We start from the raw sequence: 115,343 nt of genomic DNA on the forward strand, positions 1-115,343 counted from the left end.
ATTACATCAAGGATTAGCTAAAAAAAGAAAGATAAAACTTATAGATGAATATCTAAGTAACTATAATAAAAAATGATAATTTAGCAACCCATTTTTTTCATTAAGCCAAATTTTTTAAATAGATTCTTGACCCAAATACAAAGCCGTATAACTCTCCACCTAAACTATAAATATTGTTTGAAACATATCCATAATCTAATCCTAAATATGGAGAAATGATTAAACTATCTATTTGATACATTTGTGAAAGTTCGTTTCTTGTATAAAAGCCTTTATTCCCATACAAGCCCTCATCGTTAAATCCTCTAACACTATAAACCCCACCCATACTAATCTCTTCCGTTCCAAATAAATTGTTGTTTGAGTATTGACCTCTTAGATAAAAATTATATTTTAGATTATTTGCTGTATTAAAATATTTGTTAAATCCTAAATCAAATAGATATTTTGTAAAGTAAATATCTTGTTTAGAAATATCATCTTTATTTCCAGACAATCCTTTTTTTACCATTAATTTACTATAGTAATCAAAGGTATCTGATTTATAATTATGTTTAAAACCTGCACTCAAAGATGAAATATTGTAACTTTGTAAGTCAAGTTTTACATCATTTAAATAGTTTTTTGTGTATTTGTTTTCATAATTTAATAGTAACTCTATACTATGTTTATAAGAGTGAAAAAGTTTATATGAGCTATCTATACCAAATGAGTAATTATTTCCATTTGATTGATAATTTGAGGAGAAATTATCTTTGTTTATCTGTTTATAGTTTGAGTAGTTATAGTAAATATCAAATAAAAATCTATCAACAGGAAAAGAGTAATTTATAGAAGTTCCAAGTGTTTTATCATTTGTTTTAAGTGCATGATTTGTAGAGTTTAAATTTAGGCTAAAAATATCACTTATGCCAAAAAGATTTTCATAGTTTAAGTTGCTATATATTTGGTATTTCCCTGTTTTGTCTTGACCAAAATTATTTATTCCAATATTTCCAAAAAGTTTATTTTCTAAGCTATGATTAAATATTTTTACTTCAGTATATCCTTCTTTCTGGCTTGGAATTAATTGTAAATCCAATTTTTGAGATTGTAATCTTTCTGCTTGTTTTACAATAGTTTCTAAATCTCTTAGATTTAAAACTTTATCTTTATGATTTATAAATAGATTTGAAATATTTATATTTTCACTCTCTATTTTTTCTATTTTTCCTTCAAGAATATATATATTTAGTTTTTTGGTTGTTAAATCCTCGGCTTTAAAATATGCTCTACTCGTAACATAGCCTTTATCTATATATTTATTTGAAATTTTATCTCTTAAATTTGATAAGTTCTTTATCCCATTACACTTATTTAAATAAGGTTTTATTAAATCTTTAAAATCACTATTTTTAAAAATAGTAGAACCTAAAATATTTATTTTATTAATTTCTATACAGTTTTCTTCTTTTTTATCTTGATCAATTTTAATTAGTTCATTGTCAAAATTTAAACTATTTTTTTGTTGCTCATCAACTACTCTTTGCTCAAAAGCCTTTTTTTCCTCTAAATCTTTAATTTGTCTATTTATAATATCACTACTATTTTGTGCAAAAGAAGAGCTAAAAATAAAGATTAATAAAAGTATATATTTCATATGTTCCCAATTGTTAATTTAATAATTTTGAATATTACTAAATAATTTATTATAATTTATTTAATTATTATAAATATGTTGAGTTTTTATACAATTATTCCACTATGTGTATGCTAAAATCACAAAAATAACAAAAAGGCTTATTATGAAAATATTAAATTTTAAAACAATTATTAGTATAGCACTTGCAGGAACACTATTTACAGGTTGTGCAACAGGTTCTGGAAATCAAAGTGGGCAAAATGAGGGCGGTTTTTTTAGTGATAACAAAGGTGCAATTATTGGAACAACAATTGGTGCAGTTGCTGGGACAATATTAGGAAATAATATTGGTAGTGGAAGTAAATCAAGAAACAAAGTAATAGGTGGAGTTGCAGGAGCTGCTATTGGTGGAGCGATTGGATATAGTATTGATAAACAGGCAAAAGAAGTAGCTGAAAGTTTAAATACAGATGTAAATAATAATCCAAATGCACAAATGGATCCAAATCAAGATTTAATAGTTTCAAATACTGATAAATATGTAAAAATAATGTTTAGAGATGATATGATGTTTGAAACAAACTCTGCAAATCCAACATCTAGTGCAAGTCAAAAAATCACAAAGATAAATAGTGTATTAAAAAACTATCCAAATACTTTGGTTCAAGTTGTAGGGCATACTGATAATGCAGGAAAACATGCTTATAATCAAACTTTATCAGAAAAAAGAGCAAGTAATGTAGGAAATATTATATATGGAAATGGTGCAACAAATCAGATATTTTCAAGAGGTTGTTCTTTTGATAAACCAGTTGTTGTAAATAGTTCAAAAGAGAATATGGCACTAAATAGAAGAGTTGAAGTTTATTTATATCCAAATCAAGAGTCGGTTATTGATGTTTGTAAATAAGCTTTTGCTAAAATCTTAGAATGATAAGATTTAGCGAATATTTTAACTCTTGGCTATATGAAAAAGATGGCTACTACACAAACTACAAAAACATAGGTAAAGATGGAGATTTCTTTACCTCTGTTAGTGTTTCACAATTTTTTGGTGGAGCAATTGCTAAAAAAATTATTTCAACAATTGAAGATGATTTTTTAGATAAGAACTCTACAATTTTAGAAATAGGTGCTGAAAAAGGCTATTTACTAGCTGATATTATTCAATTTATTTATACTTTAAAACCAGAATTACTTCAAACACTAAATTTTGCAATTTTAGAAAAATATGAGAATTTAAGAGATATTCAAAAAAAATATCTTTTTGACTCTTTTGGAGACTCTATAAATTTCAGACATTATGAAGATATTGAAGATATAAAACTTGATAGTGCTTTTATTGTTTCAAATGAAATTTTTGACTCTTTTTCTTGTGATTTGGTATTTACAAAAGATGAGATTTTGCATCAAGCTTTTGTAGAAAATCATAAAGTAGAATTTTTACCTTGTAAAGATGAGAAGATTTTAGAGCATTGCGAAAAATATGGAATTAAAAATGGAGAAATATCGCTTTCATATTTTGATTTTATAACAAAGCTTTGTAAAAATATAAAAACTTTTGAATTTGTTACATTTGATTATGGAGATAAATATTTTCGAGATGATTTTAGTTTAAGAATTTATCAAAATCATTTGGTTTTTCCTTTTTTTGAAGAGAATTTAGACTTAAAAGAGTTGTATAAAAAATCTGATATTACTTATGATGTACATTTTGATTATATAATTGATTGTTTTAGAGAAAATTTTGTAGATGATTTTTTGTTTCAAACTCAAGCAAAAGCCTTGATTGATTTTGGAATTTTGGATTTATTAGAGATTTTAAAAAGTAAAATAGATGAAAAAAATTATCAAATAGAGCTACAAAAGGTAAAGAAATTGATAAATCCAAGTCAATTGGGCGAAAGATTTAAGTGCTTAAGCATAAGAAAATAGCCCAAAAAGTATAATCATTTTTATTAAAAATATAAAGGAATTTTGTGAAAATTACTGTAAATGGTGAAATAATGAATTTTAAAGATAACTCAACACTTTTAGAGATAATAAAAGAGCTGAAAATTGAAGATAAAGTAATGGCAGCAGCTATTAATATGGATATTGTAAAAAAAGATATTTGGAATACTTATGAGCCAAAAGAGAATGATGTTTTAGAGCTTCTAAATTTTGTTGGTGGCGGGTAAATAGTATGAGTAGAGAAAAGGGAAATTTTGCTGAGAAAAGAGCAATTTCCTTTTTGGAAGATTTAGGTTTTCAAATAGTGGAGACAAATTTCTATGCAAAAAAATTAGGAGAGATTGATATTATTGCAAAAAAAGATGAGGTTTATCGTTTTTGCGAAGTAAAATCTGGTTTGGATTATGAAAGTGCAATTTCAAATTTGACTCCTAAAAAATTATCAAAAATTAAGAGAAGTGTAGAGTATTATTTACAAATAAAATCTCTGAATACTGCTTTTTGTATAGATGCTATTGTTGTAAGTGATGAAAATATTGAATTAATAGAAAATATTACAATGTGACCTAAGGGTGAAGGTCGCAAAAAAACACCCTTAGTGACTTGTATACTTGTTTTTGTAGTACAAAAGAATTATAATTTATCTTAATAGCAAAAAACTAGCATTTTATGTAAAATATTATAATTTTTGTAATTAACCTATTTAACATCACATTTTGGCTATTATAATTTATTATTTATGGAGAAATTTTGTACGAAAAAGAGCTAGAAGCAATAAAAAAAGCAAACCGTTTTAGAAATAGAGTGGTTTTTGATAAAAATTTACTTGACCTTGCATCAAATGATTATTTGGGTTTGGCTCAAAATAAAAAACTTTTTGAAAAGGCTTATAAAAGAGTTTTAAAAAATCACTATTTTTCACCAAAAGCCTCAATGTTAGTAAATGGTTACTCAAAAATTCATCAAAAATTTGAAAATTTACTTTGCAAAGCAAATGGCTTTGAAAAAGCTATTATTGTTGGAAGTGGATTTTTAGCAAATATCTCTTTGATTGAAAGTTTGGTGCGAAAAAATGATACTCTTTTTATTGATGAAGAGTATCATGCAAGTGGAATTTTGGCTTCAAAATTACTTGATTCTAAACAAGTAATAACTTTTTCTCATAATGATGAAAAAGATTTGGAAAATAAGCTTTTATCTTGTCAAAATAGTGGACGAAAGGTTATAGCAATAGAGGGTGTTTACTCTATGAATGGAAATATTGCAAAAAAAGAGATATTTGATATAGCAAACAAATACAATGCTCTTTTAGTTGTTGATGAAGCCCATAGTTCTGGTGTAATTGGAGAAAATCTTTTAGGAATTTATGATTATTATAATATAAAAATAGAAGATAATCATATAAAAATGGGAACTTTAGGAAAAGCTTATGGCTCTTACGGAGCTTATATTTTGGCATCAAAAAATATAATAGAATTTTTACAAAATAGGGCAAAACCAATAATCTACTCAACCGCTCCATCGCTATTTGATACAGCTTTAGGATATGAAAGTTTAAAATATATTCTAAATAATAAAAAAGCTTTAAAACAAAAAATTAAACAAAATTTAAATATAATCCAAAGCTATTTAGGAATAAATTCAAAATCACTAATTATTCCAATACTAGTAAATGATAATAAAAAGGTCTTAAAGATACAAAAAATCTTAAAAGAAAATGGCTTCTTAGTTGGTGCAATAAGACAACCAACGGTTAAAAAAGCGATTATTAGGCTTATAGCTAAGGTTGATATAAAACCTTATGAGTTGAAAAAAGCTTGTGATTTAATAAAGGATTTAAATGCAAATAAATGATTTGATAAAAGGCAATAAAAAGTTTAGAGAAGCTAGATTTACAAAGTATGAGACAGATTTAAAACAACTTTCACAAGATGGGCAAAACCCAGATATTCTTTTTATTGGTTGTAGCGATAGTAGGGTTACACCAGAGCTTGTTCTTGATACAAAACCAGGAGATATGTTTACTCTTAGAAATGTTGGAAATTTTGTACCACCATATAATCCAGACAATGATTATCACGGAAGTAGTGCGGTTATTGAATATGCTGTAAATGTACTTAATGTAAAGCATATTATTGTTTGTGGGCATTCACACTGTGGAGCTTGTAGAAGTCTATATAAAGATTTAGGTGATAGCCCCGAGCTTATAAATATTAAAAAATGGTTGGAACTTGGAAAAAAAGCAAAAGAGTACACACTTTTGGCAACACAAAATAAAGAAGATAAAGAGCAAATTTATCAAACAACTGAAAAAGTATCAATAGTTTATCAAATGGAAAATTTACTTACTTTTCCGTATATTGTAAAAAGAATTAAAGAAGGTTCGCTTCAAATTCATGGGTGGTATTATAGAATAGAAAATGGAGCAATTGAGTTTTATGATGGAGCTGATTGTACATTTAAACCAATAGAAGAGTTTAGAAATGAGTTATGAAACTAGAAAATTACCTAAAAAAACTGTAATTACAATATCAATTTTAATTTTTTTAGGAATAGTTGTATATTTTTTTATAGAAACTATGAAAAATGAAAAATTTAAAGAAGTTTTAGCAGATTTAGGACATAAAGATATAAAAAATTTAAAAGTAATAAATAGAATAAATGTTGAAGATGTTGTAACTAAAAATAAAAGTTATGTCTATAAACTAGCTTTTTATGATAACAGTTTAAATAAAGAGTGTGTTGGTTTTGTTTACCGAGCAAAAGATAAAACTTATACAGAAGATTTAGATTGTAAATAATGGGGATATAATGACTTTAATTGAGAAATTAGAAAATAATATAAGATTAGATTATGAAGATGGAGTTAAACTTTTTGATTTAGATGTTATAACTTTGGGATATTATGCAAATAAAATAAGAGAAGAGAAACATCAAAAAAAAACATATTTTAATATAAATAGACATATAAATCCTACAAATATCTGTAAAGATGTTTGCCAGTTTTGTGCATATAGTGCAAGTAGAAAAAATCCAAATCAATATACTTTAAGTCATGAAGAGATTTTAGAAACTGTAAAAAACTCATCTAAAAATGGAATAAAAGAGGTGCATATAGTTTCAGCTCACAATCCTCATACAGGATTAGAGTGGTATATGGATATTTTTAGAAAAATTAAAAAAGAGTATCCAAATATTCATATAAAAGCTTTAACTGCTGCTGAAATTCACTTTTTAAGCACACAATATAACCTAAGCTATGAAGATATTATAAATACTATGTGTGAAAGTGGTGTTGATTCAATGCCAGGTGGTGGAGCTGAGATTTTTGATGAAAAGGTGCGAAAAAGAATTTGCGGTGGAAAAGTAACTTCAGAGCAATGGTTGGAAATTCACAAACTTTGGCATGAAAAAGGAAGAAAAAGTAATGCTACTATGCTTTTTGGACATATTGAAACAAGAGAACACAGAGTTGATCATATTTTAAGACTTAGAAATCTACAAGATATAACAGGTGGATTTAATGCCTTTATTCCTTTGGTTTTTCAAACTGAAAATAACTACTTAAAAGTAAAAGAGCCTGTAACTGCAAATGAAATCTTAAAGACTTACGCAGTTGCTAGAATTTTACTTGATAATATTCCAAATATAAAAGCATATTGGGCAACTTCAACTGTAAAATTAGCACTTATCGCTCAAGAATTTGGGGCAAATGATGTAGATGGAACTATTGAAAAAGAGTCAATTCAAAGTGCTGCTGGAGCAAAAAGTAGACATGGAATAGCACAAAATGAGTTTGTTGATTTGATAAAAAATTCTGGTTTTATTCCAGTTGAGAGAGATAGTATTTATAATGAATTAAAAGTTTGGTAAAAATATTATATTTTTACCAAATTAATTTCTTAAAAATCTTTTCATTTTTTTAAGATTTTGTAACTCATTATTTGTATATTCTTTGTGAGTTTTTAGGAAATTTAGATTTTTATAAAATAGTTCTTCAAGTTGTTTTAAATCACTTAACTCTAAATCAAAATCTTCAATCTTGAAATTATCTAAATAATCCTTACACCAAACAACTAAAGCATCAGCTTTTTCAAAAGAGTCAAGCGAATCAATATAATTTAATTCGCCTAAAGCTTTTATAGACCAGTTTCGTCTTTCCATGCGTCTATTAATCCTTGTGTAACTTTCATAACTTGATTAACCGCATTGATATTATCATCAATTCCAGCAGCAAATAGAGTTTCAATTTGGTATAGATACAAACCATCTAAATAGTAAGCAACTTCTCCACCATCAAAATCAAGAACATTTCTTAACTCATCAAAAATAGCAATTGTTTTATTTATATATGTGAATTTTTGTTCAACATTATTGTCATCCATTGCATTTTTAACAAAAGAGAGATATTTTATAACACCTTCATATAATTTTAAAACTAAAACATAAGGATCATCAGAAACCGCTATTTGCTGATTGTATGCTTCAATACCCATAAACTTTTCTCCTAGAATAATTTTGTGATTTAGTATATAATAATTTTTCTTAAATAGGAAATGAATTTAATCATTTCCTATTTTATTAGTTATTACTTGCAGTTGATTGTTGAATCATCATTTTTAAACCATTAAAAGAAGCTTCCATTTGGTTTATAATTGCTCCATAAGATGCAAATTGTAAAGACATTTGTTGATATCTCAAATCAAGAGCTTTTTCAGCTGCTTCTTTATCTTTTTTCAATGTATTCTCTCTTGAAAGCATATTTAAATCATAATCAAGAAGTGTTTTTTTAACACCTGAAATTGATATAGCTTCATCTAAAACTGTCGCAATACCTGGTTTTTCAGCAACTCCAACGAATAGGTTTTGTAAACCTTGTTTATCTGTTTTTACTGCTTTTTCAAATGTTGCTGAATCAAATTTTAAATCACCACTTGTTTCATTAAAAGAGAAACCATAACTAAAAATAGTTTGATCACCATTTCCTGTGCCAAAAAGATTATTTTTTAATTTACTCATAATATCTCTTAAAGCACTTTTATCAGCAACACTTGAATCTGTACCATAAAGCTCTTTATCAATAGTAGCATTTAACTCATTGTAAGCTTTTGCAAAAGCTTCCATTTGAGTTTTTAATTGACTATTGTCTTCTTCAATATTTATAGTTGAAGTTCCAACTTTTGTTGCAGAAATTTTTAAACCATCAACTACCATAGTATTTGATGAACTTTGATAATCTACACCATCAAGTTTCATTTTCATATCTTTTGCTTCTAAAACATTATCAAACCCTAGTGTACTTCCAGAAATAGTTACTTTATTTGCTTCTCCTGTATTATCACTTTTTATTGATAATCTAAAACCACCACTTCCAATATCAGCCAAAGAAGCTGTAACCCCTGGTACTTCTTTATTTATCTCTTTTACAAGTTCCTCATAAGTAAAATCTGCTGTATCAAAATCTTTACCATTTATAGTTAAAATACCTTTATCTATTTTTGTATCTTTTAAAGAGCTATCAATAGCAGCTCCACTTGTTTGCCAAACATCTTTTTGTGCTAATTGAGTAATTTCAACATTTGTAAACCCAGCTTTTAAAGCATTTACATCTTCTGCATCAAATACAACGGCATCACCTGAAGTTGTAGCTGATTTACTATTAAAAGCATTTGTTCCTGTTGTTTGGTTTAAACTAAAAACTTTTACAGCTGCTAAAAGGTCATCAACTTTTGAGCCTATATTGTTCATAACTTCTCTCTCAGAAGTAAACTTTTCTAATTTTGCTTCTATTGGATCAACTGATGCTTTTTTATCTGCTGCTTTTAATTTTTCAATTAAGTCATTATTTAGTGTTGATGCTTGTCCTGAACCTAATCCTAAAACTGCATTTGCCATATTGTTCTCCTTAAATTAAATTATCTTCTCATACCTAAAATTGTTTGAATCATCTCATTTATAGCTGTTATTATTTGTGCATTTGCTGTAAATGCAGCTTGAAACTTCATAAGATTTAACATCTCATCATCTGAATCAACTTTTACAAGATTGTTATAAGTATTTTCAAGTGAGTTATAAATCGCTTCTTGTGTTTCTTGTAAAAAATCATTACTCTCTTTATCAGCAGAAACAGCAACTCTTATATCTCTAAAAAAGTCATTTAAAGAAGCTGTATTTTTGCTAGTTGAGTCTTGACCTTTTCCATCATAAGTTAAATCTATTTTCCATTGAATTGTTGCTAAATAATCTAGTTCACTTTGAGTTATAGTGTTTACAACTTTTGCATTAAACTCTAAAGTTTTTACACTACTTCCAGTAAATAATCCTAAGCTATTAATTATTTCACTATCATAATTATCACTAGCAGCACTTCCATAAATATATTCATCTTGCCCAATTTTGATATATTCATTTGAAATATCTCCAAAAGTCATAGCAAAAGCATCCAATTTATCTAAGTATTGTTGATATTTATTATTTGGAGAACTCGTGCTTAAATTTTCCATTTGAGCTTTCATAATTCCACTACTTACATTTATTTCTCTCTCATAAATAGCAATTCCTATATCACTTTGAGGCTCTTTACTCTCTACCTCATTTTTATAAATAGACTCTCTAACATTACCAGTAGTTTCAAGTATTCCAGCTGTATCTCTTTTTTCTATACTAAATCTTGCATCAAAGCTATTTTCAACACCAGGTAAATTTGATTCTAGTCTAAGATAGTTATCTTGGCTATTATTTGTAATTTTATTTCCATTCGCATCAAGAGAATAATCACCATTATAAGCTGTAACAACATCTTTTAGATTTGCATCGCTGTTTATTTTATAGGTCATAACTCTTGTAAGATTATTTATATCTACTGTTACTGATTGAAGACCTGCACCATCTCCTAAATCAGCCATAAGAGTCTCACCCATAGTTACTGATACTGAGTGCTGATTGTTTAACTTAAATGTTATAATATCACCAGCATCAATATTTTTTGACGAATAATCATCATTGTATTTTAAAGAATCATATATTGTAAATGTATTATTTGCATGATATTCTATATGATTAAACTTATCAATTTGATTTGTTTTTACCTCAATTGCATTTATTGGTTGAACATTTGTATTATTACTAATAACAGTTTGATTACCAATTTTTAACTCATAAAAATCACTATCTCTATTTACACTTATATCAACATATTGAGATAATTCAAGCTCTAATAAATCTCTTTTATCAAGTAAATCATTTGTTGCTGTTCCAAATTTTTGAATTTTATCATTTACTTTTGCAATATCACCCAGAAGGTTATTTACTCTCTCGATATTTGCATTGAACTCTACTTTTTCATATTTCTGTTGATCTTGTATTGTTGTATATTTATTTTGTAAAGAATCAACTAAAATTTGACCATTTCTTTTTAGCTCATTTTTATATATTTCTGAACTAGGGTTTGTTCTTAGATTTTCTAGTGATTGATAATATCTATTTAAATCAGCTGAAAAACCACTTTCTGCTGTCTCTTTAAAAACAGATTCAACTCCACCAATAAGATTTGACATTTTTGTATAGTAGTTGTTTTTTGAACTTTCACTAATCATTTTGTCATACATATATTGAGATGTAACTCTAGTAACACCATCAAAATATACTCCTCGACCAGTCATAATTCCATTTACTTGACCAATCTCACTAAGACCTACAACTCTTTTTTTATAGCCAGTTGTATTTGCATTAGCTTGATTATTACCAATGCTGTCAATAGCATATTTAGAAGCATTAAGACCCGTTTGTGAAACACTTAATGTACCTAGCATCTCAACTCCTTTTCATAACATATAAAATTATATAACTACATTTCTTAAAATTAGTTTAAAATGGCCATATCTTTCTTAATAGCCTTGTTCCCCAAGGAGTATCTAAAATATCAGCTTCAGCCCCATCTTTTTCATATAGTATTTTTAAATCAGCCATTTGTGAAGAGTTTATAGCATTGTCAGATGTTATATCATAAGGTCTTATAATTCCACTAATAATAATTGTCTGTTTTTGTGCATCAAGTAAAACTTCTTTTTTACCTTTGATAAAGTAGTTTCCATTTTGATAAGTCTCTTCAATAATAGCTGAAATTGTTGTTTGGAATTTTTCAGATACTTGAGTTTTTACCTTTCCTTTATCTGAAGTTGAACTTTGAGTATTAAAACTAACACCCAAATTTTTATTTAAAGTTTTTGTTGTACTTCCAACAATTCCACCTAATTCATCTCCTCCAATTGAGGCAAAAGCCCCTCCACCTAAGTTATTGTCTCTATTACTTGTTAATTCTCTTTTACTATCGGTTTTTGATGTTAAATCTTCATTGATTATTATTTGAATAATATCACCCATTTGTAAATCTTTTTTATCAGCAAATAGTGATGTTCCTTGAACTGAATATAAAGAGCCTTTATTCTTTCTAGGCTCTGGTTGTTGTTTTGGAGTTTGAATTTCAGGTTTTTCAAACTCTAAAGTTGGTTTTGATAAAGAGCTACAAGCTGTAAAAATAAAAGCTAAAAGAGCCAAAAGAATACTATTTTTCATATAAACTACTTTTTAAAATAAAATTAATATCAACAGCAATAACAGTTTCATTTAGTGTTTTTTTCACCATAGCCATTGCACCATATCTTACAAATAGAGCTTCAAGATTTGCATTTGGTTCGCATACTATTACTATTTTATTATCAATAATCTTTACCGTTCTTATATGCTCTTGACCAACAAGCTCAACTGCTTTTTCAACTTCTACTAAAATAGCTTTTTCAATATCTATTTTATCTTGCTCTTTTTTATTGGCTTCGATTGTTAATATCTCTTGTTTTTCATTTGCAAGTTTTATTTTTTCTTGATTTGTTTGGTATTTTGAATAGCTAAAAAATAGAATTATTGCTACAAAAATAGCACCAAGTACTACTTTTATAAGGTTTGTGTTTTTGTTTCTTTTAACTGCTACTATCATTATTTAATAACAAAGGTTGTAAATAAAATTGTTTTTACACTATCTCTTGCTACTTTTTTATCAGCAGGAATAGAGTTTAAAACACCATTTATATCATTTACAAGTTCATCTTTTAGAAGATTTTTCCCTCCAACAGTCAAAAGCTCTTCAGAACTTCTAGCTCCAATTTGTGATATTACAACATCAATAATTTCAGCTTTATAATTTTCTACAACAGCTGCAATAGTAGGGTCTGTACTTTTTATAGAAAAAGAGAGTTTCATAAGTTTTTCTCTTCCTCTTGAATCAGTAAGATTTAAAACAAGCTCATTTATATCAGCTTTGAAATTACCAGCTTCAGCTGAAGGTGCAGCTGCTTGTTGCTCAACTTGCCCCTGATTTTGGTTATTGCTTAAGTTTGAAGTTTGATTGTAAAGAAAGTAAAAACCTCCAGCAACTGCAATAATTAATATAAATATTAATGCAATTAAAACTATCATTAAGCCTTTCCCACTACTTTGGCTTTTTACTTCTGCATTATCTTCTGCCATATCTATCCTTTTTTACTTATTTCTATTTTTATAATCTTCTAGTAAATGTGTAATAATAGAAGAGTGTGAAATATCCATAAATTTCAGTATTTGTGTTACATTGTTCTCTTTTAATCTTAAGATTATAGCAAAAACATCATCAATTTTACCCTCACTAATCATATTATCAAAAATCTCTGCGGCATTTTTTGCTTTCATTGCATTATAAATTTTTGCAATTTTACTATCAACTTCTAACTTTATCTCTTTTAAAACCTCTTCATTTCTATCGTGAAGTGTTTTTATCTCATTTTTCTCTTTTTCGATTTGAGCTAAAATATCTTCTAGTTCTTTTTTGTTTTCTTGATACTCTTTTTCTTTCTCTTCATAAAAGTTATTTAGCTCTTTTTTTAGTTCTAAAACTTCTAATTTTTGTCTAGTAAGAGAGCTACTTGTCTCTTGAGCATTTAAAAAAATAACAAAAAAAATGGCAAAAATAATAATTATTTTATTCAAAAAACTTCCTTTATCTTCTTATATATTTACTTTGAATAAACTCTTCAGTTGTCTCTTGTTCAAGTTTTAAAGCCATAGCTCTTGCTTCAATTTTTTGCTCTTCTAATATATATTTAAATTGTTCAGCTTGTTTTTGTAGCTCTACAATTTCATTTACTATATTTTTAAGCTCTTCAGCTAATTTCATTTTCTCTCTTTCTAACTTTTTTATATGCAATTTCATTGTATCTTTGTGCATAGTTAGGATTACAAAATCAGAAATTGCTCCATTTTTTTGTACAGTCGCACTTGTTATACTGTTTTTTGTAAGTAAAATTTCTGCTTCTATTTGCTCTATTCTTGAATCAATTTGTGATTTTACTATTAGCATTTGGTCTGTTTGATTTTTTTTAAGGTTATATAATTTATTTATCAAACTATTCACCAAAAATTAAAATATTGTTCCATAAATCAGTTGCATAAGTACCTATATGTTCTCCAACCCAAGGAAGTGTTATTAAAATGAATATAGAAACGATTATCATTTTTGGAACGAAGCTTAAAGATGCATCATTTACTTGAGTTACTGCTGAAAATATAGATATCACAAGTCCTATAATCATACTTACTATAAGTGATGGTAATCCTAAAATTAAGATTATTTTTACAGTACTTTGAGCGATACCAATTAAATCCATATTAATCTTTTATTTTTATTGTAATTTCTAAAGTTTTGTTATTCAAAATTTTAGAGAAAAGTTTTGCCAAATCATCTATATTTGAACTAGAAATATTTACAACTTCATTATTACTTGAATGATTTAAAACTTCAACACTATTTTGTGTTGTTTGTGTAGATGGGCTTTGTTCTAAATTTAAAGCATCTAATAAATCTTTTTCATTTATTAAATCAAGTTCTGAAAAATCATCAGTTGCCATTTTGTCTCCTTTTATAGGTTCTGTTGTTTGTTTTGTCTCTTCTATTTTGTTTAAAAGTTCTGTTAATTCAGGTTCTTTTACAATATCGTTATTTTCTTCAACATTTTTTATTTCAATATTTGGAACTTCTTCTTTATTTAAGTTTTTATTTTTATCTTCACTTAAAATCATATCAAGAAAATCAATATCTTCAAAACTCTCTTCAACATTATTTTCAAAAGTTTCTTCTATATCATCAACTTGACTACTCATTAAACTTTTTAGTAATTCTTCATCATCTAAACTAGAGCTTGTATCATTTATAATTGTGCTATCGTCATAGTCAAATGATATATTATTTAATCCAAAATTATCATTAAAATCAACAATATTTGTATCATAAACACTTCCTATTTTATCATCATCTACAAAAAGATTTTCAAGTTCAGCAATGCTATTATCAAGTTCTTCATTTTTCTCTATTTCATTACTATTTGGGGTTTTTACCAAAAGATTTGCTAGTTCGTCATCTAGTGAATTATGTTCTTCATTTTCCTGCGAATTTTCAGAATTCTCTTCTAAGTTCATCGAAAAATTATCATTATCTAGGATAATTTCTTGTTTTTTTATAATATCTTCATCATAACTTTCATTATTTTCTTGCTCTATTTGTATATTTATATCTTCAATCGCTTGTTCTTGCTCATATTTTTTTAATATATATTTAGGAATTTCTTCTAAAGAATCTACTGATAAATCGGCAATTCCACTATTTAATAGAAATTCTTCTTCAATTGCATCTTTTGGAGTAAGGAATTTTACTTTTTTTGCAAATGAATTTTTTTTGATTATTTTTGAGTCATCAATGAGAAAAATCTCTTTTGAGTTTTCTGATATTATCTCTTTTAAAGCAGTGAGGCTTTCAATCTCTTTTATTAGGTTGTTTGCACCCAATTTTAATTTTATATTTGAATCTATTAAGGTTTTATGAATCTCTTTTTTAAAGCTTGGTGTTCCATATATATAAATATTCAATATTCTAGCCCTACAAATAATAGTTTATTAGCTTAGATTATACCTTTTTTTATTAAATTTTTGATAAAATGAAATTTATTCTATTTTGGAGATTAATTTTGAGATATATTTTTATAGTTATTTGTCTTGTTTCAACTCTTTTTTCTCAAACTATCAAAGATATTTCAAATGTAATAGGAATAAGAGATAATCAGCTAATTGGTTATGGACTTATTGTTGGACTTGCAGGAACAGGTGATAAATCTAAGTTTACAATGCAAAGTTTACAAAATCTTTTAAGAAACTCATATATAAAAATTCCAGCAGGTTCAATTAACTCAAAAAATATTGCTGCTGTTATGGTAACTGCTGATTTACCAGCTTTCTCAAGACAAGGTGATAAAATTAAAGTAAAAGTTTCAACTATTGGAGATGCAAAATCTATTGATAATGGAGAGCTTTTAATAACACAATTAAAAGGTGTAGATGGAAATGTTTATGCTCTTGCTCAAGGTACAATTATAGCAAATGAAGCAAATAAAACAACAGGTTTTATCTATGATGGAGCAACTGTTGAAAATGAAATAGATTATGATTTCCAAAGCGAAACATCAATTCAGCTAAGTTTGCTTAAAAGTTCAGCAACAAATGCTGATTTAATAGAGACAAAAATCAATGAGAAATTTGGTAAAAGACTTGCAACTGCCATTGATACAAGAACTATCGAGGTTGAGAAACCAGCAAATATAAATATTGTAAAGTTTATAGCAATGGTTCAAAATATTGAACTTGATTCTACATTTAAGAAAAAACTTATTATTGATATAAATAGAGAATCAGTTATAACTGGTGGGGATGTTGTAATTGATCCAGTTACAATTGCAAGAGGAAGCTTCACAATTAGAATTAGCAAAACTCCTTTAAAGCCTGAAGAGTGGGATGATATGAGAAAAAATCCTGGAATGAACATAGGTGATAATGTAAAAATTGCTGATAAGGCTATTGTAAATATTGATAATGCTATGATAAATACAAAAAGTAATCCTACTGTTTCTGATTTAGTAAGATCTATGAAAGTTATGAAGTTACCAATGAGTGAAATTATTGATACTTTAAAGCTCATAAAAGAGATGGGTGCTATGGATGTTGATATAGAAGTAAGAGGATAAAATGGCTGAATTTTTAAGTCAAGATGAAATAGATGCTCTTTTAGATATAGCCGAACAAGGTGAAGATTTTGATGGTATAAGCCCACTTGATAAAGTTGTATCAAAAGAGAAAAACTACTCAATTTATGATTTTAAAAAACCAAATAGAATTACTCCAGATCAGCTCAAAGCTTTCTCAACTATGCACGATAAAATGTTAAGAGATTTTATAAATGAACTCTCTTCAATGCTTAGAAAACTTGTAGATGTAAAGCTAACTTCAATAGAGCAGATGACTTATGGTGAGTTCTTATTATCAATTCCTCAAGTAACTTCACTAAATACTTTGTCATTTAAACCACTAGATGGAAGATTGGTTGTAGAGTGTAATCCTGGAATTTCGCATAAGATAATTGCTGATTTACTTGGAAGTGGGGCGGTTAATACTTCTGATAATATAGATAGAGAATTAACAGAGATAGAAGTTGAGATTTTAGAGCATTTTTATAAAATGTTTATAAAAATTTTACATAAAACTTGGGGTGAAGTTACAAGCTTAAATTTTAAAATTGAGTCAAAAGATACAAATGCAAATGCTATTCAGATAGTTTCAGATCACGAAGTTGTATTGCTTGTAGTTTTAGAGATAATTATAGATGAAGACTCAGGATTTTTCTCTATTTGTTATCCTGTTTCATATTTTGAATCTTTACTAGATAAAGTTGTGGAAAAGATATTTACAGAAAATAGTAGTAGAAAATCAAGTAGAAAAAGAGATATAAAAACTTTGATTGCTGGTGCTAAAATGGAAGTTGAAGCTATTATGGCAGAAACAGAACTTAGTGCAAAGGAGATATTAAATTTAAAAGAGAATGATGTAATAGTATTTTCAAAAAATGCAACTTCTTCATCTTCTACAATTTATATAAATAAAAAAGAGAAATTCTCTGCTGTTTGTGGTCTTTCAAATAATAGAAAAGCTATTCAAATAAGAGCAAATTTAGATAGAGAAAAACAAGAAACACTTGATAATTTAAGAGCTATGAGAGAAGAAAGAGAAGAGAAAGCAAAAGAACAAGCTGAAAATATAAGAAGGCTTTTAGCTAAAAAAGTTTAAATTTAAAAGTTTTTAAATATAAAAAAAGGCTAGAAGATTAATCTTCTAGCCTTTTTACCTTTTATAAATTAAATATTATAAAAATGTTCTAGCATATGCTGTATCAGAAACATTTTGAGTATCAACAACATAAGGAACTAATGCCATATGTCTAGCTCTTTTAATTGCTTTTTCTACCATTTCTTGAGCATTTTTAGAATTTCCTGTAAGTCTTCTAGGCATAATTTTACCTCTTTCACTCATAGAAATTTTTAATAACTCAGTGTTTTTATAATCAATAAAATCTACTTTCATTTCAGTATATTTACAAGATTTTTTTCCGTATTTTCTTCTTTCTGCCATTTTTTATCCTTTTTTCTAAAACGGTATTTCGTCGTCTTCGATATTGATATCAGGTACTTTTTGCTCATATTTTTGTTTTTGTGAACTTGTACCACCAAAATTATCATAAGAATTTTGATTGTTATATTGATTTTGTGGAGCTTGATTGTAGTTTTGATTATATCCTTGATTAGGATTATAACTATTTCCACCCTCACTAGCACCTTTAGAATCTAACATTTTCATCTCATCAACTCTTAAAGAGTGTCTGTTTCTTGTTGTTCCATCTTGTGCTGTCCACTGTTCAAAAACAAGTCTTCCTTCTACTAAAACTTTAGAACCTTTTTTTAAGTATTGATTAGCAATTTCAGCTGATCTTCCAAAAAAGTTTATATCCAAAAAGCAAACTTCTTCTTTTTGTTCACCAGTTTGAGATTTATACTTATATGAAGTAGCAATCGCACTTTTTGAAACAGCTGTTCCAGAAGGTAAATATCTTAACTCTATATCTCTTGTTAAGTTTCCAACCATAACTACTTTATTATACATAATAAGGTCCTTTGTTTAATTATTTAGAAGCTTTTTTTGTAGCCTCTTCGCTCATTTTTGTCCAAGAAGCAATCTCTTTTCTTGATTCAAACTTAATGAAAATAAATCTAATTAGATTTTCATTATTTCTATAATTTCTTTCAATTTCTGCAATAGCAGCTGCAGGAGCTTTGAAATATGCTACAAAATAGTAACCTCTTTTTTGTTTTTCAATTTCGTAAGCTAATTCTTTGATACCGATATTATCAGAAGCAACGATTTCTGCACCATTTTTTTCAAATAGAGCTTTAATTCCTTCTAGTTGTGCTACAGTTTCTTCTTCAGTTAATGTAGGCTTTAAGATAAACATTGTTTCATAATGTTTTAATTTTGACATATATTCTCCTTATAGATTGTGCCGATTTTCTTTACATTTCCTATTTCATCAGCAAGGATTTATTTTTTGTAAAGTGCGAGATTTTATCTAAATAAAACTGTAAATTTTCTTAGACTTGCTTGTAAATATAAATTTATATTATCTATTTTTCCTATTTTTAATTCTAATTCTAAAGATAAAATATAGTTTAAAATCTCTTCAAAATCCTGTGGTTTTCTGTTTATTGCTAATTTAGATTTTTTTTCCCAAATATTTTTTGGTGGAATATATCCTAAAATCTCTTTTGGATTTACTTGTCCAAAGGCTCTAGCATAAGAGCTAATCATAAAGAGTTGTTGAACAAAAGAGCTTATTTGATTTAGTATAAAAATCTCATTTGAACCCTCTTCTAAGATTAGAGCTAAATCATCTGCTATATCTTTACCGCTTAGTAAATCATGTAAAAAATCCTCAAAATTAACACTAGCCATACCAAAACAGTTTGCATCAACAACATTTATAGTAATTAGTTCATTTAAAACTGCTAGTTTTTTTAAATCATTTACACAAAGTGCTAAATCCATTTTGTGCATAAAATATAGGTGGCTTAAGGCATTTAATTCATATTTCATAGCCAAATTTTTTGCTTCAAACTCCAAAAAATTGATAGCTTCATTATCACTTGCTTGGAAAAATCTAACAAAAACACTATTTGTTTTTTCATTAAAACTACTCTCCATTGTTTTAAAATCACTATCTCCTAAACAAGCAATTATAAGGTAGCTATTTGGGTTTGTGTTACAAGCCTCTATTAATGAGTCTAACTCTTTTTTTGGAATTTTTTTATCTGTTTTTATAAGTAAAATATTATTATTTGAAAAAAGTGAAGATTGTAAAAGTTTATTTTTTGCAATTTTAAAATCATATTCTTCAAAATATAACTTTTCTATATCATCTCCATTTGCTAAAATTCTAGCAATATCCAAAGAGTATCTTTCAATTAAATAGATACTTTGACCATAAAACATATAAGATTTGTAAATTTTGTTTTGTCTAAGACAATTATCGAATTCATTTTTATACATAACAAAATAATATCCTAAGTTTACTTTTATTATAATTTTTAACTTTAACAAAAAAAGGGGTTTATATGTATAAAATTGCTTTACCAATTTTAGGTTTTGAAGGTGCTTCAAATCTGTCAATAGAGAAAATTGATGAGTTTTTCTCATTTTTAGTATTAGAAGATAAAACTAAAATAACAGTTGTAAACATAAATGTTTTAAATAAAGTAACTTTTGATTTTGAAATAGATCAAAAAACTTTAGAAGCATTAAAAATTAAATCAAAAGATGATTTCGAGACTTATTTTGCTGTTGTATCTCAAGATCCAGTTGAATACTCAATTATAAACTTAGTTGCACCAATTTTTATAAACGAAAAAGAGAAATTAATTGGTCAATATGTAACAAATGAAAAAGTAGAACCATACTTTGCTACAATTGATAAGTGTTCTACAATAAAGTAGCCACTATCAATTTTGTTGCTAGGCAACTAGAAACTATTTTCACTCTATATTTTGAAAATAGTTTCTGCCCTTTATAATTTTCAATTACAACTTTCAAACCAACAATTTTGTCATAGCAAATAGCTCTTCCTTTTTCCATATCTACTATTTTTACATTTATAATAGTTCCAATATTATTTTTTGCCCATCTAGCATAAGTTCTATCTTCAAAATCCCAAACAAGCTTATCTATTTTTCTCTCTTGCTCTGAAATATGTGTGCAAATTTCATCAATATCTTTTGGTAATTTTTTACTTTTTAAAATTCTATGTAAAACCAAATCAGAGTATCTTCTTATAGGACTTGTAAAATGTGAGTATGAAGCAAAACCTAAACCAAAGTGTCCTAGATTTTTTGAAGAGTATTTTGCTTGTGTTAAGCTTTGAATAACAAGTTCATCAACTTCATCTCTTAAAAGCAGTTTATCTGCCTCTTCTTGAATATGAGTTATAGTTTGATGAACATTATCTTGAAGTTTTGCTTTTACTCCTAAAATATTTACATCATCAATTAGTTTTGATAAAGCTTTAAAACTTGGCTCTTCGTGAATTCTAAAAATTCCTAAAATTCCAACTTTTTTACTAGCTTCAATATTTGCTAGAAGCATACACTCTTCAATTAGTTGGTGAGAAGCTGTTGATTTTTCAACTTCAATATTTTCTAATAGATTGTTTTTTAACTTTAATCTATTCTCTTGGCTTCTAAAATCGTAACCTTTTTTTAGTCTTTTTTCTCTAAGTTTTTTTGTAAGAGTGTAAAGTGGAAGTAAATAGTCAAAAATCTCTTTTTCTATATTGTTGTATTGGTCAAGTTTTCCATCTAAAACTCTATCAATTCTTCCATAAGAGAAATTTCTATGATTTTTTATTATTGCAGAGAAAAGTTCGCTTTTTTGTACAGTTAAATTTTTTAAATCTAGTTTTAGTTTAAAAACATAGGCAAATCTATCTTCATTTTCTTTTAATGAACATAGATTTTCACTTAAAATACTTGGAAGCATTGGCAAAGTTCTTGTAGGTAAATATATTGTTGAAGATTTTTTAAAAGCTAAAATATCAAGTTCGCTATTTTCTTTTACAAAATGCGAAACATCAGCAATTGCTACAAAAAGAGTGCTATTTTCTTCATCAAAATATATCGCATCATCGTGGTCTTTTGCACTATTTGGATCAATTGTACAAAATGGCAAATCTCTTAAATCTACTCTATTTTCATCTTTTTCATTTTTATCTGCTTCTTCATAAATAGCAGGTTTTTCATCTCTATAAAGTTCTTCATAAATATATAAAGATATAAACTCATCTATTTTTGGCTCATCTAAATTTCCAATAAATTTAATCTCTTTAAACTCTTTGTTGTCAATTATTAAAACATCATTTTCTTTGTAGTTTTTAGAAACTTTTGCATTTAATACAATATTCTCTTTCATGGTTACAAAAAAATTATCTTTTACATAAACTAAAATTTCAGCTTTTTTTCCATCAAGCACTTTTATAACTTTTGCTTTTATTTTACTTCGTGGGTTAAAAACTCTTTTTGCAAGTACTAAATCTCCATTAAAAGCACCATTTAAATGCTCTAATTCAAGTTTTATATTTTTTATAGGATTTATCAAATCTTCTAAAATAGCAAAGTTCTTTTCTATTTTTAAAGTACCTATTTTATACTTTGAATTTATCTCATAAAAATCACCATTTTGTATGATAATTTCATCTTTTATATATGTATTTACTATGTTTTTTTCTTCTTGTGAAAAATTAAAATCTTCTTCTAAAATACTTTTAAATAATTTTTTTAACACTTTTATCCTTATTAATTTGCTCTATTATATAACTTTTACTTTAAATCTAATATTTAGTTTAGCTTTTGTATAATCTTGCTAAATTTTTAAAAAATAGAGGGTAGATAAATGGCAATAAATGTATTCTATGACAAAGATTGTAATATAGAGTTAATCAAATCAAAAAAAGTAGCAATGATTGGATTTGGATCACAAGGTCACGCACATGCTGAAAACTTAAGAGATAGCGGTGTTGAAGTTGTTGTTGGTTTAAGAAAAGATGGTTCGTCTTGGAAAAAAGCTGAAGCAAAAGGTTTCAAAGTTTTAACAGTAGCTGAAGCTACAAAAATTGCTGATGTTGTAATGATTCTTTTACCAGATGAGAGTCAATCTGAAATTTATGAAAATGAAATTAAACCAAACTTAAAAGAGGGTGCTTATTTAGCATTTGGACACGGATTTAATATTCACTATAAAAGAATTATTCCTTGCAAAAAAATCAATGTTATGATGGTTGCTCCAAAAGCTCCAGGACACACTGTAAGAAGTGAATTTGTAAAAGGTGGAGGAATTCCAGATTTAATCGCAGTTCATCAAGATGCAAGTGGTGATACAAAAGCTGTTGCTCTAGCATATGCAAGTGCTATTGGTGGTGGAAGAACTGGAATTATTGAAACAACATTTAAAGATGAAACAGAAACTGACCTTTTTGGAGAACAAGCTGTATTATGTGGAGGAGCAACTGCATTAGTTCAAGCTGGATTTGAAGTATTAACAGAAGCTGGATATGAGCCAGAAATGGCATACTTTGAGTGTTTACATGAATTAAAATTAATTGTTGATTTAATGTATGAAGGTGGAATTGCAGATATGAGATACTCTATTTCTAATACTGCTGAATACGGAGATTATGTATCTGGTCCTAGAGTTATAAATGATGAGTCTAAAAAAGCTATGAGACAAATCTTAAAAGAGATTCAAAATGGTGTATTTGCTAAAGATTTCATACTTGAAGGACAAGCTGGATACCCAAGAATGAATGCTGAAAGAGCATATACTAGAGCTTCATTATTAGAGCAAACTGGTGTAAAACTTAGAAATATGATGCCATGGATTGCATCTAAAAAAATAGTAAATCAAGAGACTAACTAATTATATTTTAAGAGCTTTTGCTCTTAAAATATAAAAAATTCTTATGGCAAAAAAAAGATCAAAACTAAAAACTAAAATACGACAAACACGAAGAAAAATATCAAAACAAAAATTATCAAAAGTATTTTTACTTCTTCTAGCTTCCATATTATTTATCTCAATAGGATTATATTTTATATTTTCAAATGATAATCAAGAAATAGAAACAAAAATTGTTGAGATAGAAAAAACACCATCTTTATATAAAGAAAAACAAGCATTAAATGAGAAAAGAATTTTGAGTGAACTAAATATTTTTGACGATAAGAGTATCGAGGAAAATATAATAAAAGATAATATTGCTCAAAAAGAAGAGCATTTTGAAGAGACAAATTTTGAATTAGAAAAAAGTTATATTGAAGAGAATAAAGATAGTATAAATGAAAAGATTGTTCAAAAAATTGAAGATATAAAAAAAATAAATGATGAAAAAATAGTTAAAGAAAAAAATATAGAAATTAAAGAACCTGAGAAGAAAAAAGAGAATATAAAAGAGCAAATAACAAAAAAAGAAGAGAAAAAAGAAGAAAAAAAATATGATGAGAAATCTATCATAACTTCAAAAGATAAATATATACATAATCCAAAAATAAAACCAAAACTTGTAATTATAATAGATGATGTTAGTACACAAAAACAAAAAGAGAGTATTTTAAATATTGGTTATCCTGTTACTATGGCATTTTTACCACCTACAAAAGGACATCCAAACTCTGCACAAATTGCGCAAAGTGTACCTTTTCATATGATACATTTTCCTATGCAAGCTTCAAGTGCATTTAAAGGGGCTGAAATTGATACTTTGAAAGTAAGCGATACTTATGAGCAAATTGAGGCAAGAGTTAAGAAGCTACGAGAGTGGTATCCAAAAGCAAAATATACAAATAATCATACAGGTTCAGTTTTTACAGAAAATGATGAAGCAATGGCAAAATTGTATAAAGCCTTGGATAAATATAATTTTATTTTTGTAGATAGCAGAACAAGTGCAAAATCTGTAGCAAAAAAATACTCTGCTAAATACAATATGCCATATATTGTTAGAAATACTTTTTTAGATAATACAAAAGATTTTACAGCTATTCAAAATCAATTAAAAGATGCTATAAAAATAGCAAAAAAACAAGGATATTCAATTGCTATTGGGCATCCTTATGATATTACAATAAAAGTTTTAAAAGAGTCAAAACATCTTTTAAATGAAGTAGAACCAGTTTTACTAAATAAACTTCCATATTTATAAAAAACTTAGTATAATAATTTTTATTATTATATTAGGTTTTTAAATGATTAAAAAAATTAATTTTGAAATTCCAGAATTAAAGAATATGAAAAAATATCCAAGTGAACTTTTTTATATTGGAAACTTAGAACTTTTAAAAAGAAAAAAAATCTCAATAGTAGGAACTAGACGACCAAATTCTTATACAAAAGAGTTTACATATAAACTTGCTACTAAGTTAGCTCAAAATGGAGTTTGTATAGTTAGTGGTGCTGCTATGGGGGTTGATGCTATTGCACATAGTAGTGCAGGATTTGCAAATACAATTGCAGTTGTAGGAAATGGTTTGGATATTAGGTATCCTAGTGTAAATTTGAATTTGATAAAAGATATTGAAAAACAAGGACTTATGCTATCTAACTTTAAACTAGGTGAGAAAGCTAGAAACTACACCTTTGTTTTAAGAAATGAACTAGTTGTAAGTTTGGGTGAAAAACTTATAGTTTGTGAAGCTGATTTGAATTCTGGAAGTTTAACTTCTGTTGAGTTTGCACTAAAACAAAATAAAGAGATTTTTGTCTTACCACATAGATTAAATGAGAGTTTAGGCACAAATGAACTACTAAAAAAAGGAATGGCTACAGCTATTTATGATATTGATGAGTTTGTAGAAAGTATAGTAGGAGTTGGGCTTTTTAAAGAGATTTTTGATGAAGTTTTGGAGTATTGCAAAACTTCACCATTTTATGATGAAGCTATACTAAAATATCCAAATCAGATTTTAGAGTACGAATTGGATAATAAAATTAAAATAGAAAATGGGAAAATTTTTGTAATTTAACAAAAACTTTTTTTAAATATCTAAAATTTAATATCTCAACTGATAAGTAATATCTCCAGCTCCAACACCTAAAAATATTCCCTCATCATAAGTTTTTATAATCTTATCATCTTTTATAAGCTCTATTTTTCCCTCATAAGCTACAACTCTATCTGCAAAAATAGGATTATATCTTTCAAACTCTTTTGCAAAATCTATTTCTATTTTTTTCTCTCCTGCAACAGTCCAAATAGGCAAGATTATAAGCTCATCACATCTTTTAAAACACTCTTTAAAACCTTCCAAATTATCAGCAGTTCGTGAGTATTTATGTGGTTGCCAAAGAACTATTCTATTGTTAAAATTTGTAAGATTATCATATAGCTCAACAGATTTCATAGTTGCTGCTATCTCTGTTGGATGATGTGCATAGTCATCAATTACCACAAATTTTTCATTTGCTTGAACTATATCAAATCGTTTTTTTATTCCTTTGTAGTTTAGAAGATTTTTTCTAATAGTTTCAATATCTAGCTCATTTAAAGCAGCCAAGATAGCCAAAGAGGCATTTGAAGCTATATGAAAACCAAAGCCCCAAACTTCAAAAGTCCCATAATCTTTTAAATCAAATTTTGTGCAAGGTTGCCCATCTTTTATAGTGTAGCAAAGATTTTTTATATCTTTTGATGGGTATAAATATGTTGCATCTTCAATTTTTAGTTTAGCTATATCTTTATCTTCACCATTTACAACTCTTTTTTTTGCCAAAGATAAAAAAGTTTCATATGACTCATAAAATTTATCATAATCATAGTGATAATATTCCATATGTTCAGGCTCTGCATTTGTTACAACTGCACAATATGGATTTGAAAGCAAAAATGAAGCATCGCTCTCATCTGCTTCAAAAGCTAAAGTTTTATCAATATATCTAAAATTACTTCCAAACTCTTTTGAAATTGCCCCAATTAAAGCACTACTTTGCAAAATAGTTGCCAAAATTGCCGTTGTAGTTGATTTTCCGTGAGCCCCTGCTACACAGTAGTTTCTCTTATCTCCCAAAATTATAGGCAAAGCTTCTTTTCTTGATAAAGTTCTTATTTGTTTAAGTCTAGCTTCGATTAATTCAGGGTTTTCATCTGTAACAGCAGCTGAATAAATAACTAAATCTAAATCAGGGCTAATATTTTTTGAAGCTTGTGGGCAAGATACTTTTATTCCCTCAATTTCTAGCTCTTTTGTGATACTTGAGCTTTTCATATCACTTCCACTTACACTGTGTCCATCAAAATTTAGCATTCTTGCTAGTGCTGATAATCCAATTCCACCGATTCCTATAAAATGAACTCTCACTATTTTCTCTCCATTATTAGATGTTGTAAATTTTTATATTCAGTTTCTAAAATATCTTGATTCTCTTTTAGAAAATCATCTATTTTGAAATTGAAATTTATTAAAAAATAACCATATTTTTCATCATTATTAATAGCATCTAAATCTACATATTCATCATAAAATTCATCAAAATTAATATTTTTATTTAGAGAAATAATCATACAATTTATTGCATTTTTTAGGATTTCATCATCAATTATATTTGCTATTACAAATAAAAGCTCTTTTGCTCCAGAGATATTTTCATTTGTCCACTTTTCGATTGCATGTTCATATAAAGCTCTTATATAAAAGATATTTGGCTCATTTAAATCTAGCTTATCGCCTTTATTTAAAAGTTTTTCAACACTTAAAAATGATAATTTTAAAATCTCTTCATATAAAGAGTTTATTTTCTCTTCATCTAAATCTAAAACTAGCATAGAATCAAGAGTTTCATACATCAAAGCTATGTTTTTTGATTTGATAGAATTTTCTCTTGCTTCTTCTAAATATTTTAAAAATTCAGGATTAGTCCTTGCTTCATTTAGTTCATTTTGCGTCATTTGTTTCCTTTTTTACTATTCAGATACTGGAATTAAAATTTGATTAAATTTATTTATATCAAAAGAGATTAAGTCGCTATTTGTATAGAAAAATTTAATAAAAAATCTTTTTCTAAACATTTTTTCTTTTAGAGGTAAGATTTGTAAAATATCTTTCTGTTTTCTAAGCTCTCTTATTGGATTTTCTTGTCCTTGAATAATCTCTATTTTTTCATTAAAGATTTTCGCTAAACTCTCAAAATGGTCAAGTAATCTTATTTGATTATCTTTCTCGCCAATTGGGTCAAAATCAAATATTTTTGTTTTTATTTTAAGTTGAGTTGCAACATCAAAAACTATTGGAGAAATTTGTTCATAAGAACCGCTTTCATTTAAAACAACACCAACATTTTTTACAGCTTTTAAACTCTCTTTGCCAAATTTAAATATAGGTATTTTAAGGTCCAAAATATGTTTGATAGCTTCTTTATCTTTAAACATAGATAAAGTTAGCATTAACAAACCTATATTATATTTTCTACTATCTTCTTTTAATATCTCTTTGAAGCCTTTGTTTGCATAATCCATTTGTAAAATTATTGTAGGAAAATGTTTAACTTCATCTTTTATCATCTCCATTATTTTGACTGTTGTTGGTCTTGTTACTTTGATAATTAGAAGGGAATTTTTTAACTTATTATTTAGAAATTTTGCTTCATCTATAGCTTTTTTTACACTCTCTTCATTCTCTAAATATAGATCTAAATATAGATATATTTTACTTCCAAATGGCATAGGAAATTGACCTTGAGTTTTTCCTATAACATTATAAATATTCATTAAAACTGTTGGTTTTCCAATAACTAAAATAATATCATTTGGTTTTAAAACTAAAGTAGGAGATAAATCAAGCATTTTTTGGTTTCTATAAATTCCAAAAATTCTCCACTGTTTTTGCTCAATTGAAGCAATTGATCTATAAGCATAAGAGCTTCCAAACGGAACTCTTATCTCCATAATCTCACCTTGTTTTAAACCAATATTTTGTGCTAAAACTGGTACATTTGGTAATCTTTCAACCATACCATTTGCTAAGACTTCAATACCTTTGTAAATATTTAGAAATTGGTCTTTTATATTTATTCCCCAATAATCTAAAATAGTAATTTGAAGATTTTTTTTGTATTCTCTTATATTTTTAATAACACTTAACATCTCATCTTTTGAGTTTAATGCCATTAGAACTTCGCTATGTATATTTTTATCTAAAACCATAGAGAGTTTAGAATTTGAAGTTGGATCAAACTTATAAAAAGTAAAGTTTGAAGGTTTTTGAATAGGTAAAATTACATCGTTTAAATATACAACATCATAGTTATTATCGCCTGTATTTGACTCAACTATTCTTTGTAATAACTTCTTTGCAACTATTCCATCTAGTATAATTAATATTTTTTTCATGGGCAAAATTATATCTTAAAAAGTTTAATAGTAGATTTTAGATAAGATGATAACTTTAATACTCTTAGACTAAACTCTAAGTTCTCAAAGGTTTATAAAATTTATGAAATTTCAAATTGACAAAACTTCAAATGGTGCTAGAGCCTGTACTATAGAAACAGCTCATAGTACTATTTTAACTCCAGTTTTTATGCCAGTTGGTACTCAAGGAACTGTAAAAGCTCTTGATGCAAACGATATGTTAGAAATGGGTGCAAAAATTATTTTAGGAAATACTTATCATTTGTATTTAAGACCTACAAGTAAGCTAATTAAAAAATTTGGTGGACTTCACGGTTTTTCAAAATTTCCAAACTCTTTTTTAACTGATAGTGGAGGTTTTCAAGCATTTTCACTAAGTGATAATTCAAAACCAGATGAAAATGGAATAATGTTTAAATCACATATAGACGGAAGCAAACACTACTTCACACCACAAAGTGTTTTGGATACTCAATATGAACTAAATAGCGATATTATGATGATACTAGATGATTTAGTTGCTCTTCCAAACACAAATGAGAGAATAAAAAAATCAATAGAAAGAACAACAAAATGGGCAAAAGAAGCTATTGAGTATCATATGGAGCAAAAAGCAAAAGGAGTTGGAGTTCATCAAAATATTTTTGCAATTATTCAAGGGGGAACTAGCAAAGAGTTTAGAAAACTTAGTGCTACACAACTTTGTGCTTTGAGTGATTTTGATGGTTTTGCTATTGGTGGACTTAGTGTTGGAGAACCAAACCAAGATATGTATGACACAGTAGAGTGGACTACACAATTTATGCCAGAGAATAAACCAAGATACTTAATGGGAGTAGGAACACCTGAAGATTTGATAGAAAATATCGAAAGAGGTGTTGATATGTTTGATTGTGTTATGCCAACAAGAAATGCAAGAAATGGTACACTTTTTACTAGTTTTGGAAGATTAAATATCAAAAAAGCGGAATTTAAAGAAGATATAAAACCAATAGACGAGAGTTGTGGATGTTACACTTGTAAAAATTTCACAAGAGCATATTTAAATCACCTTTTAAGAGCTGGAGAAATAACATATTTTAGGTTAGCATCTTTACACAATATTTATTATTATTTGGATTTGATGAGAGAAGCTAGAAGTGCAATTTTAAATGATAATTGGGTTGAATTTAAAAAAGAGTTTTATGCTAAAAGAGGCAAATAAATCTTTTTTTTGATAAAATAAAAGTTTGAAAAATTATAAAGGTACAGAAATGAGTGAAATTATTGTAGATGATAAATTAATAGCAAAATTAGAAAAGCTTTCAAGTTTAAAAGTAAGAGAAGAAAATAAAGAAAAAATCAAAAGTGACATTTCTCAAATGTTGGAATTTGTAAATAACTTAAATGAAGTTGATGTTTCAAATGTAGAAGCGATTTCAAGCACTATTGGTGGTGGAACTCCTTTTAGAGAAGATATTGCAGTTTCAAGCAAAGAGATTTCAGATGATATTTTAAAAAATGCTCCAAAAAGTGAAGATAACTACTTTGTAGTTCCAAAGATTATAGAGTAAGCTATGATAAAAGTTTATGGTATAAAAACTTGCGGAAGTGTAAGAAATGCTTTGAAATTTTTCAAAGACCAAAATACTGAAGTTGAGTTTGTAGATTTCAAAACTTACACTCCAAATAAAGAACAATTAGAAGATTGGACAAAAAAAGTTGATATAAATATACTTTTTAATAGCAAAGGTACAAAATACAAAACTCTTGGATTAAAAGAGTTAAACTTAGATGAAAATGGAAAAAAAGAGTGGTTAATAAAAGAGCCAATGCTTTATAAAAGACCTGTTATTGAATATGGTAACAAAGTGATTGTTGCTTGGGATGAAGAAGAGTATAAGAAGATTTTTTTATAGATTTTCTTTCTATTTTTCAATCTATTGAAAAAAATGTGATATAATCTTTTCAATAGATTGAAAAGGAATATTATGAATTTAGATAAACTATTTGAGTTATCAAATCTTTTTTTCTCACTTCCCACACCAAAACACAAAAGATATTTATTTGAAAAGATAGATAAAAACTCCAAACATATTGCAATTTTAGGTCAAAGAGGAGTAGGAAAAACTACTCTTTTAAGACAAATTGCAAATGAATACAACTATTTACAAACTCAAATTTTATATATAAGTGCTGATAGTGTTGCAGATTCCCTTTTTGAACTTGCAAAAGAGTTTAGTCTTTTTGGTGGAAAATTATTAATAATTGATGAAATTCACAAAGCTAGTAATTTTGCACAAGAAATAAAAATGATTTATGATTTTTTAGATATAAAACTTATATTTTCTGGTTCATCTGCTTTAGAGATTGAAAATAGTAAAGTAGATTTAAGTAGAAGAGTGCTTTTCTATAGATTAAATTCTTTGTCTTTTAGAGAGTTTTTGGCTATAAAATTTGATTTTGATTTTAAGCCTTTAAGTCTTGAAGAGCTACTTAATAATCACCAAAATATAGCTATGGAGCTTAAAAAATCTTTTAATCCTTTGGAATATTTCAAACTTTATAAAGAGTTTGGTTCTTATCCATTTTTTACAGAAGGTGAAATGGCTTATAATTTAAGATTAAATGAGATTTTAAATATTATCCTTGATAGTGAAGTTGCAACTATTTACAATGTAGAAAGTGAAAAAATAAATACAATAAGAAAACTTTTGCACCTACTTTGTAGTAGTGTTCCTATGGAGTTAAATATCCAAAATTTAGCTAACAATGCACAAATTAGTAGAAATACTATGTATTCATACTTTTATTATCTTCAAAAAGCAGATTTAATAGAGATAATTGGTGGAGATTTTTCAAATAAAAAATTGTTAAATAAACCAGATAAAATATATCTTGAGAATATAAATCTATACAATATTCTATGTTCAAACAAAAATAGTGGAAATCAAAGAGAGAGTTTTTTTGTATCTCAAGTGAAAATTTATAACAATTTAAAATATGCAAAAATGGGTGATTTTGTAGTAAATGATAAATATATCTTTGAAATTGGTGGAAAAAACAAAGATTTTTCTCAAATCAAAGATTTAGAAAATAGCTTTTTGGCTCTTGATGATATTGAAATTGGGTTTAAAAATAAAATCCCACTTTGGTTATTTGGGTTTTTGTATTGATTTTTGAGTTGTCAAGTAAAACTTGACAACAATCTAAAAATAAAAACTATCTATACTCCCAAACAACTCCCGAAGCCGTATCCATAATTGAAATATCCATAGAGTTTAACTCATCTCTGATACTATCTGCTTTTGCAAAATCTTTATCTTTTTTTGCTTCATTTCTTTGTGAAATTAAGTTTTCAATTTTCTCTTTAGTTTTCTCATCTATTCCAAATTGAAAATAAGAGTAAGCATCGCTTCCACCAAAACCTAAAATATTTTCTATAAACTCAAGATTTGAAACTATCTCTTGTTTTAAGTTTTTATCTTTTGGATTTTTATCTAAATTCTCATTTGAATTATTTATAAATTCATCGATAATTGAAAGAGCTAAAGATGTGTTTAAATCATCATTTAAAGCTTCTAAAATATCACTTTTAAACTTCTCATCTACTTTTGAACCAGATATTCCATAAACTCTTTTTTTAACTCTATAAAGTTTATCAAGTCGTTTTTTACTAGCGATTAAATCTTCTTCATTGAAATTGATATTTGCTCTATATGAAGTGCTTAAAAGATAAAATCTTACAACTTCTCCACTATACGATTTTAAAACATCTTTTAGGAAAAATGAGTTACCCAAAGATTTACTCATTTTTTCACCATTTATATTGACAAAACCATTGTGTAGCCAATATTTTGCAAGATTTTGTCCACTTGCACATCTTGTTTGACTAGCTTCATTTTCGTGGTGTGGAAAAAGTAAGTCTGCACCTCCACAATGAATATCAATTTGATAAGACTCATCTTTGTAGGCTAAATGTTTATCAATCATAGCACTACACTCAATATGCCATCCAGGGCGACCTTTACCAAAATTTGAAGCAAAACTTACATCATCTGCTTTTTCAAATTTCCATAGAGCAAAATCTGAGCTATTTCTTTTTTCTTTGTTTATTTCAACTCTTGCAAGTGAGTTTTCATCACTAGCTTGATGCGATAAAGAGCCATAAAACTTATCTTTTGAAACATCAAAATATACACTATCAAGAGTTTTATATGCTATATCTTTTGAAAGTAAATTTTCAATCATCTCTTTCATAGCTTCAAGATTAGCTGTTGCTTTTGGCTCAAAAGAGTTTGGTAAAATATTTAAAGAGTTCATATCATTTTTATAGGCATTTATATAAAAACTTGTAATCTCTTCAAGAGATTTTCCACTCTCATTCATCTTTTTGATAATCTTATCATCAATATCTGTAAAATTTTTTGCCATAAAAACTTCATAGCCATTTGCTTTTAAAACTCTATGAAGCAGATCAAAAGCAATAGCACTTCTTGCATGTCCTAAATGTGAATTATCATAAACAGTTGGTCCACAAACATAGATTTTTACAATATCTTTTTTTAAAGATATAAACTCTACTTTTGATTTTTTTGATGAGTCGTAAAAATATATCTTTTTCATACTATTTAAATAGTGCCTCTAGGCTTGATGTATCAGTTGTTTTCTCTTCATTTTCACTTGTTGTTTGAGTTGAAGAATTAATACTTGTAGTTGATGCAACTTCAACTAGCTCAATATCATATTTTGTAAGCATTGAAGCTAATCTAATATTTAAACCATCTTTTCCTATAGCTTTTGATTTTTGATCACTATTTATTGTAACAATAGCTTTACCTTTTTCACCATTTTTTGGCTCAAGTTCTATTTTTACACTATTTACAAGTGCAGGACTTAAAGCTCTTGCTACAAACATTTCAGGAACAGTTGAATACTCAACACAATCTATACTCTCTTTACTTAATTGTGAAGAAACAGCATTTATTCTAACACCTTTTACTCCAACAATTGCTCCTATTGGATCTATTTGTTCACTTGTTGTGCTTAAAGCAATTTTAGACCTAGTTCCTGGAATTCTAGCACTTGCTTCGATTGTTATTTTTCCATCTTTAAGTTCAGGAACTTCTAAAGCTAAAAGACTCTCTAAGAATTTTGGACTTGTTCTTGAAAGTTCAACTATAAGTCCTAAATTTTTATCAATATTTACACCTCTTACAACTGCTTTTAAAGTATCTCCTACTTTAAATTTTTCACCTTTTATTCTATTTTTTCTTAATAAAACACCTTTAATCTCACCAATTTCAATAAAAGTACTCTCATTTTTATCGACTCTTGAAACAACTCCAATTACAGTTTTTCCAATTTTTTCTTTATATTTTGAAAGAATATTTTCTTCTACAAATCTTTGAAGTCTATATTCAAAATTGCTTGAAAGAATTGTTGCTGCATTTCTTCCCATATTTTCAAACTCTAATTCATAACTTAGAAAATCTCCAATTTCTAAATCTGAATTTATATCTTTTGCAGCTTCAATACTAATATAGTTTTCACTATTTATATTATTTCCTTCTTCATCTTTTGCATCACCAAAAAGTCTTCTATCTTCATCCGCAATTACTTCTATTTTTTGAAGAAGCACTAATTTTTTATTTGTTCTATCAATTTTTGCATCAAAAACCAAAGTATGATCTACCATTTTTTGAGCTGTTTTGATTAGAGCTTCTTTTAAAGCATTTTCAACATCATCAATTTTTAAACCTTTTTCATATGCTATAGAATCTAAAATATCTATTATTTTATCCATGATTATCCTTAGTTTTTTTGACATTGAAATGTAAAATTATGATTTTCAATGTGAGTGTAGATAGGGATTTTATCTAAATTAGCCTTTTATAGAAATTAAAGTAATTTTTAACTAAAATATATGACTAATTATCAAAAAAAAGGTTTAATAAATGGAATTATTATTTGCAAGAAAAGAGTTAAATGAAAAGCCAAAAAAGGCTCAATTAGAAAAAATTAAAGAAGAGTTAGCAAAAGATAAACAAAAAATCTTCTATTTCGATAGAGATAACTCTCATAAAGATATGATGGCTTTAGTTGATGCTTTAGAAAAAGATGGTTTTAATGTATATTTTAGAGAGATAAAATATGGTTTAGCTGATGATGAGTATATGTATGAGGTTCATGCACTTTAATATTCAAGTGTTATAAAGTTTATGAGTAAAAAATTATTTATACAAACATTAGGGTGTCAAATGAATGACACTGATAGTAAGCATATTCAAGCAGAGCTAGAAAAACACAAAGGTTATACAGCTACACAAAATATTGAAGATGCTGATTTGATTATTATTAATACTTGTTCTGTAAGAGAAAAGCCAGTTCAAAAGCTTTTTTCAGAAATAGGACAATTTAATAAAAAGAAAAAAGAGGGTGCAAAAATTGGAGTTTGTGGATGTACAGCTTCACATTTAGGAAAAGATATTATAAAAAGAGCTCCTTATGTAGATTTCGTTTTAGGTGCTAGAAATATCTCTAAAATAAAAGATGTAGTTGATGTTAAAGGCTCTGTTGAAGTATCTATTTCAAATGATGACTCACAATATGAGTTTGCTATTGCAAAAAATAATAGTTTTAGAACAAGTGTAAATATATCTGTTGGTTGTGACAAAGAGTGTACATATTGTATAGTTCCAAGTACTAGAGGAGATGAAATATCAATTCCACCAGAAATGATAGTTTCTCAAATACAAAAAGCTGTTGATAATGGTGCTGTTGAAGTTGCACTTTTGGGACAAAATGTAAACTCTTATGGGAAAAGATTTAGCGATAAAAGAGAAAAATATAGCTTTACAAAACTTTTGCAAGATGTTTCAAAAATAGAAGGTTTAAAAAGAATAAGATTTACTTCTCCGCACCCACTTCATATGGATGATGAGTTTATTGAAGAGTTTGCAAGAAACCCAAAAATCTCAAAATGTATTCATATGCCACTTCAAAGTGGATCAACTTCTATTTTAAAAGCTATGAAAAGAGGATATACAAAAGAGTGGTTTTTAAATAGAGCTTCAAAAATGAGAGATTTAATTCCAGATTTAAGAATTACAACTGATATTATTGTTGCTTTTCCTGGGGAAACACACGAAGATTTTTTAGATACTTTAGATGTTGTAAATCAAGTTAAATTTGATCAAATTTTCAACTTTAAATATTCACCAAGACCTGGAACAAAAGCTCTTGAATTAAAAGAGCAAGAGATTGCTGATGAGATTGGAAGTGCAAGACTTGAAGAGTTGATTGAACTTCATAAGAGATATTTAGAAAAAAGTATGCCAGATATGCTTGGAAAAACTGTAAATGTATTAGTTGAGAGTTTAAAACCAAATGGTGAAGTAAGTGGATATACGGATAACTATTTTCTTGTATTTACAAAAGGAAGTGATGAGTTACTTGGAAAATTTGTAGATGTAAAAATAACTGAAGTTACAAGAACTTCTTTAAAAGGTGAAGTGGTAAATATCTAATGTGGAAAAAATTCAAAAGAAATTTTGCACCATATTTATTATATTTTGTTGTAAAATTTATATATATGACAAATAAAAAAGTTTATCATCATCCAAAAGATGACAAAGAGTCATTTATTGTTTGTATGTGGCACGGAGATTTATTAGGACAAATATTTAACTATCAAGCTTTTAGAAAAACTGGAACAGTAAAAGCTATGATTAGCGAAAATAGAGATGGAGAGACAATTACAAAATTAGCTTCTATGTTTAAGATTTGGGCAATTAGGGGTTCTAGTTCTAAAGGTGGAGCAAAAGTATTAATAAATGCTCTAAAAGAGTTAAAAGCTGGAAATGATATAGCAATTACACCTGATGGTCCAAGAGGTCCTAGATATAGTGTAGCAGATGGTGTTGTAGTAATTTCACAAAAAAGTGGAAGAAAAATTAGATGTTTTAATTCTATCCCAACAAAATATTGGCAATTTAAATCATGGGATAAGTTTGTACTTCCAAAGCCTTTTGGAAGAATAGATTTTTATATAGGTGAAGCCTTTAGTGTGCAAAATATGGAACTAGATGAGGCAAAAACTTTGATAAAAGAGAAGATGTTAGTTCACTCAATAAAGTAGGAAAAATGTTTAAAAAAGAGTCTTTATATATAAATGTTTTAAAAGATGATGCTCAAGTAAAATTAGAGTATAGAAAATTTAGTAATAATCTAATTTTAGAGACAAATAACTCAAATTTCTTGTGCAAAGATGATATTTTACCTACAGATATTGCTCAAAAATTAAATAGCTCTCAAGAAGAGATAGATTTTACATATATTTCAACTTTGTTATTGAGTGATACAACTTCTTTAGTTCCAAAAGAGCTATCTAGTAAGATAAAAGATTGTGAAATAGCAAAATTCAATATGGAATATGATATTGCAGTTTTAAAAACAACACTTTTTGAAACAAAAAACTTTTTTGTAAAAACAGGAATAGATTTCATATATTCAGCTTTTCATATAATGAATTTGTATATTGAAAAAAATATTTGTAGAAACGAATTTTTAGCTTTAATTTATAATGATAAAGCATATATTTTAATTTTAAATAGTGCAGGAATTATTGTAGATAATAAAATTTTAGATTTACCAACTTACCAATCTGTAAAAAGTACACACTTTTATGATGATGATTTAGAGGCTCAAAAGCTATTTAATGAAATATACTATTTTGAGTTAAATACAATAATTCAAAATAGTTTAGGCGAATTTTACTCTAAGCACTCAAATACTTTTGTTGAAAAAGTAACTCTTTTATATAGTCAAAAGCAACTTGATAATAGTGATATTGAGAAGTTATCTACTGAACTTTTTTTAAAAGTAGATTATCTTCCTATTAGTATCGATGAAGAGATTTTTGAGTTAGCAAAAGATAATAGAAATCAAAAAAGTTTTGTACTTCCTAGAAAAAAAAGAGTTAAAAGAGATTTTAAATATCTATATTTTGTGATATTTTTGGCTGTTATTTTTGCTGGTCTTTATAAATTTTATACACTTTTAGATTTTGAAATGCTAAAAGAGAGATTTTCACCAAAACAAGAGGAGTTTATAGCAACAAATAGCTCTTTAAGACTTCCTGATCATGTAAATTTCAATGATAGAATTGAAAAAGAGATAAGAGCAATTTTTAATACAATAGCAGATGGAATCTCTATTGATAGTTTAAAATTAAATAAAAACAGCCTTGAAATGGAACTATTCTCAAAAGATGAAGAAAATCTTGCATTAATGCGACCTTTATTAATTTCAATATTTGAAAATAGTAAAGTTGAGAGCCTTGAGAAAGGGAAAAAACAAGACTTTAAAGCTTTAGTTGTAGCAAAAGATTTTAAAGATTTTAATACAAGTTATAAAAATTTTGATAAAGAGTATTTAATAGATGAACAGATGTCAAATGAGAGAGTTTTGGAGCAACTTAAGATATTTTTACCTGAAAATGCTCTTATAAGATATATTGGAGAAAATAAGAAAGAGTATTTAAAATATAGCTATATTATAAATATTTTAGTAAAAGAGCCAAAAGATTTCTTTACTTTAATCGATAATTTAAATAATGAACTTTACTCAATAAATGTAAATTACCCTATCAATATGGTTAAAAAAGGGAATATAATTGAAATTGAGTTTAATTTAGATTTTAATCAAGAATTAAATTGAAAATAAATTATTAAATAATATTAATTCTATTTATGTTATAGTTTAAGAATTTTAAAAAGGAGATTTGAATGGGTTTATTAGATGGAATAGCAGGACAAGTTTTAGGAAAAGTATTAAACAACACATCAGGTGATGGATTAGGTTCAATTGTAAATATGGTTCATACTTTAATAGATAATAGCGGTGGATTATCAGGACTGCTTCAAAAACTTCAAAGTGCAGGACTAAGTGAACAAGTTGCTTCTTGGCTTGGAAATGGTACAAATCTTCCTATAAATGCAAATCAACTAATTTCAGCTTTAGGTGAAAATACATTTTCAAATTTAGCTAGTAAATTTGGTGTGAATGAAAGCGAAGTAAGTTCAGGAATTGCTAGTATGCTTCCAAAAGTTGTAGATATGCTTACAAATGATGGAAAAGTGGAAGAAAGCTCTTTTTCTTTAGATAAATTGGTATCTTTATTAAAATAGTAAAAGCTTGAAGTTAATCTTCAAGTTTTTCAATTTTTTATCTCTTAACTCTTTTTAGAAAAACTATTTTTTCATCTCCTAAAAAGTTTTCATGCAATATTTCAAAATCAATATCTAAACTATTTAAAGCATTTATTCCAGCTCTAATTTTTGGAGATACTATTAGTATAAAGAAATCAATTTTATCTTTTAATATATCAAGAAGATTATAAACACCTTCAACCATTACAAATTTATAATCAAGAACTTTAAATAAATCATCACTAATAATAACTTTTCTATTTGGAATTGAAAATAGAGGTATATTTTGACTGAATACCTTACTTTTACTGTAGATAAAAATATCAGGTTCTTTTCCTTTTACATATCTAGTATCAAGTATTGGCTTATCTGTTCTTACAGTATTTCCACCAATAAGCAATAAATCTATCTTATCTCTTAGCATATGTACATAAAGTTTAGCTCTATGAGATGAGATTGCTCCATCAATTGAACCATTTAAAGTTTGTGCCATTTTAAAAAATATACAAGTTTTATTTTGCCAAGATTTGAAAGGAAAAAGAAGATTATCACAATCTTTTTCTAAAACTTTTGTTGTAACTTCTATATTTGTATTTTTTAAAGTTTCTATTCCACCACTTGCAATTTTATTTGTATCAATTGAGCCAATAATTACTCTTTTAGGTTTTAAAATTGATAGAAGATTTGCACAAGATGGAGTTTTACCTATATGATTACAAGGCTCTAAAGTCGTATATATTTCACAATCTTCAAAAAATCCATTGTGATTTTTTATCAAATAATCATGTATCTCAGAACTGCTATTTTTAATTTTTAAAACAGAATTTGGTTCAGAAGTCAAAAATGCAGTTTTTAAAGCATTTATCTCTGCATGAGGAAGACCTGCTTCTTTATGTGCTTCAATAGCTAGTAGTTTCCCAGCTTTTACAATCACACATCCAACAGCAGGATTTGGATAGCTTAGGAGTTGATATTTCCAAGCCTCATCAATGGCTAATTTCATATAGAAATTATCATCAATTTTCATTTTTATTTTTTACCACTCAAAATAAGTTGCAGCACTTAGAATATTGTCATAAGCAATATCTTCTTCTCCAAACTCAGTTTTTATAATTATTTTTTCATCATCTGCAAGAATTAACTCACCTTTGTAAGTTTCTGTTGCATAATTTTTTACTTTTACAAGCTCACCAATACTTGCTATAAAATGCTCTTTTTTCTTTAATTTTCTCTCAATTCCAGGAGAGCTAACCTCAAGATTATAAACTCCACCCATTGGTTCTTCAATATCTAAAAGTGGTGAAATAAGTCTTGAAACTTCAGCACATTTATCAAGGTTTACCCCATCTTTTGAAGTTACAACTACTCTAAAAATATTTCTTTCATGCTCTTTTGTTGTAACAATATCATAAAGATTTAAACCACTATTTTCAACTATTAGTTTAATTTGTTCTTCTAAATTCATTCTTCTTCGCTCTTTTTGTCTTTTTTAATTTTTGCAAATAAATCTTCTATATGTTTTGATTTTTCTAGGCTAGTATCTACTTCAAATTTAAAATTTGGACATTTATACCAACCTGTACTTGCTAGAACATCACTTTTTATTCTTCCATTTGCTTTAATTAAGGCTTGTATTACACCTTTTATCTCATTCTTATCAAAATCACTTCCGTCAAAGTAAACTATGGCATCATATTTTCCATTTTTACAGTTTACTCCTGTAATTGGTAAAGAGTTAATTCTATTATCAGCCAACTGTGATAATGCTTGAGGAATTAACTCCATAAGTAGAGATTCTGTTCTTTGTAAATTGATACTTTTCATTAGTCGTCTATTGATACTTTTTCTTCAATTTGAATAAATGTTTCAATAAAATCTCCAACTTTTATATCATTGAATTTTTCAAACATAATTCCACACTCATAACCATTTGCAACCTCTTTAACATCATCTTTAAATCGTTTTAATGATGATATTTTTCCTGTATAAGTTACAACTCCATCTCTAATAATTCTTGCATGTCCACCTCTGATTACTTTTCCATCAGTTACTAAACATCCAGCAACAGTTCCTACTTTTGGAACAACAAAAGTATCTCTTACTTCTGCCTGACCTGTATTTTCTTCTCTTATTACTGCACTCATCATACCTGAAAGTGCATCTTTAACATCATCAAGTAAATCATAGATAATTGAATAAGTATTAATCTCAACACCATCAGCTTTTGCTTTTGCTTTAACAACACCAGTTGGTCTTACATTAAATCCTAAAATAATACAACCTTCACTAGCACTTGCAAGAACTATATCACTTTCAGTAATTCCACCAACAGCCGCATGAATAACTTTTACTTTTACTTCATCATTTGCAATTTTTTCTAATGAACCTTTAATAGCTTCTAATGAACCACCAACATCAGCTTTGATAATAACTGGAAGTTGTTTGATTTTTCCTTCAGCAATAAGTCCACTCATCTCTTCAAGAGAAACTTTTGTAGATTTTGATAACTCTTTAGCACGAGCATGTTCAGCTCTTGTATTTGCAATTTCTCTTACTTCTTTTTCACTATCCATAGCAATTAAGCTAGAACCTGTTGTTGGAACTTCATTAAGACCTAAAACAGTTCCTGTTTCACTTAATCCTAACTCTTTTACAATTTCACCCATATCATTTGTAATAGCTTTTACTCTTCCAAATGTTGTATCACAAACTATATTATCACCAACTCTTAAAGTTCCATTTTGAACGATAATATTTGCAACTGGACCTCTTCCTTTTTCCAAACTTGCTTCAATTACAGTTGCTTTTGCTTTTGCAGTAGGATCAGCTTTTAACTCTAGTAATTCCGCTTGAATTAAGATATTTTCAAGTAAATCTTCAATTCCATCTCCAGTTCTTGCTGATACTCCAATAAATTCAATATCTCCACCCCAATCAACAGGAGTTAGATTTTTTTCAGCCATTTGAGCTTTTACCATATCGGGATTTGCTGATTCTTTATCCATTTTATTCATAGCTACAATAATTGGGCAACCACTAGCTTTTGCATGAGAGATTACCTCTTCAGTTTGAGCTTTTACTCCATCATCAGCCGCAACAACAATGATAATAATATCTGTAACATTTGCTCCTCTTGTTCTCATAGCAGAAAAAGCTTCGTGACCTGGAGTATCCACAAATGTGATTTTTTGATTATTTTTTACAATCGTATAAGAGTTTATATGTTGAGTAATTCCACCAGCTTCACCACTTGCAACTTTTGAGCTTCTAATTCTATCTAAAAGAGAAGTTTTACCATGATCAACATGTCCCATAATTGTAACAACAGGAGGTCTTGTTACAAATGAGCTTGTATCAACTTCTTCATCATAACTCTCTTCATAGTTTACCTCTTCAAGAGCATCTTTTACAGTTACTTCAATTCCAAACTCATCGCCTAGAATTTCTAACTCATCTTGTTTTAAAAAGTCATTTTTTGTAACTAACATACCCAAGCTAAATAGAACTTTTATAACTTCAGCAGGAGATTTTCCACAAGCCTCTGCAAATTCATAAACTCTAATATCTTCAGGAATAGTAACTGAAGATATTTCAGCTTTTTCTTGAACTCTAACAACTCTTTTCTTTCTTTTTCCTCTTTGAAGACCAGTTGGAACATTTCCAAAAGCGGCTGGTTTTGAACTTCTTGAGTGATTTGTAGTATTTACAGGTTTTGGTTCATCAAAAATTTTGAAGTTATCTTGTAAATCCATATCAAGAAGAACAACTTCATCTCCTAATAAAGAGTCATCACTACTTCTAAAATCATCATCACCTTTTACAACTTCGATTTTTTTACCATGTTCTTGAGCTTTTACAGGATTTTTCTTTTTCTCTTTTTTTACTTTTGGAGCAAAAATTTCACTAGCTGGTTTGTGTTTTACTGGTTCAGAATTAGAGTCATCTGGTCCAAAAATATCACTTAAAGATTTTGTAGGTTTTTTTTCTTGATTATTTTCAAAATTATTTGAGACAACACTCTCTTCTTTAGGTGTTTTCTTTTTAATAATAACTAAACCTTTTCTTTTAGGAACAATTTTATTTTGTTCTTCATTTATTTCTAGGTTGTTATCTTTCGTATTTGAAATAGGAGCTTTTTGTATAGGTTTTGAAATTGCAACTTTTTTAACTTCAGGTTTTTTTACTTCAACATCAATAGCTTCTTTTTTAGCAACAGGTTTTTCAATCTCTTTTTCAACTTCTTGTGGTTTTTCCACTTTTTTTGGTTTTGCAGGAACACTCTCTTTTATTCTCTTACTTTTTCCTGTAAGAATATAGTTTGTAATCTCTTCTGCATCCTCGTATGAAACTGCTGTTTGTGCTGATTTTAAATCTATTCCTAAATCTTTTGCCTTAGTAATTACATCTTGGCTACTAGCACCTGCTTCTTCTGCAATTTCATAAACTCTTACTGTATCTGACATCTGTTAGAATCTCCTTAAGTTGTATAACGTATTTATCGTTATTTTTACACTCTCTACAGAGTGCTTTTTCATATTTTTTATAAGTTTTTTCATTTGTATTCTCGTTTAGTGTGGAAAGACATGAGTTACAAATATAAAAGCTTCTTCCAAAATTATCATAAATTGACAACTTTTTCTCGAAGCATTTTAATCTAAGTAGTACTTTTTGTTCATATTTTCCTCTACAAAAAATACAAGTTCTTAGGATTATTTTTAAACTAGGCAAACATTATACCTAAATTTTTCTTAATAGCAAAGCTTTTATCAAAGTTCAATTTTAACACCTTGGTTGTCAAAATCTATTGTAAAAACTCTAAAATGAGGAAACTTATTTTTTAAAGCTTGTTCAAGTTTGTTTGCATCTTGGTTATAAGCTATAGAAAATTGTGTTGAACCTGAACCTGATAATGTACTCATTAAAGCACCATTTTTTAAAGCAGTTTTTTGTACATCAAAAAGTTCTGGCATATGTTTCATTCTATATTTTTGGTGAACCATATCTTGTGAAGCATATTTTAACATCTCCCAATTTTCACTCATAAATGCTGCTGTTAAAAGTGAAGAGTGAGAAATATTAAAAATTGTATCTTCTTTTGAGTACTTAAATGGTAAAGTTTTTCTTGAAAGAGCTGTAGAAATAGGTCTATTTGGTACAACAATTACAGCTTTTAAAGATTTTGGCATAGTTTTATTTATATATTTTACTTCATTATCTTGAACAGTTGCCACATTAAAACCACCCATAACAGCTGGTGTTATATTATCTGGATGACTTTCATATGCTAAAGCTAAATTTAAAAGTTTATCTCTTTCAAGTTCTATTCCCTCAATTGCATAAGCACTAGCAATTGCTGAAACAATAACTGCTGATGAACTTCCTAATCCTCTTGAAAGAGGAATTTCATTAAAAAACTCAAATCTAAAAAATCTTTTTTTATTTGATAAATTGTGATAAAAATCATTAAAAATTGAGATAAACATATTGTTATCTTTTAGAGCTGGGTTATTTGCTCCTTCACCCTTTAATGAAACACTATGAAATTTTGATGGTTTTATTATTACTTGATTTTTAAGACTTACGGCAAGACCTAAACAATCAAATCCAGGACCTAAATTGGCACTTGTAGCTGGAACACTTATTCTCAAATATTCTCCTTTTTAAATTGTTCCCTTCAAATAAGGAAACACTATCTTTTATAACTATTTTATACAGCTGGTAAATTATATATCGGAAGAGTCTCTTTTGAAAATTGTATATTTTCTAAACTCTCTGGTAATTCAAAATCTTGGATTTTACAAAATTCTGGCAAAAAATCTACTTTAATAACTCCATTTTCATTTATAAAGTATTTTTTCCCCAAAGCCTTTATTGGTGAATTTTGATTAAAAGTAAAACCATCTACTGCTAAAAACTCTATATTTTTAATTTGTGTAAGAGTTTTTAGAAAAATATATGCTATTTTTATAGACATAAAAGAACCAGGTGTATTTACATAAGAGATTGTTTTTATATCGAACTCTTTTAGTAAATTTTCAAATAAAAGAGGTAGTTTATCAGATGTAAGTCCATCTAATTTTATCTCTTTTAATAGTTTTTTATTTTTATAAATACCAATTAATAAAGGGTTTGAAATAGTTATTACTAAAATTTCAATCAACTTTTACTCGCTTAGTTGTTTTGCAAAAGCTAATTCAAATACTTCAGCTTCTTTTTTAGCCTCTTCTAAATCAACAATCTCGTAATTTTCTTTATCTTCATAAAGTTTTTTTGTTAATAGATGATTTAAGTGGTGGCTTCCAGCAACTGCATCATATTCACCTATCATTGTATATTCTAAAAGTGCCATATCCCCAATCGCATCTAAAATTTTATGTCTTACAAACTCATCATCATATCTAAGCCCTTCAGGATTTAGAATTTTTGATTCATCTAAAACTATTGCATTTTCCATAGACCCACCAAGAGCTAAACCTATACTTCTTAAGTATTGAACTTCATGTAGAAAACCAAAAGTTCTAGCTTTTGCAATACTCTCTTTGTACTCTTCAATAGAGTAATCAAAATGATATTTTTGGCTTCCAATTGCTGGATGGTTAAATTTGATTTCAAAGTCATAAATAATTCTATTAGATGGTTTTAAACTAACTCTTTTCCCATCTTCTGTTGATACAGATACCTCTTTTTTTATTTTTATAACTTTTTTGCTCTCTTCTTGCTCTTTAATTCCTGCTTCTTCTATTAGCATACAATATCCTGAAGCACTTCCATCAAGAATAGGAATTTCATCATTATCTAAAATAATTCTTAAATTATCAATTCCATAGGCATAAATAGCAGATAAAAGATGTTCAATAGTTGAAACTATAACTCCATCTTTCCCCAAAACTGTTGCCATTTTTGTATCTACAACAAACTCTTTTTTAAGTGGAATTGTAACAGCTGCATCACTTCTATAAATAATAATCCCACTATTTTCTGGAAGTGGCTCTAGCCTCATTTTTACGGGAACTCCTTTATGAAGCCCAACTCCTACAATTTCAACACTTTTATTTAATGTTCTTTGTTTCATTTTTGTTTCCATCCATAATTTTTATTGCACTATTTATAGTATTTGTAAGATTTAATTTTATCCAATTATAATCTAGCCATTCATTTGGATTTGCTTCAATTCCTTGAATTAAAATTCCAAAATGTAAGTGATCTCCAAAAACTGCACCTGTTGATCCAGTATTTGCAATATGTGCACCAGCATTTACAAAATCTCCAACTTCAACATTTTGGCTACTTGTATGAGCATATAAAGATGAAACACCATATCCATGGTCAATAATAATACTATTTCCATAAATTCCTAAATAATCTTTAAATATAACTTTACCAGCATTTGTTGTATATATATTTGCTTGTTTTGTACTTGCCCAATCCATTCCTAAATGCCAAGCTTCATCTATTTTTTCATCATTATAAAAATAGTGTCTTCTCTCACCAAACATAGCAAAAGTTGCTGCATTTGTCATTCTTACAAAAGTTTTTAGCTCAAAAGGAATTTCACTAGAATTTACAAAGTTTTTTCTTGTTACATCTTTCATAGTTTTAAGATTTTTTGCTCTTAAATCTTTATTTGTTTTTACAAAAGCTTCAGAAATAGAGTCAGGAACACTCTCATTACTTAGTTCTAAAACATTCTTACTTACACTATTTACAAAGTCATCACTAATTTTTAGATTATCAATTTTTGGTTTGAAACTTTGAATATAAAAAGGAACTCTCATACTTGATCTATTTCCTGCACTATCTTTTGCAATAATATTTACACCTTTAAACTCATTTATATCTATTGGCCAAGTTATAATTGAGATGAAATAGTTGTTTTTTCTAAAAGGAAACATCTCAAAAATCTCTTGGTCATTAAAAGATACATAATAATCTTTTAGGTTTTCATCTTGAATTTCAGCAATTAAAATTCCACTTCCGCCTTGTTTTATCATATATGAATTTGAAATTACATTTATAATTGGGCTTCTTCTATCAACAATTAAATTTGTATTTTTTAGGGTTTTATTTCCACTAAAAAAATTCCATTGACTATTATCATAAACTTCAAGGCTAATAGTTCCCTCTTTTGCCTTGATTTGTTCAGTCATTTTTGGTGCTTTTAATTCAACACTATAAATTCCTTTTTCTAAATCTTCAGCTTCAATTTTGCTATCTAACTCTATATTTGTAGTTCCATCATTAAATGTAGCTTTAAATGATTTTATTCCACTTTTTTCTGCAATTAAAACTTTTATTGGAGTTTTTAAATTCCAATAAATCTCTTTTCCTTCTATCTCATTTTCAAACTTTACAATAGGTTTTTCTCTTTCAAAAGTTGGAGAGAAAAATATAAAAGCAGCTACTACTAAAACAATAATTAATGCCGCATAAATTGCTAATTCATTTAGGCTAAATCTATTTAAATTAATTTTATTTGTAAATTTCAAGAATTTCCTTTAATACTAAATTTTTTGCTTCTAAAACATCTTTTATTTCAATTGTACAACCAGCAGCATTAAAATGCCCACCACCACCAAAAATAGAAGCTATTTTTGATACATTTACACCATCTTTGCTTCGTAAAGATACTCTACAAGCATCATTTGTATATCTAACAAAAAAAGCAATTTTTACTATTGCCATACTCATAATCATATCCAAAGCATCTTCACAATCTCTACTATGTGCTCCTGTACTTTTAAACCACTCTGGTAAAGCATATATTGTTGCAACTTCTCCATCTTTATAAAGTTCAAGACTCTCTAAAACTTTTGGAATTATTCTATATTTTGCCAAAGAGTCTCTTCTTAATAGCTTATTTGCAATAAAAGCTGGATTTGCACCATATTCAACTAAAAAATTAACCTTTTTAAAAGTCTCTTCATCACAACGACCTAAAGAAAAGGCTAAAGTATCATCATAAATTCCAGTATATAAAGCAGTTGCACTATTTTTTGTAATATATAAACCATTATGCTTAAAAAATTCAAAAACTATTTCAGCTGTACTACTTTTATATGGATCAACTAAATTTATAGTTCCAAAGTTTTCATTTGAAGCATGGTGGTCAAAATTTATAAGTGGAATATCTTTAGGTACTTCAAAACCCAATCTTTTGTAAGTTCCACAATCTACACTAATTGCTAAATCATAAAAAGGTGGTAAAATATTTGTAATTTTCTCAAATCTATTTATAAAATCAAGATTTTTTGGTAAATCACTACTTATATTAAAAACTTTATGTTTAATCTTATTTTCTGCAAATAAATTTGATAAAGCTAAAGCTCCTCCAATAGAATCAGGATCAGGGTTTATATGAGTGATTATTAAAATATATCTACTTTTCTCTATTAATTCTAAAGCCTTTGAGTACAAGCTCATATCTATTTTATTATTTAAGATAAAATCTTTTTTCAAAATTAATCAACTCTCATTGAAAAATCAAGCCAAGTTGCTTGATGAATAATACTTCCACTTGAAACTGCATCAACACCTGTAAGTGCATATTCTCTAATCGTTTTTAAACTTACATTTCCACTAGCTTCAAGCATAATATATGGATAGTTCTTGTTTCTAAATTCAACAACTTCTTTTATTTGTGTTGGAGTCATATTATCACACATAATAATATCTGCTCCTGCATCCATAGCTGTTTTAACTTGTTCAAAAGTTTCACACTCTATTTCTATTTTTGTAACCCAAGATATTCTTTTTCTAGCTTTTTTTACAAACTCTTTTAAGTTATCTATTGTTCTTAAGTGAGTATCTTTTAACATCAAACAATCATCAAGCCCAAGTCTATGATTTATTGCTCCACCAATTCTTGAAGCATATTTTTCAAAATCTCTTAAATGTGGTCTTGTTTTTCTAGTATCAAGTAAAACTACATTTAAATCTTCTATTTGACTTGAAAATTTATTTGCCATTGTTGCTATTCCACTTGCATGTTGAAGCATATTTAAAAAACTTCTCTCTGTTGAAAGTAGTTTTGAAGCTCTACCTTCAAGTTTTGCCAAAATATCCCCAGCTTTTATTTTATCTCCATCTTTTTTTAGAAACTCAACTTTTAGTTTTTCTGTTCGTGCAAGAATATCAGCATACATAACACCTGCTAAAATACCTTCACTTTTAGAGATAACTTTAGCTGTAAAATTCCCCTCAGGAGCAATATCATAAAATAGATCTCCTCTTCCATTATCTTCAGTAATTGCTTGTTTTACAAACCTTTTTATATGTATCATATTTCAAACATCCTTTCAAGTGCTATTTTTGCCCAATGTCTAGTTTTTTCATCTACTTTAATCTCTGTTAATTCGCTTATTTTATTATCTTTTATAGATTTTAAAGTTGTATAAACATGCTCTAAAGTTGTCTCATTCATAGTTGGACACTCTGGTTTTGTCGAACTTAAAATATATGTATTTTTCTCTCTTAATCTATTTACCATATTAAACTCTGTTCCAACAACAACTTTTTGCTCAATTGGAAGTTCTTTTATATACTTAATTAATTGAGAAGTTGAGCCAACAAAATCAGCTTTATCACAAACAGCAGGATCACATTCAGGATGAACAGCTACAAGTATTCCAGGGTATTTTTCTCTATAAAAATCTATATCATCAATATTAAACTGCTGATGAACAGAGCAAAAACCATTGTAACAGATAATATCAGCCTCTTTTAAATTTGTTCCATCTCCAATAACTGCCGATTTTAGCCCTAAACTTTTTGCAAAGTTTTGCCCTAAACAACGATCAGGAACAAAAAAGATTTTTTTGCCAGATTTTAAACCTTTTTCAATAATTTTATAAGCATTTGAAGATGTACAAACCATTCCACCCATCTCTCCAACTCTTGCTTTTACACTTGCACTTGAGTTGATATATGTAATTGGTAAAATATCATCATTTGATATTCCAGCTTCATTCATTTTTTTTAGATTTTCTAAGAAATATGATTCATCTATCATTCTAGCCATTGCACAACAGGCAATTCTTGGCATTAAAACTCTTTTTTGTGGATTTAAAATTTTTGCACTCTCACCCATAAATCCTACACCACAAAATACAACAAACTCTTTTGGGCTTTCCATTACTTTTTTTGCTAATTCTAAACTATCGCCCGTAATATCAGCTAGTTCAAAGACTTCATCTCTTTGATAAAAGTGTGCTACAAGTACAACATCTAGCTCTTTTTTTAGTTTTAAAATCTCTTCTTTATAATTCAATAATAGTACCTTTATATATTTTTATTAAGTGGGAATATAGCAAAATTTTGGTTATAATCCCATTTAATTTTAATAAACAACAAAGGTTATTGATGGATTTTTTAACAAATCAAAATATAATTTTTTATCTTTTGGCATATTTAATTGGTTCAATTCCATTTGGACTTATTTTGGCGAAAGTTTTCGCAAAAGTTGATATAAAAACTCAAGGAAGTGGAAGTATTGGGGCTACAAATGTTTTAAGAGTAGTAAAACAAACAAATCCAGCTTTGGCAAAAAAATTGGGAATAGCAACTGTTATTTTGGATGCTTTAAAAGGAACAGTTTTGATTCTAATTGCTAAGTATATTTTTGACTTAAGTGATGAAACTCTTTGGGGAATGGCAGTTTTAAGTGTTTTAGGACATTGTTATTCAATATATTTAGGACTTGAAGGTGGGAAAGGAGTTGCTACTGGGCTAGGTGTTTATATTGCTCTTATTCCTATTCCAACTTTAATTGGAGCAGTTGTTTGGCTTGTATTTGCAAAAGTTTTAAAAATATCTTCACTTTCAAGCCTTTTGGGACTTATTGCAGTTGTTATAAGTGCAATTTTGATAAATGATGGTTTAAATGTAGGTTCGAATGCTCCTATGTACATAATAGCCTTTATAATTTTATACAAGCACATTCCAAATATTATAAGGCTTGTAAAAGGTGAAGAGAAAAAAGTAATATGACAATATATATTGAAGATTTAACTTTTAAATGTATTATTGGAATACTTGATTTTGAAAGAAAAAAAAAGCAAAGAGTTATTGTAAATCTAAGTTTTGATTATGAGTTTAAAGATGGCTCATTTATTGATTATTCAGAAGTTAGCCAACTTATAAAAGAGACAATGAAAGAGCGAAAATTTGAGCTTTTAGAAGATGCTGTTAAAACTGTAGCAAAACTGATACAAAAAAATTATGAGATAAGAAATTTAAAATTAAAAATTTCTAAACCAGATATTTTAAAAGATTGTATAGTAAGTCTTAGTTTATGATATATTTTATATAAAGTTAGGAAAAAATTATGAAAGAGATAGAAAAATTAGATAAAGATTATGTTCTTCATACATATGCTAGAAATTATGTAAATTTCAAAAAAGGTCTGAATGCAACACTATATGATGATTCAAACAGAGATTATATTGATTTTACTTCAGGAATTGGAGTAACAAGTGTTGGGCATGGAAATCCTAGAGTTGCGAAAAGAATTTTTGAACAAGCTTCAAATTTACTTCACACTTCAAATCTTTATGCAATAGAGCCTCAAGCACTTTTAGCAAAAAAGATAAATGAATTAAGTGGATATGATATTAGAACTTTTTTTGCAAATAGTGGAGCTGAAGCAAATGAAGGAGCTATAAAAATAGCTAGAACTTACGGAAAAACAAAGTTTGAGAAAAAAAGATTTAAAATCATAACTTTAGAGAACTCATTTCACGGAAGAACAATAACAACGGTAAAAGCAACAGGGCAAAGCTCTTTTCATCAAGATAAGTTTGCACCATATCCAGATGGTTTTTCTTTTAATGCAATAGATGATGTTTATAATGCAATAGATGATGAAACAGTTGCAGTTATGATTGAGCTTGTGCAAGGTGAAGGTGGAGTTTTTCCATTTCCAAAAGATAAAATTCAAGAACTTGCAAAGTTTTTAAAACAAAATGATATTTTATTAATTGTAGATGAAGTTCAAACGGGAGTTTTTAGAACTGGTGAGTTTTTAGCTTCAAATTTATATGAGATTGAACCTGATATTATAACTTTAGCAAAAGGGCTAGGTGGTGGAGTTCCAATTGGTGCAGTTCTAACTAAACACAAAGATATTTGGGGTGCTGGAGATCATGGAAGTACTTTTGGTGGAAACTATCTTGTAACTGCAACAGGGCTTGAAGTTTTAGATATTTTAGAAGATTTAAAAGATAGTGGAAAATTAGATGAAACTGTTATTTATTTCTCAAAAAAACTAAATGATATTTTTGAAGCAAACAAAGATATATTTTTATCTCATGTTGGTCTTGGACTAATGAGAGGTTTAAGAGTAAAAGATGCAGATACTTTAGGAAATATAATCAAAGCTGCATTTGAGCAAGGTTTAATGGTGCTAAAATCTGGAAATAATACTTTAAGATTTTTACCAGCATTAACTATCTCAAAATCTGAAATTGATGAAGGTTTTATAAGACTTCAAAAAGCAATTAATAAAATTAAAGCCTAAAGGTAAAAGATAAAAATTTAAGAGAATAATCTCTTAAATTTTTGAATTTAAAATTATTTGTCAAATGACAAATAAATTCTACACAAATCTAGTATCAATTTGGTAACAAAATGAAAAAAATCATTTTATTCACCAACATTTATTGTTTCACCGCTTTTAATAAGTTCATCTTGTCTTACTCTTAAATAGTCTAAATAGCTATTTGGATACTGTATATAGTTTTTCCCACTAACATATCTTAGCACTTCTTTAAAGTGAAATGGAAAAAGTAAAGCATCTATAGTAGAAATTAATTTATTATTATCATAAAGTAAAATCCCTGGTCTATAATCAAGATTTATTTTTGCTATTAACTCTTTTGGAGTTGTTTTTATACCATCTGGAGTGATTAGCTCTTTTGAACTAGAAGCATCAACTCTTACAACTGTAAATTTAGAAAATTCATCTTTTACATCTTTATTTGTAAGAATTTTTGAGTGAAAATGCTCACATTGAGTACAAGATCCATCTTCAAAAATAATAGCCACAGGAGTTTTGATTTTTGATAAATCATTTATATCTTTAAACATTTTATTTGCTTGAAGTTTATAAATTTCTTTTTTCTCAACTTTATTTAAATATGTAGCTAAATCTGTAGTTTCATATTTTTTTGTTTGAACAAAATCTAAAATATATTGAAAATCAACAGGGTTTCTATAACCATTTACTCTTGCTATTATCTCTTTATTTGGAGAGAAAAATAGAACAGTTGGACTATATTGGATTTTTAATTTTTGTGTTAAACCTTTTTCAGTTACAACATCACCATCAACCCAAGTTATCTCTTTACTTCCTTTTACATTTAGCTCAATTACATCAAAATTTGCTTTTATAAACTGACTTGTTTTATTGTCATCTTCAAAGTTTTCTTTTAACATTTTAGAACAATATGGACAACCCTCAAAATCTAAAAATATCATAAAGTGTCTATTTTTTGCACTTGCTTCTTCAATATCTTCAGCAATATCCAAAAAACTATCTTTAAACCAGCTAGGAACTGAGTGATTTGAAGCACCAATTACTTTTCCCTCTTTTGCACTTAAACTTGTCACTAATAATAATGAAGCAAAAAGTGCTATTAAGTTTTTAAATATAAAATTCATAACCTTTCCTTATTTGAAATAGAATCTATTCTATAAAATATTTGGTTAATTATTATATAAAAAATATAATTTTATATAAATTGAATTAATTATATTTCTTTTAGCAACAGTTTTTGTAAAAATAAATAATTTTAGACATTAAATGATATTATTTCTATATAAAATTAAAAGTAATAAAGATTTAATTATAACTAAAACTTATGAATATTTATGCAAATAATAAGCTTTATTTATATAAAATCTCAATATATTATAAAAAGGTTTACAAAATGAGTAAAGAACAAGAATATACAAAACAGACTCCTTATCGTAAAAAACGGTATCTCGCTTATGTTATTGCTACAATATTTTCACTGTCGTTACCATTTATTCAAATAAATGGAAATCAAATTTTCTTACTATCTTTCGATAAAATGCAGTTTCACTTAATGGGGACAGCTTTTGATATGCAAGAGTTATACCTTATGCCATTTTTATTAATGCTTCTATTTTTGGGTATTTTTGCAGTTACTTCTATTGGTGGAAGAGCTTGGTGTGGATGGACATGTCCACAAACAATTTTTAGGGTAATTTATAGAGATTTAATTGAATCAACACTTTTAGGTCTTAGAAGAATTAAAAATAAACAAAAAGATCCAGATTTATCTAAAAATGAGAATAAAATTAAGAAATCTGTTGGTGTTGTTTTATGGTCTATTTTATCTTTAATTGCAGCTTCAAACTTTATGTGGTTTTTTGTACCACCTCAAGACTTTTTTGCTTACTTACAAGAACCAACAGAACATATGTTTTTAATTGGGATTGTTCTATGTATCGCTGCATTTTTAATTTATGATGTAATTATTTTAAAAGAAGATTTCTGTGTTTATATCTGTCCATACTCAAGAGTTCAAAGTGTGTTATATGATAATAATACTTATCAAGCTATCTACTCTACAAAAAGAGGCGGAAATATCTATAATGATAAAAAAGAGAAAGTTGTTTGGAAAATAAAAGATTTACCAAATCCAGAAAATGAGTGTACAGCCTGTGAAGCCTGTGTTACAGTTTGTCCAACACATATTGATATTAGAAAAGGTTTACAACTTGAGTGTATAAACTGTTTAGAGTGTGTAGATGCCTGTACACAAGTTATGGGGAAATTGGGAAAACCTTCACTTGTTCAATGGTCTAGTACAAATATAACTGTAAATAATGAACCTACAAAGATGATTAGAAAAAATACTATTATGTATTTTGTGGCTCTAGCTCTTACAATAGGACTTATGTTTGTAATGAGCGGTGAAAAAGAGTATATGCTTTTAAATGTAAATAAAGATACAGAACTTTATAAGGTAAAAGAGGGGAATATTGTAACAAATAACTATTTACTACTTTTCCAAAATACTGAGTCAAAACCTCTTACTTATGAACTTGAAATTGTAGATAATCCAGATATAAAAATAACTAGATTTGAACCATTTACTTTAAGTCCTGGAAAGATGGCTAAAAAAGTTGTAATACTTGAAACATCAAAACTTTTAGTAGATAATAATTTAAAAGATACACCAATTACTATTACATTAAAAGCCTATGCAAAAGAAGACCCAGAGAAAATAAAAGTATTTAGAAATGCTACTTTCTTCTTCCCAAGAGCTGATAAACTACAAAAATAAGATAAAGTGCCAATGGCACTCTATCTTTTTAAATTGCTTATTATAAACTTTTAGATAAAATCACAGCTTATATATTTTACAAATTTAATAATTTTTATGGAGTATTTTTATGACAAAATTCATTTTTGTAACGGGTGGAGTTTTAAGTTCTTTGGGGAAAGGAATAACTTCTGCTTCAATTGCTACAATATTAAAACAATCGGGCTTCAAAGTAAGTATGTTAAAAATAGATCCATATTTAAATGTGGATCCAGGAACTATGAGTCCTCTTGAACACGGAGAAGTTTTTGTAACTGCTGATGGTGCTGAAACAGACCTTGACTTAGGAAACTATGAGAGATTTATTGATAAAACTTTAACAAAAATAAATAGTTTTACAACAGGACAAGTTTATCAAAGTGTAATTAAAAGAGAGAGAGAAGGTGGATATTTAGGGAAAACTATCCAAGTAATTCCTCATGTTGTTGATGAGATTAAAGATAGAATTTATAGAGCATCAGATGGAAATGAATTTTTAATTATTGAAATTGGTGGAACAGTTGGAGATATTGAAAGCTTACCATTTTTAGAAGCCATTAGATCAATCAGACACGAATTACCAAAATCAAATACTATGAATATTCATGTAAGTTTAGTTCCATTTATAAAAGCAGCAGGTGAGCTTAAAACAAAACCAACTCAACACTCTGTTCAAGAGTTAAGAAGAATTGGGATAACTCCTCATATGCTTGTATGTAGAACAGAGCAAGAGCTACCAAAAGCACTAAAAGATAAACTTGCACTTTCATGTGATATTGATAGAAATGCAGTTATTGAAGCTGGAGATGCAAAATCAATTTATCAAGTACCCCTTCACTTTATAAAAGAGGGAATTTTAACTCCATTATCTGATCATTTTAATATTAAAATTAAACCAAATATGGAGAAATGGGATACTTTAGTTAAAAATATTTTAGTTCCACAAGATGAAGTTACTATTGCTTTTGTTGGGAAATATTTAGGACTTAAAGAGTCTTATAAATCTTTAATTGAGGCTTTAATTCACGCAGGAGCTCACCTAAATACTAAAATAAATATTCACTGGTGTGATAGTGAAAGAATAGAAGATTTAGGTGCTTATGAAGTAATTGGAAATGTTGATGCTATTTTAGTTGCTGGTGGATTTGGTGCAAGAGGAGTTGAAGGAAAATTAAAAGCTATTCAGTATGCAAGAGAAAATAATATAACTTTCTTAGGAATTTGCTTAGGTATGCAGTTAAGTATAATTGAATTTGCAAGAAATGTTTTAGGTCTTGAAGATGCAAACTCTATTGAATTTAACGAAGAGACAACAAATCCAATGATATATTTAATAGATGAATTTATGGATCAAAGTGGAAATAAACAATTAAGAACTCAAAAATCTCCAATGGGTGGGACAATGAGATTGGGAGAGTATCCATTTACTCCACTAAAAGGTTCAAAACTTCAAAAAGCTTATGGGACTAATGATGAATATTTTGAAAGACATAGACATAGATATGAAGCAAATCCAAAATATAAAGAAGTTTTAGAAAATGCAGGAATGCTTATAAGTGGTGAGTCAAATGGACTTATTGAAGCAGTTGAGTTAAAAGATCACCCTTGGTTTGTAGGAGTTCAGTTCCATCCTGAGTTTACTTCACATTTGGAAACTCCAAATCCAATTATTTTAGAGTTTGTAAAACAGGCAAATAGCCCTAAATAATGTCGAAAATAACAAAAGAAAAGCTTTTTTCTATTCTAAATGCAAGGCATTTGAATAATCCTTATTCAAAACTTGCATCTATTCCAACTCCAAATAACTTTAAAGATATAGATATTGCATCAAAAAGAGTGAAACAAGCTATAGAAACTGGTGAAAAAATAACTATTGTTGGAGATTATGATGTTGATGGTGTTGTATCAACAACTATAATGCTTGAATTCTTTGAAAGTTTGGGAGTGAAAGTAGATTATATTATTCCAAATAGATTTAATCATGGATATGGTTTATCTACTAAAATTGCAAATACAATAGATAGTGGACTTGTAATAACTGTTGATAATGGAATTAGTGCTTATGAATCTTCTTTAATTTTAAAAGAGAAAAATGTAGATTTAATTATTACAGATCATCACACTGTTGGAGAAAAAGTTCCTCTTGCACTTGCTATTATAAATCCAAAACAAGAAGATTGTGGTTTTGAGTTTAAAGAGATTTGTGGTGCTCAAGTTGCTTGGTACTTTTGTGCTGCTATTAAAAAAGAGTTAAATGCAAATGTTGATTTAAGCTCATATCTTGACCTTTTAACTTTGGCTATTATTGCAGATATTATGCCTATGACAAGCCTTAATCACACAATGGTAAAACAAGGATTAAAAAAAATAAAAAACTCAAAAAGAGAAGCTTTTAAGTTATTAAATCAACACTTGCAAAAAGAGATTTTAGTATCTGATGATGTAGGATTTACTATTGCTCCAAAAATAAATAGTGCAGGAAGAATGGAAGATGCCTCTTTGGCTTTGGAATTTCTACTTTCAAAGTGCCAAAATAGTGCATATGAAAGTTTGGCTGTTTTAGATGAATTAAATAATTATAGAAAAACACTTCAAGAAGATATAGCTTTAAAAGCTCAACAACAGATAAAATCTGATGATAAAGCTGTTGTTGTTTGGGGAGAAAATTGGCATGAAGGTGTTATTGGAATTGTTGCTTCAAAACTATCTAATAAGTTTAAAAGACCAGCCTTTATCTTTTCAATTACAAATGGAATAGCAAAAGGAAGTGCAAGAGCAAATTCACAAATAAGTTTATATGATTTAATCTCAAAAGCATCTTCTTTGCTTATTGGTTTTGGTGGACATAAAAATGCAGCTGGTTTAACTATGAATGCTTCCAATTTGGAAGAGTTCAAAAGTATAATAAATAAAGAGTTAGAGCAAGTAAATGATAGCCTACACAATGAGTATATAACTTTGGGTGAATTAGATGTTTCAAGTGTAGATTTAGATTTTATATCTATTATTGAAGAGTTTGAACCTTATGGTTTAGAAAACGAAAGACCAATTTTTAGTGTTTCAAATGCAAAATTAGTTAAAACTGAACTTATAGGAAAAGACAAAAATCATCTAAAACTTACTTTAAATAGCGATGGTTTTGTTTTTGAAGCTTTAAAGTTTTATGATAGCAACACAAAATTAAATGATAGTTTGAATTTAATAATATCTATTTCTAAAAATGAGTTTAGGGGAGTGGTTACCCCATCTTTTTTAATTCAAGAGATTTTATAAAACTAAATGAGGTCTAGTTGAAGGTGTGGTTTTTCTTTCCAAATTCCCTTCAAGACCTAAAATCTCATCATCTATATTTGTTCTTCCATAAGATGAACTTAAAATATTTCCTGTATTAACATCTATTAATCTTATAAAAACATTTAAAGTTTTACTAGTAATTGAGTAAGTTCCAACAGCCGCATATCTTGATTGGACTTTATTTGATAAAATTTTATTTTGCTCTCTTGTAAGAAGATTAAATCCAGTTTTTCCAATTTCAAACTCTTTTCCTAGTTCTATCTCTTTTACTATTATATTTAACGATGATAATTTATCTTTTAACATACTTGAGAGTAAAAAACCTAATTGAGATTTATTTTTTAATTTATCAAGATTTACAAAATCTGAAACCAAAACAACTTCGCCAGAACCAACATGTCTTTTGATTTTTTGACTAGATTCATCAACCATAGCAGAGATTAAAGCATGAAAATTATTTGAACCATTTAAAGGATATTTGTAAGCACAAGAGTTGAAGCTTAAAGATAAAAGTAGTAAAACAAATATCTGTTTTACTACTTTTAAGTAGGGTTTATTCATTATTTCTCTCTAACTATATTTATAGTTCTTGCAGGTGGGCAATCTTTAAAAAGTGTACAATCATTTGCTAAATTGTGAAGATATGTTGATCTTGCACTTGTTATGATTTTTCCACTAATATTATCAATAATTCTAGCATTTAAAATAACTTTTCCTGCTTGTCTTGAATATGTTCCAACAACTACATAAGTATTTGGAGCTGAACTTTTTATTTCATGAGGTTTTCTTGATATAAAGTATTCACCTTTTTCATTTATAGAAACAGCCATTTGACCTCTATATTCAATTACATTAAATCCTCTATTTGATAAATCATTTATCAAACTCTCTCCTAAAACTCTTCCAAATTCTGAAGTCTCTTTTAACTGGTCTAGTCTTACAAAAGATGTAATAAGTACAGGTTTATCAGTATTAATCTTTTGATTTTGCATCAATTGAGTTGAAAGTGATGCAATAGTTGCTTCAAGAGTTGTTTGGCTTGTTACATATTTATTCATATCATCAGCCAAATCAAGATGATTTCTTGCATCTATTACTTTGTTATACTCTTTGTTTAAGTTGCTATTACTTGTAGCATCTACCATATTTGCACTTCTATACTTGTATGAACAACCAGTAAGAATTAAAGCAACTAAAGTTGATAAAATAGCGATTTTAGAAATATTTCTAAACATTGAAAAACCCCTTTTATAAATTGTTAAGATTTTATAAAAAACTTACTTATATATCCTTGAACTAAATTTAAACATAATTTAATATAATCCATAAAACGAATAAAAAAGGAGATATTATGTCAAAAATTTTAGTTCCAGTAGCAAATGGTTTTGAAGAGATAGAGGCAATTTCAATTATTGATATTTGCCGCCGTGCAGGAATAGAAGTAGTTAGTGCAGGAGTTGAAGATAAGGTTTTAACAGGTTCTCACGGTATTAAAATAGAGATGGATAAAAAAATCACTGAAGTATCTAGTGATGATTTTAACCTGATAGCACTTCCAGGTGGTCTTCCAAATGCTTTTACACTAGCAGAAAATAGTGATGTACAAAGACTTTTAAAAGAGTTCAAAGCAAAGAATAAAAAAATAGGTGCAATTTGTGCAGCTCCTTATGCACTTCATACAGCTGATGTATTGAGTGAAAACTACACTTGTTATCCAAGTTTTGAAGAAAAAATTAAAGATGATGGATATTTCTCAAATCAAAATGTTGTTATAGATGAAAATGTAATAACTTCAAGAGGACCAGCAACAGCTATGGAATTTGCACTTGAGATTGTAAAAGTTTTAAAAGGTGAAGAAGTTTATCAAGCTGTAAAGAGTGGACTTTTGGCTTAAAATATATGAATAAGAGATAAAAGCTTCTAATAAATATCTTTTAAAGCTTTTCTCTTTCTATATCTTTTTTTGTATCTCTTAACTCTTCAAGAGTTGGAAAATCTCTCCAGCTACCACTTAAAGATTTTATCTCATTTACACACTTTGAGCTTAGATTTTGTTCCAAGTTCGGTCGTTTTGCACTTTGTAAATCTATATATTCTATTATATTTTCGCCATAATCAAAAAGTTTTTCTATATCTTTAGTTTTTTTCATAAATATAACTCCTTTTTAAATTTCAGAAGTATAAAGAAAAATCACTTTATTAAAATTAAAACTCTTTAAAAAACTCTGAAATCTCTATTTGCAAAACATCGGAAATTTTATAAATATATTTTAAATTAGAATATAATATTACTAATTACTTTATTTATAAATACTTCTATAAAAGATGAAGAAGTTGAATTATGATAGTATTACGATTCAAAAAATAGTAATTTAATTTATATAAGGATATTTATAATTAATGAAGAAAATAAAAGTTTTTGAAGGATTTGCTGGTTATGGTGGAGCTTCATTTGGATTAAAAAGAGCAAAAATACCTCACGAAATAATTGGTTTTTCAGAAATTGATAAATTTGCAATTGAATTATATAGTAAAAATTTTCCGAATATAAAAAGTTATGGAGATATTACACAAATCAAACCAGAAGAATTGCCTGATTTTGATTTATTTACGGGTGGTTTTCCATGTCAACCTTTTTCTCAAGTTGGATTAGGTAAAGGAGAAGAAGATACAAGAGGTACATTATTTCATAATATTTTAGAAATTTGTACAATAAAAAGACCGAAGCATGTTTTACTTGAAAATGTGAAAGGTTTAATAACAAAAAGGCATGAAAAAACTTTAAATACAATTATCAAAAAATTAGAACAATTAGGTTATCAAGTAACTTATAAACTCTTAAATTCAAAAGATTATGGAATCCCACAGAATAGAGAAAGAGTTTGGATTTATGCATTTCATGGAAAACTTGATTCAAACTTTAAATTAGAACCTAAAAAAGAAGAATTAACAACTTTTTTTAAAGATTTATTATGTCAAAATCCACCAAATCAATTATTTAAAACCCCTGAACAAATTAAAAGACTTAAAGAATTATACAATCTTGATTTTATAGTAGAAGAATCTAGTTGTGCAGATCTTTACAATAAGAAAATAAGAACTGATGGAATAAGTATAACTATATTAGAACCCCATCATAATAAAATGAGAGTAGTTCATCCCCCTATCAATGGAAAACTTCAAGTTAGAAATTATTCTATTCCTGAACATTACAGACTAATGGGGTTCAAAGATGGTGAAATTGATTTTGCAAATCAGTCATATCAACAACTTTGCAAAAGAGCAGCTAATGGCTGGGATATTAACTTGGTTAGTAAACTTTTTAAAATAATATTTAAAGGTAGTCAATTATGAGATTGAAAAGAAACTGCATTTTTTTTAATGCTAAAATTGAAGGATCTGCAACCGTAGATTGGGGTCATGAATTAGGACAAAGTAGTGCTAATGGTTATTTAATGAAGATAGAGGGTTGTTCTGAAATAATTAACGGTTTAGTATTTAATCAAGTAAAAGATATCAATAATTTTTTATATGGTCGTGGTAATACTGAAAATAAGGATATTGAAGTAGTTTCAATATTTTATAATGTAGTAATTAGAATCTATGATGTTGAAGAAGATACTCATACAGAACATACCATAAGTAAGCCATTGATATTAATTATTGCAAAGGAAACTAGTGGTAGTCATTTTGGTAGAAGAACATTAAAAATGAATATAGGTTTTACTTATAACGAGATTAAAAATCAAGAATTTTACAATGAAATTGTTAATATTATACCAAATCCATGTTTTGCATATAGTTTAGATTATGACAATGTAAATACTGGAATATTAACACTAACTATAATTAAAGCTCCACAACCAGAACCTATTAAAAATAAACCTAATCTTGTTTATGAGTCTTTAGATGAAAGAAATAAGATTTGGGATGCTCTAGAACATAACTATTCTGAAAAATATGCTAGTTTAAATAAATTATCTGTACTTAAATCTTCTTATTCAACTACTAACAAAAAAGCTTCAAATATAATATATTTTGGTTCACCTGGAACTGGAAAATCTTTTGTAGCAGATGGGAAAACTGGTGCGAATATAGAGGGACAAAAAGAATTTGTTGAAAAAACTACTTTTCATCCAGAATATGATTATAACTCTTTTGTTGGTGGTTATAAGCCAGTAATGGTTAAAAAAGATGAAGAAAATAAAATTGAATACAAGTTTGTTCCCCAAATATTTACAAATATCTATGTAAAAGCTTGGAATAATTTAAATAACCATTATTTCTTACAAATTGAAGAAATTAACAGAGGAAATTGTGCAGAAATTTTTGGAGATTTATTTCAACTTTTAGATAGAGATGAAAATGGAAAAAGTAAGTATGAAACAACAGCTACTGAAGATTTAAAAATTTACTTAGAAGAGAATTTAAAAGAAAATGGATTAGATGGAATCAAAGGTGGTAAGTTAAGATTACCTTCTAATTTATCAATTATTGCTACAATGAATACTTCAGACCAATCTTTATTCCCTATGGATAGTGCCTTTAAAAGAAGATGGGATTGGGAATATGTTCCAATTGAATACGATTCAGAAAAAAGTGATTCTGACTTCATTATTAGATTAACTTCAGGGTCTAAATATAAATGGTTAGACTTTTTAAAAGAAGTTAATAAAAGAATTTTAGATGCGACACACAGTCAAGATAAACAAGTTGGTAATTGGTTTGTTAATGCTAAAAATACAGATAATATCATTGATGAAAAAACTTTTATTAACAAAGTGATATTTTATCTATGGAATGATGTTTTTAAGGATGAAGATGAAACTATTTTTATAAAAGGTGAAGAATTATTAACTTATGAGCATTTCTTTACAAATAACATTAATTCTGAATTAATTGAGTATATTTTTGTTAATAATTTAAATCTTATAAAAATAGAAAATGAAGTAAGTTCTGAACCAAAAGAAGCATAATGAAAATTTTAATTGAAGGTGAGAAGTATAATACATCTGATATAAAAGACATTATAGATTCTAGATTTTATAAAGAGAATGGGACTAAATCAATTATCGATTATGTTGGATATTACTATTCTTTTAAAAATAAAGAAGTTGTATATATACTTCCAAAAGTTTTTATTGATGAAAATAAAAAAGTTTTATTTGAATACGATAAACTTGATTTAATCAAACCTGAATTTGAAGAAAATATAAAAGATAAAGCTAAATTAAATCAATTTAAATATTTGTTAATTCTTTTTAACAAAAGTTTAATTGAATATAAAAATAGATATTATTCATCAGATTTATTATCTGAAATGGATTCTATAATATTCAATAGTAATATTGGAAAAGATGAATATTCTTATATCGATATTGTTTTAAATATTATAAATTTTCATAAGAAAAATAAAACTACAATACTATTCATTGAAAAACAATATAAATCTCAACAACATAGAAAAACAAGTTGGCAAAAGACTATCAATAAAACTTTACCTTTTGTAGATAAAAATAATGATCCAATTTATATAAAATCTTATAATAGGAAAAAATACACAGATACAGAAGAAACTTTACTAACAATTTTTTATTCGGTTTTAAATTATTTAAGAGAAGAGTATAAATTTAATATTAACATTGATAATATTTATTTTATTTATACTGGTAAATCTTATGCGAAATTAATTCTTAATGCTCCAAAAATTCTTAAAAAAATTAAGTATAAATATTTTTCTGATACATTAATTAAAATTTACAAACTTATGGAACTATATTTTAATGTAGATATAAATGCTAGCACATCGAAAAAAAATGAAGAATTTTTAATGGTAAACAAATATCATATAATATTTGAAGATATGATTGATAAATTATTTTCTGATAATTTAGACAATCCAGATTTATCTAAATTAAAGAATCAACAAGATGGAAAGATTGTTGACCATTTATTTGAATATGATTCTTTATTATCAAACGATGAGAGTATTTTTTATATAGGGGATTCTAAATATTACAAGATAAAAGATAAAGATAATAATATTACTGATAAAAAATCAATTTACAAGCAGTTTACTTATGCTAAAAATGTAATTCAGTTTAATATTGATTTATTAAATGATAGGAAAACTATAAATAGCAAAATTAGATATAGAGATGAAATTACAGAAGGATATAATATCTCACCAAATTTTTTTATTGAAGGTAGAATTTATGAAGATATGAACTACGATAAAGCAGAAATTTCACCTAATGGAAAAATTAATTCATCTTATCATTTTACAGAAAGATTATTTGATAGAGATACATTATTTGTTCATCACTATAATATTAATTTTCTTTTTGTTTTAAAGTCATATACAATTTTTAATAGTTTTAAAATTGAAGCTTTTAGAAAAGAATGTAAAGATAAATTTAGAAGAAATTTTATTGAATATCTATCAAAAGAATATATGTTTTTTGAACAAGATTTTAGTACAGAATCAGAGTTAAAAGACTTTGTGGATAAGAATTTTAGAGTACTTAATGGTAAAATATATAGAATTAATAAAAGTTTAAAATTAATTGTAGCTACTAAAAATCGTGATGAAGTATTGTTTTTATCATCACTTTTTAGTGAATTTAAACTAAGTTAAAAATACATATTGTAAAATCATTTTTTTAGTTACTTCTTTCTAAAGAGGAAAATATCGTACTTTTAGATAAAATACATTTCAACATATTTAACCACTTTAAAACCAAAATTTAGCTACACTCTAACCTTAAAAAAATAGATAAAACAAAACCAAATTAGAAAAAAGATTTAAAAAAATATGTCACAAATACCACAATTTACACATTTACATTTACATACAGAGTACTCACTTCTTGATGGTGCAAACAAAATCAAACCACTTGCAAAAAAACTAAAAGAGTTTGGAATGACAAGTGTCGCTATGACCGACCATGGAAATATGTTTGGTGCGATAGATTTTTACAATGCTATGAGAAATGAGGGCATAAAACCAATTATTGGAATGGAAGCCTATATCCACAATAGCGAAGATTTGGGCGATAAGACAAATAGACAAAGATACCATTTATGCCTTTATGCAAAAGATGAAATAGGTTATAAAAATCTTATGTATCTAAGTTCACAAGCCTATATAAATGGTTTTTACTACTATCCAAGAATAAATAAAGAGCTTCTAAAAAAACACTCTGCTGGGCTTGTTTGTAGTGCTGCATGTCTTCAAGGAGAAGTAAATTGGCACTTAAATACTCAAAATGAAAGAAATGTTAAAAATGGTGCAAAAGGTTATGAAGAGGCAAAAAGAATAGCACTTGAATACAAAGAGATTTTTGGAGATGATTTTTATCTTGAGATTATGAGGCATGGTATTGGGGATCAGCACTTTGTAGATGATCAAATATTAAAAATCTCAAACGAAACTGGCATAAAAGTTGTTGCTACAAATGACACTCACTATTTAGAGCAAAAAGATGCTGATGCACACGAAGCTTTTATGTGCATTGCTATGAATAAACTCTATGATGATCCAAATAGATTAAGACATAGTGTTCATGAGTTTTATTTAAAATCACAAGAGCAAATAAGTAAACTTTATGCTGATATTCCTGAAGCAATTGAAGCAACTCAAGAGATAGCAGATAAGTGTAATTTGACAATCAAGCTAGGAAACCCAACTCCACCAAACTTTAAATTTACAAGAGATAAATTAAAAGAGAGAAATATCGATATACCTGAGTCTGAACTGGAGTATTCGCTAGAAAATGACAAGGTTCTTTTTGCTTATGAGTGTAGAATTGGACTTGAAGAGAGATTAAAACTTGTCCCAATCGAAAAACACGAAGAGTACAAAGCTAGGTTGGAGCTTGAAATTGAGATTATAAACAATATGAAGTTTCCAGGATATATGCTAATCGTTTGGGATTTTGTGAAAGTTGCAAAAGATATGGGAATTCCAGTAGGTCCTGGAAGGGGTTCGGCCGCTGGAAGTTTAGTAGCATATAGTTTACAAATTACCGATATAGACCCTATTCCTTACGGGCTTCTTTTTGAGAGATTTTTAAATCCTGAAAGGGTATCAATGCCCGATATTGATATGGACTTTTGTCAAAGTAGACGAGGGGAGATTATTGATTATGTTGTAAATCAGTACGGAAGAGCCAATGTTGCTCAAATTATCACTTTTGGTAAACTTCTAGCAAAAGGAGTTATACGAGATGTTGCAAGAGTTTTAGATATGCCTTATGCAAGAGCCGATGCTATGGCAAAATTAATTCCCGATGAGTTGGGAATAAATCTTACATCTTCTTGGGAAAAAGAGCCAAAAATAAAAGAGCTTTGCGAAGCTGATCCTTTGGCTGCTAGAGTTTGGGAATATGCTCTTGCCTTAGAAGGCTTAAATAGAAATGCAGGAACTCATGCAGCTGGAGTTGTTATTTCAAATGAGCCACTTTGGAATAAAACACCACTTTTTAAACCAAGTGGATTGGATACTCTTGCAACTCAATACAACGGAAAATATATAGAAGATGTGGACTTGATAAAGTTTGACTTTTTAGGGCTTAAGACTCTTACAGTTATTGATGAAGCTATAAAATTAATAGAGCAAAGACATGGCAAAAAAATAGATTTTAAAACCATAGATGTAAATGATAAAGGTGTTTATGATTTAATCCAAACAGGCGATACTTTGGGACTATTTCAAATAGAATCCGACGGTATGCAAGATTTGTGTAAAAGACTTAAGCCATCAAATTTTGAGGATATTGTTGCCGTTCTTGCACTTTATAGACCAGGACCTATGGAATCTGGAATGCTTGATGATTTTATCGAAAGAAAGCACGGACGAGCAAAGATTGACTATTTCCACGATGAGCTTGAAGAGGCACTAAAACCAATATTAGAAAACACTTATGGAGTTATTGTTTACCAAGAACAAGTTATGCAAATTGTACAAAGTGTTGGAGGATTTTCTTTGGGTGGAGCAGACCTTGTGCGAAGAGCTATGGGTAAAAAAATCAAAGAAGAGATGGATAGATTAAAAGGTCAATTTGCCGATGGTGCAGAACAAAAAGGATTTACAAGAGCCTATGCAGAAGAGCTTTTTGATTTGATTGTAAAGTTTGCTGGATATGGATTTAATAAATCTCACTCAGCTGCTTATGCTTTGGTTACTTTTTATACTTCATATTTAAAATGCTACTACAAAGCCGAATTTATGGCAGCTTTATTGACACTAGAAAAAGATAATACAGATAAAGTTGTGCGATATGTTGATGAGGTTAAAAGACTGGGTCTTGAGCTTTTTGCACCTGATATAAATAAATCTGATTTGGTTTTTTCAGCTACAAATATTGATGGCAAAGAAGTTGTAATGTTTGGAATGGGGGCAATTAAAGGTGCTGGAGATATAGCTATAAACTCTATTTTAAATGCAAGAGGAGAAAAAGGATTTAATGATTTATCAGATTTTGTTTCAAGAATAGACTCAAGCAAGGTAAATAAGAGAGTTATAGAATCTTTAGCAAAAGCAGGGGTTTTTGATAGTTTTGGATACTCAAGAAATGCACTTTTAAGCCAAATAGAAAAAATAATAGATGGTGCATCAAAAGCTAGTAATGCAAAAAAAATGGCAACAGGTTCACTTTTTGGAGATAGTGAAGAGCTTACAAAAATAGAAATTGAACTTGAAAATTTAAGCGAATATTCAAAAAAAGAGTTATTAGAACTTGAAAAAGCTAGTTTAGGTTTTTATGTTTCAGGTCATCCACTTGATGAATACAAAGAGCAAATAGATAAAATAAATTATACTTTATCTTCTCAAATTGATGAATTAGCAGATGGTAGCCAGATTTTAATTGTTGGAAAAGTTGAAGAGATAACAGAGAAAATATCAAAAAAAGGGTCAAAATTTGGAATTGTCTCAATCTTGGATTTTCACGGAACTGTTGAGTTTATGCTTTTTGAGGATAGATTAAAGGAACTTCAAGAGAGTTTTGATTTAAATGAACCAATAGCTATAAAAGTTAGAATCTCAAAAAATGACCAGTTTACACGAATGAGTGTTTTAAAAATTGAGACTATTTTTGATGCACAAAAAGAGAAGGTAAAAATAAAACAAAAAGAGATTGTAGAACCACCACTAATTATTGCTCTTCCGTTTAGTGATGATGAGATGATTTTGCATGATTTGTTTGATTTAGTTGTAAATAATCAAGGAAAAAGAGAATTAAAGATAATAATCAAATCAAAATTAGCTGATTTGGAGCTTGAAACTGGAATAAAAGTAAATGAAAATGTGGAAAAACAGATAAATAGTATAAAAGGAGCATTTGTTGTTGATGCTCAGTAAAGGTTTAAAAATATTTCATTCTGTAATATATTTTGCTAATTTTATATTTTTTTGTTATAGTTTAAATAAAAAAAGGAGTTATCTTGACAAAATTTGAAACAGAACAATCATTTATAAATTTTAACTCTTCAAATTTTTCTAAAACTAGCTTAAAAGCCATAGATTTATTTGCTGGAATTGGTGGAATAAGATTAGGATTTACAGAAGCTTTTGGCAAAAATATAGAGTTTGTTTTTTCAAGTGAAATAGATAAATATGCACAACAGACATATTATGCAAATTTTGGAGAAGTTCCACACGGAGATATTACAAAAATAGATGAAAAAGATATTCCACCACACGATATTATACTAGCAGGATTTCCTTGTCAAGCATTTAGTATAGCAGGAAAAAGATTAGGTTTTGAAGACACACGAGGAACACTTTTTTTTGATGTTGCTAGAATTGCTGCATATCATAAACCAAAATTAATATTCTTAGAAAATGTAAAAGGTTTTGTAAACCATGATAAAGGAAATACTTTTAAAGTAGTAAAACAGACTTTGGAAGATTTAGGCTATAAAGTATTTTCAAAAGTATTAAATGCAAAAGATTTTGGAGTTCCACAAAATAGAGAGAGAATTTATATTGTTGCATTTAGAGATGATGTTCTTTTTGAATTTCCTAAAAATATAGAAAATTGTGCTTCAATTCACTCAAAACTTGAAAAAAATGTAGATGAAAAATACTATTACAATGATAAACCACTTTTTGAAAAAATAAAAGATGATATTGTAGATAAAACTTCTATTTATCAGTGGAGAAGAAAATATGTACGAGAAAATAAAAGTGGAGTTTGTCCGACTTTAACTGCAAATATGGGAACAGGTGGACACAATGTTCCAATAATAAAAGATGATAAGGGAGTACGAAAACTAACACCAAGAGAGTGTGCAAATTTTCAAGGTTTTCCAAATAGTTTCAAATTTGCAAATTTATCAGATGGGCAACTTTATAAACAGTGTGGAAATAGTGTTGTTGTAGGAGTTATAAAAGAGATTGCAAAAAATATTTATAAAAGGATTTACCTATGAATGAAGTAAAACTTATCGAAGCTTTGAAAAATGAAAATTATAAAAAAGCCAAAGTAGAACAAATTGCAAATAATTTTGGACTTAAAAAAAGTGATTTAATGAAATTTTATACAAGTCATTTTTTTAATAAAATTTCAAAAGAGATAAATTTGCAAGAACTTAGCGAATTTAATATAGATTTTATAGAAGAAAAATTAAGTCAAGATAGTAAAAAAGAGTTTGATTTTATAAAAACTGATTTGAAAAAAATTATAGAAAAATCTTTGTATATTGCTATGACAAATGGTTTTAGTACAAATTTAAACCATATTGAAAGTGGAGTAATGACAGCAAATGCTGGAGATAGTGCAGAATTTATTTTTGTTGCAAGAGCAATTTTGGCTGGATTTAATTGTAGTAGTGTTGATGTACGAAGTAGTAGATATGATGCAATAATTGACTTTGAGGGAATTTTGTTAAGAGTTCAAATAAAAGGTATTAGCACTGGAAATACTATTAGTTTTAAAGATAGAGATAGAGGCGGACTTGGAATTGACCATACTCACGAAAGAAATATTGGAAAAAGAATTACTTCAAAAGATTGTGATATTTATGTTGCAGTTGATAAGCAAGTTGGGATTTGTTATATTATTCCTATGATTTGGGCTGATAGATTATCAGAAGAAGATTGCAAAAGTGTAAAACTAAACCAAATTGAAGAGTATAAAGAGAATTGGGAAATTGTAAAAGAGTTAGCAAAAAAGCAAAAAGGAACATTTTAAAATATGTTAAAAATATTATTAACAAATGATGATGGATACGATGCAGTTGGGTTAAAAGCTTTGATAAAAGCACTTGAACCAATAGCGAAAATTATGGTGGTTGCACCTGCAAAAAACAAATCAGCATGTGGACACTCTTTAACTTTGGATAGACCTTTAAGAATGATAAGTGTTGGTGATGATAGTTATAAAATAGATGATGCAACACCAACAGATTGTATATATCTATCTTTAGGAAATTTATTTAAAAATGGCTATCGACCAGATTTGGTAATCAGTGGAATAAATATTGGTGCAAATATGGGAGAAGATATTACATATAGTGGAACAGCAAGTGCAGCTATGGAAGCTGTACTTCACGGAGTTCCAGCTATTGCAATATCACAAGTTTGCAAAGATATGTGTAGAGATATATCTCATGGTTGGGAATTTGAATTGGCTTGTAAAACTATAGTAACTTTAGTTAAAAAGATTTTTGATGGTTCTTTCCCATTAGATGAAAGAAAGTTTTTAAATGTTAATATTCCACCAATTAGTGCCAAAAATTGCAAAGGCTTAAAAATTACAAAAGCAGGATTTAGAGAGTATGGAAACGATGCTTCAAGACATGTAAATCCAAGAGGTGAAGAGTATTATTGGATAGGACTTCATCCTTTAATGTGGAAAAGTAGTGATGATAAATCTTGTGATTTTGAAGCAATAAAAGATGGTTTTGTATCTATAACTCCTATTATGCTTGATATGACTTCATATAAAGATATAGAAACTTTAGAAAATTGGTTAAATAAATAAAAATAAAAAAGGAAATTCCATATTATGAATTTTGAAAATTCGATTAGAAAACACATAGTAAAACCTTTAGGTGTTTTAAAAGCTGAAGATGAGCTTCAAGAAGTTTTAAAAAGAAAGTTTACAAAAAGAGAGTATAAAACTTTTGTAGCTTTTGAAGAGGGTAAAACTCTTGAAGAGATAAAAACCTTTTTAAAAGAAGAAGATGAAAATGAGATAGATAAAATCTATAAAACTGCTATTAAAAAATTAAATCAAGAGCTATTTAAAAGAGAACTTATTGATATTGGATGAGATAAAAAGATGAAATTTTAATTCATCTTTTTATGGAATAACTTTTTCATAGTATTTATTTAAATCAAAAATTCCATATTCCAAAGGATTTGATTTTTTAAATTCTTTATCAAAATAATCATAAACTTCCCAAAACTTTGTATTTGCACGATTTATAGTGTATTTTAGAAATTTATTATTATAAACTTCTGTATCTTCATAATTTTGTATTAAATCAAAAAAATCACTTAAATCTTCCTGTTTTACATAAGCAAAAATATTTGGATAAGAACCAACAAAACCTTCAATAAAATCAATATCATCTTTTGCTGGGTCAAGTCTTGAACTCTCATCAAACATTAAAGCAACATTTTTATGCCATCTATTTATAACCATAGTATAATTTAGATTTTCACCATTTTTCAATAAAATTCTTATATTTGCAGTGTTAGCACCAGCTCCTACAAAGTGTTTAATTACTTTTGATACATCAGGAGTTGATAATGCTCTTAAGCTATCTTCTATCTCTTCTTTAGTGTTGTAAGATGGTTTTATAGAAGTAGGGATGTAGTCTTTCTCAACAAAATTAATTTTATCCTTTTCTGTTTTTGTGTAGTTTAAAAGATTTTCTACAAATTCATATTTATAATCTTTTGTTTTAAATTTTATACCAGTTTCATTGTCGCTTGGTGTATAAGTTGTAAGATATTGTGCTAACCAACCAATATACCAAGAGTTAAAGTAATCAATTCTACTTTTTTGTGGAAGAAACTCTAAAAAATTACTTTCGCCCTCAACTCTTAATCTATCCATATGAGTTCTTACAAGTAGTTGATGAGCTGTATTCCCAAATACATCAAAACCAGCAACTAAAGAGTAGTAAATTCTCTCTAAAAGTGGAAAATCAATAACCCATAAAGTTTTTGGGATATTTCCTAATGCTCCATAGTGAAGAGAGGCTGAATCAAAATGTCTATAAACAGTAAGAATTGAATCATTATTTGAGCTATGTCTTAAATAATTTAGTTTTAAACCACCTTTATAATATTTTTTATAAAGTGCTGCTCTATTTTTTTGATAAGCTTTAGTTTCGCTCTCTTTTCCTAAGTTTTTAAATGTTTGAAAAAGGCTAGGATCTTCTCCTAGTTGATTTGGTACTTTTAGATTTTCAAAATTATCTTTTAAAAAATTTTTATCAACTATACTTAAATCATATTTTGGATCCATAAAAGCCACCCAAAAATGGTCTTGAATTACATTTAGAGCAATTTGTCCTTTACAAACTGGTCCTTTTATAAAATTATTTATTATAAAATATATATCTTTTAACATAAATTCATAACGGCTAATAGCTGGAATTTGTTTAAAAACTTCTAGTGCATTTGGGCTATCTTTTTCACTATAGTTTGGAATATATGGCTCTTCTTCCCAGTTTGGTTTTATAAATATATCATTATAAAATTTCAATTTTTCATCATCCATTTTATAAACCATATGAGTTTTATGAGTTATTGTAGAAGTTACTTTTTGGAATCTATAAAAAAATGGCTTATTTATTCCATCATAAGGAAATCTAGTAGCAATTATTTTTGGCTTTTGACCTGATGGAGTGCTTGAGCGAATTAATTCATAAAAATTATTACTTTTTTCATCAAAATAAATATGACCTAAAAATAGATGCTCATAAATATATCTTGCTGTTACTTTATGTTTTATATCTTGATTATTTAAGAAATCTTCAAATTTTTTTATCATATTTTGTTCAAAATTTGGTATTTCAGAATCTTTTGTATCATTTAAAGAGCCATTATTTAGCCAAGTCATCAAAGTATTATATTCATCTTTTGTAAGATTAGGAAATCCATAAGGCATTCCTTTATGAGGATTTTTATCAAAATAACTCTCTAATTCATCTCTATCTTTTACACAAGTTAATTTTTCTGTTTCAGGTGAATAAGTTCCTTTTAACTCAGGATTTAGCTCTTTTTGAAATAAAAATTGCATCATAATTGACTCTTCACTATCCTCATCTTTATCCAAAACAGAAGAAAAATTTTTATCTCTCCAATCTTTTGTAGATAAAGCATCAATAAAAAGTCTAGTAGGATCTGCTGCTTTTAATCTTGTTGCATAAACTTCATCTTTTGAACTTCCTCTACTAAGCCCTTCAAAAGAGTCTAGCTTTAATTGACAAGGAGAGTTATAACAAGAGTGACAAGAAACACATCTATTATCAAGAATTGGTTTTATATCTTTTGAAAATGAAATTTTTTTATCAAGTTTTACAAATTCAACCTCTTCTAACTCTTTGTTTGAACAGGCTGTAAATAAAAGAGTAAATAGTAAAATTATTAAAATTTGAAGTTTCATAAAGTCCCCTAAATAAATTTTGATTTATTATATAAAAACTTTATTTTTAAAGTGCTTTTTGCTAAAATCCAAAACTAAAACAAAAGGAAAAAAATGCAACATTTAATACGAACTTCTGATTTTACAAAAGAGGAAATTTTAGATATTTTTAATGATGCTAGAGGGTTTTTAGATTTTAAACCATGTGATATTTTAAAAGGTAAAATAATAGTAACTCTATTTTTTGAAAATTCTACAAGAACTAGAAGCTCTTTTGAAATAGCTGCAAAAAGATTAGGAGCAGAGGTTGTAAATCTCGATGTTGGTACATCTTCACAAAAAAAAGGTGAAACAATGTATGACACAGTTGCAAACTTGAATGCAATGAAACCAGATGCAATAGTAATAAGACACAGTGTACACGGTCTTCCAGAGAGTTTAATAGGTTATGTTGATTGCCCAATTATAAATGCAGGAGATGGAAGACACTCACATCCAACTCAAGCTCTACTAGATTTATTTACAATTTATGAATATTTTGAGGGAAAAACAGATGGTAAAAAAATTGCCATTGTTGGAGATGTTAGAAATTCAAGAGTTGCTGGTTCAAATAGAAGATTACTTCCTAGATTTGGAATAGATGTTAATCTTGTAGCTCCTGATTGCTTTAAATATGAAGGAAATGAGTATAAGCAATTTGATAAAATATCTGATGTAATTGATGATATGGATGTTATAATGGCTTTAAGAAGTCAGCTTGAAAGACATAATATTACATATTTTGAATCTCTTCAAGAGTATGCAAAAGATTTTTGTATTACTATGGAGCATATGGAAAGAAAAGATTTCTTACTTTTACATCCAGGTCCAGTTAATAGAAATGTTGATATAAGTGATGATGCTTTAAAACATCCAAGATGTAAAGTTTTAGAACAAGTTACAAATGGTGTTGCTATAAGAGCTGCTATTTTAAAGAAATTAATACTTGGATAAATTGGATACTTTTAAAAAATTATTAAACAAATATGGCTCAGAAAAAGAGCCTTTTTTGTTTATCTTATCTTATGACCTAACGAAAATCCATATAGAAAAACTAAATCAAGCAAATAAAAATATAAAATATGAACTAAATAGTTTTAATAACACTCTAAAAAAAGAGTTTTTTTTTAATAAATTTCCAATCTCTTTTGAAAGCTATAAAGAAAAATTTGAGAAGATAAAAGAGGAGATAAAAAGAGGAAATAGCTATTTATTAAATCTTACATCAAAGACAAAAATAGAGACAAATTTATCTTTAGATGAAATTTATGATGCTTCAAATGCTTTATTAAAATTAAGATTTAAGAGCGAAAATGAAAATTTTACCTGTTTTACTCCTGAGAAATTTGTTGAAATTTTTGAAGATAAAATTTATACATACCCTATGAAAGGTACAATAGATTCAAGTTTAGAAAATGCAAAAGATATTTTATTAAATTGCCCAAAAGAGAAAGCAGAACACACGATGATTGTTGATTTGCTAAGAAATGATTTAGGAAGAGTTGCAAATAATATAAAAGTGGAAGAGTTTCGATTTTTTGAGAAAATTGAATTAAAAGATAAAGGGCTTTATCAAACAAGTTCAAAAATAAGTGGAGAGTTGAAAGATTGGAAAAATAATTTAGGAGATATTATTTTTAATCTTTTACCAGCTGGTTCAATTACAGGAACACCAAAAAAATCAACAATTAATATTTTAAATAGCATTGAAGATTATGAAAGAGGTTTTTATACAGGAATTTTTGGAATTTTTGATGGAAACTCATTTCAAAGTTTTGTTTTAATACGATTTATAGAGATGATAGAGGGTGAACTTTTTTATAAAAGTGGTGGTGGAATTACTATTGATAGTGATGTAAAACTAGAGTACGAAGAGTTGATAAATAAAGTTTATCTACCATTTTAAAGGAAAAGCATGTATTTTGAAACAATAAAATGTGAGGACTTTGAAATTTTTAATTTAGATTATCATAATAAAAGAGTTGCAAAAACAATAGGAAAAAACTTAAATTTACAAGAGTATATAACTCCAATTTCGCCTGAACTTTTAAGATGTAAAATTATATATGATAAAGATGAGATATTAGATGTACAATATTTTCCATATACAAAAAGGGATACAAGAAGTTTTAAAATAGTATTTGATGATAATATTGATTACTCTAAAAAATATTTAAATAGAGAAAAAATTGATGAACTTCTTTTAAAAAAAGAGCTTTGTGATGAAATAATTATATTAAAAAACGGTATTGTAACTGATACAAGTATTGCAAATATTGCTATATTTTATGAGAATAGATGGATTACTTCTGAATTTCCACTTTTAAATGGGACAACAAGAGCAAGACTACTTGATGAAAAAAAGATATTTGAAAAAAATATTACACTAGAGATGCTTTTAAATTCTAAAAAGTTAGCTATTTTTAATGCAATGATAGGTTTTTGTGAACTAAATGATTATTCATTTAGTTTATAAACTCTATTTAAAAGCTTCTCCCATTTATTCTCTTTGCCCCAATTGAGGTTTATTTTTTTTGTGAATTTATCGTTTGTTAAGTAGTATGAGTCTATTTCATTAAAAGCAAATTTTGGAATTAAATCTTTTCTTTTTGAAAAAGGAATTACAACAGAACTCAAATTATCCATAACCAAAGGAGATTCATTTTTATTTTCACTATAAAGTAAAATCATATGACTTCCTCTATTTCCTTTTACATCAACAACAGCAAAATAAAGATTTTCTTTTTTTATTCCTATTTCTAAAAGTGTAAAATATTTTGCAATTGCATAATCTTCACAATCACCATGTCCACTTATTAAAAACTCTTTTGGGGTTGCCCAATAATCATCAATTCCTGAACTCTTTGTATCAAATTGTGGAAGAGTTTTATTCATAAAACTATTTACATGAGATAATTTTTTTATTAATTCATAATCTTTTATTTTTATTTTTAATTCACTATATTTTTCAAGTCTTTTCTCAATAAATGACTTTTTTGGAGAACTATTTATATTTTGATAATCTTTTGAATTTAGCTTAAATTCATAGGAAAATAGAGCATTTGATAGTATAAGGATAAGGATAATTACTTGTTTCATAAGATATAATAACAAAAAATTTATAAAAGGAACTATTTTGCTAGATAATATTATTGAAAGTTATGAATATAGGGCTTTAGTTGAAGGGCAAATAAAAGAGCAAATATCTTTTCTTCTATCAAAAGAGCAAGAATTTTCAGTTGTTTTAAATGTTTCAAAAATAGATTTTAATCCACAACTTCCAGAGTATATTATGGAAAATATCAATCATTTTGCACTATTTACTTTAGCTAATTATACATATAGTACAATAAGTTTATATAGTGATTTTATGACTTTTGAAACAGGTTTTGGAGCAGAAAATATAGGTAGTGTATTAAGTGTGCCATATTATTCGATTTTACAAATAGTTGTAGATGAAAAAGTTATTTTCTTAAATCACACAGCAACAGTTGAGGATTTTAAAATACCAAATCAAAAAAGAAGTTCAGTGGATGTTTTTAAGAGCAACCCTAAAAATAAGAAGTTTAGTAGCTAAAAAAGTGGTTTGAACCCACTTTTTATTTTTTTGGAGCAAATTTAAATAAAGCACTTCCCCAAGTAAGCCCACCACCAAAAGCATCAAAAAGTATTGTATCACCAGCTTTTAGTTTTCCTTGTTCAAAAGCATAGTTCATAGCCATAGGAATTGAAGCAGCCGAAGTATTTCCATACTTATCAACAGTTACAACTGTTTGCTCTTCTGTTAAATTAAGAGCTTCACCAACAGCTTTTATAATTCTATAATTTGCTTGATGTGGGATAAAATGAGTAATATCCTCATTTGAAAGATTGTGTTTTTCTAGCATTTTTATAACATCTGAAGTCAAAGTTTTAACTGCTAATTTGAAAGTCTCATTTCCTTTCATAGAAATACATGACATTTTTGCATCTAAAACTTCTTGGCTACAAGGGTGTTTGCTTCCACCACCAGCAGTTTTAATTAAATCCTCATAAGTTCCATCACTAGAACAAGAAACATCAATTATAGCTTCATTTTTATCAGTTGTTGCACTAATAATTGCAGCTCCAGCTCCATCTCCAAAGATAAAGCAAGTAGTTCTATCTTCGTAGTTTAAGATAGAACTATATTTTTCAGCCCCAATTAGTAAAACATTTTTCTTTAAACCAGACTCTATAAAAGCTTTTGCAATATTTAAAATGTAAACAAACCCTGTACAAGCAGCACTTACATCAAATGCCATAACATCTTTTATACCAATTTTTGAAGCTATTAAACAAGCTGTTGATGGCATACATAAAAAATCTGGAGTTACAGTTGCACAAATTATTAAATCAATATCTTCTTTGTTAATTCCTGCTCTTTGTATTGCAATTTGGGCAGCACGAGAACCTAAATCTGAAGATGCTTCATTATTTTCTGCTAACCTTCTCTCTTTTATACCAGTTCTTTTTGTAATCCATTCATCACTTGTATCAATTATTTTTTCAAAATCTGCATTTGTCATGATTTTTGGTGGAATATAAGCACCAATTGATCTAAAAGCCGCATAAGTCATTACATTTTATCCTTTAGAACTAAAGAGTAGGTTCTTTAGTACTATATTTTAATAATCTTTGTTCAATAATATTATCTAGGTTTGAACTAGCTGCTGTTATTGCTTGAAAGATTGCATTTTTTATAGCTTTAGGGTTTGATTTTCCATGAGAGATAATAACAGGAGCTTTAACACCTAATAGTGGAGCCCCACCATATTCAGCATAATCTACTCTTACTTTTAAGTTTTTAAATACTTTTCTCATTAGTACAGCACCAGTAATAGAAATAAGAGATCTTTTTAGATTTTTCTTAATAATTTTACCAATAGTATCTGCAACACCCTCAGCTGTTTTAAGTAGGATATTACCTACAAAACCATCACAAACAACAACATCAACTGTTCCTTTGAAAATATCACTACCTTCAACATTTCCCGCAAAGTTAGGTACTTTTGAAAGTAACTTATATGCCTCTTTAGTTACTTCATTTCCCTTGCTCTCTTCTTCTCCATTACTTAATAAACCAATAATTGGTTCATCAAGTCTTAATACAGATTGAGCATAAGCTTGACCCATAATCGCAAATTCAAATAGATTTTTAGCATCGCTATCTACATTTGCTCCAACATCTAAAACCAAAGTATTTTGATTCTCACTTGTTGGCATAAGTGTAGCAATAGCAGGTCTTGAAACACCTTTGATTCTTCCAATTCTTAAAGTTGCCAAAGACATAGAAGCCCCAGAATGCCCAGCTGATACAACAGCATCTGCTTTACCATCTCTTACTAACTCTATTGCTTTATAAATTGTTGATTCTTTTCTTTTTAAGGCATCTGTTGCACTATCATGCATTGATATTACATCATCTGCTTCATGAATTTCTATTCTATTTAAAAAAGTAGGGGGGATAAGTTTTAAAAGTTTTTCTTTATTTCCAACAGCTATTGCTGTAAAATTTATGTTATTTCTAAGAGCTTCTATAAGCCCTTCAACTATAGGCTCGGGACCAAAGTCCCCTCCCATTGCATCAATTGCAATCTTTAACATTAGTTTTTATATTCACCAGTGTTTGGATTAACCATATGAGGCATTTTCCAAGAACCATCTGTATCTTTTACTGGTCTTTTTAATGTAATTTTGTAATGAGCTCTTCTCATTGCTGATCTTGAGTGAGACACTCTTCTCTTTGGTACTGCCATAATTATTCTCCTTAAAATTCTTTTTCAAAAAGTTGATTATCATTTGAACAATTCTTACAAATATAATAATCACTTTTTATACTATTTAGCTCACTTTGAATTATTTCATCAAAATCAATTAAGCTATTTTCTATTTCTATTACTAAAAACTCTTCATCATCACCTTTAAATACACCATCACTTAAAAGAAGTTTTAAATCTTCATTAAGTGTAAAAGGCTCAGAACAGCCACATCTTGAGCAATCTATATCAATATCGCCCTTCAAAATTGCTTCAATTTTTACTAAAGATGATGAAATTCTACAAAAAGTACCTTCAATTTTAACTGAATTAAAAGAAGTTTCTAACTCTTTTTTTGTTGTTGGTACTTTTTTAAACTCTATTTTCATAATTTATTAACAAATTTCTCTTTGAGCAAAGAAAAATGCAATTTCAATTGCAGCATTTTCTAAAGAATCACTTCCGTGAACTGCATTTGCATCAATTGAATCTGCAAAATCTGCTCTAATTGTTCCAGCAGCTGCTTCTTTTGGATTTGTTGCACCCATTAATTCTCTATTTTTTGCCATTGCATTAGCACCTTCAAGTACTGAAACTACAACTGGTCCAGAAATCATAAATTCAACTAAATCTTTAAAGAAAGGTCTAGCAGCATGAACTGCATAAAATGCTTCTGCATCTGCTCTTGAAAGTTGCATTTTTTTTGTAGCTGCAACTCTTAATCCAGCTGATTCAAATCTATCTAAGATTTTTCCAACTACATTTTTTGCTACTGCATCTGGTTTGATGATTGATAATGTTTGTTCCATCTAATTTGTCCTCTTTAATTTTTTAAGTCGCGGATTATATCCAAAAAAATAAAAAAAGACAAGTAAAAAATACTTGTCTTTAAAATAATGTATTTAATATGTTATAAAACTATTCAATAACTGGAACTCCAGCATTCCCTCTATCATCTTTTTCAACTTTACTAGAACCAACTTCGTCCCACACGATACAGCCCTCAGTTGGACAGGCATCAGCACAGGCTGGTGTATCATTATGACCAACACACTCTACACATTTATCTTTATATACATAATATACATCTTCACCAGTTGGATTATCATCATTATCAACAATAGCACCAACAGGACATTCATCCAAACAGGCATCACAGCTTATACAAATATCAGTAATTAAAACAGCCATTATAATTCTCCTAAAATAAAATTTTGCTAACTTTAACAAAGAGTTTATAAAATTTAACTTTAACAATAAGTATAAAGGATAATATTTATTATTTGAAAAAACTTTTTTAATTTAAGCTAATTGTAAATTTTATCTGATACAATTTCGACATTCAAATTAATTAATAAAAAAGGATTTAAAAATGTTAGTAACAAAAAAAGCTCCAGATTTTACAGCAACAGCTGTTTTAGCAGATGGTCAAATTGTAGAAGATTTTAACTTATATAAAAATATCGGAAAAAATGGTGCGGTATTATTCTTTTATCCACTAGATTTTACTTTTGTTTGTCCTTCAGAAATTATTGCATTCTCAAACAGAATTAAAGATTTTGAAGAGAGAGGAATTCAAGTAATTGGTTGTTCAGTTGATTCTCAATTCTCACACTTTGCATGGAGAGAGACTCCAGTTGAAAATGGTGGAATTGGAAGAGTTAAATATCCATTAGTTGCAGATTTAAGCAAACAAATTTCAAAAGATTTTGATGTATTATTTGGTGATTCAGTTGCATTAAGAGGATCATTTTTAATTGATAAAGATGGAACAGTAAGACATGCAGTTATTAATGACTTACCACTAGGAAGAAACATTGATGAAATGATTAGAATGGTTGATACTATGTTATTTACAAATGAGCATGGTGAAGTTTGTCCAGCTGGTTGGTCAAAAGGTGATGAAGGAATGAAAGCTGATAAATCTGGTGTTGCTGAATATTTAGCAAAACACTCAACAGAGCTATAATATTTTATAAAAAGGGTGTCAAATTTTGACACTCTTTTTTAATATTTCTTGACAAAAAAAGAAATATTAACTAAAATTACACTTTTACTTTAAAAAAATCTCAAAAAAACTACAAAACTACATAAATTTATGTGAATTCAAAGGCAAACACACTCATGGAAGAGTCTAAAGAAGAATTAAAATCAAAAACTACAAAAAAAACAAGAACACATATACCTGTTGATGGATATAAAATAGAGCAATTAAGAGAGCTACCAATGGAAGCTTTACTTGATATTGCAAATGATTTGGATGTTGAAAATCCTCAAGAATTAAAAAGACAAGATTTAATGTTTATGATACTTGCATCTCAAATTGATGCTGGTGGATTTATCCTATTTACTGGAATTTTAGAGATAAAAGAGGGTGGATTTGGTTTTTTAAGAGCTATTGATGGAAATTTTTCTGATACATCAAATGATTCTTATGTAAGTGCAACACAAATTAGAAAGTTTGCTTTAAGAACTGGAGATATAGTAACAGGACAAGTACGACCACCAAATAAAGATAGTGAAAAATATAATGCACTTTTAAAAATTGAAGCAATTAATTATCTACCAGTTAAAGAGTCTAAAAATAGACCACTATTTGATAACTTAACTCCACTATATTCAACTACAAAATTTAATTTTGAGTATGAATCGCATAAAATGACGGGAAGAATGCTTGATTTGTTTGCTCCAATGGGTAGAGGACAAAGAAGCTTAATTGTTGCTCCTCCAAAAACTGGTAAAACAGAACTTTTAAAAGAGTTAGCTCATGCAATTAGCAAAAATCATCCAGAAGTTACTTTAATGGTCCTTTTAATTGATGAAAGACCAGAAGAAGTTACAGATATGCAAAGAAGTGTAAAAGGTGAGGTTTATAGCTCTACATTTGATTTACCTGCTCAAAATCATGTAAGAGTAGCAGAAATAGTAATTGAAAAAGCAAAAAGACTTGTAGAGATGAAAAAAGATGTTGTAATTTTACTTGATTCAATTACAAGACTTGCACGTGCTTATAATACAGTTACTCCATCATCTGGAAAAGTTCTTTCAGGTGGGGTTGATGCAAATGCTTTACATAAACCAAAAAGATTTTTTGGAGCGGCTAGAAATATTGAAGAGGGTGGAAGTTTAACTATTGTATCAACTGCTTTAATTGAAACTGGTTCAAAAATGGATGAAGTTATTTTTGAAGAGTTTAAAGGAACTGGAAACTCTGAAGTTGTTCTTAGTAGAAATGCTGCAAATAAAAGAGTTTATCCAGCTCTTGATATTATCAAATCTGGAACAAGAAAAGAAGAGCTTCTTTTATCTCCTGATATTTTACAAAAAACATGGATTTTAAGAAATGCAATTTCTCAAATGGATGAAGTTGAAGCCTTGAAATTCTTATATTCAAAAATGCAAAAAACAAAAAACAATGATGAGTTTTTTGCTTCTATGAATGAATAAAAGCTTTATATCCGCTTAAATCTGTCCAAAAAAGTAAAATATTTACAAATTTGTAGATATTTTGCTTATACTTTAAACAAAATCAAATAAAACTTCTGATACTATTGTTTCCCGAAATTTGAACAAAAGGAAGGAAAATGGCAAATATCAATGAACTTTTAGAATATCTAAAAAGAACAAGTCCTGGGCAAGATGAGTTTCATCAAGCTGCTGAAGAAGTTTTACACTCACTAGAACCTCTATTTGAAAAATATCCAAAATATAAAGATAATAAAGTTTTAGAAAGATTGGTTGAGCCTGAAAGACAAATCATGTTTAGAGTTACATGGGTTGATGATAAAGGAGAGATTCAAATCAATAAAGGATATAGAATCCAATTTAGTTCAACTTTAGGACCATACAAAGGTGGATTAAGATTTCACCCAACTGTAAACACTGGAATTATTAAATTCTTAGGATTTGAGCAAATTTTCAAAAATGCACTAACAGGTCTTCAAATTGGTGGTGGAAAAGGTGGAAGTGACTTTGACCCTAAAGGAAAAAGTGATAATGAAATAATGGCATTTTGTCAAGCATTTATGACTGAATTATATAGACATATTGGATCAACAACTGATGTTCCTGCTGGAGATATTGGAGTTGGAGGAAGAGAAATTGGTTATATGTTTGGTATGTATAAAAAACTTGCAAATGTTTATGATGGGACATTTACAGGAAAATCTTTAAAATGGGGTGGATCATTAGCTAGAACAGAAGCAACTGGATATGGTTGTGTATATTTTGCAAAAAATATGCTTGATGCTAGAGGTGAGAGCTTAAAAGGTAAAAGATGTGTAGTTTCTGGTTCTGGAAATGTTGCTATTTATACTATTGAAAAACTTTATCATGTAGGAGCTTTACCAATTGCTTGTAGTGATTCTAAAGGTATGATTTTAGATGAAGAAGGTATTGATTTAGATCTATTAAAAGAGCTAAAAGAGAACCAAAGAGCAAGATTAAGCGAATATGTAAAATATAGAAAAGGTGCCATTTATACTCCTGTAGAAGAGTATCCAAAAGGTAGAAATGCTATTTGGTCAATACCTTGTTTCGCAGCATTCCCAAGTGCTACTCAAAATGAGTTAAATATAGAAGATGCAAAAGAGTTAATTAAAAATGGATGTTTTTGTGTAAGTGAAGGAGCTAATATGCCTTCTACAAATGAAGCTGTTGATTATTTTGTTGCACAAAAAATTGCTTATGGTCCTGGAAAAGCAGCAAATGCTGGTGGAGTTGCTACAAGTCAATTAGAAATGGCACAAAATGCAGCTATGATTTCTTGGACTTTTGAAGAAGTTGATGCTAAATTAGAACAAATTATGCACGGAATTTTCCAAAGAGTAAGCAAAACAGCTGAAGAGTTTGGAGAGCCTACAAACTTTGTTTTAGGAGCAAATATCGCTGGATTTAGAAGAGTAGCAGATGCTATGATTGAACAAGGAATTGTTTGATAAAAAATAAAACTTAAGGATTTTCCTTAGGTTTATAAAAATTCTCTCTTAAAAATATAACACTACAAAAAATATAAAATAATCATTTTGAAAACTTAAATTGCCTTTTCCTCAAGTTCAATTAAATTTTAAGTTTTCAAATGATAAAGCCTTTTTATACTCATTTACTCTAAAATCAAAATGTGTAAAATTTATATTTATATTTTTCTCATTTTTATATAAAATATTTGAACCAATAGACCTATTTGCAGCATTAGATGGAGAAGTTAGAGATATTGTAATAATAGTCCTATTATTAAAAATAAATTTGTGAATTCGTAAATATTCATCTTCTACTCTTTCAAATTTTATGTTTTCTTTTTTTAAAATTTGCCTAAAAAAGTATTCTGGAGAGTTTTTTGAATTTTTGCCTGTAAAAAGAATTGTATCAATGTTTTTATATTCAAACAAGTATTTTAATATATCTCTTAATTTTATATTTGACATTCCACTATCACTTGCATCTATTTTCTCTCGATAACAAGAATCTACAATATCACAAATTCCAATTTTTTGATTTTGTAGAAAATCAACTCTTTGTTCTATTGCTCTATTTGAATTCTCAAAAAGTAAGTTTAAAGAGAAGATTTGATTAAAAATTTGCCAAAGTAGATTGTCTTTTGAGCCATAACAAAAATCGACATCTTTAGGTTTTAACTCTTTTGTACAAAATCGAGGAGGTGGCAAAGTTCCAACTATTAAATATTTTGTATCTTTACATAAAATAGGATTATATGGATGATAATGTAAAAACAAAGAAATCCTTTATTATTTTAACATTTTAGTTATATCTTTTTGGTTATAATTCCGACAAAATTTCAATAAGGAACCGTTTGAAAGTAGGACTTTTTGACTCAGGTCTTGGTGGTTTGACTGTATTAAATGCTATTGCAAAAACTCTAAAAGGTGCAGAAATTTTTTATATTGCTGATACTTTATATGCACCTTACGGAGATAAAAACAAAGATGAAATATTTTCAAGATGTGATAAAATAACAGAATTTTTGCTTGAAAATTTTGGAATAGATGCTCTTGTAGTAGCATGTAATACAGCAACATCAATTATAATAAAGCATTTAAGAGAAAAATTTCCATTTTTAATAATAATAGGAATAGAGCCAGGTATAAAACCAGCAATAAATAGTTCAAGAAATGGAAACATTGGTATTTTAGCTACATCTTCGACTTTAAAAGGTGAAAAATATAGGCTTTTGGTTGATGAGTTAAAAAAAGAGCATGAGATAAATTTGTATGAACAAGCTTGTGTTGGTTTAGTTCAACAAATAGAGCTAGGAGAAACAAGTACATTAAAAACTTATGAAATGCTTGAAAATTGGTTAAAACCTATGCTTCACAATCATGTTGATACAATAGTTTTAGGTTGTACTCACTATCCTTTAGTTAAAAAAACAATAAAAGATATTATGGGTGAAGATGTTGTGTTAATAGATACAGGTGAAGCGATTGCAAAAAGGTTAATCGCTTTAAGTCAAAATGCTGGACATATAAATGAGGGAGATTTAGATATTCTTATTTTATATACAGGTGAAATAAATAGTAAAATGGTAAAAATAATTTTAAGAAGAAATAAATTTGAAATAAGGAAGTGTGAGATATGAGTAGTATTCAAGATAGAGTTTTAGCTCTAAAATATAGACCAAAAAGGTTTGAGGATTTAATAGGGCAAAGTACAGTTTCTCAAACTCTAAGCCTAGCTCTTGATAGCTCAAGATTATCTCATGCTTATTTGTTTTCAGGACTTAGAGGAAGTGGAAAAACTTCAACAGCTAGGATTATGGCAAAAGCACTTTTATGCGAACAAGGACCAACATCTAAACCTTGTGAAATTTGTGAAAATTGCAAAAGTGCAAATAAAGGTATTCACCTTGATATTATAGAGATGGATGCTGCAAGTAATAGAGGAATTGATGATATTAAAGATTTAATAGAGCATACGAAATATAAGCCAAGCCTTGCTAGATTTAAAGTTTTTATAATAGATGAAGTTCATATGCTTACAAATCAAGCTTTTAATGCACTTTTAAAAACCCTTGAAGAGCCTCCAGGTTTTGTAAAATTTATACTAGCCACAACAGATGCTTTAAAACTTCCAGCAACAATCTTAAGTAGAACTCAACATTTTAGATTTAATAAAATTTCTCATAATGATGTAGTACATCACTTAAGTCATATTTTACATGAAGAGAAAATAGAGTTTGAAAAAGATGCTTTAAATATTTTAGCAAGAGGTGGACAAGGGAGTTTAAGAGATACTTTAACACTACTTGACCAAGCTATAATTTTTTCAAAAAATAAAGTATTTGCTCAAAGTGTTGTTGAGATGTTGGGTTTAATTAACCCAGAAAAAATGGAAGCAATTTTTTCTATGATTTTAAATAAAGGTGATATTAATGATATTTTAAAAGAGTTGGAAATTTATGAAACAACTCAAATAATTGATGAAATGACACTATATTTAAAAGATAAGATGATTTCAAAAGATAGAAGATTTGATTTACTTTTATTTGATAGATTTTTTAGAGTTTTAAGCGATGCAAAACATCTTTTAGCAATAAATAGTGATGGAACTTTTGTTTTAATTTTAACTTTTATGAAATTAATTGAAGCAACAAAATTAAAATCAATAGATGATATTATAAATCAAGTTGAAAAAATTGAGGCAAAAGCAGATATTGTAAAACCTGTAAAAGTAGTTGAAGTACAAAAAGAAGAGCCAAAATTAGAGATTCAAAATATAGTAAAAGAAGAGCCAATAAAAGAAAAAGTAGAAGAAGAAAAAGAAGAGCCAAAAATAGAAAATAATATCTCTTTAAATACTATTGATGCTATTTCTAAAATAGAGTTTGAAACACCTTTTGATGAGCTACCAACAGTTGCTCCAGTTTTACAAAATATTGAACAAACAGCTACTATACAAGAAGTAGAGCAAAAAGAAGTTATTGTTCAAAATGTAGTTTCATCTTTAGAGCAAGAGATAGAATATATTCCATTTGAAGATGAGAGTGATGAATCAAGTGATTTATATACACAATTAACAGAAAAAGTTTATGATAGAGATTTTGAATTAGGAGAGTGTTTTGAGAAAAACTTTATTTATAATGGTTTCTCAAATAATGTACTTCAAATAATCTCTTATGCAAAAGATGATGAAAGAAAGCTATTATATAAACATTTTGGTATTATCAAAGCCTTTGCACAAGAGGTTTACGGCTCAAATGTAGAGTTAGATTTCAAAAAGGAAGAAGCCACCATACTAAATAAAGATTTAGTAAAGGAAGAAAAAAAACAAGAAATAAATGAAGTTTTAGAAGAGAGTTATCCAAATGATATAGGTTCTATGATAGAAGATATTGAAGTTGGTTCGGGTTGTGTTGCTGATATGACAAAAAGTTCAAATGAGACTTTATCCTCAAAAGAGTTACAAGTAAATGATATATTGAACTCAAAAATGTTGGATAAGGCAAAAGAGCTTTTTGATATTAGAAAAATTACAGTAAAATCACGAAGTTAAATTAACTTTTTATTAAAGATAAAAAGATAGACTATAAAAATTTTTTAAAAGGAAAATATATGATAAAAAGAAGTAAAAACCTATTTGTTTTAAGTACACTTTTAGGAGCATCACTTTTTGCAAATGATAATTTAGTTTTAGATTATGAGAAAAAAAGAGTTTCTCAAAATCCAAATGTAAAAGTAAAAGATATTAAAATAAATACTAAAAAAGATTTAACAATTTCTGGATGGACTGGATATATTTTGGATATTGATGCAGTTATTCAGGGAAAAGATATTAAAGCTAAAGATTTTTTATTCACAAATGGAACACATATTGCACCAGAGTTAATTGATATAAAAACTATGCAATCAATGAAAGATGTTATTATTCCAAATTTAACAGATAAATACTACACAAAAGCAAATTTTATAGCTGGAAATGAGAAAGCAAAAAATAAAGTTGTTTTATTTTCAGACCCATTATGTCCATTCTGTATGGACTATATCCCAACAGTTATAAATGAAGTTAATAAAAATAAAGAGAATATTGCACTTTATTATTATGCTTTTCCTTTAATGCAAATTCATCCAGCTTCATTGCCTTTATCTAAAATGATTGATATTGCACACAATAAAGGTGTTGCAGATATTGTAACAAAGGCATATACAACTGATTGGTCAAAACATTTTGATGAAAAAACAACTGATGAAGCGAAAATCTTAGAAGCATTTAATAAAGAGCTTGGAACTAATATTAAAATTGAAGAGTTAAATAAAAAAGATATAAATGACAAAATTTCAAAAGATATAAATATGGGTGATGATGTTATGGTTTCTGGAACACCAACAATTTATGTAAATGGTGTAAAAGAGAGTCCAAAATTCAATTTTGATACTTTGGGTAAATAGTATATGGAAAAACTTGTAATCGCAACAAGAAGAAGCCAACTTGCTCTTTGGCAAAGTGAATATATAAAAGCTGAACTTTTAAAACACTATCCAAATATGAAAATAGAGCTTCAAGAGTTTGTAACAAAAGGGGATAAAATCCTTGATGTGCCACTAGCAAAAATTGGTGGAAAAGGGCTTTTTACAAAAGAGCTAGAAGTTGCTATGCTTGAAGGCTCTGCTCATCTTGCAGTGCATTCACTAAAAGATGTGCCAACACAGTTTGAAGATGGGCTAACTTTGGCTGCTGTTTCAAAAAGATTTAATCCACAAGATGCAATTTTGAGCAACAAATACAAAAGCCTTGATGATTTACCAAAAGGTGCAGTTGTAGGAACTACGAGTCTGCGAAGAAGAATGGCTATAAAAATGCTAAGACCTGATATTGAACTAAAAGATTTAAGAGGAAATATCAACACAAGAATAGCAAAATTAAATGCTGGTGAGTACGATGCGATAATCCTAGCAGCTACTGGAATAGAGAAGCTAAATTTACAAAATGAAGTAAAATATTTTTCACCAATTCCAACAGATATTATGATACCTTCTATGGGACAAGCAACTTTAGGAATAGAAACTACAACAGATCCAAAAATTATTGAGATTGTTAGCGTATTAAATGATAAAAATGCTGAAATAGAATCAAAAATTGAAAGAGGTTTTGTAGATATGCTTCAAGGTGGATGTCAAGTTCCAATTGGAATAAAAGCTACAATTTTAGATGAAAATAGTGTAAAAATCTCTGCAATTGTGGGACTTCCTGATGGAACAGAGTATATAAAAGATGAAAAAATTGTAGATATAAACTCTTATGAAAGTGCTGGAAGAGATTTCGCACAAGATTTCATAAAAAAAGGTGCAGTTGAGCTTCTAAAAAGAGCTGAAGCTATGGCTTTTAAATAAGATGCAAAATAGTATTATCTATGAATATGAAGAAGTTTTAAATAAAAATTTAAAAAATCATATCATAGATAATATCTCACTTCATAAATACTTCTCCTTTGATTGGAGAGATTTAAAAGCCACTTCATATTGTGGGATTTTAAATTTTGAAAATCAAGATTTTTATATCTTACCAAAAATTGCAAAAGATGAAAAACAAAATCTAAATATTTTTATTTATATGTTGATGTTTTCTTATGATATAAAACTCTCAAATGAACAAATTGCAATTTGTTCAAACCAAAAATACACTATTTTAGAAGTTTTTGTGCAGATGTTTGCCAAAAATTTACTTGATGAGTTAAAAAAAGGAGTTTTTAAAGAGTATATTTTAAAAGAGGAAAATTTAAGAGTTTTAAAAGGAAAATATCTAATAAATGAAAATCTAAAATATAACTTTACACACGATAAAATTTATTGTCAATATGATGAATTTTGTGAAGATAATACATTAAATCAACTCTTTTTATATGCAGTTAAATTTTTACAAAAATATGTAAAAGATAAAAAACTTTTAAAACAGATTGAGCTTATTTTTGATGAAGTTGAATACAAACACTTTGATATAACTAAGATAAATATTCATTTTAATAGATTAAATCATAGATTTAAAACAAGTTTTGAGATGGCTATTTTACTTTTGAAACAACTTATTCCAATATTTTCACAAGATAAAAAGAGTTTTGCTTTTTTATTTGATATGAATATACTTTTTGAGAAGTTTATAGCTAGAGTTGTAAAAGATTTAGATAGTCGTGCAAAGATACAAAATAAAGATAATTTTGGCGATTTAATCTTAAAACCAGATATTATTTTGCTTAATCAAATAATAGATACAAAATATAAAAAACTAAATAGTTTAGATGACTTAAAACAAAGTGATAAACTTCAAGCTTTTGCTTATGGAGTAAACTATAAAGTTGAAAATGTAATGCTTTTGTATCCTAGACATTTGGATGAGATAAAATATGATTTAGTTTTAGGAAAAGATGATAAAAAAGTAGATTTAAAAATAAGATGTATTGATTTAAACTATGAAAAAGATAGTTTTGATGAGTATATTTGCGAGATAAAAAAAGAGTTGAGGGGCTATTATGAGTTTAGTAACAAATAATTTATATAAAGAAGTAAAACAACTATTAGAAAATGCTAGAAATAAGGTTTATCAAACTATAAATAGCACTATGACACAAACCTATTTTGAAATAGGAAGAAAAATAGTAGAAGAAGAGCAACATGGAGATGAGAAGGCAAAATATGGTGCAATGCTTATAGAAAATTTATCAAAAGAGCTTACAAAAGAGTTTGGGAAAGGTTTTTCAGTAGATAATTTAGAAAATATGAGACGATTTTATCTAGCCTTTTCAATTTCCGAGACAGTGTCTCGGAAATTTGTATTAAGTTGGTCGCACTATCTATTTTTAACTAGAATTGAAAATATAGATGAAAGAAATTTCTATGAAATAGAGGCATTTGACAATAACTGGAGTTTGCGAGAGTTAAAAAGACAGTTTAATAGTGGGCTTTTTGAAAGATTGGCTTTGAGTAAAGATAAAACAAAAATAAAAGAGCTTTCAACAAAAGGACAAATTGTACAAAAAGCAAATGATATGATAAAAGACCCTTATATTTTGGAGTTTGTTGGGCTTCCTGAATTATCAAGTTACAGTGAAAGCCAATTGGAGCAAAAACTAATAGATAGGCTAGAGAATTTTTTACTAGAGCTTGGAAAAGGTTTTACATTTGTTGCTAGACAAAAAAGAGTTACAATAGATGAAAAGCATTTTAAAGTTGATTTGGTTTTTTATAATAGGCTTTTAAAATGTTTTGTTGTAATTGATTTAAAAATTGGAGAGCTAAAACATCAAGATATTGGGCAAATGATGATGTATGTAAACTATTTTGATAGGTTTGAAAAACAAGAAGATGAAAATCCAACTATTGGGATAATTCTTTGTAAAGATAAAAGCGAAACTTTGGTTGAACTTACTTTGCCAAAAGATAATAAGCAAATTTATGCAAGTAAATATTTAACAGTTTTACCAAATAAAGATGAGTTGAAAAAATTATTGGAAGAGGGGGAATGATGATGAATGAAGATGCTTTTAGAGAATATTTAGGACAAGTAATTAATCAAAGAGGTAATAATTTTACTGAAGCAACAATTAATCAATTTATTGATGATTTGAAAAATAAAATACCAAATCAAGTTCAAGGCTATGGTAATTTACTCAATATTTATAATTATAAAATAGTAGAAAGTATAAAAGAAAGACTCAACAATCCTGATGATGCATTATATGAATTTAATAGAAGAGAAGGAAATGGTCGTCCAAGTAATGCATTATTTCATTATATTAACTTTCTAAAAAAAAATGAGCATATGGTAACTGAAGAGAAAACAAACCTAAAAATAAAAAATATAATGCTTTATGGTGCACCAGGAGTTGGGAAAACTTATAATTATAAAAAATTGGTTTCATTAATTGAAAGTGGAAAATATAGTGAAAATGATATTTTTAATGTACTTATTGAAAATAAAAATTTAGATATAAATATTGATGAAACTTTTGGGAATATTGAAAAAGAGAATAGATTAGAATTTGTAACATTTCATCAAAGCTACTCTTATGAAGATTTTATTGAAGGGTTTAGACCAAATGAAGATAAAACTATAAAGCTTGAAGATGGAATATTTAAAAAACTTTGTGATGATGCAGAAATAAATCTATTAAAATCATCGAACAAAAAAGAACTTTTATTTATAGATGCTATTAATTTATTTTTAAGAGAAAAAATAGAAAACCAAGAGAGTGTAAAAATCAATTTAAAAAGAGATAATAGTTACTTTAATATTTATGACTACAATAATAAAACTATTTATTTTGAAAAGCAAAATGGTGATAAATCACATACATTATCTCTTAAAACTTTAGAAAAGATGTATTATGAAGAGGGTAATAATATTATAAATGGAGGACTTGCTCCATATTATAATCCTATTTTAGAGGAATTATTAAAATTAAAAAATAAAATAAAAGTAGAAGAAACCAAACAAAAAAACTTTTATATAGTAATAGATGAGATAAATAGAGGAAATATCTCTAAAATCTTTGGAGAACTTATCACTTTGATAGAAGAAGATAAAAGAGATATTTACGAAGTAACACTTCCATACTCAAAAGAGAAGTTTAAAATACCCTCAAACTTATATATTATAGCCACTATGAATAGTACAGATAAATCTATTGCAACTATTGATATAGCTTTAAGAAGAAGATTTACATTTTTAAAGATGAAACCGCAAGAAAGTTTAGTTCCAGAAAATGCAAAAGAACTATTTATAAATCTAAATAATTTTATAGAAAAAACTTTAGGAGAAGATTATCGACTTGGACATAGCTATTTTATGCAAGGCTTAGACTTGGATTTTGTAAAAGAGTATAAAATCAAACCTTTACTTGAAGAGTATTTTTATGGTGATGATGAAAATTACAAAAAAGCAGAAAATATTTTATACCCAAAAAGCTAGACAATAGCTATTTATCTTTGGTATATTTAAGCCTTATTTATTTGTATTAAAAATCAAGGAGAAAAAATGAGAATAAAACTAGATGATACACTATTTTGCTTGGTTGATGTTCAAGAAAGACTTTTCCCACACATTGGAAATAAAGATGAACTTGAAAGAACTCTTCCAATTTTGGTAAAAGGTATGAAAGTTTTAAGTGTGCCAATAGTGGTAAATGAGCAGTATAAAAAAGGAATAGGAGAGACTATTCCTGTTTTAAAAGAGCTAGTAGAAGAGTATACAGCTTATGAAAAAACTACATTTTCAGGTTGCCAAACATCTGAAATTTTGGACACCTTTAAAAATAGTGGCAAAAAAAACATAGTTGTTGCAGGGATTGAAACTCATGTTTGTGTACTTCAAACTTGTATAGATTTGCTTGAAAATGGTTTTAATGTGATTTTAGTTACAAATTGTAGTGGAAGTAGAAGTAAAACAGATCATAAAATGGCAATAAAAAGATTGATTCAAGCAGGTGCAATACCTACAACTTATGAGTCAATTTTATTTGAACTTACACTTGATGCGAAAAATCCAAACTTCAAAGCAATTTCTTCTTTGATTAAATAAATTTTGTCCCAAATTGGGACAAATATTTACTTTTTGTAAATAAAAAAAAGGGAGATAGATTTTTCTATCTCCCTTTAAATTTTAAAAATAATTAAGAAATTCTAATTACCCTAAAATCTCAGCAGGTGCATATACTTCACCTTTCATAATAATTCTTGCACTTCTGCTCATTGTAGCTTTATCAACTATATATTTTCCATTCTCTTTTTTGATAACTGCTCCAACTTTTAAAGTTCCAGATGGATGTCCAAACTCAACAGCAGTTTTTTCTCCACCACCAGCAGCAATATTTACTAAAGTTCCTTCAATACAAGCAGCAACACCAATAGCAACTGAAGCTGTTCCCATCATCGCATGGTGAAGTTTTTGCATAGATAAAGCTCTTACATGTAAATCTATTTCAGAAGCTTTTACTTCTTTCCCACTTGAAGTTGTAAAATCACTCTTTGGTGCAACAAAAGCAATTTTTGGAGTGTGTTGTCTTGTTTCTGCCTCTTTTAAATCGCTTATTAGTCCCATTTTAAGTGCTGCATAGCTTCTAATTGTTTCAAATCTTTTTAAAGCCTCTGCATCGCTATTTATATCAGCTTGAAGTTCTGTTCCTTTGTAACCTATATCAGCAGCATTTAAAAATACTGTAGGAATTCCTGCAGTTATCATAGTAGCTTTAAATGTACCAATATTTGGCACTTCTAAATCATCTACAAGGTTTCCAGTAGGAAATAACTCTTCACTTGGATCAACTGGTTCTGCAAACTCTAGTAAAATTTCTTGTGCTGGGAAAGCAACACCATCTATATAGTAATCTCCCATCTCTTTAACTTTTCCGTCCACCATAGTAACATAACAGAGAATTGTTTTTTTGATATTTGCCTGCCAAATTCTTACACAACAAACACCATTTTGCGGTACATTATCCACAAGCCCCTCATGAATTGCAAAAGGTCCAACAGCAGAGCTTAAATTTCCACAATTTCCACTCCAATCCATAAAATCTTTATCAATAGCAACTTGTCCAAAGTAGTAATCTACATCGTGGTTAGGAACTGTACTTTTTCCAACTAAAATAGCTTTAGAAGTACTAGAAGTTGCTCCTCCCATACCGTCCATTTGTTGTTTATAAATATCAGGACTTCCTACTATTCTTTGAAGAAGTTTATCTCTTTTTACTTTGTCTTCTTGTGCCTCTTTTGGTAAATCAGCGATGTTGAAAAATGTTCCTTTTGAAGTTCCACCTCTCATATATGTTGCTTTTACTCTAATTTGTTCTTGATATGCCATTTTTACTCCTAAAATTTAAAACTTTAAAAAATGATTTTTTAATCACTTTATAAAATTCTATTCTTACTTTTCGCATCCAAAAGAAAAGTAAGAATAACTTAAACTCTAAATTATTCTTACTTAGGCAAGGACTAAAGTCCTTGTCCCGAACAAAGTATTATTTCCCAGCAATAACATCTTTTGCGAATTTTTGTAAAATTCCACCAGCTTTATAAACTTCAACTTCTGCAGAAGTATCTAATCTACATAAAACAGTAAATTCTACTTTTTCACCATTTGCTCTAGTCATTTGTACTTTTAAATCACATCTTGGAGTAATATCTCCAACAATATCGAAAGTTTCAGTTCCAGTTATAGCATAAGTATGTCTTGTTTCACCATCTTTAAATTGAAGTGGTAAAACACCCATTCCTACAAGGTTTGTTCTATGAATTCTTTCGATTGACTCAGCAATTAAAACTTCAACACCTGCAAGTCTTACACCTTTAGCTGCCCAGTCTCTAGAACTTCCTTGTCCATAGTTTGTTCCAGCAATGATGATTAATGGTTGTTTTCTTTCCATATAAGTTTCTATAGCTTCCCACATTCTTGACTCTTTACCTTCTGGCATAATTTTTGTCAAGCTTCCTTGTTTAACATTTCCATTTTCATCTTTAACCATTTCGTTAAATAATTTTGGATTTGCTAATGTTGCTCTTAAAGCAGTGTTGTGATCCCCTCTATGTGTTGCATAAGAGTTTAAATCTTCTAAAGGTAATCCCATTTTCAGACAATACTCTCCAGATGCACTTTTCGCTTGAATAGCATTTGATGGAGATAAGTGGTCTGTTGTTATATCATTTGGAAATACACCAAGTGGTCTTAAATTTTTAAGAGCTGGCATAGACATAAATTCATCTTCCCAATAAGGTGGTTTTTGAATATATGTAGATTTTGCATCCCATTTATAGAATGGCTCAGCTGCTTCTTTTGCACCTTTTGCAAACATTGGGTCATAAATTGCTCCAAACATTTCAGGTTTAACTGCACTATTAACAACTGCATCAATCTCTGCATCACTTGGCCAAATGTCTTTTAATCTAATATCATTACCATCTTTATCTTTTCCTAAAACATCTGTTTCAATATTAAATCTAATACTTCCAGCAAGTGCATAAGCAATAACAAGTGGAGGAGAAGCTAAAAATGCCTCTTTTATGAATGGGTGAATTCTTCCATCAAAGTTTCTGTTTCCAGATAATACAGCAGTTGTATATACACCACTAGCAGCTGCTTCAGCTTCAAGTTTTGGATCTAAAGCTCCACTCATACCATTACAAGTTGTACAAGCAAATCCTACAATTCCAAATCCTAATTTCTCTAACTCACCTAATAATCCAGACTCTCTTAAGTATAATTCAGCAACTTTTGAACCTGGTGCTAATGAAGATTTAACCCATCTTTTTCTTGTTAATCCTAACTCATTTGCTCTTTTTGCTAATAATCCAGCAGCAACAACATTTCGTGGATTTGAAGTATTTGTACATGATGTAATAGCAGCAATTAAAACTGCACCATCAGGGATAACTTCATTTGTAATTTCGATTTTTTTAGTAATTCCTTCTGAATCAAGTGCAGAAACAGGAAGCAATTTATGTGGTTTAGAAGGACCAGCTAATGTTCTTGCAACTGTTGTTAAATCAAATTCAATAGTTCTTGCATATGTAGCTTCGCTTAAAGAATCAGCCCATAAACCATTTGCTTTTGCATAAGTTTCAACCAGTTTTACTTGCTCAGGAGTTCTTCCTGTAATTCTTAAGTAATCAATAGTTCTATCATCAATTGCAAACATTGCAGCACTTGCACCATATTCAGGTGTCATATTTGAAATAGTTGCTCTATCTCCTAAATCTAGGTATTTAATTCCACTTCCATAGAACTCTAAATATGCAGAAATTACATTGTTTTGTCTTAAGAATGATGTTAAAGATAAAGCAATATCAGTTGCTGTAATTCCAGCAGCTCTTGTACCTTTAATCTCAACTCCGATAATCTCAGGAACTCTCATATATGAAGGGTTTCCAAGCATTACATTTTCAGCTTCAAGTCCACCAACACCAACTGCAATAACTCCAAGAGCATCAACATGTGGAGTGTGTGAGTCTGTACCAACAAGAGTATCAGGACTTGCAATCCCATCTATATTATGAACTACTGGAGACATTTTTTCAAGGTTGATTTGGTGCATAATACCATTTCCTGGAGGAATAACATCAACATTATCAAATGCTTTTTTTGTCCAGTTAATAAAATCAAATCTATCAGCATTTCTTCTATCTTCAATATCTCTATTTTTTTGGAAAGCATCTGGGTCAAATCCACCACACTCAACAGCTAGTGAGTGATCCACTATTAATTGTGTTGGAACAACTGGATTGATTTTTTGTGGATCAACACCACTTGCAGCAACTGCTTCTCTAAGACCTGCTAAATCAACAAAAGCTGTAAGTCCTAGAATATCGTGACAGATTACACGACTAGGATACCAAGGGAAATCTTTGTCTGTTCTTTTTTCAATTAATTGAATTAAAGAATCTTTTAAATCTTCGCTTGGACATTTTCTAATTAGGTTTTCTGCTAATACTCTTGAAGTGTAGTTTAGTTTTGCAAAAGATCCAGCTTGTATATCTTCAACAGCACTTTTTACATCATAATATTTAACATCTAAACCATCTAATTGTTTAAGATATTTTTCGTTTGTCATTTTAATTTTCCATTTTTTATTTTGAAATTTATTGTAAAAAAAAATTTAGGCTAAATTTAGCCTAAATTTTAAAGATTATTTTCTTTCTTCTAAAGGGATGTAAGCTCTAGGCTCTGGTCCTGTATAGCTAGCTGATGGTCTAATAATTTTTCCATCTTCTCTTTGCTCAATTACGTGAGCTCCCCATCCTGTAACTCTTGACATAATAAAGATTGGAGTAAACATATCTGTTGGAATTCCCATTTGGTTGTATGATACAGCAGAGAACCAGTCAAGATTTGGGAACATTTTCTTTTGATCCCACATAATTGTCTCAATTCTTTCAGCAACATCGTACATTAACATATCTTTATTCTCTTCAGATAGTTCTTTTGCAACTTTTTTGATTACTACATTTCTTGGATCTCTTGAAGAGTAAACAGGGTGTCCAAATCCAATAATAATCTCTTTTCTTGCCATTCTCTCTTTGATGTCTTTTTCTGCTTCATCAGCTGAAGAGTATCTTTCTTGAATTCTAAATGCAACTTCATTTGCACCACCATGTTTTGGACCTCTTAAAGCTCCAATTGAACCAGTGATACAAGAGTACATATCTGAGTTTGTTCCTGCAATTACTCTTGAAGTAAATGTAGAAGCATTAAACTCATGCTCTGCATATAAAATTAAAGATACATGCATAGCTTTAACCCAAGATTCTCTTGGTTTTTCACCATGTAATAGGTGTAAGAAGTGTCCACCAACTGTATCTTCATCACTTGCAACATCAATTCTTTTTCCATTATATGCAAAATGGTACCAATATAATAAAATTGAAGGGAAAGCTCCAATTAATCTATCAATAATATCTTGAGCAGCTGCTTTTGGATGAGCTTCATCTTCTTGATTTAATGCTCCAAGAACTGAACAACCTGTTCTCATAACATCCATTGGATGACATGTGCTTGGTAATTGCTCTAATGCAACTTTTACACCTTGTGGTAGTTCTCTATAAGTTTTAAGCTTAGCTTTATAAGCCACAAGTTGTGCTTTGTTTGGTAACTCACCATAAACTATTAAGTGTGCAATCTCTTCAAATTCAGCTTTTTCAGCAAACTCTAAAATATCATATCCTCTATAATATAAATCATTTCCTGTATTTCCAACTGTACATAATGCTGTACTTCCAGCTGCAACACCTGAAAGTGCAACTGATTTTTTTGGTTTAAACTCTGTACTTGTAGTACTCATATTTTCTCCTTAGTTTAGTGTAAAATAAAATAAGGAAAAGCTAATTACTTAGCTTTTCCTTTTGAAAATAACTCATCCATTTTTTGCTCATAAGCATGGTAATTTAACATATCGTATAATTCCATTCTTGTTTGCATTGTATCAAGAACTGCTTCTTGAGTACCTTTATCTTTTAACTCTTGGTAAACATTTAGTGCAGCTTTGTTCATTGCTCTAAATGCTGATAATGGGTAAAGAACCATATCAATTCCAACACTTGCTAACTCTTCAGTTGTAAACATTGGAGTTGCACCAAATTCAGTAATGTTTGCTAAAACAGGAACTGAAATTGCATCTGTAAACTCTTTGTACTCTTTTAAAGTATGTACAGCTTCAGCAAAAATTGCATCTGCTCCAGCTTCAACATAAGCTTTTGCTCTAGCAATTGCAGCAGCTTGACCTTCACTTGCATGTGCATCAGTTCTTGCAATAATATAGAAATCAGGGTCTAATTGTTGTTTAGCATCAACAGCTGCTCTAATTCTATCGCACATCTCTTCAGTAGATACTAGCTCTTTATTTGGTCTATGTCCACATCTTTTTGCTGCAACTTGATCTTCAATATGCATACCAGCAGCTCCAGATCTAATAAACTCTTTTACTGTTCTAGCAACATTGAAAGCATGTCCCCAACCTGTATCAGCATCAACGATTAATGGAGTATCACAAATAGAAGTAATTCTTCTAACATCAATACAAACATCTTCAATCATTGTCATACCTAAATCTGGTAAACCATAAGAAGCATTTGCAATACCTCCTCCACTTAAGTAGATAGCTTTGTGTCCTACTCTTGTAGCTTGTAATGCTTGGTAAGCATTAATTGTTCCAACTATTTGTAGTGGACTAGAAGTTTTAAGAGCTTCTCTGAATCTTTTTCCTGCACTTGTCATATATATCCTTTAAAAAATATTGTAGAGTCATTATACATAATTTAGAAAAAAAAGCTTGTATTATTACAAATGAAAAAATACAATTTTTATACAAATATTATAAATTGTACAATATTTGTTTTTATGTTAAAAAATAGTACAATATGCAAAAATAAAATTAAAGGTAGCTTATGAATTTTAAAAATTCTATTGAAAAATTTGTAGAAATATATAATAGATCAAATTTAAGTATATCCAAATTTGCTTCTATGATAAATAAAGATAGAAGAACGGTTACATCGTGGATTGATAACCATACAAATATAGAACCAACAAAAGAGACAAAGGATAAAATTTGTCAAATTTTTAGGTATCCAGATTATATTTGGGAAGATGCTTGTAGTGGCGAAGAGTTCTTAAAATCTATAACTCAAATACCACAAAAAGAGGTAAGAATTATAGATGAAGACTATAAAGGGCGATTACAATATATCATTGAACATGAAAAAAATAGAAGATTTGTAATACAAGCTCAATTTCCAGGACCCATGTATAGAGATTCTGCTGTACGAAAAGTGTACAAAGGAACAACAAGTCCTGATATAGAAGAGCTAAAACAAGAGAGAATTGATCAAATGCTAAGATATGATTATGATACAACTGAGTGGTATTCGATAAAATCGGTACTTAGTTTTTGTTTTGCAAGTATTGGAAACTTCTTTACAAAAGATGAAAAGATAAAAATACTTGAACTTATGTATGAGTTATTTAATAATAACTACAACAAAAAGCTATTTTTATTTGACTCATTTTCAAGAAAAATTTATGGAATGGAGACAACATATATATCTATAAATGTAAAAAATAAGATTTTGTTTTTTAAATCACCTATTGAGTCTGTTTTTATTGAAATTAGAAATAAAAATCTAGTTGAAAGAATGCACAAATATTATAGCTCTCCTATTGAAGCACCTTCTCATGTGAATTTTTTGGAGTCCGTAAAAATTTTAAAGATACTTCAAGATGCACTAAAATACAACAATACAATTACTCAAGCTTATGAGACTATAAATCGTGAAACAAATTATGGAGAACTATTTTATAATAATCTTAGTGTTGATTTGCAAAAAGAGGTAAGTCCACCAAAACTTGGGCAAAGGAGAAATTAGAATAAATACTTTATTCTAATTTATTTAGAAAATGGGCTTTAAAGCTTTTATTTTTTGGATAACTTATTTTGAATTTCTTCTTTCTCTTTTAAATACTCTTTTAAAGTTTTTTCTTCATTTGAAAGTTCAACTTTTAATTTTTTTAAATTCTCATTTTTCCAAATATGTTTTGTAATAGCATTATGATTTTCTTTAGTCTCTTTTTCTACACTATTTTTTAAATTTTCAACTCTTTTTTCTATTGAAGAAATTTCATTTTTTAAAAAATCTTGTCTTGTTTCTAAAGCTTTATAATCTACATAAAAAAATATTTTATATATAAAATAAATAAGAAGAATTAGAATAAAAACAGCTAAATATTTAATATATTTTTCAATTTTTTCATCTCTTTTATTGTCTTTATTCAGATTATAATTATTGTATCTATTAAAATTATACTTTTCATCTATTTTAGATTTAATATCAATTTTATCATTAGAAAAATTGCTATATTTTCTTTCTTTGGAAGCTTTCACCTTAGAAATATACTGCCTTAATTCTAGTATTGCTGATTCAACCATTGAACTATATTCGGCAATATTAGGATTTGCATCAGGATTATGAACTGTATCATTTCTAATTGATGCTATTTTTCTTAATCTTTTTACATTGATGTTGTTATCAGCAAATGTTTTTTCCATAAAATTTATATACTCATGAAGTCCTCTTCCTTCAGCTTTTAGTTCATCTTTAAAGATTGCTTCTAGTTGCTTGGATAATCTAACAACTTCTCCTATAGCAAATGATTCTAGTTCGGTATTTTCTATATATTCATTATTTAAATTATCCATAATCGCCCTAAAATATTATTTCTTTGAAAAAATTGCTTTTATTAAATTTGCAATTCCCTCAATAGTTTTAATAACTAACCAACCTAATTTCATAAAACTCTTTAAAATCCATGCTTTCCAACCACTTACACCATTACTCATTTTTTCTCCTTTATTTATATAAATTTTTAATATTATTTTTTCTTTTTTCTAATTCATCTTGAGAGATTTTATATTTTTCTTCTAGTTCTTCAATTTTTTTGTTTTTATCTTGCAATTCTTTTGCAAAATCTGAATAAATAGCTAATGCAATCTTTTTTCTTAAGTCACAACAATCTGTATAAATGAAAGCACTAGTTATTAAAATGATTAAAGAAGCAATTAAATATCTCATTTTTTTCTCCCAAATATCCTTATTAAAGGTAAGCAGAAAATTATCAAACCTTGTTGAAGTAGAAGATATGATATTGAAAGAGTGAAAAATTTAATAAAATTTAAGACAGAAATCATAAAATAAAAAAGACTAAAGTAATGTTTTCTATCATTATCTAAGAAAATATCTACTATTTCATTTGCAAAAGCTAATTTGAAATTGTCTAATAATATATATGTCGTAACTATTTGTCTTGAAATATCGTTACTTCCATTTGAAATAATTTTATTTTCAAGAGTTAATTCATCAAAATTATTTAAACTGATTTGATTTGATGATACAAATGAGTTGGTATCATTATATGATATTGTTATTGCTAAAATAAAAGATGATATAACTGCACCTAAAAAAATTCTTAAAAAATTATTTCCTACATCAGTAACTTCTGATTTTAGATTATCTTCTAAACTATTTGGAATCCATTTTTTAGTCATTGAAATATTAAATACTAATACATTAATTGCAACCATTACAATAAATAATAAAAAATTATTAAAAATATTAAAGTCATATGAAATACCTTTAAATATATATAATAATACAAATGAAGTAACAATACTAAATATTATTGATATTACAAATGAAATAATACTGTGTTTACTAAACCAATGAAATATTTTGCTATCTTCTTTTGCAATAATTCTAGTCGCTTTTCTAAGTGCTTTTTGCCTTTCAAATAGGGCAATAAATATAAAAAAGCAAGAAACAAAATACAATATTAATGATAAATTGTCATTTTTTGTAAAAATTATATTTTGTACAAAAACAAAAACCCATAATAATAAAACAAAAAATAAATTAGTCAAGCCAAACTTTTTAATAAAAAACACAACATTCCCCCCATACAATAAAATTAAAAAAACTACCTAATAATGAAATTAGATATATAACTAATAGTGTTAAAATTGTACCTAGACCTATAGTTTTTAGGAAAGAAATAATAGGAGACTCTTCATTACTTTTATAATTTCCATTAGATATTTCTTCTAACTCTTCTTTTTCTAATTTTTTATAAACTAAATCTCTTGATTCATTAAAAATAATATTACTTATAAACTTAACATTTTTAAGTTTTTCATCAATATCTGAAATATCACTATTCTTATCTAAATTTGCAAAAGATTTTAAATCTTTGATATTTACACCAATAACTCTTAAATACTGTTCTACAGAATTTATTTTTTTAAGAAATGTACTACCCTCGGCATTTAAATCCTCACTTAATAAATCTTCAATAAATTCAAGTTCTTCAAAAAACTCTTTCTTCTTATCAATATCTTTTTTCAATAAATAATCCAATATATTAGATTGTTTTAGAAATCATAACAAACTAAACTTAAAAAATCTAATATATTAGGGTGTTTTTTTGAAAGATATTGAAGATTTAGAGTTTGATTTTGCTGAAAAATTACATAGAAGAATTGGGGAAAATGTTCAAAAAGTAAGAAAAGCAAAAAAGGTATCTCAGCTAAAACTAGCTTATGCTTTAGGATATAAATCAGTTTCTCAAATATCTAGTGCAGAAGTCTATTACAATAAAATACATTTTAATATTGAACAACTTGCAAAAATTTCTTATGTTTTAGATGTCCCAATATCTATATTTTTTGAAGATACAGAGAAATAAAATACAGCTATAAAAAATCCCAAAATCATCTTACTAATGCTATTTTCTCATTTTTTATATTGTTTTTTACTCTATTTTTTTATGTTATAATCAAAATTTAATATAAGGAAGAAAGATGAAAATAGTAATTTTAGATAGAAAAACTTTAGGATTTGATGTAAGTGTAGATGTTTTTTCAAAATTTGGGGAAGTTGTATCTTATGATATAACAAATGCAAATGAGACAAAAGAAAGAATTAAAGATGCAGATATTATTCTTACAAATAAGGTTTATGTGGGAGAGAATGAGTTAAAAAACTCTAGTGTAAAACTTATCTGCATAACTGCAACAGGGATGAATAATGTAGATTTAGCTTATGCAAAAGCTTCAAATATAGAGGTGAAAAATGTTGCTGGTTATTCAACTTCTAGTGTTGTACAACTTGCATTTTCTATGATTTTTTATTTTGTACAAAAACTAAGCTACTATAAAAAATATGTAGATGAACAAAACTGGCAAAAAAGCGATACTTTTACTCATATTGATGAGCCATTTTTTGAACTTGATAAAAAGAGAGTTGGGATTATTGGGCTTGGTGAAATAGGACAAAATTTTGCAAAAAAAGCTACTGCTTTTGATTGTGAAGTTGTTTATTATTCTACAAGTGGACAAAATTCAAATACTCTTTACAAAAGTGTAAGTTTGGAAGAGTTACTAAAAACTAGCGATATTATCTCGATTCATGCACCTTTAAATGAGAAAACTCTAAACCTTTTAAAATATGATGAATTAAATCTTATAAAAGATGGTGCTATTTTACTAAATCTTGGTCGTGGTGGAATTATAAATGAAGCTGATTTAGCAAAAATCTTAGATGAAAAAGAGATTTTTTGTGGGCTTGATGTTGTTTCAAAAGAACCAATTGAAGAAAATAATCCACTATTAGCTGTAAAAAACAAACAAAGACTTTTATTAACTCCGCATATTGCATGGGCTAGTGTTGAAGCTAGAAAGAGATTAATTGAAAAAGTAGCAAATAATATTGAAGAGTTTTTAAAATAAATCTAGGAACAGGGAATTTATTCCCTGCTTATGCTATTTTATTTTTCTTACGACTGGACTGAAGTCCAGTTTCCAATTGTAAATAAACTATTTTCTAAAAAATACTCTAAATATTTTTTTGTAGAATGGAAGCTTTTTTTCATAAAGCTTCTCTTCTACAATCTTTCTAAGAGAGATTAGATTTTTTGGAGTATAAATAGCTTTTGATATTTTCACTTTTTATCTCCTAAATAGTTTTGAATCTCTTTCATAGCATCTTCATTTTTTAGATTAAATTTAATCTCAATTCTTCTTGAAGCATCTTTATCTTCAACTCCATTTTTATCTAAAATTAAATCACTATCACTTCTTCCACTAGAGTTTATATATTTGCTAAGTAAATCTCTACTTATGATATTTGAATCATATAAAAACTGCATAACAGCTTGAGCTCTTTGCTGAGAAAGTGCAAGATTTGAAAGATAAGTTCCATCGCTATTTGTATGCCCTTCAATAGTTATACTTTCGATATTTTTTCTTATCTCTTTATCTTCAAGAAGTGTTGATAGATATTTTTTTAGAGTATTTTTTAACTCTTTTTTTGACTCCTCTTTTAGTGTTGATGAAGCTTGGTCAAATAAGATATTTGAAGAGAATTTTATAGCTCCACTTTTTTCATCAATTTGTATAGAGTCGCCCAATTTCTCTTTTAGTTTTGCAATAACATTTAGTTTTAAACCAGTTAATGTTTTGATTTTAAGTTTGGCAATATCAAACTCTTCAACCATTTTTTGATGAATTTGAGTTTGAACCAAAAGCTTATCTGCTAAAAGTTTAATCTCTTCATCTCTTAGAGTTATAATATTTGATTTTTCATCTATATTTTTTGTAATCTCTTCATTTTTTGTCTGTTCATCTTTATATTTTACTTCAATATCTAAAAGCAGGGCTTTTAATTTGTCAATTTCACTAGCTTTTAGATTTATCTCATTTTTACTATTTTCTAAATCATTTTTTGTATTTTCATATAAATTTTTGGCTTTTGCTAACTCTAAAAATAGTTTTGATTTTTGCTCTTCACTTGAATTTAGAGCCTTTTTCTCCTCTTCTAGGCTATTTTTACTAACAGTGTATTTAATAACAATTGCCCCAATTACTAGAATAAATACAAAAAGTAATCCAGCCATTAAATCTGCATAGGAAATCCAAAAATTTTCTTGACTATTTTGATCTTTTTTATACATTCTTCACTACTTATTTAACTCTTTAAATTCTTTTAAATCAGAAATTATTTTTGAAGCCTCTTCATCTATTGCTTCTAAAGAGTTTTTGATTTTTTCATCATAATTTTCTAAACCTTGAGTAAATTTCCACTCAATTTTATCCATATCACCTTTCATCGTCTCAATACTTTTAATAATATTTGAATATATAGCTTTTAGGTTGTCTGAGCTTAGATTTCCCATATGTGAATTTAATTTAATAATATTTAGATTTAACTCTTCAGTAACATAAGTATATCTATCTTTTTGTTTTTCAAAGTTTGAGATAATATTTGAAATTGAGTTTGAAACACTATTTAAAGCAACTACCAATCTTTCATTATTTTCTATATTTGTATCAATTTTTGAAGTTAATAATAACTCTTTTTCTAAAAGATTTTCAAGATTTTCAAATCTTTTTTCTATTGAACTATTTATTGACTCTAAAATATTGCTTGAAGTTAATTCAGAAAAAATCTCTCTCATTTTTGTAAAGTTATCAAGATTACTTTTTAGATGAATTGATTCAATATCAAGTCTTGTCCAAAATAGAGATTTTGTCTCTTCTTTGATTTTGTATGAAAGTTGTTGGAATTTACTCATCCCAAATTTTTCAAAAAAAGTCCACCAAATAGATAAAAAAATACCATAAATAGATACATAAAATGCTGTTCCAACTCCACCTAAAAGCTTTGTAATCTCACTTTCAAGTGCATTTGTAGCATTTGAGCTAAAGTCAGGCATTGAAATAGCAATAGATATAAATGTTCCTAAAATTCCTAAAGTTGGGAAAATTCCACTTGCAATACTTGAAAAATTACTATTTCTTAAATTACTTGTATAATCTTGTAAAAAATCATCAACATTTCCATTTGCTTTTGTTGTATCTCCAATTGTAAGTTGGTTTTTATTTGCATACTCTTTTAGATTTACATCAACATCGTGGTATAAAGTTTTGAATTTACAAGCAACATAAAAAGCATTGTGTTTTACAAAAAATAGATAGATTAAAAGAATAAAACCTATTAAAATAACACTATGAATTTCAAATTTCAGTGGAAAAACTCCAGCAAAACATAAAATTACTAATAAATATAATAAAACAGGAACAGTCAAAAGTGTTACAAATTTAGAGTTTGTATTACAATTTGACTGCAAGTTTTGGCTAATCTTTAATGAATCAGCATTTAGTATCATAAAAATTCCTTAGATAAAATAATTTTTTGTGCGAATTTTAACATAATAAACTAATATAAAAGGTAAATTAACATAATATTTGCCAATTAAAAGAAATAATAGGTAAAATAGAGAAAATTTTAAAAAAGATATATTTATGAGAAGAATTATTGCAATATTTATAATATTTACTTACTTTTTATACTCAAATGAAGAGTTTCCAATAGTTTCTACAATGCCACCTTATGAAGAGTTGGAATTTGTAAGCTATGACTATTTTCCTAAGCAAAATAATCAAAATATTATAAAAAAAGAAGAAGCAAGAAATTTTAAACAAGAAGAAAAAAAATATATAGAAAATAATCAAAATAATGAACAAAAACTTGAAACAAAAGTTCAAGAAAAAGTTATGAATAATGAAGAGATATTTGTAAAAAAAGTAGATAGTGTTAGCAAAAAAGTTGAAGTTTATTTTAAAGAACCAGTTGAAGAAGAGCTAAGTGAAGAGATAAAAGTGGATTTAAGAGATACTTCTTTTAGGGAGTTTGATGAAAATGAGAAAAAATATAAAGATTCAGATGCTCTTTTAAAAGCCTTGAGTATAGGAAATCCTAAGAATTATGAACTTACAAATAAGAATTTAGAAAATTATGAAGAGTTGATTATTGAAGTTGATTCAAATAAAAATATTATGAGAGTAAAATCAAAAGTTGGTAAAAATATAAGTGAAATTAAAACTTATACTGTTTCAACTGCAAAAACGGGTATTAAAAAACCTTTGGGTGAAGGAAGAATCTCAGCTGTATCTTTAAATCCTGTATGGTATCCAACAAATGATACAAGAAGAAGTTTTGAAAAAAGAGGAATAATTTTACCAACAGTTGTTCCTGCAAATCACAAATACAACTACATGGGAGCTGCAAAATTAAATCTTACACATATAGTTGATGGAAATCAGACATATAGAATTCACGGTACTTTAAATGAAAAAACTATAGGAAGTAAGGAAAGTGCTGGTTGTATTAGAATGAAAAATTCTGATGTTTTAGAACTAGCAAAAATGGTTCAAAATTTTTTTGATACAAATGGAGCTAGTAAAGTAAAAGTTATTTTGCTATAACTTTTACTTTTTCCTTTTACCTTTTACCTTTTAGAACTTTTCGTTTGTGCCTTTTATACTGTTTTTTTAGAAAATCTTTATAGCTTTGAGGATATGCTCGGTTTTTAGGGATATTATTTATTATAAATGCTATTAAAAATAGAATTAATGCTCCACTAAAAACAGGAACTAAAACATAAAAAAAACCTAAATCGTGAATTTGTTCGTTTCCAATAACTGCAATTAAAGCTGTTGCACCACCTGGTGGATGTAGAGTTAAAGTAAGTTGCATAACTAAAATAGAAGTTGAAACAGCAATTGCTGCAGCTAAAAAAAGATTTGGTTCAAATAATTTATATGAAATCACACCAATAATTGCAGATAATATATGTCCACCTATTAGATTTTTTGGTTGAGCAAGAGGAGAGTTTACTGCTCCATAAATTAAAACAGCACTAGCTCCAAATGAGCTTAATACAAGTACTAAACCATCATCATCTAAAAAGTTTTTATGAAAATATGTTATTGCTAAAATACCAAGTAAAGAACCAATCCAAGACCAAAATAAGTTTGATTTATCAAGTGCTTCAGAGTTTATTCTTTGAAATTGTCTATAAAAAAACTTCATTACAATACCTTTTTTAAAGATTAAATCTTAATATTTTTCAAAATTTTTTTTTATGATTTTGGTCAATAGTTTAAAATAAAATTCTAAATTTTGTTTATTTCGATATAATCTTAGCTATTTTTTGAAATGAGGTAATTTTTATGAGTATTGAACAAGAACTTTTAAATAGAAGCGATTCATCTTGTGAACTTTGTAAATCAACACAAGATTTAACTGTTTTTGAAGTAAGTCCTAGTGATGGAAGTGTGGAACAATCTGCACTTTTATGTGGAAAATGTAAATCACAATTTGAAGATGATAGTTTTTTAGATGAAAATCATTGGTTTTGCTTGAGTGATTCAATGTGGAGTACAACTCCTGCTGTACAAGTTTTGTCATATAGAATGCTAAAAAAACTTGGAAATCAAGACCAACTTGATATGATGTATTTAGAAGATGATGTAAGAGCTTGGGCAGAAGCTGGAATTGCTAAAATTGATGATAGTATAGTTCATAAAGATAGTAATGGTGTAGTTTTAAATGCTGGAGATACAGTTACAATCATCAAAGATTTAGATGTAAAAGGTACTACATTTACAGCAAAAAGAGGAACAGCTGTAAGAAATATTTCACTTACTTCTAATCCTGAACATATAGAAGGAAGAGTAAATGGAGTAAAGATTGTAATTCTTACTCAATTTGTTAAAAAATCTTAAAAAGATGAGGTTTATACCTCCTTTTTAATTTAGTTATTTATAAGATTTATTTTTATACATATCATCTAAAATATAAATCAAAGCTAAAGCTTCTTTTTGTAAATTTTCATTATTTGGAATCTCTACTAATTTTTTATCTTTATATTCGTAAGTTTTACTAGGTAGATTTGGTACTAAAATAGATATGTTATCCCCTTTTCTATAAGCATAAGTTTCATCAAAAATCATTAAGTTTATATCTTGTTTGTTGTCTTTAAATATAGAATTTCCTAAAATAGGGTAAGATAAATCAATTCCTATTAAATCCAAAGCAGTTGCTAAAACATCAGGTTGTGAGCTAAGTCTTTCAACAATTTGAGGTTTAATATCTTGGCTTACAATAACTGCTGGTATTTGAAACATATCAATAGGTACAACTTGATCCCCATAAACTCTTACATTATGGTCAGCAACTACAACAAAAACTGTATTTTTATAGTAAGCTTCTTGTTTTGCTAGTTCAAACAGTTTTCCTATTGCAAAATCTGCATATTTTATAGCATTTTCAGCACTTTGCTTTGGAATATTTTTTTCAAACTCTATTTTTCCATCTGGAAGTTCAAAAGGCATATGATTTGATGAGCTAAACATAACAGTTACAAAATTTTCGCCATTTTTTGAGTAGTTTTTAAACATCTCATTTGCTTTTATCACTAAATCTTCATCACTAACTCCCCAAGTACTTTTAAAAGTTGGATTTTCATAATCTTTTTCTTCAATTACTTTATCAAATCCATTTCCTAAGTACCAACTTTTCATATTATCAAACCTAGCTTCTCCACCATAAATAAAGCTTGATTTATAACCATATGGTTTTAATAAAGTTGCTACTGTAAAATAGTCGTGTTGAGATTTATTTCTTTTTACAACTTCGTTTCCTGTTATTGGTAAAGTTCCACTAGTTAAGGCTGCAAGTCCTCTTACACTTCTTGTTCCATTTGAATATAAATTTGTAAAGGCTATATAATTGTTTGCTAAATTATCCAAATTTGGAGTTAGATTTTGTTTTCCTATAAAACCTGTAAATTGAGCACCCATACTCTCTTGTATAAAAATCACAAGATTTTTTTGCTCTTTTTTATCTAAATAAGTTTTTACCTCTCTATAAAATGGTTTAGTTTTATCTTTATAAGAAATTCCCAAAACTTTTGAAACAAGATTGTATGCCTCTTCTGTATTCATAATTCCATATTTTTTTACATCACTTTCACTTTTTGCATTTGAATAGTAGGCATAAGCTAAAGAGTGCAAAGAGTTTTTTGTAATCTCATTTATAACTCTATTTGTACTATATAAAGCATCAGAGATATTTACAGGTCTATGCCCAAAAGATGAACGAATACCAATAAATAAGATTAATAAAATAGGTAAAAGTAAAGCAACTCTTGAAAGATAGTTTTGTTCAAAAACCTTTTCAAACTTTATAAAGTTTGATTTTAGGTATATCTTAATAGTAATAAATATCAGAATAAAAGCAGCGATAAACTCAAATTTATAATCTTTGAAAAGTAATGAAGCAACCTCTTTTGGGTACTCTAAATATTCAATAAACAGATAGTTTGGTCTTAAATCATATTGTGCAAAAAATGGAAAACTTGCACTTTCAATAAACAGAGTAATAACTAAAAAAGCTAAAATATAAAAGTTTAAAAATTTTGAGATATATTTTGAAAATATTTTGGGGCTTAAAGCCAAAAAAATCGTGGGAATTACCAAAATTATGAATATTGATATTGTATCCATTCTTAGACCATAGACAAAAGTAAGCAAACTTTCACTAAAAGAAATATCACTTAATCTATTAAAATAGATAAGATAAAAAAAAGCTCTTCCCAAAAGAAAAAGAGCAACAAAAAGTAGATAAACTTTAAAAAGTTCCCGAGAAATTGACATAAAACCTCTTTGAATTAAAATTAAGTAAAATTTTTTGAAACAATATTAGATATTAATTACAAATTGGTTACAAAAATAATTGTTTATTTATTAACCTTTTTGATGTATAAATTCAAAATTTTAATATAAAGGTTTATCTTTGAATCCACTCTCTTCTTATAGGCTAATACTTTTTAGCTCTACTGTTTTTACTCTATTTTACAACTTTAAATTTTTTAAAGATTTGTTTACTACTTATGGTTTTGCTGGTTTAAATCTACTATATTTTTTATCAACAGCTATTTTACTTATAGCTTTGATGACTTTGCTGTTTTCAATTTTTGCTTCAAAATATACAACAAAACTTATTTTGATAACTTTGTTTGTAATTTCGGCATTTACAGCCTATTTTATGGATAGTTACGGTGTTGTGATTGATACAGAGATGATAAGAAACTCTTTGCAAACAAATTTAAATGAGTCAAAAGATTTATTTAGTTTTAAGCTTATCTTATATGTTATTTTTCTAGCAATTCTTCCTACATATTTGATATATAAGGCAAAAATTGAGTACAAAAGTTTTAAAAGTGAGCTATTTTCAAGGTTAAAAACTATAATCCTATCTTTACTTGTTATTTTAGTGATAGTGTTTAGTTTTAGTAAATTTTATACCTCTTTTTTTAGAGAGCATAAATCTCTAAGATACAACATAAATCCGATATATTGGATTTATAGTATTGGAAATTATGTACATAAAACTTTTGATACAGCACCTACAACACTGCAAGAAATAGGAAAAGATTCAAAAGTAGTTGAGCCAATAGATGAGCCAAAAGAGTTGATTATTTTAGTTGTAGGAGAAACTGCAAGAGCTGATAGATTTTCTCTAAATGGTTATGCTAAAGAGACAAATCCACTTTTAAAGCAAGAAAACTTAACTAGTTTTACAAATATGTACTCTTGTGGAACTTCAACCGCACACTCTGTTCCTTGTATGTTTTCAGTATATCCACGAGAGCAATATAACTACAAAAAAGGAATTTCTACACAAAATGTCTTAGATGTCTTAAAAAATACAAAGGATATTTCTATACTTTGGAGAGACAACAACTCAGATTCAAAAGGAGTAGCTCTTAGAATTGATTATGAGGACTTTAGAACATCAAAAACAAATACAATGTGTGAAGATGATGAGTGTAGAGATGAGGGAATGCTTGTAGGTCTTGAAGATTATATAGAAAAAAATAGTGGTAGAGATATTTTAATAGTACTTCACCAAATGGGAAGCCATGGGCCAGCTTATTATAAAAGATATCCAAAAGAGTTTGAAAAATTTACTCCTGTTTGTAAAACAAATCAGCTAGAAAACTGTACAAAAGAGGAGATAAATAATGCTTATGACAATACTATTTTATACACAGACTATTTTTTAAGTAAATCTATAAATTTCTTAAAAAAATATTCAAATACTCATGAAGTAGGGCTTGTTTATATGTCAGACCACGGAGAAAGTCTAGGAGAAAATGGTGTCTATCTTCATGGAATGCCCTATCCTTTTGCTCCAAAAGAGCAAAGAAATGTAGCATCACTTATTTGGCTAGGAGATGGAGCTATGGAGCATGAGTATGACAAAGCAAAAATAAATTTGCTTAAAGATAAAGAGCTTTCACAAGACAATCTATTTCATACTCTTTTAGGGCTTTTTGAAGTTGAGACAGAAGTTTATAAAAAAGATATGGATATTTTAAATGATTCAAGAAACGATTAATAGACAAATTATCATTACAACTATTTTATTAATAGTTGTAATCTTGCTTTTTGAGTTTACAAATTTTGATATAGATTTTCAAAAGTTTTTTTATAATTTTGAGAATAAAACTTGGTTTGTATCAAAAGATGAAGCAATAGCAGATTTAATCTTTTATAGTGGGTTTAAAAAATTATTTATTGGCTTTTCTATTTTAGTTGTATTAATAACTATTTTTTTATTTTTCAAGAAAATTGGCTTTCTTCAAGAGTATAAAAAAGGTTTATTAATTTTATCTTTATCACTTGTTTTAGTTCCTTCTTTATCTGGATTAAAAAATATTACAAATGTTCCTTGTCCTACTAATATTATAGAGTTTGGTGGCAATTCAATAGATGTAAAAATCCTTGAAAGTTACCCAAAAGATTATATTCAAGAGTCAAAACATAGATGTTGGCCTGCTGGTCATGCTACAATGGGATTTTCTTTAATGGCACTATATTTTCTATTTAGAACACAAAGAAATAGAAATATTGCTTTATTTTTTGGTGTAACTATTGGAATTTTAACGGGTGGTTATAAGATATTAATTGGAGATCACTTTTTAAGTCATACTTTAGTTACTATGTTAGCAGCTTGGTTAGTTATTTTATTAGTTGCTAAAGTAGTAAATAAAATAAAAGAGTAGGTTTATACCTCCTCTTTTATCTTCTCTAAATCTTTGATTTTTTCTAAATATTGCTCTTTTTTATTTTTTACAAACTCAATTCTATCTTTATTTATCTCTAAATATTGCTCTTTTGAGTATTTTATAATTTTAAATAGATAGTTTCTTTTTGAAGTTAAGAAATCTTCGATTTTTTCAAAACCAA

Annotated in this window: 121 protein-coding genes (1 of these 121 running past the window's edge); 60 read left to right on the top strand and 61 right to left on the bottom strand. The window is 27.7% G+C overall.

Features of this window, described 5'->3' with window-relative positions; translation table 11 throughout:
* Positions 1-100: 100 nt before the first annotated feature.
* Complete coding sequence (locus IQC44_RS02085; protein ID WP_198304549.1) at positions 101-1,639, bottom strand: ShlB/FhaC/HecB family hemolysin secretion/activation protein; 1,539 nt, start codon at positions 1,637-1,639, stop codon at positions 101-103.
* Positions 1,640-1,784: 145 nt separating this feature from the next.
* Here IQC44_RS02085 and IQC44_RS02090 point away from each other — a divergent pair, with 145 nt between their 5' ends.
* The 8 genes from IQC44_RS02090 (at position 1,785) to mqnE (ending at position 7,447) form a co-directional block, all read left to right on the top strand.
* Positions 1,785-2,531, top strand: a complete 747-nt coding sequence (locus tag IQC44_RS02090) for an OmpA family protein (RefSeq protein ID WP_198304550.1) — start codon at positions 1,785-1,787, stop codon at positions 2,529-2,531.
* Positions 2,532-2,551: 20 nt separating this feature from the next.
* Positions 2,552-3,556, top strand: a complete 1,005-nt coding sequence (locus IQC44_RS02095; RefSeq protein WP_198304551.1) for an SAM-dependent methyltransferase — start codon at positions 2,552-2,554, stop codon at positions 3,554-3,556.
* Positions 3,557-3,600: 44 nt separating this feature from the next.
* Positions 3,601-3,801 (top strand): sulfur carrier protein ThiS, encoded by a 201-nt coding sequence (gene thiS, locus IQC44_RS02100; RefSeq protein ID WP_198304552.1) that lies wholly within the window; start codon positions 3,601-3,603, stop codon positions 3,799-3,801.
* Positions 3,802-3,806: 5 nt separating this feature from the next.
* Complete coding sequence (locus IQC44_RS02105) at positions 3,807-4,139, top strand: YraN family protein (protein WP_198304553.1); 333 nt, start codon at positions 3,807-3,809, stop codon at positions 4,137-4,139.
* A 185-nt stretch (positions 4,140-4,324) separates the two neighbouring features.
* Positions 4,325-5,428, top strand: coding sequence for an aminotransferase class I/II-fold pyridoxal phosphate-dependent enzyme (locus IQC44_RS02110; RefSeq protein WP_198304554.1), 1,104 nt, complete (start codon positions 4,325-4,327; stop codon positions 5,426-5,428).
* Positions 5,415-6,068 carry a carbonic anhydrase gene (locus IQC44_RS02115; RefSeq protein ID WP_198304555.1) on the top strand — a complete coding sequence of 218 codons (654 nt, stop codon included), beginning with the start codon at positions 5,415-5,417 and terminating at the stop codon, positions 6,066-6,068. The genes IQC44_RS02110 and IQC44_RS02115 overlap by 14 nt, the downstream gene beginning before the upstream one ends.
* Entirely contained in the window at positions 6,058-6,375 is a 318-nt protein-coding gene (locus IQC44_RS02120; RefSeq protein ID WP_198304556.1) for a hypothetical protein, read from the top strand. Before IQC44_RS02115 ends, IQC44_RS02120 begins: the two co-directional genes overlap by 11 nt.
* A 10-nt stretch (positions 6,376-6,385) precedes the next feature.
* Positions 6,386-7,447, top strand: a complete 1,062-nt coding sequence (mqnE, locus tag IQC44_RS02125; RefSeq protein WP_198304557.1) for an aminofutalosine synthase MqnE — start codon at positions 6,386-6,388, stop codon at positions 7,445-7,447.
* A gap of 21 nt (positions 7,448-7,468) precedes the next feature.
* On the opposite strand, the gene IQC44_RS02130 is transcribed toward mqnE, so the two are convergent.
* The 11 genes from IQC44_RS02130 to IQC44_RS02180 form a co-directional block, all read right to left on the bottom strand.
* A complete protein-coding gene (locus IQC44_RS02130) occupies positions 7,469-7,738 on the bottom strand; it encodes a hypothetical protein (protein WP_198304558.1) in 270 nt (89 codons plus the stop codon).
* Entirely contained in the window at positions 7,714-8,070 is a 357-nt protein-coding gene (gene fliS, locus IQC44_RS02135; protein WP_198304559.1) for a flagellar export chaperone FliS, read from the bottom strand. Before fliS ends, IQC44_RS02130 begins: the two co-directional genes overlap by 25 nt.
* Before the next feature lie 85 nt (positions 8,071-8,155).
* Positions 8,156-9,469: a flagellar filament capping protein FliD gene (fliD, locus tag IQC44_RS02140; protein ID WP_198304560.1), complete on the bottom strand. Its 1,314-nt coding sequence runs from the start codon at positions 9,467-9,469 to the stop codon at positions 8,156-8,158.
* A 20-nt stretch (positions 9,470-9,489) separates the two neighbouring features.
* Positions 9,490-11,385, bottom strand: a complete 1,896-nt coding sequence (locus IQC44_RS02145) for a flagellar hook-associated protein FlgK (RefSeq protein ID WP_198304561.1) — start codon at positions 11,383-11,385, stop codon at positions 9,490-9,492.
* 55 nt (positions 11,386-11,440) lie between these two features.
* Positions 11,441-12,148 (bottom strand): flagellar basal body L-ring protein FlgH, encoded by a 708-nt coding sequence (locus IQC44_RS02150; RefSeq protein WP_198304562.1) that lies wholly within the window; start codon positions 12,146-12,148, stop codon positions 11,441-11,443.
* Positions 12,138-12,566 carry a hypothetical protein gene (locus IQC44_RS02155; RefSeq protein ID WP_198304563.1) on the bottom strand — a complete coding sequence of 143 codons (429 nt, stop codon included), beginning with the start codon at positions 12,564-12,566 and terminating at the stop codon, positions 12,138-12,140. The genes IQC44_RS02150 and IQC44_RS02155 overlap by 11 nt, the downstream gene beginning before the upstream one ends.
* Complete coding sequence (locus IQC44_RS02160) at positions 12,566-13,096, bottom strand: flagellar basal body-associated FliL family protein (protein WP_198304564.1); 531 nt, start codon at positions 13,094-13,096, stop codon at positions 12,566-12,568. Before IQC44_RS02160 ends, IQC44_RS02155 begins: the two co-directional genes overlap by 1 nt.
* A gap of 12 nt (positions 13,097-13,108) precedes the next feature.
* Entirely contained in the window at positions 13,109-13,591 is a 483-nt protein-coding gene (locus IQC44_RS02165; protein ID WP_198304565.1) for a MotE family protein, read from the bottom strand.
* Positions 13,592-13,601: 10 nt separating this feature from the next.
* The gene (locus tag IQC44_RS02170; protein ID WP_198304566.1) at positions 13,602-14,006 is read right to left on the bottom strand and encodes a hypothetical protein; all 405 of its coding nucleotides are present in this window, start codon (positions 14,004-14,006) and stop codon (positions 13,602-13,604) included.
* A gap of 1 nt (position 14,007) precedes the next feature.
* Positions 14,008-14,268: a flagellar biosynthetic protein FliQ gene (locus IQC44_RS02175; RefSeq protein ID WP_198304567.1), complete on the bottom strand. Its 261-nt coding sequence runs from the start codon at positions 14,266-14,268 to the stop codon at positions 14,008-14,010.
* Between the two features lies 1 nt (position 14,269).
* A complete protein-coding gene (locus IQC44_RS02180; RefSeq protein WP_198304568.1) occupies positions 14,270-15,523 on the bottom strand; it encodes a hypothetical protein in 1,254 nt (417 codons plus the stop codon).
* Between the two features lie 98 nt (positions 15,524-15,621).
* Here IQC44_RS02180 and IQC44_RS02185 point away from each other — a divergent pair, with 98 nt between their 5' ends.
* Complete coding sequence (locus tag IQC44_RS02185; RefSeq protein WP_198304569.1) at positions 15,622-16,671, top strand: flagellar basal body P-ring protein FlgI; 1,050 nt, start codon at positions 15,622-15,624, stop codon at positions 16,669-16,671.
* Position 16,672: 1 nt separating this feature from the next.
* Positions 16,673-17,767 carry a flagellar motor switch protein FliM gene (gene fliM / locus IQC44_RS02190; protein ID WP_198304570.1) on the top strand — a complete coding sequence of 365 codons (1,095 nt, stop codon included), beginning with the start codon at positions 16,673-16,675 and terminating at the stop codon, positions 17,765-17,767.
* Positions 17,768-17,842: 75 nt separating this feature from the next.
* On the opposite strand, the gene rpsR is transcribed toward fliM, so the two are convergent.
* From rpsR to IQC44_RS02210, 4 genes are all read right to left on the bottom strand, one after another.
* The gene (gene rpsR / locus IQC44_RS02195) at positions 17,843-18,109 is read right to left on the bottom strand and encodes a 30S ribosomal protein S18 (protein WP_024774557.1); all 267 of its coding nucleotides are present in this window, start codon (positions 18,107-18,109) and stop codon (positions 17,843-17,845) included.
* A gap of 15 nt (positions 18,110-18,124) precedes the next feature.
* Entirely contained in the window at positions 18,125-18,637 is a 513-nt protein-coding gene (locus IQC44_RS02200; RefSeq protein ID WP_198304571.1) for a single-stranded DNA-binding protein, read from the bottom strand.
* A gap of 19 nt (positions 18,638-18,656) precedes the next feature.
* Positions 18,657-19,013, bottom strand: a complete 357-nt coding sequence (rpsF, locus tag IQC44_RS02205; protein ID WP_198304572.1) for a 30S ribosomal protein S6 — start codon at positions 19,011-19,013, stop codon at positions 18,657-18,659.
* Positions 19,014-19,096: 83 nt separating this feature from the next.
* The gene (locus tag IQC44_RS02210) at positions 19,097-20,077 is read right to left on the bottom strand and encodes a DNA polymerase III subunit delta (RefSeq protein WP_198304573.1); all 981 of its coding nucleotides are present in this window, start codon (positions 20,075-20,077) and stop codon (positions 19,097-19,099) included.
* A 65-nt stretch (positions 20,078-20,142) separates the two neighbouring features.
* Here IQC44_RS02210 and fliW point away from each other — a divergent pair, with 65 nt between their 5' ends.
* Positions 20,143-20,520, top strand: a complete 378-nt coding sequence (gene fliW, locus IQC44_RS02215) for a flagellar assembly protein FliW (RefSeq protein ID WP_198304574.1) — start codon at positions 20,143-20,145, stop codon at positions 20,518-20,520.
* Here fliW and IQC44_RS02220 read toward each other — a convergent pair.
* Positions 20,507-22,360: an RNB domain-containing ribonuclease gene (locus IQC44_RS02220; RefSeq protein WP_198304575.1), complete on the bottom strand. Its 1,854-nt coding sequence runs from the start codon at positions 22,358-22,360 to the stop codon at positions 20,507-20,509. The two genes, fliW and IQC44_RS02220, sit on opposite strands and share 14 nt — an antisense overlap.
* Positions 22,361-22,468: 108 nt before the next feature.
* Here IQC44_RS02220 and ilvC point away from each other — a divergent pair, with 108 nt between their 5' ends.
* From ilvC to IQC44_RS02235, 3 genes are read left to right on the top strand one after another with little or no spacing between them, the layout of a single operon-like run.
* On the top strand, positions 22,469-23,491 hold the full coding sequence (gene ilvC / locus IQC44_RS02225) for a ketol-acid reductoisomerase (protein WP_198304576.1): 1,023 nt from the start codon (positions 22,469-22,471) through the stop codon (positions 23,489-23,491).
* A gap of 43 nt (positions 23,492-23,534) precedes the next feature.
* Positions 23,535-24,773, top strand: a complete 1,239-nt coding sequence (locus IQC44_RS02230; RefSeq protein WP_198304577.1) for a divergent polysaccharide deacetylase family protein — start codon at positions 23,535-23,537, stop codon at positions 24,771-24,773.
* A gap of 43 nt (positions 24,774-24,816) precedes the next feature.
* Complete coding sequence (locus tag IQC44_RS02235) at positions 24,817-25,593, top strand: DNA-processing protein DprA (RefSeq protein ID WP_198304578.1); 777 nt, start codon at positions 24,817-24,819, stop codon at positions 25,591-25,593.
* 27 nt (positions 25,594-25,620) lie between these two features.
* On the opposite strand, the gene murC is transcribed toward IQC44_RS02235, so the two are convergent.
* The 3 genes from murC to IQC44_RS02250 are packed head-to-tail and all read right to left on the bottom strand — an operon-like array spanning position 25,621 to position 28,952.
* Complete coding sequence (murC, locus tag IQC44_RS02240) at positions 25,621-26,925, bottom strand: UDP-N-acetylmuramate--L-alanine ligase (protein ID WP_198304579.1); 1,305 nt, start codon at positions 26,923-26,925, stop codon at positions 25,621-25,623.
* Positions 26,925-27,512: a hypothetical protein gene (locus IQC44_RS02245; protein ID WP_198304580.1), complete on the bottom strand. Its 588-nt coding sequence runs from the start codon at positions 27,510-27,512 to the stop codon at positions 26,925-26,927. The genes murC and IQC44_RS02245 overlap by 1 nt, the downstream gene beginning before the upstream one ends.
* A gap of 15 nt (positions 27,513-27,527) precedes the next feature.
* Positions 27,528-28,952 carry a COG3400 family protein gene (locus tag IQC44_RS02250; RefSeq protein ID WP_228286228.1) on the bottom strand — a complete coding sequence of 475 codons (1,425 nt, stop codon included), beginning with the start codon at positions 28,950-28,952 and terminating at the stop codon, positions 27,528-27,530.
* A 103-nt stretch (positions 28,953-29,055) separates the two neighbouring features.
* Between IQC44_RS02250 and tgt the strand changes: the two genes are divergently transcribed.
* The 4 genes from tgt (at position 29,056) to IQC44_RS02270 (ending at position 32,128) form a co-directional block, all read left to right on the top strand.
* Positions 29,056-30,177 (top strand): tRNA guanosine(34) transglycosylase Tgt, encoded by a 1,122-nt coding sequence (gene tgt, locus IQC44_RS02255; RefSeq protein ID WP_198304582.1) that lies wholly within the window; start codon positions 29,056-29,058, stop codon positions 30,175-30,177.
* Between the two features lie 58 nt (positions 30,178-30,235).
* Positions 30,236-30,526, top strand: a complete 291-nt coding sequence (gatC, locus tag IQC44_RS02260) for an Asp-tRNA(Asn)/Glu-tRNA(Gln) amidotransferase subunit GatC (protein WP_198304714.1) — start codon at positions 30,236-30,238, stop codon at positions 30,524-30,526.
* A 3-nt stretch (positions 30,527-30,529) separates the two neighbouring features.
* Positions 30,530-30,871, top strand: coding sequence for an arsenate reductase family protein (locus IQC44_RS02265; protein ID WP_198304583.1), 342 nt, complete (start codon positions 30,530-30,532; stop codon positions 30,869-30,871).
* 72 nt (positions 30,872-30,943) lie between these two features.
* Entirely contained in the window at positions 30,944-32,128 is a 1,185-nt protein-coding gene (locus tag IQC44_RS02270) for an ATP-binding protein (RefSeq protein ID WP_198304584.1), read from the top strand.
* A 46-nt stretch (positions 32,129-32,174) separates the two neighbouring features.
* On the opposite strand, the gene cysS is transcribed toward IQC44_RS02270, so the two are convergent.
* Entirely contained in the window at positions 32,175-33,578 is a 1,404-nt protein-coding gene (gene cysS, locus IQC44_RS02275; protein ID WP_198304585.1) for a cysteine--tRNA ligase, read from the bottom strand.
* A gap of 1 nt (position 33,579) precedes the next feature.
* Positions 33,580-34,758 (bottom strand): transcription termination factor NusA, encoded by a 1,179-nt coding sequence (gene nusA / locus IQC44_RS02280; protein WP_198304586.1) that lies wholly within the window; start codon positions 34,756-34,758, stop codon positions 33,580-33,582.
* Between the two features lie 151 nt (positions 34,759-34,909).
* Here nusA and IQC44_RS02285 point away from each other — a divergent pair, with 151 nt between their 5' ends.
* The 5 genes from IQC44_RS02285 (at position 34,910) to IQC44_RS02305 (ending at position 39,142) form a co-directional block, all read left to right on the top strand.
* Positions 34,910-35,152, top strand: coding sequence for an HP0268 family nuclease (locus IQC44_RS02285; protein ID WP_198304587.1), 243 nt, complete (start codon positions 34,910-34,912; stop codon positions 35,150-35,152).
* A gap of 21 nt (positions 35,153-35,173) precedes the next feature.
* Positions 35,174-36,481, top strand: a complete 1,308-nt coding sequence (gene miaB, locus IQC44_RS02290; RefSeq protein WP_198304588.1) for a tRNA (N6-isopentenyl adenosine(37)-C2)-methylthiotransferase MiaB — start codon at positions 35,174-35,176, stop codon at positions 36,479-36,481.
* A gap of 65 nt (positions 36,482-36,546) precedes the next feature.
* The gene (locus IQC44_RS02295) at positions 36,547-37,092 is read left to right on the top strand and encodes a lysophospholipid acyltransferase family protein (RefSeq protein WP_228286230.1); all 546 of its coding nucleotides are present in this window, start codon (positions 36,547-36,549) and stop codon (positions 37,090-37,092) included.
* 5 nt (positions 37,093-37,097) lie between these two features.
* On the top strand, positions 37,098-38,672 hold the full coding sequence (locus IQC44_RS02300) for a hypothetical protein (protein ID WP_198304590.1): 1,575 nt from the start codon (positions 37,098-37,100) through the stop codon (positions 38,670-38,672).
* A gap of 68 nt (positions 38,673-38,740) precedes the next feature.
* Positions 38,741-39,142: a YidB family protein gene (locus tag IQC44_RS02305; RefSeq protein ID WP_198304591.1), complete on the top strand. Its 402-nt coding sequence runs from the start codon at positions 38,741-38,743 to the stop codon at positions 39,140-39,142.
* A gap of 37 nt (positions 39,143-39,179) precedes the next feature.
* On the opposite strand, the gene ribD is transcribed toward IQC44_RS02305, so the two are convergent.
* From ribD to nadA, 11 genes are all read right to left on the bottom strand, one after another.
* Entirely contained in the window at positions 39,180-40,190 is a 1,011-nt protein-coding gene (gene ribD, locus IQC44_RS02310) for a bifunctional diaminohydroxyphosphoribosylaminopyrimidine deaminase/5-amino-6-(5-phosphoribosylamino)uracil reductase RibD (protein ID WP_198304592.1), read from the bottom strand.
* 9 nt (positions 40,191-40,199) lie between these two features.
* Positions 40,200-40,628 (bottom strand): ribosome maturation factor RimP, encoded by a 429-nt coding sequence (rimP, locus tag IQC44_RS02315; RefSeq protein WP_198304593.1) that lies wholly within the window; start codon positions 40,626-40,628, stop codon positions 40,200-40,202.
* The gene (gene rbfA, locus IQC44_RS02320) at positions 40,625-40,987 is read right to left on the bottom strand and encodes a 30S ribosome-binding factor RbfA (RefSeq protein WP_198304594.1); all 363 of its coding nucleotides are present in this window, start codon (positions 40,985-40,987) and stop codon (positions 40,625-40,627) included. The genes rimP and rbfA overlap by 4 nt, the downstream gene beginning before the upstream one ends.
* The gene (infB, locus tag IQC44_RS02325; RefSeq protein WP_198304595.1) at positions 40,987-43,626 is read right to left on the bottom strand and encodes a translation initiation factor IF-2; all 2,640 of its coding nucleotides are present in this window, start codon (positions 43,624-43,626) and stop codon (positions 40,987-40,989) included. Before infB ends, rbfA begins: the two co-directional genes overlap by 1 nt.
* Positions 43,627-43,929: 303 nt before the next feature.
* Positions 43,930-44,811 (bottom strand): homoserine kinase, encoded by an 882-nt coding sequence (gene thrB / locus IQC44_RS02335; RefSeq protein WP_198304597.1) that lies wholly within the window; start codon positions 44,809-44,811, stop codon positions 43,930-43,932.
* Between the two features lie 59 nt (positions 44,812-44,870).
* Entirely contained in the window at positions 44,871-45,323 is a 453-nt protein-coding gene (locus IQC44_RS02340) for a hypothetical protein (protein WP_198304598.1), read from the bottom strand.
* Between the two features lie 3 nt (positions 45,324-45,326).
* The gene (lpxC, locus tag IQC44_RS02345) at positions 45,327-46,235 is read right to left on the bottom strand and encodes a UDP-3-O-acyl-N-acetylglucosamine deacetylase (RefSeq protein WP_198304599.1); all 909 of its coding nucleotides are present in this window, start codon (positions 46,233-46,235) and stop codon (positions 45,327-45,329) included.
* Positions 46,213-47,649 carry a M23 family metallopeptidase gene (locus IQC44_RS02350; protein WP_198304600.1) on the bottom strand — a complete coding sequence of 479 codons (1,437 nt, stop codon included), beginning with the start codon at positions 47,647-47,649 and terminating at the stop codon, positions 46,213-46,215. The genes lpxC and IQC44_RS02350 overlap by 23 nt, the downstream gene beginning before the upstream one ends.
* Complete coding sequence (locus IQC44_RS02355; RefSeq protein WP_198304601.1) at positions 47,633-48,619, bottom strand: DHH family phosphoesterase; 987 nt, start codon at positions 48,617-48,619, stop codon at positions 47,633-47,635. Before IQC44_RS02355 ends, IQC44_RS02350 begins: the two co-directional genes overlap by 17 nt.
* 2 nt (positions 48,620-48,621) lie before the next feature.
* Entirely contained in the window at positions 48,622-49,443 is an 822-nt protein-coding gene (gene nadC, locus IQC44_RS02360) for a carboxylating nicotinate-nucleotide diphosphorylase (RefSeq protein ID WP_198304602.1), read from the bottom strand.
* Positions 49,440-50,429, bottom strand: a complete 990-nt coding sequence (gene nadA / locus IQC44_RS02365; RefSeq protein WP_198304603.1) for a quinolinate synthase NadA — start codon at positions 50,427-50,429, stop codon at positions 49,440-49,442. Before nadA ends, nadC begins: the two co-directional genes overlap by 4 nt.
* A gap of 92 nt (positions 50,430-50,521) precedes the next feature.
* Between nadA and plsY the strand changes: the two genes are divergently transcribed.
* The 3 genes from plsY to IQC44_RS02380 are packed head-to-tail and all read left to right on the top strand — an operon-like array spanning position 50,522 to position 52,676.
* Positions 50,522-51,148, top strand: a complete 627-nt coding sequence (gene plsY, locus IQC44_RS02370) for a glycerol-3-phosphate 1-O-acyltransferase PlsY (protein ID WP_198304604.1) — start codon at positions 50,522-50,524, stop codon at positions 51,146-51,148.
* On the top strand, positions 51,145-51,456 hold the full coding sequence (locus IQC44_RS02375) for a dihydroneopterin aldolase (RefSeq protein WP_198304605.1): 312 nt from the start codon (positions 51,145-51,147) through the stop codon (positions 51,454-51,456). Before plsY ends, IQC44_RS02375 begins: the two co-directional genes overlap by 4 nt.
* Before the next feature lie 29 nt (positions 51,457-51,485).
* The gene (locus tag IQC44_RS02380; protein WP_198304606.1) at positions 51,486-52,676 is read left to right on the top strand and encodes an aspartate aminotransferase family protein; all 1,191 of its coding nucleotides are present in this window, start codon (positions 51,486-51,488) and stop codon (positions 52,674-52,676) included.
* A gap of 125 nt (positions 52,677-52,801) precedes the next feature.
* Here the strand turns inward: IQC44_RS02380 and IQC44_RS02385 are convergent, their stop codons facing one another.
* On the bottom strand, positions 52,802-53,818 hold the full coding sequence (locus IQC44_RS02385) for a thioredoxin family protein (protein ID WP_198304607.1): 1,017 nt from the start codon (positions 53,816-53,818) through the stop codon (positions 52,802-52,804).
* A gap of 269 nt (positions 53,819-54,087) precedes the next feature.
* Here IQC44_RS02385 and ccoG point away from each other — a divergent pair, with 269 nt between their 5' ends.
* The 3 genes from ccoG to recJ all read left to right on the top strand — a co-directional run bounded on the left by ccoG (position 54,088) and on the right by recJ (position 58,764).
* Positions 54,088-55,473 carry a cytochrome c oxidase accessory protein CcoG gene (ccoG, locus tag IQC44_RS02390; protein WP_198304608.1) on the top strand — a complete coding sequence of 462 codons (1,386 nt, stop codon included), beginning with the start codon at positions 54,088-54,090 and terminating at the stop codon, positions 55,471-55,473.
* 109 nt (positions 55,474-55,582) lie between these two features.
* Positions 55,583-57,199, top strand: a complete 1,617-nt coding sequence (locus IQC44_RS02395; protein ID WP_198304609.1) for a CTP synthase — start codon at positions 55,583-55,585, stop codon at positions 57,197-57,199.
* The gene (recJ, locus tag IQC44_RS02400; RefSeq protein ID WP_198304610.1) at positions 57,199-58,764 is read left to right on the top strand and encodes a single-stranded-DNA-specific exonuclease RecJ; all 1,566 of its coding nucleotides are present in this window, start codon (positions 57,199-57,201) and stop codon (positions 58,762-58,764) included. Before IQC44_RS02395 ends, recJ begins: the two co-directional genes overlap by 1 nt.
* Here the strand turns inward: recJ and IQC44_RS02405 are convergent.
* Complete coding sequence (locus IQC44_RS02405) at positions 58,759-59,346, bottom strand: FlgO family outer membrane protein (protein WP_198304611.1); 588 nt, start codon at positions 59,344-59,346, stop codon at positions 58,759-58,761. The genes recJ and IQC44_RS02405 overlap by 6 nt on opposite strands.
* On the bottom strand, positions 59,346-60,020 hold the full coding sequence (locus IQC44_RS02410; protein WP_198304612.1) for a FlgO family outer membrane protein: 675 nt from the start codon (positions 60,018-60,020) through the stop codon (positions 59,346-59,348). Before IQC44_RS02410 ends, IQC44_RS02405 begins: the two co-directional genes overlap by 1 nt.
* A gap of 116 nt (positions 60,021-60,136) precedes the next feature.
* On the opposite strand from IQC44_RS02410, the gene IQC44_RS02415 reads away from it, so the two are divergent.
* Positions 60,137-60,679: a DJ-1 family glyoxalase III gene (locus IQC44_RS02415; protein WP_198304613.1), complete on the top strand. Its 543-nt coding sequence runs from the start codon at positions 60,137-60,139 to the stop codon at positions 60,677-60,679.
* Positions 60,680-60,719: 40 nt separating this feature from the next.
* Here IQC44_RS02415 and IQC44_RS02420 read toward each other — a convergent pair whose 3' ends face one another.
* Entirely contained in the window at positions 60,720-60,935 is a 216-nt protein-coding gene (locus IQC44_RS02420) for a hypothetical protein (protein ID WP_198304614.1), read from the bottom strand.
* A gap of 250 nt (positions 60,936-61,185) precedes the next feature.
* On the opposite strand from IQC44_RS02420, the gene IQC44_RS02425 reads away from it, so the two are divergent.
* The 8 genes from IQC44_RS02425 to IQC44_RS02460 all read left to right on the top strand — a co-directional run bounded on the left by IQC44_RS02425 (position 61,186) and on the right by IQC44_RS02460 (position 72,065).
* Positions 61,186-62,139: a DNA cytosine methyltransferase gene (locus IQC44_RS02425; protein WP_198304615.1), complete on the top strand. Its 954-nt coding sequence runs from the start codon at positions 61,186-61,188 to the stop codon at positions 62,137-62,139.
* Entirely contained in the window at positions 62,136-63,761 is a 1,626-nt protein-coding gene (locus IQC44_RS02430; RefSeq protein ID WP_198304616.1) for an McrB family protein, read from the top strand. Before IQC44_RS02425 ends, IQC44_RS02430 begins: the two co-directional genes overlap by 4 nt.
* Positions 63,761-65,422: a hypothetical protein gene (locus tag IQC44_RS02435; protein ID WP_198304617.1), complete on the top strand. Its 1,662-nt coding sequence runs from the start codon at positions 63,761-63,763 to the stop codon at positions 65,420-65,422. The genes IQC44_RS02430 and IQC44_RS02435 overlap by 1 nt, the downstream gene beginning before the upstream one ends.
* Before the next feature lie 177 nt (positions 65,423-65,599).
* Positions 65,600-69,148 carry a DNA polymerase III subunit alpha gene (dnaE, locus tag IQC44_RS02440; RefSeq protein WP_198304618.1) on the top strand — a complete coding sequence of 1,183 codons (3,549 nt, stop codon included), beginning with the start codon at positions 65,600-65,602 and terminating at the stop codon, positions 69,146-69,148.
* An 83-nt stretch (positions 69,149-69,231) separates the two neighbouring features.
* The gene (locus IQC44_RS02445) at positions 69,232-70,221 is read left to right on the top strand and encodes a DNA cytosine methyltransferase (protein WP_228286231.1); all 990 of its coding nucleotides are present in this window, start codon (positions 69,232-69,234) and stop codon (positions 70,219-70,221) included.
* Positions 70,218-70,982, top strand: coding sequence for a group I intron-associated PD-(D/E)XK endonuclease (locus tag IQC44_RS02450; RefSeq protein ID WP_198304619.1), 765 nt, complete (start codon positions 70,218-70,220; stop codon positions 70,980-70,982). The genes IQC44_RS02445 and IQC44_RS02450 overlap by 4 nt, the downstream gene beginning before the upstream one ends.
* Before the next feature lie 3 nt (positions 70,983-70,985).
* On the top strand, positions 70,986-71,774 hold the full coding sequence (surE, locus tag IQC44_RS02455; RefSeq protein ID WP_198304620.1) for a 5'/3'-nucleotidase SurE: 789 nt from the start codon (positions 70,986-70,988) through the stop codon (positions 71,772-71,774).
* 24 nt (positions 71,775-71,798) lie between these two features.
* Entirely contained in the window at positions 71,799-72,065 is a 267-nt protein-coding gene (locus IQC44_RS02460) for a hypothetical protein (protein WP_198304621.1), read from the top strand.
* Positions 72,066-72,095: 30 nt separating this feature from the next.
* Here the strand turns inward: IQC44_RS02460 and IQC44_RS02465 are convergent, their stop codons facing one another.
* Positions 72,096-74,414, bottom strand: a complete 2,319-nt coding sequence (locus IQC44_RS02465; protein ID WP_198304622.1) for a fatty acid cis/trans isomerase — start codon at positions 74,412-74,414, stop codon at positions 72,096-72,098.
* A 93-nt stretch (positions 74,415-74,507) separates the two neighbouring features.
* On the opposite strand from IQC44_RS02465, the gene IQC44_RS02470 reads away from it, so the two are divergent.
* From IQC44_RS02470 to IQC44_RS02480, 3 genes are read left to right on the top strand one after another with little or no spacing between them, the layout of a single operon-like run.
* Entirely contained in the window at positions 74,508-75,386 is an 879-nt protein-coding gene (locus IQC44_RS02470; protein WP_198304623.1) for an aspartate carbamoyltransferase catalytic subunit, read from the top strand.
* A 1-nt stretch (position 75,387) separates the two neighbouring features.
* The gene (locus IQC44_RS02475) at positions 75,388-76,338 is read left to right on the top strand and encodes an aminodeoxychorismate synthase component I (protein ID WP_198304624.1); all 951 of its coding nucleotides are present in this window, start codon (positions 75,388-75,390) and stop codon (positions 76,336-76,338) included.
* A 9-nt stretch (positions 76,339-76,347) separates the two neighbouring features.
* The gene (locus IQC44_RS02480) at positions 76,348-76,908 is read left to right on the top strand and encodes an aminotransferase class IV family protein (RefSeq protein ID WP_198304625.1); all 561 of its coding nucleotides are present in this window, start codon (positions 76,348-76,350) and stop codon (positions 76,906-76,908) included.
* Here the strand turns inward: IQC44_RS02480 and IQC44_RS02485 are convergent.
* On the bottom strand, positions 76,890-77,531 hold the full coding sequence (locus IQC44_RS02485) for a transglutaminase-like cysteine peptidase (RefSeq protein ID WP_198304626.1): 642 nt from the start codon (positions 77,529-77,531) through the stop codon (positions 76,890-76,892). The genes IQC44_RS02480 and IQC44_RS02485 overlap by 19 nt on opposite strands.
* Before the next feature lie 37 nt (positions 77,532-77,568).
* On the opposite strand from IQC44_RS02485, the gene IQC44_RS02490 reads away from it, so the two are divergent.
* The gene (locus IQC44_RS02490; RefSeq protein WP_198304627.1) at positions 77,569-78,009 is read left to right on the top strand and encodes a hypothetical protein; all 441 of its coding nucleotides are present in this window, start codon (positions 77,569-77,571) and stop codon (positions 78,007-78,009) included.
* Between the two features lie 22 nt (positions 78,010-78,031).
* Here IQC44_RS02490 and IQC44_RS02495 read toward each other — a convergent pair whose 3' ends face one another.
* The 6 genes from IQC44_RS02495 to IQC44_RS02520 form a co-directional block, all read right to left on the bottom strand.
* Positions 78,032-79,030: a beta-ketoacyl-ACP synthase III gene (locus IQC44_RS02495; RefSeq protein WP_198304628.1), complete on the bottom strand. Its 999-nt coding sequence runs from the start codon at positions 79,028-79,030 to the stop codon at positions 78,032-78,034.
* Between the two features lie 19 nt (positions 79,031-79,049).
* Positions 79,050-80,057, bottom strand: a complete 1,008-nt coding sequence (gene plsX, locus IQC44_RS02500) for a phosphate acyltransferase PlsX (RefSeq protein ID WP_198304629.1) — start codon at positions 80,055-80,057, stop codon at positions 79,050-79,052.
* Complete coding sequence (rpmF, locus tag IQC44_RS02505) at positions 80,057-80,209, bottom strand: 50S ribosomal protein L32 (RefSeq protein ID WP_198304630.1); 153 nt, start codon at positions 80,207-80,209, stop codon at positions 80,057-80,059. The genes plsX and rpmF overlap by 1 nt, the downstream gene beginning before the upstream one ends.
* An 11-nt stretch (positions 80,210-80,220) precedes the next feature.
* Positions 80,221-80,598 (bottom strand): hypothetical protein, encoded by a 378-nt coding sequence (locus IQC44_RS02510; RefSeq protein ID WP_198304631.1) that lies wholly within the window; start codon positions 80,596-80,598, stop codon positions 80,221-80,223.
* Positions 80,599-80,604: 6 nt separating this feature from the next.
* On the bottom strand, positions 80,605-81,018 hold the full coding sequence (ndk, locus tag IQC44_RS02515; RefSeq protein ID WP_198304632.1) for a nucleoside-diphosphate kinase: 414 nt from the start codon (positions 81,016-81,018) through the stop codon (positions 80,605-80,607).
* Between the two features lie 109 nt (positions 81,019-81,127).
* On the bottom strand, positions 81,128-81,400 hold the full coding sequence (locus IQC44_RS02520; RefSeq protein WP_198304633.1) for a DUF362 domain-containing protein: 273 nt from the start codon (positions 81,398-81,400) through the stop codon (positions 81,128-81,130).
* 181 nt (positions 81,401-81,581) lie between these two features.
* Between IQC44_RS02520 and IQC44_RS02525 the strand changes: the two genes are divergently transcribed.
* The 3 genes from IQC44_RS02525 (at position 81,582) to gdhA (ending at position 85,146) form a co-directional block, all read left to right on the top strand.
* Positions 81,582-82,178 (top strand): peroxiredoxin, encoded by a 597-nt coding sequence (locus IQC44_RS02525; protein ID WP_198304634.1) that lies wholly within the window; start codon positions 81,582-81,584, stop codon positions 82,176-82,178.
* Positions 82,179-82,333: 155 nt separating this feature from the next.
* Complete coding sequence (gene rho / locus IQC44_RS02530; RefSeq protein ID WP_198304635.1) at positions 82,334-83,656, top strand: transcription termination factor Rho; 1,323 nt, start codon at positions 82,334-82,336, stop codon at positions 83,654-83,656.
* Positions 83,657-83,793: 137 nt separating this feature from the next.
* Positions 83,794-85,146 (top strand): NADP-specific glutamate dehydrogenase, encoded by a 1,353-nt coding sequence (gene gdhA / locus IQC44_RS02535; protein WP_198304636.1) that lies wholly within the window; start codon positions 83,794-83,796, stop codon positions 85,144-85,146.
* Between the two features lie 117 nt (positions 85,147-85,263).
* Here gdhA and IQC44_RS02540 read toward each other — a convergent pair whose 3' ends face one another.
* Positions 85,264-85,941, bottom strand: a complete 678-nt coding sequence (locus tag IQC44_RS02540) for a uracil-DNA glycosylase family protein (RefSeq protein ID WP_198304637.1) — start codon at positions 85,939-85,941, stop codon at positions 85,264-85,266.
* 77 nt (positions 85,942-86,018) lie between these two features.
* Between IQC44_RS02540 and murI the strand changes: the two genes are divergently transcribed.
* The 8 genes from murI (at position 86,019) to IQC44_RS02580 (ending at position 94,732) form a co-directional block, all read left to right on the top strand.
* Complete coding sequence (murI, locus tag IQC44_RS02545) at positions 86,019-86,804, top strand: glutamate racemase (protein ID WP_198304638.1); 786 nt, start codon at positions 86,019-86,021, stop codon at positions 86,802-86,804.
* Complete coding sequence (locus IQC44_RS02550; RefSeq protein ID WP_198304639.1) at positions 86,801-88,717, top strand: DNA polymerase III subunit gamma/tau; 1,917 nt, start codon at positions 86,801-86,803, stop codon at positions 88,715-88,717. Before murI ends, IQC44_RS02550 begins: the two co-directional genes overlap by 4 nt.
* A gap of 59 nt (positions 88,718-88,776) precedes the next feature.
* Positions 88,777-89,610 carry a DsbA family protein gene (locus IQC44_RS02555; RefSeq protein WP_198304640.1) on the top strand — a complete coding sequence of 278 codons (834 nt, stop codon included), beginning with the start codon at positions 88,777-88,779 and terminating at the stop codon, positions 89,608-89,610.
* A 3-nt stretch (positions 89,611-89,613) separates the two neighbouring features.
* Positions 89,614-90,552 (top strand): hydroxymethylbilane synthase, encoded by a 939-nt coding sequence (gene hemC, locus IQC44_RS02560; protein WP_198304641.1) that lies wholly within the window; start codon positions 89,614-89,616, stop codon positions 90,550-90,552.
* 1 nt (position 90,553) lies between these two features.
* Entirely contained in the window at positions 90,554-91,705 is a 1,152-nt protein-coding gene (locus IQC44_RS02565; RefSeq protein ID WP_198304642.1) for an McrC family protein, read from the top strand.
* Entirely contained in the window at positions 91,686-92,678 is a 993-nt protein-coding gene (locus IQC44_RS02570) for a PDDEXK nuclease domain-containing protein (protein WP_198304643.1), read from the top strand. The genes IQC44_RS02565 and IQC44_RS02570 overlap by 20 nt, the downstream gene beginning before the upstream one ends.
* Positions 92,678-94,123, top strand: coding sequence for an McrB family protein (locus IQC44_RS11730; RefSeq protein WP_276529958.1), 1,446 nt, complete (start codon positions 92,678-92,680; stop codon positions 94,121-94,123). The genes IQC44_RS02570 and IQC44_RS11730 overlap by 1 nt, the downstream gene beginning before the upstream one ends.
* 66 nt (positions 94,124-94,189) lie before the next feature.
* Entirely contained in the window at positions 94,190-94,732 is a 543-nt protein-coding gene (locus tag IQC44_RS02580; RefSeq protein WP_198304645.1) for a hydrolase, read from the top strand.
* Positions 94,733-94,837: 105 nt separating this feature from the next.
* On the opposite strand, the gene prpF is transcribed toward IQC44_RS02580, so the two are convergent.
* The 4 genes from prpF to prpB form a co-directional block, all read right to left on the bottom strand.
* The gene (gene prpF, locus IQC44_RS02585; RefSeq protein ID WP_198304646.1) at positions 94,838-96,013 is read right to left on the bottom strand and encodes a 2-methylaconitate cis-trans isomerase PrpF; all 1,176 of its coding nucleotides are present in this window, start codon (positions 96,011-96,013) and stop codon (positions 94,838-94,840) included.
* Between the two features lie 157 nt (positions 96,014-96,170).
* Positions 96,171-98,756, bottom strand: a complete 2,586-nt coding sequence (gene acnD / locus IQC44_RS02590) for a Fe/S-dependent 2-methylisocitrate dehydratase AcnD (RefSeq protein WP_198304647.1) — start codon at positions 98,754-98,756, stop codon at positions 96,171-96,173.
* 75 nt (positions 98,757-98,831) lie between these two features.
* Positions 98,832-99,983 (bottom strand): bifunctional 2-methylcitrate synthase/citrate synthase, encoded by a 1,152-nt coding sequence (gene prpC / locus IQC44_RS02595; RefSeq protein WP_198304648.1) that lies wholly within the window; start codon positions 99,981-99,983, stop codon positions 98,832-98,834.
* A 44-nt stretch (positions 99,984-100,027) separates the two neighbouring features.
* Positions 100,028-100,915: a methylisocitrate lyase gene (gene prpB / locus IQC44_RS02600; protein WP_198304649.1), complete on the bottom strand. Its 888-nt coding sequence runs from the start codon at positions 100,913-100,915 to the stop codon at positions 100,028-100,030.
* A gap of 170 nt (positions 100,916-101,085) precedes the next feature.
* Here prpB and IQC44_RS02605 point away from each other — a divergent pair, with 170 nt between their 5' ends.
* Complete coding sequence (locus IQC44_RS02605) at positions 101,086-102,063, top strand: hypothetical protein (protein ID WP_198304650.1); 978 nt, start codon at positions 101,086-101,088, stop codon at positions 102,061-102,063.
* Positions 102,064-102,110: 47 nt separating this feature from the next.
* Here IQC44_RS02605 and IQC44_RS02610 read toward each other — a convergent pair whose 3' ends face one another.
* From IQC44_RS02610 to IQC44_RS02625, 5 genes are read right to left on the bottom strand one after another with little or no spacing between them, the layout of a single operon-like run.
* Entirely contained in the window at positions 102,111-102,893 is a 783-nt protein-coding gene (locus IQC44_RS02610; RefSeq protein ID WP_198304651.1) for a DUF6548 family protein, read from the bottom strand.
* Positions 102,894-102,908: 15 nt separating this feature from the next.
* Complete coding sequence (locus IQC44_RS11650; RefSeq protein WP_257120158.1) at positions 102,909-103,034, bottom strand: hypothetical protein; 126 nt, start codon at positions 103,032-103,034, stop codon at positions 102,909-102,911.
* A gap of 10 nt (positions 103,035-103,044) precedes the next feature.
* The gene (locus IQC44_RS02615; protein ID WP_198304652.1) at positions 103,045-103,266 is read right to left on the bottom strand and encodes a hypothetical protein; all 222 of its coding nucleotides are present in this window, start codon (positions 103,264-103,266) and stop codon (positions 103,045-103,047) included.
* Positions 103,263-104,111, bottom strand: coding sequence for a hypothetical protein (locus IQC44_RS02620; RefSeq protein ID WP_198304653.1), 849 nt, complete (start codon positions 104,109-104,111; stop codon positions 103,263-103,265). The genes IQC44_RS02615 and IQC44_RS02620 overlap by 4 nt, the downstream gene beginning before the upstream one ends.
* A gap of 10 nt (positions 104,112-104,121) precedes the next feature.
* Positions 104,122-104,592 carry a hypothetical protein gene (locus IQC44_RS02625; protein WP_198304654.1) on the bottom strand — a complete coding sequence of 157 codons (471 nt, stop codon included), beginning with the start codon at positions 104,590-104,592 and terminating at the stop codon, positions 104,122-104,124.
* Between the two features lie 79 nt (positions 104,593-104,671).
* On the opposite strand from IQC44_RS02625, the gene IQC44_RS02630 reads away from it, so the two are divergent.
* Positions 104,672-104,932: a helix-turn-helix domain-containing protein gene (locus IQC44_RS02630; protein ID WP_228286232.1), complete on the top strand. Its 261-nt coding sequence runs from the start codon at positions 104,672-104,674 to the stop codon at positions 104,930-104,932.
* Between the two features lie 115 nt (positions 104,933-105,047).
* On the top strand, positions 105,048-105,974 hold the full coding sequence (locus IQC44_RS02635) for a D-2-hydroxyacid dehydrogenase (RefSeq protein WP_198304655.1): 927 nt from the start codon (positions 105,048-105,050) through the stop codon (positions 105,972-105,974).
* Between the two features lie 87 nt (positions 105,975-106,061).
* On the opposite strand, the gene IQC44_RS11655 is transcribed toward IQC44_RS02635, so the two are convergent.
* Genes IQC44_RS11655 through IQC44_RS02645 form a run of 3 tightly spaced genes read right to left on the bottom strand, consistent with a single transcriptional unit; the run spans position 106,062 to position 108,412 of the window.
* The gene (locus IQC44_RS11655; RefSeq protein WP_257120160.1) at positions 106,062-106,190 is read right to left on the bottom strand and encodes a hypothetical protein; all 129 of its coding nucleotides are present in this window, start codon (positions 106,188-106,190) and stop codon (positions 106,062-106,064) included.
* Positions 106,187-107,197, bottom strand: a complete 1,011-nt coding sequence (locus tag IQC44_RS02640) for an OmpA family protein (RefSeq protein WP_198304656.1) — start codon at positions 107,195-107,197, stop codon at positions 106,187-106,189. The genes IQC44_RS11655 and IQC44_RS02640 overlap by 4 nt, the downstream gene beginning before the upstream one ends.
* 6 nt (positions 107,198-107,203) lie before the next feature.
* Positions 107,204-108,412 (bottom strand): MotA/TolQ/ExbB proton channel family protein, encoded by a 1,209-nt coding sequence (locus IQC44_RS02645; protein WP_198304657.1) that lies wholly within the window; start codon positions 108,410-108,412, stop codon positions 107,204-107,206.
* A gap of 136 nt (positions 108,413-108,548) precedes the next feature.
* Between IQC44_RS02645 and IQC44_RS02650 the strand changes: the two genes are divergently transcribed.
* Positions 108,549-109,511: a L,D-transpeptidase gene (locus tag IQC44_RS02650; protein ID WP_198304658.1), complete on the top strand. Its 963-nt coding sequence runs from the start codon at positions 108,549-108,551 to the stop codon at positions 109,509-109,511.
* 16 nt (positions 109,512-109,527) lie between these two features.
* Here IQC44_RS02650 and IQC44_RS02655 read toward each other — a convergent pair whose 3' ends face one another.
* Positions 109,528-110,118 carry an HPP family protein gene (locus tag IQC44_RS02655; protein WP_198304659.1) on the bottom strand — a complete coding sequence of 197 codons (591 nt, stop codon included), beginning with the start codon at positions 110,116-110,118 and terminating at the stop codon, positions 109,528-109,530.
* A 140-nt stretch (positions 110,119-110,258) separates the two neighbouring features.
* On the opposite strand from IQC44_RS02655, the gene IQC44_RS02660 reads away from it, so the two are divergent.
* The gene (locus IQC44_RS02660; protein ID WP_198304660.1) at positions 110,259-110,813 is read left to right on the top strand and encodes a PhnA domain-containing protein; all 555 of its coding nucleotides are present in this window, start codon (positions 110,259-110,261) and stop codon (positions 110,811-110,813) included.
* 33 nt (positions 110,814-110,846) lie between these two features.
* Here the strand turns inward: IQC44_RS02660 and IQC44_RS02665 are convergent, their stop codons facing one another.
* On the bottom strand, positions 110,847-112,745 hold the full coding sequence (locus IQC44_RS02665; protein WP_198304661.1) for an LTA synthase family protein: 1,899 nt from the start codon (positions 112,743-112,745) through the stop codon (positions 110,847-110,849).
* A 139-nt stretch (positions 112,746-112,884) separates the two neighbouring features.
* On the opposite strand from IQC44_RS02665, the gene IQC44_RS02670 reads away from it, so the two are divergent.
* Together IQC44_RS02670 and IQC44_RS02675 are read left to right on the top strand one after the other, a co-directional pair.
* Positions 112,885-114,492: a phosphoethanolamine transferase gene (locus IQC44_RS02670; protein WP_198304662.1), complete on the top strand. Its 1,608-nt coding sequence runs from the start codon at positions 112,885-112,887 to the stop codon at positions 114,490-114,492.
* Complete coding sequence (locus tag IQC44_RS02675; protein WP_198304663.1) at positions 114,473-115,159, top strand: phosphatase PAP2 family protein; 687 nt, start codon at positions 114,473-114,475, stop codon at positions 115,157-115,159. The genes IQC44_RS02670 and IQC44_RS02675 overlap by 20 nt, the downstream gene beginning before the upstream one ends.
* A gap of 2 nt (positions 115,160-115,161) precedes the next feature.
* Here the strand turns inward: IQC44_RS02675 and IQC44_RS02680 are convergent, their stop codons facing one another.
* Positions 115,162-115,343, bottom strand: the end of a protein-coding gene (locus IQC44_RS02680) for a dynamin family protein (protein ID WP_198304664.1). It continues 1,843 nt past the right edge of the window; 182 of the gene's 2,025 nt are visible here — the last part of the coding sequence; its start codon lies off the right edge, out of view; its stop codon occupies positions 115,162-115,164.

Source organism: Arcobacter vandammei (genome assembly GCF_016106035.1).
GTDB lineage: Bacteria > Campylobacterota > Campylobacteria > Campylobacterales > Arcobacteraceae > Aliarcobacter > Aliarcobacter vandammei.

Excerpts from the sequence above, each read along its gene's own strand:
- IQC44_RS02085 (WP_198304549.1), bottom strand. The coding sequence starts at position 1,639 with ATGAAATATATACTTTTATTAATCTTTATTTTTAGCTCTTCTTTTGCA.
- IQC44_RS02090 (WP_198304550.1), top strand. The coding sequence starts at position 1,785 with ATGAAAATATTAAATTTTAAAACAATTATTAGTATAGCACTTGCAGGA.
- IQC44_RS02095 (WP_198304551.1), top strand. The coding sequence starts at position 2,552 with ATGATAAGATTTAGCGAATATTTTAACTCTTGGCTATATGAAAAAGAT.
- IQC44_RS02105 (WP_198304553.1), top strand. The coding sequence starts at position 3,807 with ATGAGTAGAGAAAAGGGAAATTTTGCTGAGAAAAGAGCAATTTCCTTT.
- IQC44_RS02115 (WP_198304555.1), top strand. The coding sequence starts at position 5,415 with ATGCAAATAAATGATTTGATAAAAGGCAATAAAAAGTTTAGAGAAGCT.
- IQC44_RS02120 (WP_198304556.1), top strand. The coding sequence starts at position 6,058 with ATGAGTTATGAAACTAGAAAATTACCTAAAAAAACTGTAATTACAATA.
- mqnE (WP_198304557.1), top strand. The coding sequence starts at position 6,386 with ATGACTTTAATTGAGAAATTAGAAAATAATATAAGATTAGATTATGAA.
- IQC44_RS02130 (WP_198304558.1), bottom strand. The coding sequence starts at position 7,738 with ATGGAAAGACGAAACTGGTCTATAAAAGCTTTAGGCGAATTAAATTAT.
- fliS (WP_198304559.1), bottom strand. The coding sequence starts at position 8,070 with ATGGGTATTGAAGCATACAATCAGCAAATAGCGGTTTCTGATGATCCT.
- fliD (WP_198304560.1), bottom strand. The coding sequence starts at position 9,469 with ATGGCAAATGCAGTTTTAGGATTAGGTTCAGGACAAGCATCAACACTA.
- IQC44_RS02145 (WP_198304561.1), bottom strand. The coding sequence starts at position 11,385 with ATGCTAGGTACATTAAGTGTTTCACAAACGGGTCTTAATGCTTCTAAA.
- IQC44_RS02150 (WP_198304562.1), bottom strand. The coding sequence starts at position 12,148 with ATGAAAAATAGTATTCTTTTGGCTCTTTTAGCTTTTATTTTTACAGCT.
- IQC44_RS02155 (WP_198304563.1), bottom strand. The coding sequence starts at position 12,566 with ATGATAGTAGCAGTTAAAAGAAACAAAAACACAAACCTTATAAAAGTA.
- IQC44_RS02160 (WP_198304564.1), bottom strand. The coding sequence starts at position 13,096 with ATGGCAGAAGATAATGCAGAAGTAAAAAGCCAAAGTAGTGGGAAAGGC.
- IQC44_RS02175 (WP_198304567.1), bottom strand. The coding sequence starts at position 14,268 with ATGGATTTAATTGGTATCGCTCAAAGTACTGTAAAAATAATCTTAATT.
- fliM (WP_198304570.1), top strand. The coding sequence starts at position 16,673 with ATGGCTGAATTTTTAAGTCAAGATGAAATAGATGCTCTTTTAGATATA.
- rpsR (WP_024774557.1), bottom strand. The coding sequence starts at position 18,109 with ATGGCAGAAAGAAGAAAATACGGAAAAAAATCTTGTAAATATACTGAA.
- IQC44_RS02200 (WP_198304571.1), bottom strand. The coding sequence starts at position 18,637 with ATGTATAATAAAGTAGTTATGGTTGGAAACTTAACAAGAGATATAGAG.
- rpsF (WP_198304572.1), bottom strand. The coding sequence starts at position 19,013 with ATGTCAAAATTAAAACATTATGAAACAATGTTTATCTTAAAGCCTACA.
- IQC44_RS02210 (WP_198304573.1), bottom strand. The coding sequence starts at position 20,077 with ATGTATAAAAATGAATTCGATAATTGTCTTAGACAAAACAAAATTTAC.
- fliW (WP_198304574.1), top strand. The coding sequence starts at position 20,143 with ATGTATAAAATTGCTTTACCAATTTTAGGTTTTGAAGGTGCTTCAAAT.
- ilvC (WP_198304576.1), top strand. The coding sequence starts at position 22,469 with ATGGCAATAAATGTATTCTATGACAAAGATTGTAATATAGAGTTAATC.
- IQC44_RS02230 (WP_198304577.1), top strand. The coding sequence starts at position 23,535 with ATGGCAAAAAAAAGATCAAAACTAAAAACTAAAATACGACAAACACGA.
- IQC44_RS02235 (WP_198304578.1), top strand. The coding sequence starts at position 24,817 with ATGATTAAAAAAATTAATTTTGAAATTCCAGAATTAAAGAATATGAAA.
- IQC44_RS02245 (WP_198304580.1), bottom strand. The coding sequence starts at position 27,512 with ATGACGCAAAATGAACTAAATGAAGCAAGGACTAATCCTGAATTTTTA.
- IQC44_RS02250 (WP_228286228.1), bottom strand. The coding sequence starts at position 28,952 with ATGAAAAAAATATTAATTATACTAGATGGAATAGTTGCAAAGAAGTTA.
- tgt (WP_198304582.1), top strand. The coding sequence starts at position 29,056 with ATGAAATTTCAAATTGACAAAACTTCAAATGGTGCTAGAGCCTGTACT.
- IQC44_RS02265 (WP_198304583.1), top strand. The coding sequence starts at position 30,530 with ATGATAAAAGTTTATGGTATAAAAACTTGCGGAAGTGTAAGAAATGCT.
- IQC44_RS02270 (WP_198304584.1), top strand. The coding sequence starts at position 30,944 with ATGAATTTAGATAAACTATTTGAGTTATCAAATCTTTTTTTCTCACTT.
- cysS (WP_198304585.1), bottom strand. The coding sequence starts at position 33,578 with ATGAAAAAGATATATTTTTACGACTCATCAAAAAAATCAAAAGTAGAG.
- nusA (WP_198304586.1), bottom strand. The coding sequence starts at position 34,758 with ATGGATAAAATAATAGATATTTTAGATTCTATAGCATATGAAAAAGGT.
- IQC44_RS02285 (WP_198304587.1), top strand. The coding sequence starts at position 34,910 with ATGGAATTATTATTTGCAAGAAAAGAGTTAAATGAAAAGCCAAAAAAG.
- miaB (WP_198304588.1), top strand. The coding sequence starts at position 35,174 with ATGAGTAAAAAATTATTTATACAAACATTAGGGTGTCAAATGAATGAC.
- IQC44_RS02295 (WP_228286230.1), top strand. The coding sequence starts at position 36,547 with ATGACAAATAAAAAAGTTTATCATCATCCAAAAGATGACAAAGAGTCA.
- IQC44_RS02300 (WP_198304590.1), top strand. The coding sequence starts at position 37,098 with ATGTTTAAAAAAGAGTCTTTATATATAAATGTTTTAAAAGATGATGCT.
- IQC44_RS02305 (WP_198304591.1), top strand. The coding sequence starts at position 38,741 with ATGGGTTTATTAGATGGAATAGCAGGACAAGTTTTAGGAAAAGTATTA.
- ribD (WP_198304592.1), bottom strand. The coding sequence starts at position 40,190 with ATGAAAATTGATGATAATTTCTATATGAAATTAGCCATTGATGAGGCT.
- rimP (WP_198304593.1), bottom strand. The coding sequence starts at position 40,628 with ATGAATTTAGAAGAACAAATTAAACTAATAGTTGAAAATAGTGGTTTA.
- rbfA (WP_198304594.1), bottom strand. The coding sequence starts at position 40,987 with ATGAAAAGTATCAATTTACAAAGAACAGAATCTCTACTTATGGAGTTA.
- infB (WP_198304595.1), bottom strand. The coding sequence starts at position 43,626 with ATGTCAGATACAGTAAGAGTTTATGAAATTGCAGAAGAAGCAGGTGCT.
- lpxC (WP_198304599.1), bottom strand. The coding sequence starts at position 46,235 with ATGAAACAAAGAACATTAAATAAAAGTGTTGAAATTGTAGGAGTTGGG.
- nadC (WP_198304602.1), bottom strand. The coding sequence starts at position 49,443 with ATGATACATATAAAAAGGTTTGTAAAACAAGCAATTACTGAAGATAAT.
- plsY (WP_198304604.1), top strand. The coding sequence starts at position 50,522 with ATGGATTTTTTAACAAATCAAAATATAATTTTTTATCTTTTGGCATAT.
- IQC44_RS02375 (WP_198304605.1), top strand. The coding sequence starts at position 51,145 with ATGACAATATATATTGAAGATTTAACTTTTAAATGTATTATTGGAATA.
- IQC44_RS02380 (WP_198304606.1), top strand. The coding sequence starts at position 51,486 with ATGAAAGAGATAGAAAAATTAGATAAAGATTATGTTCTTCATACATAT.
- IQC44_RS02385 (WP_198304607.1), bottom strand. The coding sequence starts at position 53,818 with ATGAATTTTATATTTAAAAACTTAATAGCACTTTTTGCTTCATTATTA.
- ccoG (WP_198304608.1), top strand. The coding sequence starts at position 54,088 with ATGAGTAAAGAACAAGAATATACAAAACAGACTCCTTATCGTAAAAAA.
- IQC44_RS02395 (WP_198304609.1), top strand. The coding sequence starts at position 55,583 with ATGACAAAATTCATTTTTGTAACGGGTGGAGTTTTAAGTTCTTTGGGG.
- recJ (WP_198304610.1), top strand. The coding sequence starts at position 57,199 with ATGTCGAAAATAACAAAAGAAAAGCTTTTTTCTATTCTAAATGCAAGG.
- IQC44_RS02405 (WP_198304611.1), bottom strand. The coding sequence starts at position 59,346 with ATGAATAAACCCTACTTAAAAGTAGTAAAACAGATATTTGTTTTACTA.
- IQC44_RS02410 (WP_198304612.1), bottom strand. The coding sequence starts at position 60,020 with ATGTTTAGAAATATTTCTAAAATCGCTATTTTATCAACTTTAGTTGCT.
- IQC44_RS02415 (WP_198304613.1), top strand. The coding sequence starts at position 60,137 with ATGTCAAAAATTTTAGTTCCAGTAGCAAATGGTTTTGAAGAGATAGAG.
- IQC44_RS02420 (WP_198304614.1), bottom strand. The coding sequence starts at position 60,935 with ATGAAAAAAACTAAAGATATAGAAAAACTTTTTGATTATGGCGAAAAT.
- IQC44_RS02425 (WP_198304615.1), top strand. The coding sequence starts at position 61,186 with ATGAAGAAAATAAAAGTTTTTGAAGGATTTGCTGGTTATGGTGGAGCT.
- IQC44_RS02430 (WP_198304616.1), top strand. The coding sequence starts at position 62,136 with ATGAGATTGAAAAGAAACTGCATTTTTTTTAATGCTAAAATTGAAGGA.
- IQC44_RS02435 (WP_198304617.1), top strand. The coding sequence starts at position 63,761 with ATGAAAATTTTAATTGAAGGTGAGAAGTATAATACATCTGATATAAAA.
- dnaE (WP_198304618.1), top strand. The coding sequence starts at position 65,600 with ATGTCACAAATACCACAATTTACACATTTACATTTACATACAGAGTAC.
- IQC44_RS02450 (WP_198304619.1), top strand. The coding sequence starts at position 70,218 with ATGAATGAAGTAAAACTTATCGAAGCTTTGAAAAATGAAAATTATAAA.
- surE (WP_198304620.1), top strand. The coding sequence starts at position 70,986 with ATGTTAAAAATATTATTAACAAATGATGATGGATACGATGCAGTTGGG.
- IQC44_RS02460 (WP_198304621.1), top strand. The coding sequence starts at position 71,799 with ATGAATTTTGAAAATTCGATTAGAAAACACATAGTAAAACCTTTAGGT.
- IQC44_RS02465 (WP_198304622.1), bottom strand. The coding sequence starts at position 74,414 with ATGAAACTTCAAATTTTAATAATTTTACTATTTACTCTTTTATTTACA.
- IQC44_RS02470 (WP_198304623.1), top strand. The coding sequence starts at position 74,508 with ATGCAACATTTAATACGAACTTCTGATTTTACAAAAGAGGAAATTTTA.
- IQC44_RS02480 (WP_198304625.1), top strand. The coding sequence starts at position 76,348 with ATGTATTTTGAAACAATAAAATGTGAGGACTTTGAAATTTTTAATTTA.
- IQC44_RS02485 (WP_198304626.1), bottom strand. The coding sequence starts at position 77,531 with ATGAAACAAGTAATTATCCTTATCCTTATACTATCAAATGCTCTATTT.
- IQC44_RS02495 (WP_198304628.1), bottom strand. The coding sequence starts at position 79,030 with ATGACTTATGCGGCTTTTAGATCAATTGGTGCTTATATTCCACCAAAA.
- plsX (WP_198304629.1), bottom strand. The coding sequence starts at position 80,057 with ATGTTAAAGATTGCAATTGATGCAATGGGAGGGGACTTTGGTCCCGAG.
- rpmF (WP_198304630.1), bottom strand. The coding sequence starts at position 80,209 with ATGGCAGTACCAAAGAGAAGAGTGTCTCACTCAAGATCAGCAATGAGA.
- IQC44_RS02510 (WP_198304631.1), bottom strand. The coding sequence starts at position 80,598 with ATGAAAATAGAGTTTAAAAAAGTACCAACAACAAAAAAAGAGTTAGAA.
- ndk (WP_198304632.1), bottom strand. The coding sequence starts at position 81,018 with ATGGAACAAACATTATCAATCATCAAACCAGATGCAGTAGCAAAAAAT.
- IQC44_RS02520 (WP_198304633.1), bottom strand. The coding sequence starts at position 81,400 with ATGGCTGTTTTAATTACTGATATTTGTATAAGCTGTGATGCCTGTTTG.
- IQC44_RS02525 (WP_198304634.1), top strand. The coding sequence starts at position 81,582 with ATGTTAGTAACAAAAAAAGCTCCAGATTTTACAGCAACAGCTGTTTTA.
- rho (WP_198304635.1), top strand. The coding sequence starts at position 82,334 with ATGGAAGAGTCTAAAGAAGAATTAAAATCAAAAACTACAAAAAAAACA.
- gdhA (WP_198304636.1), top strand. The coding sequence starts at position 83,794 with ATGGCAAATATCAATGAACTTTTAGAATATCTAAAAAGAACAAGTCCT.
- IQC44_RS02550 (WP_198304639.1), top strand. The coding sequence starts at position 86,801 with ATGAGTAGTATTCAAGATAGAGTTTTAGCTCTAAAATATAGACCAAAA.
- IQC44_RS02555 (WP_198304640.1), top strand. The coding sequence starts at position 88,777 with ATGATAAAAAGAAGTAAAAACCTATTTGTTTTAAGTACACTTTTAGGA.
- hemC (WP_198304641.1), top strand. The coding sequence starts at position 89,614 with ATGGAAAAACTTGTAATCGCAACAAGAAGAAGCCAACTTGCTCTTTGG.
- IQC44_RS02565 (WP_198304642.1), top strand. The coding sequence starts at position 90,554 with ATGCAAAATAGTATTATCTATGAATATGAAGAAGTTTTAAATAAAAAT.
- IQC44_RS02570 (WP_198304643.1), top strand. The coding sequence starts at position 91,686 with ATGAGTTTAGTAACAAATAATTTATATAAAGAAGTAAAACAACTATTA.
- IQC44_RS11730 (WP_276529958.1), top strand. The coding sequence starts at position 92,678 with ATGATGAATGAAGATGCTTTTAGAGAATATTTAGGACAAGTAATTAAT.
- IQC44_RS02580 (WP_198304645.1), top strand. The coding sequence starts at position 94,190 with ATGAGAATAAAACTAGATGATACACTATTTTGCTTGGTTGATGTTCAA.
- prpF (WP_198304646.1), bottom strand. The coding sequence starts at position 96,013 with ATGGCATATCAAGAACAAATTAGAGTAAAAGCAACATATATGAGAGGT.
- acnD (WP_198304647.1), bottom strand. The coding sequence starts at position 98,756 with ATGACAAACGAAAAATATCTTAAACAATTAGATGGTTTAGATGTTAAA.
- prpC (WP_198304648.1), bottom strand. The coding sequence starts at position 99,983 with ATGAGTACTACAAGTACAGAGTTTAAACCAAAAAAATCAGTTGCACTT.
- prpB (WP_198304649.1), bottom strand. The coding sequence starts at position 100,915 with ATGACAAGTGCAGGAAAAAGATTCAGAGAAGCTCTTAAAACTTCTAGT.
- IQC44_RS02605 (WP_198304650.1), top strand. The coding sequence starts at position 101,086 with ATGAATTTTAAAAATTCTATTGAAAAATTTGTAGAAATATATAATAGA.
- IQC44_RS02610 (WP_198304651.1), bottom strand. The coding sequence starts at position 102,893 with ATGGATAATTTAAATAATGAATATATAGAAAATACCGAACTAGAATCA.
- IQC44_RS11650 (WP_257120158.1), bottom strand. The coding sequence starts at position 103,034 with ATGAGTAATGGTGTAAGTGGTTGGAAAGCATGGATTTTAAAGAGTTTT.
- IQC44_RS02615 (WP_198304652.1), bottom strand. The coding sequence starts at position 103,266 with ATGAGATATTTAATTGCTTCTTTAATCATTTTAATAACTAGTGCTTTC.
- IQC44_RS02635 (WP_198304655.1), top strand. The coding sequence starts at position 105,048 with ATGAAAATAGTAATTTTAGATAGAAAAACTTTAGGATTTGATGTAAGT.
- IQC44_RS02640 (WP_198304656.1), bottom strand. The coding sequence starts at position 107,197 with ATGTATAAAAAAGATCAAAATAGTCAAGAAAATTTTTGGATTTCCTAT.
- IQC44_RS02645 (WP_198304657.1), bottom strand. The coding sequence starts at position 108,412 with ATGATACTAAATGCTGATTCATTAAAGATTAGCCAAAACTTGCAGTCA.
- IQC44_RS02650 (WP_198304658.1), top strand. The coding sequence starts at position 108,549 with ATGAGAAGAATTATTGCAATATTTATAATATTTACTTACTTTTTATAC.
- IQC44_RS02655 (WP_198304659.1), bottom strand. The coding sequence starts at position 110,118 with ATGAAGTTTTTTTATAGACAATTTCAAAGAATAAACTCTGAAGCACTT.
- IQC44_RS02660 (WP_198304660.1), top strand. The coding sequence starts at position 110,259 with ATGAGTATTGAACAAGAACTTTTAAATAGAAGCGATTCATCTTGTGAA.
- IQC44_RS02665 (WP_198304661.1), bottom strand. The coding sequence starts at position 112,745 with ATGTCAATTTCTCGGGAACTTTTTAAAGTTTATCTACTTTTTGTTGCT.
- IQC44_RS02675 (WP_198304663.1), top strand. The coding sequence starts at position 114,473 with ATGATTCAAGAAACGATTAATAGACAAATTATCATTACAACTATTTTA.